At 39.4% G+C, this 115,343-nt stretch carries 105 protein-coding genes (2 of these 105 cut by a window edge); 52 read left to right on the plus strand and 53 right to left on the minus strand.

The features are described 5' to 3' along the window. Together EZJ28_RS04025 and EZJ28_RS04030 are read right to left on the minus strand one after the other, a co-directional pair. Nucleotides 1-390 carry the 5' end (the start) of an ATP-binding protein gene (locus EZJ28_RS04025; protein ID WP_131395192.1) on the minus strand. The gene continues 831 nt to the left of window position 1, outside the view, so 390 of the gene's 1,221 nt are visible here — the first part of the coding sequence; its start codon is at nt 388-390; its stop codon lies off the left edge, out of view. 57 nt (nt 391-447) lie between these two features. Further along, a complete protein-coding gene (locus tag EZJ28_RS04030) occupies nt 448-1,221 on the minus strand; it encodes a TIGR02757 family protein (protein WP_131395194.1) in 774 nt (257 codons plus the stop codon). Between the two features lie 145 nt (nt 1,222-1,366). Between EZJ28_RS04030 and EZJ28_RS04035 the strand changes: the two genes are divergently transcribed. Then, nucleotides 1,367-2,059, plus strand: coding sequence for a protein-L-isoaspartate(D-aspartate) O-methyltransferase (locus tag EZJ28_RS04035; RefSeq protein WP_131395196.1), 693 nt, complete (start codon nt 1,367-1,369; stop codon nt 2,057-2,059). Nucleotide 2,060: 1 nt separating this feature from the next. Beyond that, entirely contained in the window at nt 2,061-4,424 is a 2,364-nt protein-coding gene (locus EZJ28_RS04040; RefSeq protein ID WP_131395198.1) for a hypothetical protein, read from the plus strand. A gap of 23 nt (nt 4,425-4,447) precedes the next feature. On the opposite strand, the gene EZJ28_RS04045 is transcribed toward EZJ28_RS04040, so the two are convergent. Continuing rightward, a complete protein-coding gene (locus tag EZJ28_RS04045; RefSeq protein WP_131395200.1) occupies nt 4,448-5,113 on the minus strand; it encodes an ABC transporter ATP-binding protein in 666 nt (221 codons plus the stop codon). A 52-nt stretch (nt 5,114-5,165) separates the two neighbouring features. Further along, nucleotides 5,166-7,601: a DUF5916 domain-containing protein gene (locus EZJ28_RS04050; RefSeq protein WP_131395202.1), complete on the minus strand. Its 2,436-nt coding sequence runs from the start codon at nt 7,599-7,601 to the stop codon at nt 5,166-5,168. 145 nt (nt 7,602-7,746) lie between these two features. On the opposite strand from EZJ28_RS04050, the gene msrA reads away from it, so the two are divergent. The 3 genes from msrA to EZJ28_RS04065 are packed head-to-tail and all read left to right on the plus strand — an operon-like array spanning nt 7,747 to nt 9,243. Then, the gene (gene msrA / locus EZJ28_RS04055) at nt 7,747-8,298 is read left to right on the plus strand and encodes a peptide-methionine (S)-S-oxide reductase MsrA (RefSeq protein WP_131395203.1); all 552 of its coding nucleotides are present in this window, start codon (nt 7,747-7,749) and stop codon (nt 8,296-8,298) included. Nucleotide 8,299: 1 nt separating this feature from the next. After that, nucleotides 8,300-8,896: a GTP cyclohydrolase I FolE gene (gene folE, locus EZJ28_RS04060; RefSeq protein WP_131395205.1), complete on the plus strand. Its 597-nt coding sequence runs from the start codon at nt 8,300-8,302 to the stop codon at nt 8,894-8,896. A 44-nt stretch (nt 8,897-8,940) separates the two neighbouring features. After that, nucleotides 8,941-9,243 (plus strand): hypothetical protein, encoded by a 303-nt coding sequence (locus EZJ28_RS04065; RefSeq protein ID WP_131395207.1) that lies wholly within the window; start codon nt 8,941-8,943, stop codon nt 9,241-9,243. A 54-nt stretch (nt 9,244-9,297) separates the two neighbouring features. On the opposite strand, the gene EZJ28_RS04070 is transcribed toward EZJ28_RS04065, so the two are convergent. The 8 genes from EZJ28_RS04070 to EZJ28_RS04105 form a co-directional block, all read right to left on the minus strand. Next, entirely contained in the window at nt 9,298-11,544 is a 2,247-nt protein-coding gene (locus EZJ28_RS04070) for a TonB-dependent receptor (RefSeq protein WP_131395209.1), read from the minus strand. 50 nt (nt 11,545-11,594) lie between these two features. Further along, the gene (locus EZJ28_RS04075; protein ID WP_131395211.1) at nt 11,595-11,912 is read right to left on the minus strand and encodes a hypothetical protein; all 318 of its coding nucleotides are present in this window, start codon (nt 11,910-11,912) and stop codon (nt 11,595-11,597) included. 1 nt (nt 11,913) lies between these two features. Further along, a complete protein-coding gene (locus EZJ28_RS04080; RefSeq protein ID WP_131395213.1) occupies nt 11,914-12,219 on the minus strand; it encodes a DUF6787 family protein in 306 nt (101 codons plus the stop codon). A 29-nt stretch (nt 12,220-12,248) separates the two neighbouring features. After that, a complete protein-coding gene (locus EZJ28_RS04085) occupies nt 12,249-12,677 on the minus strand; it encodes a DUF6146 family protein (RefSeq protein WP_131395215.1) in 429 nt (142 codons plus the stop codon). A gap of 45 nt (nt 12,678-12,722) precedes the next feature. Beyond that, the gene (locus EZJ28_RS04090) at nt 12,723-13,292 is read right to left on the minus strand and encodes a hypothetical protein (protein WP_131395217.1); all 570 of its coding nucleotides are present in this window, start codon (nt 13,290-13,292) and stop codon (nt 12,723-12,725) included. A gap of 105 nt (nt 13,293-13,397) precedes the next feature. Then, nucleotides 13,398-14,360, minus strand: a complete 963-nt coding sequence (locus EZJ28_RS04095) for a D-2-hydroxyacid dehydrogenase (protein ID WP_131395219.1) — start codon at nt 14,358-14,360, stop codon at nt 13,398-13,400. 19 nt (nt 14,361-14,379) lie between these two features. Then, entirely contained in the window at nt 14,380-15,444 is a 1,065-nt protein-coding gene (gene serC, locus EZJ28_RS04100; protein ID WP_131395221.1) for a 3-phosphoserine/phosphohydroxythreonine transaminase, read from the minus strand. A gap of 74 nt (nt 15,445-15,518) precedes the next feature. Further along, nucleotides 15,519-16,577, minus strand: a complete 1,059-nt coding sequence (locus EZJ28_RS04105) for an acyl-CoA reductase (RefSeq protein WP_131395224.1) — start codon at nt 16,575-16,577, stop codon at nt 15,519-15,521. Nucleotides 16,578-16,717: 140 nt separating this feature from the next. On the opposite strand from EZJ28_RS04105, the gene EZJ28_RS04110 reads away from it, so the two are divergent. Next, entirely contained in the window at nt 16,718-17,068 is a 351-nt protein-coding gene (locus EZJ28_RS04110; RefSeq protein ID WP_131395226.1) for a 4Fe-4S dicluster domain-containing protein, read from the plus strand. A gap of 78 nt (nt 17,069-17,146) precedes the next feature. On the opposite strand, the gene EZJ28_RS04115 is transcribed toward EZJ28_RS04110, so the two are convergent. After that, a complete protein-coding gene (locus EZJ28_RS04115; protein WP_131395228.1) occupies nt 17,147-18,427 on the minus strand; it encodes a carboxypeptidase-like regulatory domain-containing protein in 1,281 nt (426 codons plus the stop codon). A 177-nt stretch (nt 18,428-18,604) separates the two neighbouring features. Between EZJ28_RS04115 and EZJ28_RS04120 the strand changes: the two genes are divergently transcribed. The 3 genes from EZJ28_RS04120 to EZJ28_RS04130 all read left to right on the plus strand — a co-directional run bounded on the left by EZJ28_RS04120 (nt 18,605) and on the right by EZJ28_RS04130 (nt 21,945). Beyond that, nucleotides 18,605-19,879, plus strand: a complete 1,275-nt coding sequence (locus tag EZJ28_RS04120; protein WP_131395230.1) for a serine hydrolase — start codon at nt 18,605-18,607, stop codon at nt 19,877-19,879. A gap of 7 nt (nt 19,880-19,886) precedes the next feature. Further along, complete coding sequence (locus EZJ28_RS04125; protein ID WP_131395232.1) at nt 19,887-20,618, plus strand: class I SAM-dependent methyltransferase; 732 nt, start codon at nt 19,887-19,889, stop codon at nt 20,616-20,618. A 133-nt stretch (nt 20,619-20,751) separates the two neighbouring features. Next, a complete protein-coding gene (locus EZJ28_RS04130; protein ID WP_131395234.1) occupies nt 20,752-21,945 on the plus strand; it encodes a hypothetical protein in 1,194 nt (397 codons plus the stop codon). Here EZJ28_RS04130 and treS read toward each other — a convergent pair whose 3' ends face one another. Continuing rightward, on the minus strand, nt 21,946-25,260 hold the full coding sequence (treS, locus tag EZJ28_RS04135) for a maltose alpha-D-glucosyltransferase (protein WP_131395236.1): 3,315 nt from the start codon (nt 25,258-25,260) through the stop codon (nt 21,946-21,948). It abuts the gene before it with no gap. 212 nt (nt 25,261-25,472) lie between these two features. On the opposite strand from treS, the gene ychF reads away from it, so the two are divergent. The 5 genes from ychF to mscL all read left to right on the plus strand — a co-directional run bounded on the left by ychF (nt 25,473) and on the right by mscL (nt 32,298). Then, entirely contained in the window at nt 25,473-26,567 is a 1,095-nt protein-coding gene (ychF, locus tag EZJ28_RS04140) for a redox-regulated ATPase YchF (RefSeq protein WP_131395238.1), read from the plus strand. 283 nt (nt 26,568-26,850) lie between these two features. Next, on the plus strand, nt 26,851-28,716 hold the full coding sequence (locus tag EZJ28_RS04145) for a DNA topoisomerase IV subunit B (RefSeq protein ID WP_131395240.1): 1,866 nt from the start codon (nt 26,851-26,853) through the stop codon (nt 28,714-28,716). Continuing rightward, nucleotides 28,713-29,207 carry a hypothetical protein gene (locus tag EZJ28_RS04150; RefSeq protein ID WP_131395242.1) on the plus strand — a complete coding sequence of 165 codons (495 nt, stop codon included), beginning with the start codon at nt 28,713-28,715 and terminating at the stop codon, nt 29,205-29,207. Before EZJ28_RS04145 ends, EZJ28_RS04150 begins: the two co-directional genes overlap by 4 nt. Then, nucleotides 29,207-31,852, plus strand: a complete 2,646-nt coding sequence (locus EZJ28_RS04155; protein ID WP_131395244.1) for a DNA gyrase/topoisomerase IV subunit A — start codon at nt 29,207-29,209, stop codon at nt 31,850-31,852. Before EZJ28_RS04150 ends, EZJ28_RS04155 begins: the two co-directional genes overlap by 1 nt. Then, the gene (mscL, locus tag EZJ28_RS04160) at nt 31,852-32,298 is read left to right on the plus strand and encodes a large conductance mechanosensitive channel protein MscL (RefSeq protein ID WP_131395246.1); all 447 of its coding nucleotides are present in this window, start codon (nt 31,852-31,854) and stop codon (nt 32,296-32,298) included. Before EZJ28_RS04155 ends, mscL begins: the two co-directional genes overlap by 1 nt. Here mscL and EZJ28_RS04165 read toward each other — a convergent pair. Both EZJ28_RS04165 and EZJ28_RS04170 read right to left on the minus strand, forming a co-directional pair. Next, entirely contained in the window at nt 32,295-32,675 is a 381-nt protein-coding gene (locus EZJ28_RS04165; protein ID WP_131395248.1) for a DNA topoisomerase IV, read from the minus strand. The genes mscL and EZJ28_RS04165 overlap by 4 nt on opposite strands. 31 nt (nt 32,676-32,706) lie before the next feature. Continuing rightward, entirely contained in the window at nt 32,707-33,132 is a 426-nt protein-coding gene (locus tag EZJ28_RS04170; RefSeq protein WP_131395250.1) for a helix-turn-helix transcriptional regulator, read from the minus strand. Nucleotides 33,133-33,370: 238 nt separating this feature from the next. Here EZJ28_RS04170 and EZJ28_RS04175 point away from each other — a divergent pair, with 238 nt between their 5' ends. The 6 genes from EZJ28_RS04175 to EZJ28_RS04200 all read left to right on the plus strand — a co-directional run bounded on the left by EZJ28_RS04175 (nt 33,371) and on the right by EZJ28_RS04200 (nt 39,989). Then, on the plus strand, nt 33,371-34,579 hold the full coding sequence (locus EZJ28_RS04175; RefSeq protein ID WP_131395252.1) for a M14 metallopeptidase family protein: 1,209 nt from the start codon (nt 33,371-33,373) through the stop codon (nt 34,577-34,579). 72 nt (nt 34,580-34,651) lie between these two features. Next, on the plus strand, nt 34,652-35,131 hold the full coding sequence (locus EZJ28_RS04180; RefSeq protein ID WP_131395255.1) for an Lrp/AsnC family transcriptional regulator: 480 nt from the start codon (nt 34,652-34,654) through the stop codon (nt 35,129-35,131). A gap of 94 nt (nt 35,132-35,225) precedes the next feature. Further along, nucleotides 35,226-37,808, plus strand: a complete 2,583-nt coding sequence (locus EZJ28_RS04185) for a phosphoenolpyruvate carboxylase (protein ID WP_131395257.1) — start codon at nt 35,226-35,228, stop codon at nt 37,806-37,808. A gap of 5 nt (nt 37,809-37,813) precedes the next feature. Further along, nucleotides 37,814-38,332 carry a DinB family protein gene (locus tag EZJ28_RS04190; protein ID WP_131395259.1) on the plus strand — a complete coding sequence of 173 codons (519 nt, stop codon included), beginning with the start codon at nt 37,814-37,816 and terminating at the stop codon, nt 38,330-38,332. Further along, entirely contained in the window at nt 38,332-39,339 is a 1,008-nt protein-coding gene (locus EZJ28_RS04195; RefSeq protein WP_131395261.1) for a YihY/virulence factor BrkB family protein, read from the plus strand. The genes EZJ28_RS04190 and EZJ28_RS04195 overlap by 1 nt, the downstream gene beginning before the upstream one ends. Before the next feature lie 101 nt (nt 39,340-39,440). Further along, nucleotides 39,441-39,989, plus strand: a complete 549-nt coding sequence (locus tag EZJ28_RS04200; protein ID WP_131395263.1) for a type 1 glutamine amidotransferase domain-containing protein — start codon at nt 39,441-39,443, stop codon at nt 39,987-39,989. A gap of 49 nt (nt 39,990-40,038) precedes the next feature. Here the strand turns inward: EZJ28_RS04200 and EZJ28_RS04205 are convergent, their stop codons facing one another. Both EZJ28_RS04205 and aroB read right to left on the minus strand, forming a co-directional pair. Next, complete coding sequence (locus tag EZJ28_RS04205) at nt 40,039-40,353, minus strand: hypothetical protein (RefSeq protein WP_131395265.1); 315 nt, start codon at nt 40,351-40,353, stop codon at nt 40,039-40,041. A gap of 91 nt (nt 40,354-40,444) precedes the next feature. Next, complete coding sequence (aroB, locus tag EZJ28_RS04210) at nt 40,445-41,515, minus strand: 3-dehydroquinate synthase (RefSeq protein ID WP_131395267.1); 1,071 nt, start codon at nt 41,513-41,515, stop codon at nt 40,445-40,447. 91 nt (nt 41,516-41,606) lie between these two features. Here aroB and EZJ28_RS04215 point away from each other — a divergent pair, with 91 nt between their 5' ends. Continuing rightward, nucleotides 41,607-42,806, plus strand: a complete 1,200-nt coding sequence (locus EZJ28_RS04215) for a proline dehydrogenase family protein (RefSeq protein ID WP_131395269.1) — start codon at nt 41,607-41,609, stop codon at nt 42,804-42,806. A gap of 6 nt (nt 42,807-42,812) precedes the next feature. After that, entirely contained in the window at nt 42,813-43,352 is a 540-nt protein-coding gene (locus EZJ28_RS04220; RefSeq protein WP_131395271.1) for a 1-acyl-sn-glycerol-3-phosphate acyltransferase, read from the plus strand. On the opposite strand, the gene EZJ28_RS04225 is transcribed toward EZJ28_RS04220, so the two are convergent. The 4 genes from EZJ28_RS04225 to gcvT form a co-directional block, all read right to left on the minus strand. Next, on the minus strand, nt 43,353-44,072 hold the full coding sequence (locus EZJ28_RS04225) for a YebC/PmpR family DNA-binding transcriptional regulator (RefSeq protein WP_131395273.1): 720 nt from the start codon (nt 44,070-44,072) through the stop codon (nt 43,353-43,355). It lies immediately after the preceding gene. Between the two features lie 90 nt (nt 44,073-44,162). Beyond that, nucleotides 44,163-44,453, minus strand: a complete 291-nt coding sequence (locus tag EZJ28_RS04230; protein ID WP_131395275.1) for a 4a-hydroxytetrahydrobiopterin dehydratase — start codon at nt 44,451-44,453, stop codon at nt 44,163-44,165. Nucleotides 44,454-44,536: 83 nt separating this feature from the next. Further along, nucleotides 44,537-45,352, minus strand: coding sequence for a sugar nucleotide-binding protein (locus EZJ28_RS04235; RefSeq protein WP_131395277.1), 816 nt, complete (start codon nt 45,350-45,352; stop codon nt 44,537-44,539). Nucleotides 45,353-45,357: 5 nt separating this feature from the next. Continuing rightward, on the minus strand, nt 45,358-46,440 hold the full coding sequence (gene gcvT / locus EZJ28_RS04240; protein ID WP_131395279.1) for a glycine cleavage system aminomethyltransferase GcvT: 1,083 nt from the start codon (nt 46,438-46,440) through the stop codon (nt 45,358-45,360). A 132-nt stretch (nt 46,441-46,572) separates the two neighbouring features. Between gcvT and EZJ28_RS04245 the strand changes: the two genes are divergently transcribed. Continuing rightward, a complete protein-coding gene (locus tag EZJ28_RS04245; RefSeq protein WP_131395281.1) occupies nt 46,573-48,090 on the plus strand; it encodes an NAD(P)H-hydrate dehydratase in 1,518 nt (505 codons plus the stop codon). A 114-nt stretch (nt 48,091-48,204) separates the two neighbouring features. Beyond that, nucleotides 48,205-49,710: a histidine ammonia-lyase gene (gene hutH, locus EZJ28_RS04250; RefSeq protein WP_131395283.1), complete on the plus strand. Its 1,506-nt coding sequence runs from the start codon at nt 48,205-48,207 to the stop codon at nt 49,708-49,710. Here the strand turns inward: hutH and EZJ28_RS04255 are convergent. Both EZJ28_RS04255 and EZJ28_RS04260 read right to left on the minus strand, forming a co-directional pair. Next, on the minus strand, nt 49,707-50,081 hold the full coding sequence (locus EZJ28_RS04255; protein WP_131395285.1) for a hypothetical protein: 375 nt from the start codon (nt 50,079-50,081) through the stop codon (nt 49,707-49,709). The two genes, hutH and EZJ28_RS04255, sit on opposite strands and share 4 nt — an antisense overlap. Before the next feature lie 110 nt (nt 50,082-50,191). After that, entirely contained in the window at nt 50,192-52,747 is a 2,556-nt protein-coding gene (locus EZJ28_RS04260) for an ATP-dependent Clp protease ATP-binding subunit (RefSeq protein WP_131395819.1), read from the minus strand. Between the two features lie 248 nt (nt 52,748-52,995). Here EZJ28_RS04260 and gyrA point away from each other — a divergent pair, with 248 nt between their 5' ends. Both gyrA and EZJ28_RS04270 read left to right on the plus strand, forming a co-directional pair. Next, nucleotides 52,996-55,527 (plus strand): DNA gyrase subunit A, encoded by a 2,532-nt coding sequence (gene gyrA, locus EZJ28_RS04265; RefSeq protein ID WP_131395287.1) that lies wholly within the window; start codon nt 52,996-52,998, stop codon nt 55,525-55,527. Between the two features lie 21 nt (nt 55,528-55,548). Further along, complete coding sequence (locus EZJ28_RS04270) at nt 55,549-56,787, plus strand: lipopolysaccharide assembly protein LapB (RefSeq protein ID WP_131395289.1); 1,239 nt, start codon at nt 55,549-55,551, stop codon at nt 56,785-56,787. 71 nt (nt 56,788-56,858) lie between these two features. On the opposite strand, the gene EZJ28_RS04275 is transcribed toward EZJ28_RS04270, so the two are convergent. Both EZJ28_RS04275 and EZJ28_RS04280 read right to left on the minus strand, forming a co-directional pair. Continuing rightward, nucleotides 56,859-57,611, minus strand: a complete 753-nt coding sequence (locus tag EZJ28_RS04275; protein WP_131395291.1) for a C40 family peptidase — start codon at nt 57,609-57,611, stop codon at nt 56,859-56,861. A 16-nt stretch (nt 57,612-57,627) separates the two neighbouring features. After that, nucleotides 57,628-58,809: an acetyl-CoA C-acyltransferase gene (locus EZJ28_RS04280; RefSeq protein ID WP_131395821.1), complete on the minus strand. Its 1,182-nt coding sequence runs from the start codon at nt 58,807-58,809 to the stop codon at nt 57,628-57,630. A 113-nt stretch (nt 58,810-58,922) separates the two neighbouring features. Between EZJ28_RS04280 and EZJ28_RS04285 the strand changes: the two genes are divergently transcribed. Then, on the plus strand, nt 58,923-60,968 hold the full coding sequence (locus tag EZJ28_RS04285) for an HD family phosphohydrolase (protein ID WP_131395294.1): 2,046 nt from the start codon (nt 58,923-58,925) through the stop codon (nt 60,966-60,968). Here EZJ28_RS04285 and EZJ28_RS04290 read toward each other — a convergent pair whose 3' ends face one another. Further along, on the minus strand, nt 60,969-61,421 hold the full coding sequence (locus EZJ28_RS04290; RefSeq protein WP_131395296.1) for a transcription elongation factor: 453 nt from the start codon (nt 61,419-61,421) through the stop codon (nt 60,969-60,971). Nucleotides 61,422-61,602: 181 nt separating this feature from the next. Between EZJ28_RS04290 and EZJ28_RS04295 the strand changes: the two genes are divergently transcribed. Together EZJ28_RS04295 and EZJ28_RS04300 are read left to right on the plus strand one after the other, a co-directional pair. Next, nucleotides 61,603-62,274 (plus strand): hypothetical protein, encoded by a 672-nt coding sequence (locus EZJ28_RS04295; RefSeq protein ID WP_131395298.1) that lies wholly within the window; start codon nt 61,603-61,605, stop codon nt 62,272-62,274. Continuing rightward, on the plus strand, nt 62,264-62,995 hold the full coding sequence (locus EZJ28_RS04300) for a DUF3307 domain-containing protein (protein ID WP_131395301.1): 732 nt from the start codon (nt 62,264-62,266) through the stop codon (nt 62,993-62,995). Before EZJ28_RS04295 ends, EZJ28_RS04300 begins: the two co-directional genes overlap by 11 nt. Here EZJ28_RS04300 and EZJ28_RS04305 read toward each other — a convergent pair. Continuing rightward, entirely contained in the window at nt 62,972-63,379 is a 408-nt protein-coding gene (locus EZJ28_RS04305) for a glyoxalase (RefSeq protein ID WP_131395303.1), read from the minus strand. The genes EZJ28_RS04300 and EZJ28_RS04305 overlap by 24 nt on opposite strands. A 167-nt stretch (nt 63,380-63,546) precedes the next feature. Between EZJ28_RS04305 and EZJ28_RS04310 the strand changes: the two genes are divergently transcribed. Continuing rightward, complete coding sequence (locus EZJ28_RS04310) at nt 63,547-64,899, plus strand: NAD-dependent succinate-semialdehyde dehydrogenase (RefSeq protein ID WP_131395305.1); 1,353 nt, start codon at nt 63,547-63,549, stop codon at nt 64,897-64,899. Nucleotides 64,900-64,944: 45 nt separating this feature from the next. On the opposite strand, the gene EZJ28_RS04315 is transcribed toward EZJ28_RS04310, so the two are convergent. After that, nucleotides 64,945-68,019, minus strand: coding sequence for a hypothetical protein (locus EZJ28_RS04315; protein WP_131395307.1), 3,075 nt, complete (start codon nt 68,017-68,019; stop codon nt 64,945-64,947). Nucleotides 68,020-68,075: 56 nt separating this feature from the next. Further along, nucleotides 68,076-68,837: an outer membrane lipoprotein-sorting protein gene (locus EZJ28_RS04320; RefSeq protein ID WP_131395310.1), complete on the minus strand. Its 762-nt coding sequence runs from the start codon at nt 68,835-68,837 to the stop codon at nt 68,076-68,078. A gap of 96 nt (nt 68,838-68,933) precedes the next feature. Between EZJ28_RS04320 and EZJ28_RS04325 the strand changes: the two genes are divergently transcribed. The 4 genes from EZJ28_RS04325 to EZJ28_RS04340 all read left to right on the plus strand — a co-directional run bounded on the left by EZJ28_RS04325 (nt 68,934) and on the right by EZJ28_RS04340 (nt 73,477). Continuing rightward, a complete protein-coding gene (locus tag EZJ28_RS04325; RefSeq protein ID WP_131395312.1) occupies nt 68,934-69,806 on the plus strand; it encodes a DUF72 domain-containing protein in 873 nt (290 codons plus the stop codon). 1 nt (nt 69,807) lies between these two features. After that, on the plus strand, nt 69,808-70,227 hold the full coding sequence (locus EZJ28_RS04330; RefSeq protein WP_131395313.1) for an NUDIX hydrolase: 420 nt from the start codon (nt 69,808-69,810) through the stop codon (nt 70,225-70,227). A 131-nt stretch (nt 70,228-70,358) separates the two neighbouring features. After that, complete coding sequence (locus EZJ28_RS04335) at nt 70,359-70,745, plus strand: acyl-CoA thioesterase (RefSeq protein WP_131395315.1); 387 nt, start codon at nt 70,359-70,361, stop codon at nt 70,743-70,745. A gap of 86 nt (nt 70,746-70,831) precedes the next feature. Next, entirely contained in the window at nt 70,832-73,477 is a 2,646-nt protein-coding gene (locus EZJ28_RS04340; protein ID WP_131395317.1) for an ATP-binding protein, read from the plus strand. Here the strand turns inward: EZJ28_RS04340 and EZJ28_RS04345 are convergent. Then, nucleotides 73,452-74,132 (minus strand): LytTR family DNA-binding domain-containing protein, encoded by a 681-nt coding sequence (locus EZJ28_RS04345; protein WP_131395319.1) that lies wholly within the window; start codon nt 74,130-74,132, stop codon nt 73,452-73,454. The two genes, EZJ28_RS04340 and EZJ28_RS04345, sit on opposite strands and share 26 nt — an antisense overlap. 106 nt (nt 74,133-74,238) lie before the next feature. Here EZJ28_RS04345 and EZJ28_RS04350 point away from each other — a divergent pair, with 106 nt between their 5' ends. Beyond that, entirely contained in the window at nt 74,239-75,741 is a 1,503-nt protein-coding gene (locus EZJ28_RS04350) for a vanadium-dependent haloperoxidase (protein WP_131395321.1), read from the plus strand. Between the two features lie 121 nt (nt 75,742-75,862). Here EZJ28_RS04350 and EZJ28_RS04355 read toward each other — a convergent pair whose 3' ends face one another. The 3 genes from EZJ28_RS04355 to EZJ28_RS04365 are packed head-to-tail and all read right to left on the minus strand — an operon-like array spanning nt 75,863 to nt 78,550. After that, a complete protein-coding gene (locus EZJ28_RS04355) occupies nt 75,863-76,954 on the minus strand; it encodes an endonuclease/exonuclease/phosphatase family protein (protein ID WP_131395323.1) in 1,092 nt (363 codons plus the stop codon). An 18-nt stretch (nt 76,955-76,972) separates the two neighbouring features. Next, nucleotides 76,973-78,262 carry a mechanosensitive ion channel family protein gene (locus tag EZJ28_RS04360; RefSeq protein ID WP_131395325.1) on the minus strand — a complete coding sequence of 430 codons (1,290 nt, stop codon included), beginning with the start codon at nt 78,260-78,262 and terminating at the stop codon, nt 76,973-76,975. Between the two features lie 3 nt (nt 78,263-78,265). Beyond that, nucleotides 78,266-78,550, minus strand: coding sequence for a DUF3817 domain-containing protein (locus EZJ28_RS04365; RefSeq protein ID WP_131395326.1), 285 nt, complete (start codon nt 78,548-78,550; stop codon nt 78,266-78,268). Between the two features lie 142 nt (nt 78,551-78,692). Here EZJ28_RS04365 and galE point away from each other — a divergent pair, with 142 nt between their 5' ends. After that, nucleotides 78,693-79,736, plus strand: a complete 1,044-nt coding sequence (gene galE, locus EZJ28_RS04370; protein ID WP_131395328.1) for a UDP-glucose 4-epimerase GalE — start codon at nt 78,693-78,695, stop codon at nt 79,734-79,736. 66 nt (nt 79,737-79,802) lie between these two features. Here galE and EZJ28_RS04375 read toward each other — a convergent pair whose 3' ends face one another. From EZJ28_RS04375 to EZJ28_RS04390, 4 genes are all read right to left on the minus strand, one after another. After that, nucleotides 79,803-79,961, minus strand: coding sequence for a YqaE/Pmp3 family membrane protein (locus EZJ28_RS04375; protein WP_131395330.1), 159 nt, complete (start codon nt 79,959-79,961; stop codon nt 79,803-79,805). A 22-nt stretch (nt 79,962-79,983) separates the two neighbouring features. Beyond that, nucleotides 79,984-80,760, minus strand: a complete 777-nt coding sequence (locus tag EZJ28_RS04380) for a DUF1206 domain-containing protein (protein ID WP_131395332.1) — start codon at nt 80,758-80,760, stop codon at nt 79,984-79,986. Between the two features lie 93 nt (nt 80,761-80,853). Further along, complete coding sequence (locus tag EZJ28_RS04385; RefSeq protein ID WP_131395334.1) at nt 80,854-81,471, minus strand: YqaA family protein; 618 nt, start codon at nt 81,469-81,471, stop codon at nt 80,854-80,856. Nucleotides 81,472-81,552: 81 nt separating this feature from the next. Continuing rightward, entirely contained in the window at nt 81,553-81,930 is a 378-nt protein-coding gene (locus EZJ28_RS04390; protein ID WP_131395336.1) for a hypothetical protein, read from the minus strand. Nucleotides 81,931-82,147: 217 nt separating this feature from the next. Between EZJ28_RS04390 and EZJ28_RS04395 the strand changes: the two genes are divergently transcribed. Beyond that, nucleotides 82,148-82,858 carry an SDR family oxidoreductase gene (locus EZJ28_RS04395; protein WP_131395338.1) on the plus strand — a complete coding sequence of 237 codons (711 nt, stop codon included), beginning with the start codon at nt 82,148-82,150 and terminating at the stop codon, nt 82,856-82,858. Between the two features lie 48 nt (nt 82,859-82,906). Here EZJ28_RS04395 and EZJ28_RS04400 read toward each other — a convergent pair whose 3' ends face one another. Then, nucleotides 82,907-83,902: an NADP-dependent oxidoreductase gene (locus tag EZJ28_RS04400; RefSeq protein WP_131395340.1), complete on the minus strand. Its 996-nt coding sequence runs from the start codon at nt 83,900-83,902 to the stop codon at nt 82,907-82,909. 147 nt (nt 83,903-84,049) lie between these two features. On the opposite strand from EZJ28_RS04400, the gene EZJ28_RS04405 reads away from it, so the two are divergent. From EZJ28_RS04405 to EZJ28_RS04415, 3 genes are read left to right on the plus strand one after another with little or no spacing between them, the layout of a single operon-like run. Next, the gene (locus EZJ28_RS04405) at nt 84,050-86,299 is read left to right on the plus strand and encodes an FUSC family membrane protein (RefSeq protein WP_242670064.1); all 2,250 of its coding nucleotides are present in this window, start codon (nt 84,050-84,052) and stop codon (nt 86,297-86,299) included. Beyond that, nucleotides 86,292-86,804 carry a DUF6155 family protein gene (locus EZJ28_RS04410; protein WP_131395342.1) on the plus strand — a complete coding sequence of 171 codons (513 nt, stop codon included), beginning with the start codon at nt 86,292-86,294 and terminating at the stop codon, nt 86,802-86,804. Before EZJ28_RS04405 ends, EZJ28_RS04410 begins: the two co-directional genes overlap by 8 nt. A gap of 9 nt (nt 86,805-86,813) precedes the next feature. Beyond that, nucleotides 86,814-88,682 (plus strand): T9SS type B sorting domain-containing protein, encoded by a 1,869-nt coding sequence (locus EZJ28_RS04415; RefSeq protein ID WP_131395344.1) that lies wholly within the window; start codon nt 86,814-86,816, stop codon nt 88,680-88,682. Between the two features lies 1 nt (nt 88,683). On the opposite strand, the gene EZJ28_RS04420 is transcribed toward EZJ28_RS04415, so the two are convergent. Together EZJ28_RS04420 and EZJ28_RS04425 are read right to left on the minus strand one after the other, a co-directional pair. Next, a complete protein-coding gene (locus EZJ28_RS04420; RefSeq protein WP_131395346.1) occupies nt 88,684-89,424 on the minus strand; it encodes a hypothetical protein in 741 nt (246 codons plus the stop codon). Nucleotides 89,425-89,433: 9 nt separating this feature from the next. Continuing rightward, a complete protein-coding gene (locus EZJ28_RS04425; protein ID WP_131395348.1) occupies nt 89,434-90,708 on the minus strand; it encodes an APC family permease in 1,275 nt (424 codons plus the stop codon). A 419-nt stretch (nt 90,709-91,127) separates the two neighbouring features. On the opposite strand from EZJ28_RS04425, the gene epsC reads away from it, so the two are divergent. Together epsC and cysM are read left to right on the plus strand one after the other, a co-directional pair. Further along, nucleotides 91,128-91,919 carry a serine O-acetyltransferase EpsC gene (gene epsC / locus EZJ28_RS04430; RefSeq protein ID WP_131395350.1) on the plus strand — a complete coding sequence of 264 codons (792 nt, stop codon included), beginning with the start codon at nt 91,128-91,130 and terminating at the stop codon, nt 91,917-91,919. After that, complete coding sequence (gene cysM / locus EZJ28_RS04435; RefSeq protein WP_131395352.1) at nt 91,916-92,800, plus strand: cysteine synthase CysM; 885 nt, start codon at nt 91,916-91,918, stop codon at nt 92,798-92,800. Before epsC ends, cysM begins: the two co-directional genes overlap by 4 nt. A gap of 158 nt (nt 92,801-92,958) precedes the next feature. Here cysM and EZJ28_RS04440 read toward each other — a convergent pair whose 3' ends face one another. Both EZJ28_RS04440 and EZJ28_RS04445 read right to left on the minus strand, forming a co-directional pair. Beyond that, complete coding sequence (locus EZJ28_RS04440) at nt 92,959-93,519, minus strand: hypothetical protein (protein WP_131395354.1); 561 nt, start codon at nt 93,517-93,519, stop codon at nt 92,959-92,961. 103 nt (nt 93,520-93,622) lie between these two features. Next, nucleotides 93,623-94,336, minus strand: a complete 714-nt coding sequence (locus EZJ28_RS04445; RefSeq protein WP_131395356.1) for a Crp/Fnr family transcriptional regulator — start codon at nt 94,334-94,336, stop codon at nt 93,623-93,625. Nucleotides 94,337-94,545: 209 nt separating this feature from the next. Here EZJ28_RS04445 and EZJ28_RS04450 point away from each other — a divergent pair, with 209 nt between their 5' ends. Then, on the plus strand, nt 94,546-96,060 hold the full coding sequence (locus EZJ28_RS04450; RefSeq protein WP_131395358.1) for a DEAD/DEAH box helicase: 1,515 nt from the start codon (nt 94,546-94,548) through the stop codon (nt 96,058-96,060). On the opposite strand, the gene EZJ28_RS04455 is transcribed toward EZJ28_RS04450, so the two are convergent. From EZJ28_RS04455 to EZJ28_RS16175, 3 genes are all read right to left on the minus strand, one after another. Beyond that, nucleotides 96,057-96,551, minus strand: coding sequence for a DoxX family protein (locus tag EZJ28_RS04455; protein WP_131395360.1), 495 nt, complete (start codon nt 96,549-96,551; stop codon nt 96,057-96,059). The genes EZJ28_RS04450 and EZJ28_RS04455 overlap by 4 nt on opposite strands. 79 nt (nt 96,552-96,630) lie before the next feature. Further along, nucleotides 96,631-98,937: a penicillin-binding protein 1A gene (locus tag EZJ28_RS04460; protein WP_131395362.1), complete on the minus strand. Its 2,307-nt coding sequence runs from the start codon at nt 98,935-98,937 to the stop codon at nt 96,631-96,633. Nucleotides 98,938-99,426: 489 nt separating this feature from the next. After that, nucleotides 99,427-99,561 carry a hypothetical protein gene (locus EZJ28_RS16175; protein ID WP_278248295.1) on the minus strand — a complete coding sequence of 45 codons (135 nt, stop codon included), beginning with the start codon at nt 99,559-99,561 and terminating at the stop codon, nt 99,427-99,429. A gap of 491 nt (nt 99,562-100,052) precedes the next feature. On the opposite strand from EZJ28_RS16175, the gene EZJ28_RS04465 reads away from it, so the two are divergent. Beyond that, nucleotides 100,053-100,907: an SdiA-regulated domain-containing protein gene (locus EZJ28_RS04465; RefSeq protein WP_131395364.1), complete on the plus strand. Its 855-nt coding sequence runs from the start codon at nt 100,053-100,055 to the stop codon at nt 100,905-100,907. Here the strand turns inward: EZJ28_RS04465 and EZJ28_RS04470 are convergent, their stop codons facing one another. Beyond that, nucleotides 100,908-102,194 carry a dipeptidase gene (locus EZJ28_RS04470; protein ID WP_131395366.1) on the minus strand — a complete coding sequence of 429 codons (1,287 nt, stop codon included), beginning with the start codon at nt 102,192-102,194 and terminating at the stop codon, nt 100,908-100,910. It lies immediately after the preceding gene. Between the two features lie 115 nt (nt 102,195-102,309). On the opposite strand from EZJ28_RS04470, the gene EZJ28_RS04475 reads away from it, so the two are divergent. Genes EZJ28_RS04475 through EZJ28_RS04485 form a run of 3 tightly spaced genes read left to right on the plus strand, consistent with a single transcriptional unit; the run spans nt 102,310 to nt 105,666 of the window. After that, nucleotides 102,310-103,761 (plus strand): RimK family protein, encoded by a 1,452-nt coding sequence (locus tag EZJ28_RS04475; RefSeq protein WP_131395368.1) that lies wholly within the window; start codon nt 102,310-102,312, stop codon nt 103,759-103,761. A 1-nt stretch (nt 103,762) separates the two neighbouring features. After that, nucleotides 103,763-104,983, plus strand: coding sequence for a glutamate-cysteine ligase family protein (locus tag EZJ28_RS04480; protein WP_131395370.1), 1,221 nt, complete (start codon nt 103,763-103,765; stop codon nt 104,981-104,983). Next, entirely contained in the window at nt 104,980-105,666 is a 687-nt protein-coding gene (locus EZJ28_RS04485) for an N-formylglutamate amidohydrolase (protein ID WP_131395372.1), read from the plus strand. The genes EZJ28_RS04480 and EZJ28_RS04485 overlap by 4 nt, the downstream gene beginning before the upstream one ends. Nucleotides 105,667-105,718: 52 nt before the next feature. On the opposite strand, the gene EZJ28_RS04490 is transcribed toward EZJ28_RS04485, so the two are convergent. Both EZJ28_RS04490 and EZJ28_RS04495 read right to left on the minus strand, forming a co-directional pair. Next, a complete protein-coding gene (locus EZJ28_RS04490) occupies nt 105,719-106,129 on the minus strand; it encodes an OsmC family protein (RefSeq protein WP_131395374.1) in 411 nt (136 codons plus the stop codon). Nucleotides 106,130-106,273: 144 nt separating this feature from the next. Further along, nucleotides 106,274-106,705: a peptidylprolyl isomerase gene (locus EZJ28_RS04495; protein ID WP_131395376.1), complete on the minus strand. Its 432-nt coding sequence runs from the start codon at nt 106,703-106,705 to the stop codon at nt 106,274-106,276. Between the two features lie 182 nt (nt 106,706-106,887). Between EZJ28_RS04495 and EZJ28_RS04500 the strand changes: the two genes are divergently transcribed. From EZJ28_RS04500 to EZJ28_RS04510, 3 genes are read left to right on the plus strand one after another with little or no spacing between them, the layout of a single operon-like run. Beyond that, a complete protein-coding gene (locus tag EZJ28_RS04500; protein WP_131395378.1) occupies nt 106,888-108,354 on the plus strand; it encodes a Gfo/Idh/MocA family protein in 1,467 nt (488 codons plus the stop codon). Between the two features lie 4 nt (nt 108,355-108,358). Continuing rightward, a complete protein-coding gene (locus EZJ28_RS04505; protein WP_242670065.1) occupies nt 108,359-108,799 on the plus strand; it encodes a 3D domain-containing protein in 441 nt (146 codons plus the stop codon). Between the two features lie 52 nt (nt 108,800-108,851). Further along, complete coding sequence (locus EZJ28_RS04510) at nt 108,852-109,919, plus strand: transporter substrate-binding domain-containing protein (RefSeq protein ID WP_131395380.1); 1,068 nt, start codon at nt 108,852-108,854, stop codon at nt 109,917-109,919. On the opposite strand, the gene EZJ28_RS16180 is transcribed toward EZJ28_RS04510, so the two are convergent. Further along, the gene (locus EZJ28_RS16180) at nt 109,916-110,047 is read right to left on the minus strand and encodes a hypothetical protein (protein WP_278248296.1); all 132 of its coding nucleotides are present in this window, start codon (nt 110,045-110,047) and stop codon (nt 109,916-109,918) included. The genes EZJ28_RS04510 and EZJ28_RS16180 overlap by 4 nt on opposite strands. Nucleotides 110,048-110,185: 138 nt before the next feature. On the opposite strand from EZJ28_RS16180, the gene EZJ28_RS15975 reads away from it, so the two are divergent. Beyond that, nucleotides 110,186-110,338, plus strand: coding sequence for a hypothetical protein (locus EZJ28_RS15975; RefSeq protein ID WP_165499024.1), 153 nt, complete (start codon nt 110,186-110,188; stop codon nt 110,336-110,338). 1 nt (nt 110,339) lies between these two features. Here the strand turns inward: EZJ28_RS15975 and EZJ28_RS04515 are convergent, their stop codons facing one another. Then, nucleotides 110,340-110,984 (minus strand): hypothetical protein, encoded by a 645-nt coding sequence (locus EZJ28_RS04515; protein ID WP_131395381.1) that lies wholly within the window; start codon nt 110,982-110,984, stop codon nt 110,340-110,342. Between the two features lie 101 nt (nt 110,985-111,085). Between EZJ28_RS04515 and EZJ28_RS04520 the strand changes: the two genes are divergently transcribed. Continuing rightward, nucleotides 111,086-112,420 (plus strand): aspartate kinase, encoded by a 1,335-nt coding sequence (locus EZJ28_RS04520; protein WP_131395383.1) that lies wholly within the window; start codon nt 111,086-111,088, stop codon nt 112,418-112,420. 79 nt (nt 112,421-112,499) lie between these two features. Here the strand turns inward: EZJ28_RS04520 and EZJ28_RS04525 are convergent, their stop codons facing one another. Together EZJ28_RS04525 and EZJ28_RS04530 are read right to left on the minus strand one after the other, a co-directional pair. Beyond that, nucleotides 112,500-113,738, minus strand: coding sequence for a glycosyltransferase (locus tag EZJ28_RS04525; protein WP_131395385.1), 1,239 nt, complete (start codon nt 113,736-113,738; stop codon nt 112,500-112,502). Nucleotides 113,739-113,762: 24 nt separating this feature from the next. Further along, nucleotides 113,763-115,343, minus strand: partial view of an SLC13 family permease gene (locus EZJ28_RS04530; RefSeq protein WP_131395387.1) — the 3' portion only. It continues 231 nt past the right edge of the window; only the last 1,581 of its 1,812 coding nucleotides appear in the window; its start codon lies beyond the right edge, outside the window; it ends in the stop codon at nt 113,763-113,765.

Genomic DNA, 115,343 nt, shown 5'->3' on the forward strand with positions numbered 1-115,343 from the left:
AGTCCCCATAGGCAGGCCCTGTTCATCCAGAATAGGAACGCCGGCATAAAACCTGATTCCATCCTCCTCGGGAATCACAAAAGGATTGTCTTTGAATCGAATATCTTCTCTGGCATTCTGTATTTCAAACAGTTCGGTAGGCTCCAGGATAGCATGGCCACAAAAAGAAATTTCACGGTCGGTTTCGGGAATATCAGTACCCAGTTTGGATTTAAACCAGTTTTTATCAGAACCAACTATGGAGATCAGTGCCATGGGGGTGCCACATATTTCGCTTGCCAGCCTGGTAATGCTGTCGTAGGTTTCTTCAGCGAAAGAGTCAATGATATCAAGTTTTTGGACAGACTCGAATCTCTTTTCCTCGTTAGTTGGGACGGCTGGGCTGATCAATAAAATTGAGTTTTATTAATTGTTAAAGAAAACTAAAAAAAATAAGAATCACAAGAACTAGAACATACCTTTTTCAAAGACGCCAAGTCCAAAGAGGGCATAATCATACTTTACCGGATCTTCACTGTCCATTTTTCTGAGGTTCTTATCAAGCTCAGCAAGGGCTTTGGCATCGTTCATTTTTCTCTTGAGTAATCCTAATTTTCTGGCTATATTTCCGGAATGCACATCCAGGGGACAAGAAAGCAGGGCGGGAGAGAGGCTTTTCCAGATACCGAAATCAACATCTCCCTCTCTTCTTACCATCCATCTCAAATACATGTTGATCCTTTTAGCCGCAGAATTCTTTAAAGGGTCGCTTACATGTTTTTCGGTTCTTTTTTCATGAGGCAGTTCAAAGAATATAGATTTGAAATGATGTATGGCCGGCTGTAAGTTTTCCTGATTGGAATATTGCTGAAAGATTGCCTCAGGCCCTTCATATTTAATATAGATATTTTTCAAGGCTCTGATAAAATATTTTAGATCAGTAGCGTTAAATGTCCTGTGAACAAAACTATTGAGGTCTTCCAGATCTCTGTCATCATGATTGATTACAAAATCATACGGACTCATATCCATTAGTTTCATTAGTCTTTCAGCATTTTTAAGAATGCTCTTCCTGTTTCCCCATGCAATGGTTGCTGTAAGAAAACCCGCGATCTCTATGTCTTCCTTTTTCTGAAATAGATGCGGGATCTTAACCGGATCAGATTCGATAAACTCAGGGGTGTTATATATTTCAACTTTTGTATCTAAGAATTCCTTTAGCTCTGCCTGGGAAAATTTCATTACTAAGTATCTATTTTAAAGATGCAAAGATAGGCTTTCCTATAGAAGCATCTGCAACTTCTATATAGGGATATAATAGCGTATTCAATCCTTAATTTAGTTATATTTTGAGTATATTTAATTGACAATGAGATAGATTGGTGTTATGAGATTAGGCTTTTCCATATTATGGATTCTTATTTATTTCTTAATACCTGTGTATGCCCAGCAAAATGAGGAAAGTAGGAATCATATGGTGGAGCGGCAGATAAAGGCTCGTGGTATAGAAGATAAGGCTGTACTATCTGCTATGCGAAACGTGCAGCGTCACCAGCTTGTTCCTAAAGATCAGGTACGCAATGCGTACGAGGACCGGCCACTTCCCATAGGTCATGGGCAGACTATATCCCAGCCCTATATTGTGGCCTTTATGACCGAGGTAATACAGCCAGAACCGAATATGAAAATACTCGAAATTGGAACAGGCTCGGGTTACCAGGCAGCGGTACTCGCCGAGATCGTAGACGAGGTCTATACCATCGAGATCGTAGAACCACTTGGAAAAACCGCAAGGAGAAATCTTAACAATCTTGGATATTCAAATATCACCTCTAAAATAGCCGATGGTTTCTATGGTTGGGAGGAGCATGCTCCCTTTGATGCGATTATAGTTACCGCTGCTTCCGAATATATACCTCCTCCACTCATAGAGCAATTAAAGGACGGGGGCAGGATGGTGATCCCGGTTGGTGCTCCTTTTACTACCCAGCATTTGATGCTTGTGGAGAAAAGGAAAGGCGGAAAATGGAAAACCAGGAACCTGCTTCCCGTACGTTTCGTTCCGTTTACCCGAAACTAAAATGGGTGGGCTTTCTTTAAACCGGCTGCTTCTCTCAATAGGACTGCTTTCTCTTTCCATGATTGCCTATCAGTTAAGCCTGATGCAGTATTTATCTATTGTGCAGTGGTATCATTTTGCCTATATGATTATTGCAATCGCCTTACTGGGCTTTGGTACGGCAGGAAGTTTTCTGGCATTATTTCGAAAGAGACTTCTGAATAGTATCGAATTCGTTCTTCCCTTTTCAATGGGGCTTTCCGGTATATTCATGCCATTCAGTATTTGGTTATCAGGCAGGGAGTTCATAAAGTTTGATACCTATCTTTTATTTGTGGAACAGGAAGAGGTTTGGCGTTTGGTCTTATTCGAATTGATCTTTTTTGTTCCCTTCTTTTTCTGCGCTCTGGCGATAGGCCTTGCGTTTATCAGGTATACTGACAGGATTGGAAAGTTATATTTCAGTAACCTTGTAGGATCTGGTCTTGGCGGGCTCGTAGCCGTATTATTTTTATGGGTTGCCAGCCCTTTGGAGATTCCGTTTGTCACTGGGTTCCTTGCACTACTGGCAGCCGTTCTTATTCTCTCAAAGAAAAGAAAGCTGTTCCTGTTAATTACTTCGGTTCTTGCTATAATACTATTAGCTTTTAGTTTTTCCTCACCTTTATCATTTAACCTCTCCCAGTATAAAGGGCTTAGCCGCACCCTTGATCTTCCCGATACTAAAATAGAGACCCAATTGAACTCGCCCTATGGGTATGTTCAGTATGTTTCCTCCCCGGTACTACGATATGCTCCCGGGCTAAGTCTTTCTTATACAGGTGATGTACCGGTTACCGATGCAGTTTTTAATAATGGCGACTGGGCAGGAGTGGTCTTAAAGAAACCCGAGGATAGTGAGATCCTTAATTATACCAGTTTTGCTTTAGTCCGGGAGTTACTTGAGCCTAAAGATGTGCTGGTGCTTAATGCCGGAACGGGAGTAAAGAGCCATTACTTTGCTAGTAGTGATTCGCGCCGGATATTCCACGTAGAACCAAATGAACCCGTTTCAGAAATTTCATTGGAAAGTACAGGAATTCTGGACAATGTGGAGATCTTTTTCCAGGATGGTCGTTCTTTTCTTGCGGAATCAAAGCGCAAATATGATCTTATCAGTCTGCCGGATATAGGTTCTTTTGGTGGTAATGCCGGTTTGCAGGCTATTCAGGAAGATTATTTATTTACTGTTGAAGGGTTTTCGATGATGTACCATCAGCTAAAAGAAAATGGTATTCTTAGCTTAACGGTATGGATGGATTATCCCTACCGCAATTCATTAAAGATAACAGCTACTTTTGCAGAGACCCTGGAAAGAAATGGAATTGATGATCCCACCAGGCAGTTAATAGCCGTTCGCAGCTGGAATACCATTACATATCTGCTTAAAAAAACTGAGTTTACTCAGAATCAGATCCTGACCATTCAGGAATTTTGTGAAAGACTTTCTTTTGATCCGCTCATCCTACCCGGAATCTCTTTGGAAGAAAGGACCCGATATAACAGTCTCCAGGATGAAAGTTTGTTCCTTTATACCGATATCTTGCTCGATGAAAAGAGGGAAGAGCTGTATGAGTCTTATGATTTCAATATCAGACCAGCTACCGATGACCAACCATATTTTTCCCAGTTTTTAAAATGGCAAAGTTTCAGACATTTACAGAAACTATTCGGAGACCAGTCGGCATCCTTCTTTGAATTGGGCTACCTCATTGTGCTGGTTACCTTTTTCCAGTCTGTTGTCCTGGCCATACTACTTATCATTCTGCCTCTGTTCTTTTTAAGAGGAAAACTGAAAAAAAGGACCTGGATCCTGCTTTATTTTTCGGGTTTAGGTCTTGGTTTTATGTTCGTAGAAATGGTGTTAATCCAACGATTCATTCTTTTTCTGGGGCATCCGGTATATTCGGTTGCCGCCGTGATCAGTGCGATGCTTTTGTTCTCCGGATTTGGAAGTTGGCTTTCCTCCCGGTTTGAGCGTCACTTGGGAAGTATAAAAACAGTACTTGTCATTATAGTGGGGACATTGCTGCTTTACAGTATCTCACTTCCATGGCTAATTGAAGTCGGTATGTCTGCTAATTTTGGTTTTCGAATACTTCTCTCATTGATCCTGATAGGTCTTCCGGCATTTTTTATGGGCATGCCTTTTCCATTAGGCTTGAGTTATCTCTCGGCCAGGAATGAATCGGGAGTACCATGGGCATGGGGTATTAACGGCTGCCTTTCAGTAATAAGTACTTCATTGGCCACGATAATAGCGGTTGAAGCGGGATTTTCGATAATAATGATACTGGCGGCTTTAGCCTATTTACTTACGTTAGGTACCTGTTTTGTTAAGAATTAAATATCCTGCGTGAGATACTCTCCTTAGTCTTTAATGATTTTTCCATCGACCATGGTGAGTTTACGATCGGCCATATTAGCCAGTTCTTCATTATGGGTAACAATTACAAAGGTTTGCTCAAATTCGTCCCGTAGTCTGAAGAAGAGTTGATGAAGGTTTTCCGCAGATTCGCTGTCAAGATTTCCGGAAGGTTCATCTGCGAACACAACTGCAGGATTATTGATAAGGCTCCTGGCAACGGCGATCCTTTGCTGTTCACCACCGCTTAATTCACCTGGCTTATGCGAAGCTCTATTCTCAAGCCCGAGAAAACTTAAAAGTTCCATGGCTCTTTTTTCCGCCTTCTTTTTAGGTGTTTTATTGATAAAAGCCGGAATACAGATATTTTCCAGTGCCGTGAATTCGGGCAGTAGCTGATGGAACTGAAAGATGAAACCTATATGTTTATTCCTGAAACGGGATAATTCGCGTGAAGAAAGCCCATAGATATCAGTGCCGTTTATTTCCAGCTTGGAATTTTCCCGTTTGGAAGGACGATCAAGGGTTCCAAGGATCTGAAGCAGGGTGGTTTTTCCGGCTCCCGAGGCACCAACTATAGAAACGATTTCACTTTTCTTTATATGGAGGTCAACCGCTTTTAATACATGCAGATCTCCGTAGTATTTATGAATATTCTGGGCAATGATCATTTATCGCGAATAATAGGTCCGAAAATAGCCAAATTAGGGTTATTCCCCAAGCTTAACTTTGGAATAAGTTCTTAACCCTGTTATAATCTATATAATATACTAGGCGAAGGCTTAAATTATGTCTTGCCGGCTGTGCAAATAAATTATCGAGACTCTCATTAAAACCTAGCTGGCTTAGTTTATCCCGATTAAAGATCGCATTTCTGTATAGCACTACGGCTTCACTCCCCGGCGCGAATTGCCATCGGTAACTAAGATCCAGGTTCCATATATTAAAATTCGCATCAGGATTTCCCTGCTCATCCTTATCGTAAGTGATAGATTTCAGAACACCTTCGTCTATTAGTTCACTAAATTCTCCATCTGTAAATGTAGCGGTGGACCAAAAATGCCTGAAACTTAAATTAAATCCCTGGCGCGTGCTAAAATTATAACTTCCGCTTATTGAATTTTCAACGCTTTTCTGGTTCCTGTTTCCAAAAATGATCATATCCCTTGTCTGGTCTACATAGCTGGGTCTATTGTCTTCATATTCATACTCAAATTCATAGATCATATTGAACTTGTCATTAAACCTGAACCTGGGTTCAATATTCAGACTAAGAGTACTTTGCTCAGATTCGTAATAATCTTCATAATTTACCCGAATATCGTACGCAAATCTTTTTCGGTAATCTGAAGAAACAAAAGCGCGGGTGCTTCCGAAGGGATTATAAAGAACATAGGTATTTTCAGCTCTAGGTTCAAAGAAATCTCTGAATTCAGAATTTATCTCCAGAGCTCCACCAAAAGCAAACCTGGTACGGGTCATAGCAAAAAAACTGCCTCCCATTCCTGTGTTCACAGTTATATCTGGCCGGTATCTTCTAAGGTGCTGTCCGTATACTTTTATTTGGTAAGTATTATAGATGCCCTTTGGTTCAAAGATCTGGTAAGAACCTCCCCATGAGAAATTATTGTAATTATTGATAAAACTTATTCCCAGGTCATTGATATCGTAGGTCTCATTGGCAAATTCGTGAGCTACATTGTAGCGAATATTTCCTTTTGTCCGTTCCACAGAGAGATTAGAAGCAAAACCCGTCTTATTCTGACCGGGCAGATTTACATTGCTCATTTTGGCCTGACCTTTAAAATTGAATGAATTCTTCTTATTGAAAATATCGAAGAGAAAAGCTGAAACATTCCCGTCCCTGAAATGCCCATTTCTGGTAACATTCGTATTGACCAGGGAAATCGATGAATTTTTATTGAAACGCTGGTCAAGGACTAGAATATTGTAATTCGCCAGGGGTTCTGTAACAAGACGGCGGGTATTACCTGTTATCGTATCCCGATATAAAGCTTCTTCCTTATTGGTCACCGCATTGAAAAAACCAACCCCAAGCCCCCGGTCCGTTCTACCTGAAACCTTCAATGCATTTATGAGATCTGTCCTGTCTGGATTGTCTATGATCTCTTCATTCTCCAGTAATTCTTTTTGAGCATCATTGTAGCCAATAGGAGTGCTGCCAACTCTCCTGGAATAGAACAAATTCCCCTTATTAAAAAGTTCGGTTCCTTCAGTGAAGAACGCACGATTTTCTCCGAATACCTGCTCAAAAGGGCCAAGATTAAGCTCTACTTCATCATATGCCGTCTGGCCAAAATCAGGAACCAGGGTCATATCCAGGGTAAATGAATCATTAATTCCGTATTTAAGATCCATTCCCGCATTGAAATTAAAGTCGTTATTTCCATCATAAAAGTCAGCCGCAGTGGATATATAGGGATATAAACTTAGTCTTACCGGTGGATCTATATCTGAAATTCCTTGTAAAAGTCCCGTATGCTGACTTGCCTGTCCTACAGATTTATCTATATAATTCCACACATAGTTCTCATTAAGGTGGCTTATCTTTCTGTAAAATTGTATACCCCATAGCTGATCCACTTTATCGGGAAACCTGAGGGCAGAGTAGGGGATCTTCATCTCTACATACCAGCCTTTCTCATCATGCGAAACTGCTGATTCCCATACCACATTATAACTAAAATCCTCATTATCCCCGGTCATTCTGGCATCAGCCTGGGTGCCGGCGGCGGTTACAATGAAACGGGTCTGATTCTCGCCGTCATCATATGTATTGATGTCTAAAAGGAAGAATTCTGCCTGCTGAAGGTTATCCCTCTGAGTAAATTGTTTTATGATACGTTCAGGATGTTCTTCTTTCAGATTAGCCGCAATATAGATAGCCGCGTCATCATATACCAGTTTAACTTGGGTCTCGTGAGATGGGGGAATTGGATCTCCATCACCTGGTTCCACCATTACAAAGTTGGTAGCTGTCTGGCTGTTCTTCCATAAAGCTTCATTAAGAATACCGTCTATGACAGGAGGATTTTCAATTTTATGAGTTTTATAAACCTTTCTGTTTACGAGATTTTGAGCGGAAGAAAAAAGTGTAAAGAATAGGAATAGGTAGAAAAGGCAGTAATATTTGGGCATGGATTGGCAGATTAATCGTAAAAACCGCTCAAATGTATTACTGTTCCTTTATTTAGGCAAAGGAAATCCATAAAATCACGTTAAACAGACTTAATTTTGTTCATTTAAAAACTAAATTTGATAAACAAAATTTGAATTACAAAACATGGCGGAAGATAAATTACAAAAAGCCACATTAGCCGGAGGATGTTTTTGGTGTACCGAAGCTGTATTTCAACGGCTGGAGGGAGTAGAAAATGTAAGATCGGGTTTCACGGGTGGAGAGATCAAGAACCCGCCTTATCGTGAAGTAGTAAGTGGCAGAACAGGTCATGCCGAAGCCATTGAAATGTTCTTCGACCCCTCAAAGATAAGTTACAGGGAGATCCTGCTTGTTTTTTTTGCAACTCATGATCCTACAACCCTAAACAGGCAGCAAAACGATGTAGGAACTCAGTATCGCAGTGCGATATTTTATCATAATGAGAAACAAAAGGGTATAGCGGAAGAAGTAATTGAACTTCTTCGCGAAGAAAAGGCTTTCCAGGATCCTATTGTTACCGAAGTGACTCAGGCTTCCACTTTTTATGAAGCGGAGCAGGAGCATCAGGATTTTTACAACCAGCACCGGCAGCAACCCTATTGCCAGTTCATTATAGATCCAAAGATCACTAAATTGAAGAAGTTATTTCAAGACAAACTAAAACATAAAGCATAGAATGGCATACAAACAACGAGAAGAATACGATAAGGAAATTACGGAAAATCTCATGAAGAATTTCCGTGAGGTAATTCAGGGAGTAGGGGAAGATCCCGATAGAGAAGGGGTTTTAAAAACTCCTGAAAGAGCGGCGAAAGCTATGCAGTTCCTCACTCAGGGTTACTCGATGGATGCTGAGAAGATCCTGAAAAAGGCTATTTTCAATGAAAGTTATGATGAAATGGTCGTTGTTAAGGACATTGAACTTTATTCACTATGTGAACATCATATGCTGCCATTCTTTGGAAAGGCCCACATAGCATATATCCCAAATGGGAAGATCATTGGGCTCAGCAAACTGCCTCGTGTAGTTGATATTTTCGCGAGAAGGCTGCAGGTACAGGAAAGACTTACTCATGATATCCTTGAATGTCTTAATAAGGCGCTTAAGCCGCAGGGCGTAGCGGTGGTAATAGAAGCCGTACATATGTGCATGATGATGCGAGGGGTACAGAAGCAGAACAGCGCTACCACAACTTCAGGTTTCAGAGGGCAGTTTAAGAAAATTGAAACCCGGGAAGAATTCCTTAAACTTATCAGTTCTGACCTTAGATAGGTTTTTGGCATCTTATTTGATTTTAAGAGAGTAAAAATCAAAAGATGAAATTATTCAGAAATAAAACTTTCATAAAAGGTCTGGCTTATGACCTTGCAGGTATGGCTACCATGGCAATCCCTGTAGTAGGCCCCTTTTTAGATATTATATGGGCACCTTATGCCGCAAAGAAAATGAGTGAAATGTATCCGGGGAGAAAAGGAAAGCTGGCTTCTGTGCTGGTCTTTCTGGAAGAGATACTTCCGGGGACAGATTTCATTCCAACCTTTACATTGATGTATCTGTATACATATGTATGGAAGAAAGAACCATTAAGACCTCAGGTTATTGAAGTTGAGAGTTATTAGTGTTTGCTTAATTAGTTAAAGGAAAGGCTGCCAGTTATCTGGCAGCCTTTATTTTTATAGGGTCCATGATGCCGAGACCATGATATTTCTTCCAATGTTGTAAATATTATCCGGCTTAAGACGTGAGAGGTGGGAAATATAGGCTTTGTTAAGCAGGTTATTTCCATTAATCCCCAGCTTCAGGCTGGAAGCTCCCATATCCAGAACGGTTCCGAAACCAGCTCCAAGTAGACCATATCCACTGGTACCTGTCTCAAACATTCCGGGGTTGTTTTGATCGAATACATTTTTCAGCCTTATAAAGGCATATTTTTCCTTTAAGAACTTTCCATTATCAAACTCTACTCTGAAGGTATTGGTGATTGAATTTGCAGGAATAAGTGGCAGATAAGCGCCACCCTTTAACTTCCCGGTTACCATTTCAAAACCGCTTTCAAGGTGGAGCCAGTCAAGCGGATGGGGATGAATATGAAGACCTATTTCTCCTCCATAAAGTCTGGCATCAGCCTGGGTGTATTCAAATACGGGGCTGGACTCTATAGTCTCACCAGTGGGACTGATAAAAATATAATCGGTTACCGAGTTATTGAAAGCATTTACAAATGCCTCAAAATGCTGGGATCTCCATTCCAGTGCAAGATCTATCTGAAAATTCTGTTCATTGTTAAGGCCGGCATTTCCTTTTTCATAACGGTTCGCACCATGATGCTCACCTTCTGAGGTTAGCTCAGAAAGGTTTGGGGCACGAAATCCACTGGCTAGATTAAGCCTGGCTATGAACTTCTGCTCATACTGGTATTTAGCCCCGATAGCGCCATTAATGCTATTAAAGCTACGGTCTATTCCTGCAACACTGGTGCCATCTTCCGTCTCATAGGGATCAGAGTTCAGAGATCGGTTATCAAACCTTATACCTCCCTGGAAATCCCAACTTTCCAAGTGATAATGAGTGGTTGCAAAAACACCGAAGTCCAGCGTTTCAGCATCGGGAATAAGCAATTCTTCTCCAAAATTTTCGTTGGTCTGATACATTCCCTGGATTCCAGCGATGGTTTCAAAATTGCCGATCTTTGGTAGATTGTACTTAAAGTTATAATTAATGGTTTCCAGGTGCATTTCCAGGGCAGGCTCAAGATCTTCTCCATTAGCTTCCTCTTCTTCATCATGTCCTTCTTCATGATGTTCTTCAAATTCCCTGCGGTCATTGAACTGATAACCTATCTTCAGATCAAGACTCGAATTATTAAAATAGAATTTATTGTCCAGGCTAAGCACATGATTATCTATTTGTTGAAAGGGCAGAAGCGGCTCTTTTGAGGTAGACTGTATCCCGATCTCTTCGGGAATGCCTATTTCACTTCTGTTAAAATTATATCGCAAATCTCCCTTGTATTTTTTATCCTGAAAACCTACCCCGGCTTTTAGGTCCTTTTCATTGAAACGAGTATTAGTGACCCGCACTTCATCCCCGCCTTTATAGTCGCTGTGGGAAGCAAGACTTCCTCTTACCAGAAACTTTAATTTTTCAGCAGAGGCTTTTGCCATTAAACTGGCCTGGTATCCCAGAGTATTACTGAAATAATCCGATTCAAGCTCGGCACCCAAAGAATTTGCTTCGGCATATCGTTCAAGGTTAAGATATAGTACTCCACCTATCGCATCGCTCCCATACAAGAGGGAGGCCGGACCTTTGATCACCTCTACACTGCTAATTCCCTTGGAATTTATACCCAGGCCATGTTCATCCCCGTACTGCTGGTTCTCAAGTCTTACACCCTGCGTATAGACCAGAACACGGTTGGAACTGAGGCCTCGTATAACAGGTTTACCTATTCCCACTCCAGTGGTCAGGTTATCCACCCCTTCCAGCTGGGCAATCCCATCAGAGAGGGTAACAGCACCTTTACGGTTAAGTTCTGAAACGCTTTCCCGCTCAACCTTCATCACATTTTCACTTTGTAATTGGTGAAAAGGAGTAGAAACTATCACTTCTTCCATTTCAATGGCAGAAGGTTTCAGCATGACTTCAATCTCTTCAGAAGGAATTCTTATTTCCTGAGTAAAACTGGCGAAACCTATGGATGAAATCACCATCTTATAGGTTCCCTGTGGCAAATTTGAAATAGTGAAGCTTCCGTCAGGATCTGTCATCGCTCCTTTTTCCAGCTGAGGGAAATAGACGTTAGCACTAAATACCGGCTCACCGCTTTCAGCATTTTTAATGACCCCCGATATAGTATTTTGACTGAATACAGCAAGATTCACCGCTAATAGCAGTGTAATGAACATTAAATGTCTCATTGATAATTTTTTAAATGAATTTTAAAAGCTTAATTCTGTAATGACGAATGTTAAGCCGGCAGGGGAGGGCCTCGCTGGTCAAATCCCAGTGGATCATAATCATTTAAAAAACGGTAATATTCAAAAACATTTCTTTCCTTAAGACTTTCATGATGGAAAGAATATTTGGGAAGATCTATATTAAGAGCGGGATTCTTATGAAATTTATGAAGGTCACAGTCCAGAGATTCTTTGTGATAGTGAAATTCAGAATAATTATCACAAATCTTATGACTGTGTTCCTGAAATATATGCGAAAAGCTTACTGCAGATGGAAGTAGAATTAATACCGCAGTGAAAACTAAGAATATGTTCTTTAGATCTTTCAAATTAATTTCTGAAGATTTTTGCAAATCCCATTCGGCTAAGCATTTTCTTTTCAAATGTCCAGAAAAACTGGAACTGCCCGAATATCCATCCAAAAGTCACAAGTAAGACCTGGTAGATAGGGAAGATCAGAAAGATTCTTGCCAGCCAGTAAAAGCTCCAGTGAGTGTTTTCCTGTGTAATTCCGAGAAGTTCACATAGGGGGCTCGCCAGCTTTGCTGCCGAGGAACCGGTAATAGCAAAGACAAGAAAAATGACAAACAGCTGCCAGTTGGAGTCTATTCCCCAGCGATTTTTCAACTTTTTCATGTTGCAAATATAGGGATTTGAATAAAGAATCAAATCCTGGTAGGTACGCTAAATCGCTGATTGTACTGATTGCTGAAATACACAAAATAGTTATAAAGCAGGTAATTCACCTCGTACCCGTAGTCTATACTGGGATCATAATTGATCTCGTTAATATAAAGATTGGGATTATAAACCATAGGCTGCCTTACTCGCTGGTTATACTCAGACACCAAAAACTGGTTCTTATTTTCCAGGTAGTTCTGTGAATAATAACCTCTAGGTTTAGCATAAGAATTAATGAAAAGATCAAATCCCGGTTCGATGATTATGATCTCATATTCAAGACTGTCATTCGCAATACGTACAGTGTCATTTTCTGCATTCGAAATACGATCTGCCGGAAAGTTCTTTCCTCCCGAAGAACCACAGCTATATACGAATAATGCCAGTAGAAATATGTATAATATGTTTTTCATCATTATTAGCGTTTTGTTTAAATATCCACAAATATTGTTCCTCACTTAGCGTCCGCCGGAATAGCCTCCCAGTATACTTTCATCATCATCTTTCCTGTCTTCGCCAAGAGCGATTTCTTCGCTACTTTGGATCAGATCAGGGCTGTCTCCCTTTTTTACCAGTGCCTTAATATAGATCCTTTCGTATTTAAGTGATTTACCGCACAGCGTTTCTATAATTTCAGTATGATCAGCATCTTCTTCCGCGTTCATCATTTGGGTAATAAGGGCATTGAGAAAGGCGGTGCTTATTTTTAATATCTTCAGGAAATCTTCTTCAGGAATTTCTATAAGGCTTCCGAAACTTTTCAGTTTTTGAATCTGAACAGTGTCAAACTGATGCACGGTAGCATCTGTTCCTATTGCTAAAAGATCTGCCTGTTCAATAAAACTGATAAGATCACTCTTACCTTCAGATTCTGCTATATCAAAACTTTTACTATTGGTAAGTATAGCTGGCAAAGTAAAGACCAATGCTTTTTGAACCTTTTCGCCTTCCTGGCCGGTAAGTTGTTGGGTTCTTTCAATAAGTTTTTGCCCGGCCTGCGTCCTGAAAACATCTAAAATATTAGCCATTCTTTCCTGCTTTAATCAAAGCTCAAGTTAGCAAGTTTCTCTTTGAATTTCCCTAATGAAATAATAAAAAACCGGTGAAGAATTCACCGGTTTTAAGAGTTTTTATCAGGCTTTCTCTTTTTTAAGGAGGGATATGATCTGTTCTGCAAGTTCAATACCTATCCTTTCCTGGGCTTCGTTAGTAGATGCACCTATATGGGGGCTAAGAGAAACACTCTCGTTCATAAGAAGCCTTATCGCAGGATTTGGTTCATTTTCATAAGTATCAAAAGCAGCAAAGGAGATCTTTTCTGAATCTATTGCTTCAAGTACTGCCTCTTCATCAAGTACACCGCCCCGTGCAGCATTTATAATTCCCACACCGTCTTTCATTTTTTCTATCTCCCTGGCTCCGATTACTGCTTTCTCCTGCGCAGGAACATGAAGGGTGATAAAATCGGCATGCTCAATAAGCATATCCACCGGTTCGGTCTTTATGGGTATTCTGATGCTTTGATGGTTATAGAATTCGAGTTCTATTTCGGCTTCTCCAACTTTAGAATCACTTGCGATAACCTTCATCCCAATTCCAAGGGCTATTTTTGCTACCTCACGGCCAATCCTTCCAAAACCGATAATTCCCAGGGTTTTCCCACGAAGCTCAGTACCACCGGCATATGATTTTTTAAGTTCTTTGAATTTTGTCTCTCCCTCCAGCGGCATATTGCGGTTAGAGTGATAAAGCTGGCGTACTCCTCCAAAAAGATGGGCAAACACAAGTTCAGCCACAGAGCTTGAAGAGGCCGCAGGAGTATTTATAACATGTATACCTTTCTTTTTAGCGTATTCCACATCGATATTATCCATTCCTACTCCGCCACGTCCTATAAGTTTTAGGCTCGGACAATTATCTATGAGTTCTTTTCTAACCTTTGTAGCACTTCTCACGAGAAGCACGTCTATTTTATGATTGTTGATATAATCTTTAAGCTGTTCCTGTGAGACTTTTTTCACGATGACTTCAAAACCCTCCTTTTCGAGAGCTTTTATTCCGCTTTGCGATATCCCATCGTTTGCCAATACTTTCATTACTGAAATGATATTTTATTTAAATTTTTCTTTCAAGTTCCTGCATCGCGTCTACTACCACCTGAACGCTTTCTATAGGAAGGGCGTTATACATTGAGGCCCTATAGCCTCCAACACTACGGTGACCATTAAGACCATTTACCCCGGCCTCCTTCCAGAGTTTGTCAAAAGTTTCCTTATGAGATTCGTCAGAGAGGTTAAAGGTAGCATTCATAGGAGAACGATCTTCCTTTGCAGCGAATCCTTTAAATAATGGATTGCGATCTATTTCGGCATATAAGAGTTCCGCTTTTTTATTATTAAGCTCTTCCATGGCTTTTATTCCACCTTTGGCCTTTATCCAGCGAAGAGTGAGTAGCGAAACATACACCGCATATACTGCCGGAGTATTAAACATGCTGTCCTTTCCAATATGGGTAGCGTAGCTCATCATTGAGGGTATATCTCTTGTAACCTTTCCAAGAATATTCTCTTTTATAACTACAAGAGTAGTACCGGCAGGACCCATGTTTTTCTGCGCCCCGGCATAAATAAGATCAAACTTTGAAAAATCCAGCTCCCTTGAAAAAATATCACTGCTCATATCACAAACCAGCGGCTTCGAAGTAGAAGGGAACTCTTTTATCTGTGTTCCGAATATAGTGTTGTTGCTGGTGCAGTGAAAATAATCGGCATCATTTGGAATGCTAAAGGATTTGGGTATATAGCTAAAGTTCTTGTCTTTTGAAGAAGCAACCTCTACAACTTCGCCAAATAGTTTGGCTTCCTTGATCGCTTTAGTAGACCAGGTCCCGGTATTAAGATAGGCGGCTTTTTTTTCAAGTAGGTTATAGGCGGTCATCAGAAACTGCGTGCTCGCACCTCCCTGAAGGAATAAGGCCTTATAGCCTTTATCCTGCAAATCAAGAAGTTCAAGAGCCAGGTTACGGGCTTCCTCCATTACCGAAACGAAGTCAGAACTGCGATGTGATATTTCCAGGATCGATAAACCAGAGCCGTTAAAATCCAGTATCGCCTGAGAGGCCTCTTTAAAAACTTCCTGAGGCAGGATACACGGACCGGCACTAAAATTATGTTTTTTCATAAAATAGTTGATTAAGTATTAACAAAGATGCTAAAAATGCCAGCAAATGCTGTTATCAAAATTATAATAGTGAATTATAAGCCTGAAAGGAATTCTATTGTGTCAATATTATCGGCATAATCCCACAATTGTGGTTTTTGAGTATGTCCAAATCTTACTTCGCCGGTTGTTGGAACATTTTTAACTATACACTGGATCCTCTCTATATTTTTTGCAAGATGTTTATTTAAAGTATCCTCATTTTTATAAGTTTCATAGAACAAGGTGGCTATGGGCGAACCAAAGCTTTTATCTTCTTTCAGAATAAGGAAACCATTTTCCAGTAGTCTGAACTCACTCATTAGATAAACCGCCTTATTATAATCATAATTATTAGCATACTTATCCCTGTGAATTATAGGATTCCAGTCGTAAATCGCTTTGAAGAACTTATCAAAATCATAGTTTTCCGGAACGTATAACTTGGAAACATTTCGACAGCCCAGACCATAATACCTGAAAATATCCTCTCCAAGTTCAGCCAGCTCCTCCTGTGTCTCATCACCCGTAAGGATGGCAACCGAGTTACGATTCTTTCTTATGATACAGGGTTTATCCTTGAAATAATATTCAAAATACCGGGCCGTATTATCGCTTCCCGTCGCAATAACCGCATCAAATTCTTCTAGTTTATCCTTGGTAAATCTAATTCGATCTTCGTAACGACTGTCCAGCTTCATAAGATATTGTGCTATTACGGGTAATATATGCTGGTCGTTGGAGGATTGCTTCACCAATACATTATGGCCTGCTACGAGTACCGAAATAAAATCATGGAATCCTACTAAAGGAATATTTCCCGCCATCACAATGCCAACCGTTTTACCACCACTGTGTGAAAGGTCATATTCAGCAAGCCACAACTTAAGGTTTTCTTCCTTTAGGGCTTCACTCCATTGCTGTAGCGAAAACACTACATTTTCTCTAGTAAACCAACCATTGTGATGTACGGCGTTATCAATTTTTTCTTCCATAAGGGAAAACAACCGATCATTTGCCGGCAGAGATTTATCCTTAACCGATTCTACAATCTTGAATTGTTTGAGGAATTTTCCAAGTTTTACCAGATGCGATTTGTGATCATCTATTGTCATTGTGGTATTTGGTTATGAGTGGTGCGCATGTTAAATTTGTGCGCGAAATTAAAGTTTCCGAAGCTTAAAACCATAAATTTTATCAAAAGCTGCCGGTCTTTTTTCGATAAGTTTATAAATTTACAAATAAAAGAAGAGCTATGGCAATTGTAATAACAGATGAATGTATTAACTGCGGAGCCTGCGAACCCGAATGTCCAAACACCGCAATTTATGAGGGGGCAGACGATTGGCGATATGCAGATGGAACCGATCTTGAAGGAGAAATAGTACTCCCTAATGGTAAAGAGGCCGATGCAAGTGAAGCCCAGGAACCTATTAGTGATGAGATCTATTATATAGTTCCAGATAAGTGTACGGAATGTAAAGGATTTCATGAAGAGCCTCAGTGTGCGGCGGTATGCCCTGTGGACTGCTGTGTTCCAGACGATGATCATGTAGAAAGTGAAGAGGAACTACTTGCGAAACAGCGTTTTATGCACAACGAATAATAGAGAAAATCCTCATTCTCATATTCTGGAAATTAATATAGAAATCAAAAAGCCCCGCATGGAAGCGGGGCTTTGTTTTTACTCATTCTTCATTTTTCGTTTAATCTTATCAATCGCATTCTGAATGGATTTCTCGGGTTCAATTATATTATTGCTTCCCCAGAACTCTGTATCATAAAAACCCGATACATCATCTACCATTACAATATTAGGATTAATAAGGTCTACAGATTTCTTCCAGTCGTCGCTTGCATACGATTCCCAGTCGGTGACAACCATTTCACTGTTTATCTTGTAACGTGAGTTAAATATTTTTCTTTTCCAGTTCACTACATAATCCATCTGCGCCTTACCATAGGCATAATGCCATTTTCCATTATTTTGTGCATAGTCTACCTGGTAATTTAGTTCTACCGGATATACTTTTGCGCCGCTGGGTTTTTTCTTTACGAACATCTTAGCTGCCTTACTCCTGTCGTCTACATTAAGACTATAATTGGCTTTTACCAGGGTAGAAGTTTCGGCATCTATAAAAAGTTTACCATAGTACCAGGGATCAGATTCATCCAATTCCTTAAAATCTACCACGTAAGTGAAACGATCGTTGATCTTGGTTGGCTCGTCAAAAGTAAAATTGTAACTCTCAACCATTTCTGGTCTCAGAACATATTCCGTATATTTCATCATATCCAGGTAAAGCGTATTGAAAGGACCTCCTCTGAGTTTTACTGCAACCGTGTCCAGCTTATCATAATCGGTGCTTTTTCTTGCCTTGTATATAGAGACCAGGTCTCTCTTTGAGGAATTATACGGGCTTTTGAAGATCTTAACCACCGCTTCGGAAAGACTAACGTTACTCCACCCTTTTTTGATAGTTTCCCGATAAAAGGAAGTCATTAGGCTTTGGTCCGAAAGATAATTTTCGTCTTTCTTTGCGAGCATTTCCTCTACCAGTAATCTCGGATTCGTAGCCTTGTACAGGTTTATTTCTGCAAGCTCCTGTACGGTTTCTTCCAGCTCAATTCTTGTGCCTTCAGATTTAAAATATGTAAGAGGCAGAGTTTTGCTTTGAAAGCCGAGTACCGAAACAGTTACTGTAGCTTCAATCAGGTCCTCAGGAACCTTTAGTGAGAATTCACCGTCAGAATTCGTGATGGTGGAAATATTACTGTTGTTCAGTGCCAGGTAGGCCGAAGAAATCGGTCGCCCGTTATTCGCGTTAACCACTTCTCCTTTATATTCCACATATTTAATATCGGAAGGCTGGAAAGCGAAACTTTGAGCCCCAATAAATAAAAAGCTTACAAAAAGAATAAGATTATTGGTTAGGCCATTAAAAAATGCTTTGGGATTTCTCATGACAGAATTAATTTAAGTTTAACTGAATTTATACAATATAATCAATTTCAGGCTTATATTGATGTGAAATGACTTGATTTTGATGTAAACGATTGCTAAATTTTAATTAATTGTTTAGATGAGATTAAAATTCCTTAATTTGAAGTAATCTTTTAAAAATCAAATACCAAAGTTTTTATGAAATTCAAATTCAGCCTGCTCATCTGTATTTTACTGTTTCTGCAACTTACCGCCCAGACACCTGTTCTAACTATCGGTTCACCTGACGAAGTAGGGATTTCCTCTGAAAGACTTGAGAGGATCGATAAAATGCTACATAGTTCAATAGAAGATGAACAAATCCCCGGCGTGGTAGCACTTATCGCCAGAGATGGAAAAATAGTCTATCATAAGGCTTTTGGTTCTGCAGATGCTGGTGGTAAAGAACTGAAAAAAGATGATATTTTCAGAATAGCTTCGCAGACAAAGGCAATTACCGCTACAGCTGTAATGATGCTTTGGGAAGAGGGCAAATTCAGACTGGACGATCCTGTATCCAAATACATTCCGGAATTCAAGGATATGGGTGTTCTGGAAACTTTCAGTGAAAATGATTCTACATTCACTGTAGAATCAGCCAAAAAAGAGATTAGCATTAGGCATTTGCTTACTCATACCTCTGGAATTGGATACGGAATGATAGATGGCGATGACAGGTTTAGAAAAATATATGTAAAAAATGATATCATAGACGCCTTTACCACAAAGGACATAGACCTCAAAAAGAATATCACTAAACTGGCTCAGATGCCTTTACATCATACTCCTGGTGAAAAGTTCACCTATTCTGAAGGCCTGGATGTGTTGGGATATTTAGTGGAAATAATTTCTGGGAAGTCGTTTGACCAGTTTTTGAAGGAAAGGATTTTTGATCCACTGGAGATGAATGATACTCATTTCTACTTGCCAGCTTCTAAAAACGAAAGATTAGTAAAAGTACAGATGAAGAAAGATGGTGAATGGAAGAATTTTCCCGAAAATGAGTATTATGATCCTGAATACCCTATCCGAGGAGCTAAAGCTTATTTTTCCGGAGGTGCGGGTCTATCAAGTACAGCAAGTGATTACGCCAAATTCTTACAAATGTATCTCAATGGGGGCAGTTTTAATGGTAATATGCTATTGAGCCCCATGACAGTGGAAGTTATTATGAGTAATCACACGGAAGATTTGTTTAAAAGCCCAGGCAAATATTATGGTCTGGCTTTTGGAATAGTGTCCGAAAGGGGAGAGGATATAGGTGGAATGGGTAGTGAGGGAACCTTTAACTGGGGTGGTTATTTCAATACTCAGTATTTCGCCGATCCGGTAACTAATGTCATCGGGATCCTTTTGAAGCAGACCCAGGGAACAAGAGAGGATGAAACCGGCTGGAAGTTCAGGCAAATGGTTTTTGCCAGCCTAATAGAATAAATTAATTTTGAAAGATAACTTTTCTTCACAGGCAGAAGAATACTACAGATTTCGTCCTAAATATCCTGGTGGAGTCTATGATTTTATGACGACCAGGCTCAAATGCTTTGATAATGCTTGGGACTGTGGAACAGGGAATGGACAGGTGGCAGTGGAGCTTTCAAAATTCTTTACATCTATAGAGGCTACCGATATTAGTTCCAAACAATTGAAGAACGCCGTACTAAGGCAAAATATCAACTACTCCATTCAGCCTGCGGAAAAAACTGATTTTCCAGATGATCATTTTGACCTTATAATAACCGCACAGGCCATTCACTGGTTCGATTTTGATAATTTTTATGCTGAAGTAAAAAGATGTCTAAAGCCCGACGGTCTGTTTGCCATTCTGGGATACGGCTTGTTCTCCAGTAATCCGGTGACCAATCAGATAATTGATCATTTTTATAACAATATCCTGGGGCCCTTTTGGGACCCCGAAAGAAAATACCTGGAGGAGCATTACAGGAATATACCTTTTCCTTTTCTTGAACTTTCTACGCCTCATTTTCAGCAGAAGTATGAATGGAATATAGATCACTTACTGGGGTATTTACGAACCTGGTCTGCTGTAATGCATTACTCGCGACAAAAACACTCCGATCCCGTTAGCTTAATAGAGAAAGACCTCAGGAAGGCATTCGGAAAAAAGAATGAGGTGATTTTCCCCATTCTATTCAGATTAGGAAGGCTTACTTAAATATTTATTAAATCTGCGGAGCTCCTATTATACAAAAGCCGGGGATTCTTACTTTTGGCATTACCATGCCAGGTGGCATAAAATATGATGCTTTATCACACGTTAAATAAATTACACTAAAAACCAGTATGTTATGAAGAACATCCTCTTCGTTGTTTTGGCCGTTCTTTCAGGCCTTAGTTCCGCTGCCCAGATATTACCTGATAATCAAAACGCCAGTGTGACCGAACAGGTACTTAAGGAGCTGAATCGTGAACGAAGCCTCTTAAGTCAGAATTTAGAGTTCAGGATAAAGGAGATCGATTCCAAGATAAATTCTCTGGACGAAAGTATTCAGAATACCAATTCTGCATCAGAGAAAGTAGAAAAACTATTAGAGCGGGTAAAATATCTGGAGGAGCGCCAGGAGGAGATAGATAAGAATACGATTAGTGTTTATAAGTATAATTACAGTTCTGCTGTATTGAACCTGGCTTCCATGGAGAGAGAGATAAAGCCCCTCAATCTCTTTAATTCTTCCCGCGAGTTCTATTCTACTCTTGATGCTGTGAGCAACCCTATGAATTATGAAGGTTACCAGGAGTGGTTTGGGAAGTTCAAACAGTATATAGCTGAAGAAAAAGAAGATGACGCCCGGTTAGAAGCATTGAACCATATGTTGGAAGTAACCGGAGATCTTGCCAAAGGCACACCATTTACCGGAATGTTTGCAGGAAGTTTATTTGACGGAATCAGTCAGTTCATAGGTTCTTTAAATCGTCGTGATAGGGAACTGCGGGAACAGAGTATGAAAATGCTTAAGCTTACCACCTCGATATCTCAGTTCACTCACGACAAGGACCTGATTGAAACCGAATGGGAAGCGATCAATAAAAGTCTGAATGAACTTAAAGAGCTTCAGAATAAGGCTATGGAGGATAATCTGGTAGAGATCCTGGGAATTTCTCAAAAGGATTTTACAGAAAAATTCACCAATGAAACCGATGCCAAAAAGAGAACACAATATATACTTGATATCTCTAAGATAGCCGAAAACAAGATCGTAGAAGAACGAAAGAGCAATCCCGAGAACTGGAAACAGGAATATCATGACCAGATGCTGACAGTTCAGAACCTTAAGATCAGGTTTGGGATGCTTACTTTCAGAATCCTGGAAAACCTTGATAAATACGAAAAACTCATTCAGAAATATCAGAACGATCCATTCCTGAAAGATGAAATGAGGAATCTGAAGTTAAAATTGGATCTGGTACGAAACAGTTTTGAGTCCACTTTCAATCCACAGGAATACATCAAGGCCTCCAACGAAATGTATATCGTAGAATAATCAGGTTTTATTATAATGCTCTATAACAGCTTTAATTCCACGAATTGGGATAATGATCCATTCAGGGCGGTTTTGTATCTCAAAATTAAGTTCGTATAGGGCTTTTTCCAAAAGAAAAGTATTCATGAGAATCTTAAAGTCCTCAGGGTCTTTTGGAACAAAATCGCTGTTCCCGGCATTCTCCAAATAAGCTTTAATATATAATCGGCTTATATAATAATGCCAGGTTTCTGCCCATTCTTCAAGATTCCCTTCCTTACGCTGCTGGGCGTATTCAGCAGACAGTATATTGCTATAGGCTGCATAATGAAGGGATCTTATCATTGCCGCCAGGTCACGCATGGCTGAGCGTCTTATTCTTCGTTCACTAAAGGACTTTGAAGGATCTCCTTCAAAACTGTTCATGATATATTCCCGGCCTGTCCATAATATCTGTTTTAAATGATAATCACCATGGGTGCGTATCTTCATCACAGAGATCTTGTGATGATAGATATTCCGGAAACATTTCAGGATTTCCTGTTTTAAACCAATAACTTCCCTGGCTTCTTCGCGCACATCTTCAGGAAGATCCTGAAGTACCGATTTCAGTTTTTCCAGACTGGTTCTTGTGAGGGTCTGAAGGCCCGAGTAGAGTGACCTCTGGTAATGCAGGGAAGATTCCTCTTTATCGAAATCCCTATCCGCAGAATTTTGCGACAGGGATTTATGTAGTTCTGCAGTGAACTCTCCTAGTTGATACATCCTTTCGGGTAAAATTATACCCAGCAACTCCTGCACTGGCTCTGGAAAATCTTCATACGCCAGGCCGTTAAGGATATTGTTGGAGGACCTTTCAAATTCCACACTCTTAGTTGTAGTGAGAACATTCTCAAAAAACCTGTCAAGTGAATCTTTCACATGCTCCCATACCTCCCCTTGATTTTCCACTACATGCTGCAGCATAGCAAAAATATAGGGTTTACCAGATTTATGAGTGAAGCTGATGGCTCCCGCGTATTTCGAGATCCTGGTAAAGCTGGTTTTTGTTGAAAGGAACCTGATGGTTTCAACATCAGGATTAAAGCTCGTATCCAGTCTTCTGTAGAGTTTTAAAAGGAACTGGTTATCGTAAGTGATAAGGGTTTGCCTGTGTTCCGTATTCACGAGTTCTGAGCGGGGGTGCTCTGCCAGTTCTTTAAGAGCCTTTTTTTCTAAAGAGAAATCCATTTCACCTGAAGTAGATTTTGTTCTCTTTGATTTGCGAAAGCCTTCGAGCAAATGATCACGAAAATCCTCGGCGTAGACAGAATCAAATAAATATCCTTTCTTGTTAGATATCATTAATTCGGCTATAATACCTCTTTTGGGAATTTCATTGAGGACCTTTTCATTCTCTTCGGTAACAAAAGATACCGGCAGCTGATAGAGTTCTGGTAAACCTTCATTATAAATTACCTCCAGAATCAGGATTCGAGTAGGCAGTCCTTCGATCTTAAGTTCTACCCATTCTTTTATTGAAATTTCCTGTAGTATTCTACCTGCGCTTTCAAACCATCGCCGGTTATTAAGGTAGGGAGGTAAGATTTGAGCAGAGAGTTTCTGCAATGTTCTGTTTTTAAGAAGATTTCCCCATTTATCAATTTTAAGAACAGGAATCTTGCTTTCTCCTTTTACCCGTTCTCTCTCTTCTTCGAGAACAAACCAGTAATATCCATAAGGAGAAAGGGTGAACAAATATGGGCGATCACTAATTTCTGGAAACCTGTTATGACTGAAAGCCTCTACGGGAGTATAACCTTTGAATTCTTCCAGATCCAGTTCAGCCGGCTGAGAGAATCTGGAAAGGTTTGCCAGAACAAGAATCTGCTCATCATCGTAGGAGCGTGTAAATGCCAGAATCTTTGAATTGGAAGGGGCGAGAAATTCAATATTCCCACGCCCAAATGCCCTGAACTTCTTTCGCATCCCTATGATCCTTTTCATCCACCATAACAGGGAAGATGAGATCATTTGCTGGGTCTCTACATTAATGGATTCATATTTATATTCGGGATCTATTATTAACGGCAGATAAAGTTTATGCGGATTAGCTGCAGAGAATCCGGCGTTTCGGTCTGCAGTCCACTGCATAGGTGTTCTTACGCCATCCCGATCTCCAAGGTAGAAGTTGTCTCCCATCCCGATCTCATCACCGTAATAGATAATTGGAGTTCCGGGAAGGGAAAACAATAGAACGTTCATTAGTTCTATCTTACTTCTGTTATTATCAAGTAACGGAGCAAGACGATGCCTTATCCCTACATTTATCTTTGCCTGTGGATCTTTGGTGTAGACCTTATACATATAATCTCTTTCCTCATCTGTTACCATTTCCAGAGTGAGTTCATCATGATTTCTTAAAAAGATCCCCCACTGGCAGTTTTCGGGTATTTCGGGAGTTTGATCTATGATATCAATAATAGGATAGCGGTCTTCCATCTTCACTGCCATGAACATCCGGGGCATAATAGGGAAATGATAGTTCATATGGCATTCATCCCCGTCACCAAAATATGCAGCTGAATCTTCCGGCCACATATTAGCTTCGGCGAGTAGAAGCTTATCATCATAGTTCTTATCTACATGCGCTCTCAGTTTTTTCAGAAAAGTATGTGTTTCTGGAAGGTTTTCACAATTGGTACCATCCCTTTCAAATAAATAAGGAATGGCATCCAGCCTGAATCCATCCACACCCATTTTACACCAGTAATCCAGTACATCAAAAACCTCTTGCTGCACCTGGGGATTATCGAAGTTAAGATCTGGCTGATGGGAGAAGAACCTGTGCCAGTAATATGCCTGGGCTTCAGCATCCCAGCTCCAGTTGGAAGGTTCGGTATCAGTAAAAATGATTCGAGCGTCTTTGTATTTCTGAGGATCATCGCTCCATACGTAATAATTTCTTTCGGGAGAGCCTGGCGGAGCCTTTCTGGCTTTCTGAAACCAGGGATGCTGGTCTGAGGTGTGATTAATAACCAGCTCGGTAATTACCTTTAGTCCTCTGTCATGAGCTTCTTTAATAAAACGCTTGAAATCCTCTACATTTCCGTAAGATGGGTTTATCGAATAATAGTCGGCGATGTCATAACCATCATCTTTTAATGGTGAGGGGTAGAAAGGAAGGAGCCAGATTGCGGTAACCCCAAGGTCTTCCAGATAATCCAGTTTCTGAAGAAGTCCCTGAAAATCCCCGATTCCATCTCCATTACTGTCAAAAAATGCTTTTATATGAAGTTCGTAAATGATAGCATCTTTATACCATTGATTTTCTTGGGGATTGGATTTTGAGGACATAAGGTACCTTTTAATTATAGTGATTCGTGTTCCAATTAAAATTATAAAATATGTTGGCCTCTTCAGTTAAAAAAATACTAAACAACAATCGCCCTTATTAGTATAATTGCCTGATAAATAAATTAATAAAGCTTGAATGACGCCAGGGTGAAATTCTCGATTCTTATACCTATCTTTGCAGCCGCAAAAAACAAGCATCAAAATTTTTATTTATGAAAGCCGGAATCGTAGGACTTCCTAATGTTGGAAAATCAACTCTTTTTAACTGCTTAAGTAACGCAAAAGCACAAAGTGCAAACTTTCCGTTTTGTACGATAGAGCCCAATGTTGGGGTGGTGAATGTACCCGATCCAAGGCTTACTAAACTTGGAGAGCTTGTAAAACCAGAAAGGGTTATTCCGGCGACTGTAGAGATCGTGGATATTGCCGGCCTTGTAAAAGGTGCCAGCAAGGGTGAAGGTTTGGGTAATCAGTTCCTTGGAAATATTCGCGAAACAGATGCTATTCTTCACGTATTAAGATGTTTCGAAAATGATAATATCGTGCACGTAGATGGTTCCATAGATCCGTTAAGGGATAAGGAAACCATCGATATGGAGCTTCAGCTAAAGGATCTTGAAACGGTGGAGAAAAAACTTGATAAGGTAAAACGTGCTGCCAAGACCGGGAATAAGGATGCTCAGAAGGAGGAAGCTGCATTATTAAAGGTGAAAAAAGGTCTTGAGGAAGGTAAATCTGTTCGGGCTATAGAGCTTGGAGAAGACGAAAGAAAGGAATTCATAAAACCTTTACAGTTCATTACCGATAAACCGGTTATGTATGTTTGTAATGTGAATGAGGATGCCGCTGTTGACGGCAATGAGCATGTAGAAAAGGTAAAAGAAGCGGTTAAGGATGAAAATGCTGAGGTATTAGTGCTTGCTGTAGGAACCGAAGCCGATATAACTGAGCTCGAAGATTATGAGGAACGCCAGATGTTCCTGCAGGATATTGGTCTTGATGAACCGGGTTCTGCAAAACTAATTCGGGGAGCTTATAAATTGCTGGACCTGCAAACTTACTTCACTGCGGGTGAAAAAGAAGTTCGTGCGTGGACTGTGAAAGTGGGAGCTTCTGCTCCACAGGCAGCAGGGGTTATCCACACAGACTTCGAAAAAGGCTTTATTCGTGCGGAGGTAATTGGCTATGATGATTACGTGAACTTTGGAAGTGAAGCCAAAGTAAAGGAAGCCGGAAAGATGAGAGTGGAAGGGAAGGATTATATCGTGAAGGATGGCGATGTAATGCATTTCCGTTTTAACGTCTAGGGAAATTAGAATTTGGAAATACGAAGTTCTTTGGATTTTTATTTTTCTTAAACATTCATACAGATTCCAGAATATGGTGCTTTAATTTCTTTCAGGATAAGGTGAATTCGTATTTATCATAATTTCTATCAAGGTTGACTTTTAGGCTTTCGTCCTTCATACTTCTACCTTTGTATTTCTTAATTAACATTTCTTCCTAAATCTTTGTTAATTAAATTAGGCTGGAATTATTTCAGTTTTTTAGGTATTGCCTTATATTAGGGCCATAACTCCATGACTACTTATGAGCGAGAATACTACTAAATACACTGAAGATAATATTCGGTCATTAGACTGGAAAGAACACATCCGCATGCGTCCCGGGATGTATATCGGGAAGCTGGGAGATGGTTCCAGTCAGGATGACGGGATCTATATTCTTCTAAAAGAGGTTTTAGATAACAGTATTGACGAATTCGTAATGGGTGCGGGGAAAACTATCGAGATCTCCGTACAAAACCAGCGCGTTATTGTTCGGGATTATGGTAGAGGTATACCACTTGGAAAAGTGGTAGATGTGGTTTCCAAGATGAATACCGGTGGTAAATATGATACCCGGGCCTTCAAGAAATCTGTTGGACTTAATGGTGTGGGTACCAAAGCGGTAAATGCGCTTTCATCCTATTTTCGAGTGGAATCTTCCCGAGACGGAAAAAGTCATGCCGCCGAATTTGAACAGGGGAATTTAACCGATGAAGAACATCTCGATGAAACTTCGCGTCGAAGAGGTACCAAGATCACTTTTATTCCAGATGAGGTAATCTTCAAGAACTATAAGTTTCGTAACGAGTACATTGAAAAAATGCTCAAGAACTATGTATATCTCAATCCGGGATTGACCATAGTTTTTAATGGAGAAAAATTCTATTCTGAAAATGGTCTTAAAGACCTTCTAAAGGATAGCATTAGCGATGAGGATATGTTATATCCCATCATTCATATGCGCGGGGATGACATTGAAGTGGCCATTACCCATAGTAAATCCCAGTATAGTGAGGAATACCATTCCTTTGTAAACGGCCAGAACACCTCTCAGGGAGGAACTCATCTGTCTGCCTTTCGTGAAGCAGTGGTCAAAACGGTACGCGAATTTTACGGTAAGAATTATGAAGCAAGCGATATAAGAAAATCGATCGTGGCTGCTATAAGTATAAAAGTGATGGAGCCTGTCTTTGAGAGTCAGACCAAGACTAAATTAGGTTCCACTGATATGGGGGGAGACCTTCCTACGGTACGTACTTATATAAACGATTTTGTAAAAAGAAATCTTGATAATTATCTACATAAGAATCCTGAAACCGCTGAAAAGCTTCATAGAAAGATATTGCAGGCTGAGCGCGAAAGGAAGGATCTTTCTGGTATTAGGAAACTTGCTAAGGATCGTGCAAAAAAAGCCAGTCTTCATAATAAGAAATTAAGGGATTGCAGGGTGCATCTTGGTGATAGCAAGCATGAGCGTTGTCTTGAAACAACTCTTTTCATAACAGAGGGTGATTCTGCGAGTGGATCCATTACAAAGAGCAGGGATGTGATGACCCAGGCGGTTTTCAGTCTTAAAGGGAAGCCTTTGAACAGTTATGGGCTCTCCAAGAAGATTGTTTATGAAAATGAAGAATTTAACCTGCTGCAGGCCGCTTTAAATATTGAAGAATCCCTGGAAGATCTCAGGTATCATAATATTGTGATCGCTACCGATGCCGACGTGGATGGAATGCACATCAGGTTACTGCTTATAACATTTTTCCTTCAGTTCTTCCCGGAGCTCATAAAGGAAAACCACCTTTATATATTGCAAACCCCTTTATTCAGGGTGAGGAATAAAAAGGAAACCATTTATTGCTATAGCGAAATGGAGCGTAAACAGGCAATCGAAAAACTTTCCGGAAAAGTTGAGATCACCCGCTTCAAAGGTCTTGGAGAGATCTCGCCAGATGAATTCAAGCATTTTATAGGTGATGATATTCGTCTTGATCCGGTGATGCTGGACAGGGAGAAATCTATAGAAGAAATGCTGAGTTTCTATATGGGCAAGAATACACCCGACAGACAGGAATTCATCATTGATAATCTGAAAGTTGAACTTGATCTGGTAGAAGAACTGGGCATATGAGATTCACAAACCGAAACGAGATCAAGATAATCCCTTCGATTTATATCGTTTTAATAGCGGTATTCATTACCAATGTCTTTGTGAACATTGAGATAATGGCGTCTTCGGAGACTGAACAGGAGATCGGTTTCAGTCATTTGGTTCCTAATATAGTTACTCTTTTACTTGGTTTATATGTACACCGCATTGGCCAGAGTTTTGATTTTGACAGCGACGGTGAAACACTCAATTTTAAGAATAATGGGGTGTTTTTTTCAAAATTCATGGAATACAGGGTCAAGAAAGCCGAATTCCCCAAACGAAAACTGGGTAAGTTCAAATTCATTGATTATGGGATATATTCGGCACTTACCATTTATATCAAATCAAGAAGAAAGAAAGGATATAGAAAATATACATTCAATACTACATTTTTAACCCGAAAAAAGAAAAAGGGGATGGTGGCCTCGCTTCAAAAAGTACTGGAAACCACACCTAAAGTTACTGCCTAATGGAAGAAAATCTAGACGGAGCTCAGGAAGAGCAGTTTGAAGAAAAGAAAGAAGAACTTATTAGGGTAACCGGAATGTACAAAGACTGGTTCCTGGATTACGCTTCATATGTGATCCTGGAACGGGCGGTACCCGCAATAGAAGACGGCTTTAAACCCGTACAGCGCCGTATCATGCACTCCATGAAAGACCTGGATGATGGGCGTTACAACAAAGTGGCGAATATTGTTGGTCATACCATGCAGTATCACCCTCATGGTGATGCCAGTATCGGCGATGCAATGGTTCAGATAGGGCAGAAGGACCTGCTTATTGACACTCAGGGTAACTGGGGAAATATTCTTACCGGTGACCGTGCGGCGGCCCCACGTTATATTGAGGCCCGACTGTCAAAATTCGCTCTTGAAGTACTCTACAGCCCGAAACTTACTGAATGGCAATTGTCTTATGATGGCAGAAAACAGGAACCTGTTAATTTGCCTGTAAAGTTCCCGTTATTACTTGCACAGGGAGCCGAAGGGATTGCCGTTGGACTGAGCACAAGGATACTTCCGCATAATTTTAACGAAATAATTGAAGCCTCCATCAGTCATTTGAGAGGTAAAAAATTCAAACTTTTCCCTGATTTCCCTACTGGCGGTATCGCTGACATCAGTAATTATAATGATGGAAAACGGGGAGGACGAGTTCGAATCAGGGCTAAGATAAGCCAGGTGGATAAAAATACGCTGGCCATTACTGAGATCCCTTACGGCACAAACACTTCCAGCCTCATCGATTCTATATTAAAAGCTAATGATAAAGGGAAGATAAAGATCAAAAAGATCGAGGATAATACTGCCGCAGAGGTTGAGATCCTTATTCATTTACCAAATAATATATCACCAGATAAAACCATTGATGCACTTTATGCTTTTACACAGTGCGAAAATTCACTGGCACCTTTAGGCTGTGTGATCATTGACCATAAACCAATTTTTCTTGGAGTTTCGGAGATTCTTCGCCGGTCTACAGATCATACGCTTCACCTTCTTAAGAGCGAACTTGAAATAAAGCTTGACGAACTTGAAGAGCAGTGGCATTTTGCATCTCTGGAAAGAATTTTTATTGAGAACCGTATTTATCGTGATATTGAAGAGGAAGAGACCTGGGAAGGTGTTATTCAGGCTATTGATAAAGGTTTAAAGCCTCATACTGAACATCTGAAGCGGGAAGTAACTGAAGAGGATATCGTTAGATTGACCGAGATCCGTATCAAGAGAATTTCAAAATTCGATATAGATAAGGCTCAGCAAAAGATTGATGCTTTGGAAGGGGATATTGCCCAGGTGAAACATCATCTTGATAATATTGTCGATTTCGCCGTGGATTACTTTAAGAAACTGAAAAAGGACTATGGTAACGGCAGGGAGCGTAAGACAGAACTTCGACTTTTTGAAGATATTGAGGCCACCAAAGTGGTTATCAGAAATACCAAGTTGTATGTAAACAGGGCAGAAGGTTTTATAGGAACAGCTCTCAAAAAAGACGAATACGTTACCGATTGTTCAGATATAGATGACGTGATCTGTTTCACAGCAGACGGGAAAATGATGGTGACCAAGGTCGATACAAAAACATTTATCGGGAAGGACATTATACATGTTGCTATTTTCAAGAAGAAAGACAAGCGTACCATATATAACATGATTTATCGTGATGGTAAAGGCGGAAAGACACATGTGAAACGTTTTGCCGTGACTTCCATCACCAGAGACAGGGAATATGACCTTACCCAGGGGAAGAAAGACTCTAAAGTTCTTTATTTTTCAGCTAATCCTAACGGGGAAGCCGAAGTGGTAACTGTATTGCTAAGACAGGTGGGAAGCATACGAAAACTGAAGTTCGAGGTAGACTTTGCCGATGTTCTTATCAAGGGCCGAAACGTCAAAGGGAATATTGTCACAAAATATTCGGTGAAGCGTATAGAACTGAAAGAAGAAGGTGTATCTACCCTGAAACCCCGAAGGATTTGGTTTGATGAGACGGTGAAAAGGCTTAATGTGGATGAGAGAGGCGAGCTGTTGGGTGAATTCAAAGGTGAGGACAGGTTATTGATAATCACTCAGGATGGAATTGCAAAAACGATTAAACCTGAGCTAACCACAAGGTTTGATGATGAAATGATCGTTCTGGAAAAATGGGTGAAGAACAAACCTGTTTCTGCGATCTACTGGGAACCTGAAAAGGAGCGCTATTATGTTAAGCGTTTTTTAATTGAACATCCCGATAAGGAGGAGAAATTCATCAGTGAGCATGAAGATTCATTTTTAGAGATCGTTTCAACAGATTATTACCCCAGGGCTGAAGTTGTTTATACTAAACCAAAAGGAAAAGAACGCCGAGAAAATGACATCATCAATCTTGAAGAGTTTATTTCGGTGAAGGGTATCAAGGCTCTTGGGAATCAACTTACCTCAGAAAAAGTGAATCAGGTAAATCTTTTGGATCCGATTCCTTATGAAGGGCAGGAAGATCCGGAAGAGGAAAAAGATAAAGAGGTAGAGCAGGATGAAGTTAGTGGTGAGGATATCAAAGAAGGTGAAATTACGGTGCCTGATACAAAGCCAGGAACAGATGGACAGGCATCATTATTTGATGATTAATGGGATTATTTAAAGAATTCAAAGAATTTGCTGTTAAGGGCAACATGGTAGATATGGCCGTGGGTATCATTATTGGTACTGCTTTTAACAGTGTGGTAGATGTGCTTGTCAAGCAGATCATCATGCCGCCCCTGAGCCTGATGACTGATGGAATCAATTATGCCGACCGTAAAATGGTTTTAAGGGAGGCGGTTGGTACCGAAGGGACTGCAGATTTTGTTAAGGAAGTATCTATAGGTTATGGATTGCTTATAGAAACACTTATTGATTTTCTGGTTATAGGTTTTGTGGTTTTTATCGTCGTAAAATTTATGAACCGTTTTCGAAATAAGGCCCAGGATCCAAAGAACGAGAAGGTGGTAACTCCAAAAGACATTGAATTGCTTTCTAACCTGAACGACCTCATGGAAGAACAGAACAAGCTGCTGCGAGAACGTCAGAATTAATTAACAGAAGAGACCTTTCTCACTTCTCCTCTTGCTTTTCGGGGATCGCCTACCTGGCCGTATTCAAAAGTATAGCCATTCTGGGAAGTTGTTAGAATTTTTATATGAATGGGCTTTTCTTCAGCCATTCCATCGGGATAGAGGTTTTTGAGAATATATTCGCAATCATTGATCCACCGGACAGAGGAAGTATCAATGTCTCCCTGAAATTCTTCAATTTCGATACTATCGTTTCTTACAAATCTTGAAGTGACGAGCTCTCCGTTGAGATAGGTTTCAAATTCATAGGTGCCGGTCCTATAGTCTTGACATTTTCTTTCTGCATTGAAGCAGGAGCTTAACATAAGAACAGCTATTAGTGCCAGTAATTTTTTCATACTGCAAAATAATTCAAATTATCTGGCAAAATCAATTTTCAAAAGCGTCAAAACTACCATCGGTGTAAAAAATCACAATCTTCTGAATCTTTTTTCCTGAACCGCTCATTGTTGTAACGGTCTGTGAGATATTTTGCTGCGGCTGAGTTATTTTTTCTTCCATAGGGGGGTAAGCAGGAGAACTGTCTTTCTTTTCAGTTTCTGAAGATATCGCTGAAGGAGTTTCCGGAACAGACGGGAATTTCCCTTTTCCATTAAGTAACCAGTAGAGTTCTACTTCAGGGAAATTCTTTACCACCTTCATCACAAATTCGAGACTCGGTTTATTTCTACCTGATAGAATATGGGAAATGGAAGACCGGCCCACATCAATTTTATCGGCGAATGCAGCAGCCGAAAGATCATAATAATCCAGGATTTTATTGAGACGTGAAGCGAACTTTTCAGTGTTTACCATTGTAACACGAGTTAGTTAATTTATCTATTTACAAATGTAAATATTAATTAGCAAACCAGGCTATTACAATTGTAAACAATTTTTAAGGAAGTAAACTTATTATTTAAATAAAAAGCCTTAACTAACTAAAATACAGATTATTAAAATAATTATTGCATCAAATAGGATATTTTCCAAGTTCATTATGCTGGGTTAGGTTAAGATTGTTTACAATTGTACACGAAACGAAGGAAATCCTATGTTTACATTTGTGAAACATGGAATGTTTAGTTTTGTAAACATGAAAAATGATGTCCTTAAAGAACTCTTTTTAGATAGCTTCTATCGGGAAGTGAAATTTGAAAAGATTACTGGTAGATATGTCTCTCCTTCTCATCTTGATATTGTGTTAAAGGAATTTGAGAATTATTTCGAGTTGACGGAAATTGGAAGATCTGTGGAGAACAGACCGGTGTTTATGTATAAACTTGGTAAAGGTAAAAGAAAGGTTCTGGCGTGGTCTCAAATGCACGGAAATGAATCTACAACCACCAAGGCAGTTATTGATCTTCTGAAGGCCTTTAATATAAGAGGGCTTCATCCTATTCTAGCTGAAATACTGGAGAGTTGTAGTCTTTATTTTATCCCTATGCTGAATCCTGATGGTGCCAGGGCCTATACCCGTGTTAATGCGAACTCGGTAGACCTTAACAGGGATATGCAGGATCTGAGTCAGCCGGAAAGCAGGATTTTAAAGGAGCAGTTTGAGAAAATCCAGCCGGATTTTTGTCTGAATCTCCATGATCAGAGAACTATTTTTAGTGCCGGACCATATGCCAGGCCCGCGACCCTTTCTTTTTTAACGCCTTCAAAAGACCCGGAAAGGAGTATTGATGAGGCTCGAAAAATCAGTATGGGGCTTATTGCCGGGATTGCAGAAGATTTAAGCGAGCAGTTGCCTGGGCAAATAGGAAGGTATGATGATGCGTTTAATATAAATTGTGCGGGGGATACGTTTCAACATCTGTCAGCTCCAACCATTTTGTTTGAGGCAGGACATTATAAGGAGGATTATGAAAGGGAAGAGGTTCGTAAATATGTGTTTAGGTCTCTAGTTTCCTGCTTGTATCAGATCTCGACCAATGAATCTCTGTCTCAGGATTATAAAAGTTATTTTGAAATTCCTGAGAATCAGAAACTATTCAATGATGTTGTTATCCGGGAGGTAGAATTGGATGGGGAAATCTGCGAGGTAGGGATTCAATTTAAAGAAATACTGCGGGATTCCAGGATAGAATTCGAACCTGTGGTGGAAAACACTGGGATGAAAATTGAAAAATTTGGTCATAGGGAGATAAAGGGGAATAAGCAAAAAATATCATTACCGGATGGAAGGAAGCTTGTCGAAAACGTTGTAGTTAATAAAATTCTCTTAAATACTGCAGAAATACAGGTTAAATCTCGATAATTATCAAATTAATTATCAAAAATTCAATGATTTTGTCTTAATTTTGAACTTCATTAAAAAAGAAGTTTAGAAATGGCCAAGTTCAAATTAGACGAAACCGACCACCAGATTCTTGATATGCTTATCGAGAATACTAGGACTCCATTTACTGATATTGCCAAAAAATTGCTAATATCTGCAGGGACCGTTCATGTGCGGGTGAAAAAAATGGAAGAAGCGGGGATCATCATTGGGTCTTCACTTACCCTGGATTATAAAAAACTGGGATACGCCTTTATTGCTTATGTGGGTGTATTCCTAAAGAATACCTCGCAAACCAAATTTGTTCTGGAGAGAATAAATGATATACCCTTTGTAACTGTGGCTCACGTTACTACCGGTAAATTCAATGTGTTCTGTAAAATAAGAGCAAGAAACACCCAGCACGCCAAGGAAATCATCTTCCAGTTGGATGATATTGAGGGTGTGTACCGTACCGAAACTATGATTTCGCTTGAAGAAAGTATTAATGATAAAAAACGGCTGATGCATTCCATTTTTAAGGAGTTGTAAACAGTCCTAAACTTTTATTAAAGGCCCTTTAGACTGTTTTGTTTAAGGGGTTTTTTTATAATTTTAAAAGAAAAGAATACCCTAAAACTAAATTATGCACAGAGAACCGAGATTGGAAAGATTTAATGATAATGTCCTGGCGAAATATCAGGTTTACAACAGTATTTTCCTAACATTACCTTATGATGAAATTAGTAGAACAGGATCTCTTTTACCTCTATTTCAGGAGATTTGCGAAACAGGCTTTCAGGAGAATAAAAACCCATCTGAAATAGTAGATCGTTTTTTTGAAAAATATGGTGAAAATCCTTCAGAAGAAGAGAAAATAGATCTTCTCTTCCGATTTATTCAGTATATAGAAAGACAGGTAGTCCTTTTTGACGCCATTGAAGATGCTTCTTTTCCTATAGTCAATAATATGGATGGCCGGGGAACTTTAAGGAGTGTGAAGGAAGAAGCCGAGGCTAAACAGAAGCTGGAGGAGTTAAAGGAGTATTTGCGCAGATTTAAGATAAGACCTACTCTTACTGCTCACCCCACGCAATTCTATCCCGGTTCTGTACTGGGGATCATAACAGATCTGGATAAGGCGATCCAGAAAAATGATCTTGTTAAGATCAAACAGTTGTTAGGCCAGTTGGGGAAAACCCCATTCTTTAAAAAAGAAAAGCCTACGCCTTATGATGAGGCGGTAAACCTTATCTGGTATTTCGAAAATGTCTTTTATCAGAGTGCCAGTAAAATACATAATTACCTGCAGCAAAACATATTCGATGGTGAGGAGATAGGTAACCAGGTTATAAATCTTGGATTCTGGCCGGGAGGTGACCGTGATGGTAATCCTTTCGTAACTACCGATATCACCTTAAGAGTAGCTAAGCGATTACGACGAACTATCTTTCTGAATTACTATAGAGACATCAGGAAGCTGAAGCGTAGACTTACTTTTAGAGGCGTTAGTGAGCTTATGAATGACCTTGAGAGAGGTCTTTACGAATCGGCTATTTCAAAAACCGGAGAGGTTAAACTATCACTTGAAGATTTTGAGTCTAAACTCGAAGAGATCAAAGGAATACTAGTTAAAGATCATCAGTCCTTGTTCCTTGATGAAGTAAATGACATGCTGAACAAAGTGAAGCTTTTTGGTTATCATTTTGCCACTCTGGATATACGTCAGGATTCAAGAATACATCAGGAAGTTCTGGAAGAGATTGTTAAGGTAACTTCTAATTCGGAAAAACTGCTTCCTTCCAATTTCGGAGAACTGGATGAAGATAAGCAGGTAGAGCTCCTCAGTAATGTCCAGGGAAAACTTGATCCCGAAGATTTTGAAGAAGGAATGGGTAAAGCCACCATTTCTTCTATCTATGCTATGCAGGAGATCCAGCAGAAAAGTGGTGAGGCAGGTGCCAATCGTTATATCATAAGTAACTGTGGTAGTGTTCAGGGAGTGCTCCAGCCCTTCGCATTTTTGAGAATGTGTGGATGGGAAAAACCCACTGTAGATGTGATACCTCTATTTGAAACCGTTCCTGATCTCCAGAATGCTCATAATGTTATGGAGACCCTATATAAAAATCCTGTATATAAAGAGCATTTGGAAAGAAGAGGGAACAAGCAGACAATTATGCTGGGCTTTAGTGACGGAACCAAAGACGGAGGTTACCTTATGGCTAACTGGAGTATCTATAAAGCAAAAGAAGCACTGACCAAAATTTCCAGGGAATATGGAATTAAAGTGGTGTTCTTTGATGGTAGGGGTGGACCACCGGCAAGAGGTGGAGGAAAGACCCACCAGTTCTATGCTTCATTAGGGCCAACCATAGAAAACGAGGAGATACAGCTTACCGTTCAGGGGCAGACCATTAGTTCTAATTTTGGTACAAAGGATTCCTGTACCTATAACCTGGAGCAATTACTGAGTTCTGGTGTTTCTAATGAGATCTTCAGCGATGGTGAGAATATTCTGAGCGGTGAAGACAGGAAGACCATGATAGAATTAGCAGAGATTAGCTATAACACCTATACTAATTTTAAAAAGCATCCGAGGTTCATCCCTTATCTTGAGAAGATGAGTACTCTAAAGTACTATGCCAAAACAAATATTGGGAGCAGGCCTTCCAAGCGTAATAAATCGGCAGAATTGAATCTTTCTGATCTCAGAGCCATACCTTTTGTAGGTAGCTGGAGTCAGCTGAAGCAGAATGTCCCTGGTTTCTTTGGTGTTGGAACGGCTATGGAGGAGCTTGAAAAAAGAGGTGAATTTGACAGGGTAGAACAACTTTACGAAAACTCTGAGTTTTTCCGCACATTATTGGAAAATAGCATGATGAGCCTTACCAAGTCTTTCTTTCCTTTAACAGCCTATATGAAGAATGATCCTGAGTTTGGTGAGTTCTGGGAGTTGATACATCAGGAATTCGAACGGTCTAACAGGATGCTGTTAAAAGTGACCGGCTACAATCACCTAATGCAAAATCAACCTGCAATGAGAGCTTCTATTCAGGCCAGGGAACGTATAGTATTGCCACTACTTACCATACAGCAGCATGCTCTAAGGAAAGTGCAGGAGCTAAGCAGGGATACTGAAAATAATGCTGATAAACTGGATACCTATGAAAAAATGGTGACTCGTTCCCTGTATGGTAATATTAATGCAAGTAGAAACTCAGCATAAAAGCAATGAAAAAGTCTGAACTTACCAGAGGCGAGATCGGTGATTTTTACTGGGGATATATTAATTTAATTCCTGAGGATGCCGAGCTTATTGATACTCTTAAAAAGAACACCGACGAAATTCTTGAATTTCTTAAAACGATCCCCGGTGAGAAGTGGAGGTATAGTTATGCTGCCGGGAAATGGAGCGTATTAGAGATCGTTCAGCATCTTATAGATACCGAGCGCATTTTCCAGTACCGGGCGTTATGTTTTGCCCGAAATGAATCTAAGTCTCTGCCAGGCTTTGATCATGATGCCTATGTACTTAATTCCTCTTCAGAAAGACGGGAGCCGGACGAACTGCTAAAAGAGTTCAGAGCCGTAAGGGAATCAGGGATTTTTCTTTTTAAGAGTTTTACAGATCAAATGCTGGGAGTTAAAGGCATGATGAACGATATGACTGCAACAGCCCGCGCCATTGGCTTTATCATGGCCGGGCATGCGTTGCATCATAAAGACATCATAACTAACCGATATCTTTGATGTGGAACTCCGTAAAAATATTCTTTAAACTACTCAAAAAAACTTATATAAGCTGGAACAAGAATGAACCTTATGCTCGTAGCGCAACCATAGCTTATTATGCGCTTTTCTCTCTTCCATCTCTTTTAATAATTGTAGTCAGCATAGCCGGATATTTTTTCGGTAGAGAAGCTGTTAGGGGGAGATTAATGGGCGAGATTTCTGAATTTATTGGTGAGGATACGGCCAATGCCGTAGAAAATATGATAGAGAATGCGGCGCTTTCTCAGGATTCTACGTGGGCTGTTATCTTTGGACTTGCTATGCTGGTATTTGGTGCTACCGGAGTTTTTTTTCAGCTGAAGATAGCCATGAACAATATCTGGAATGTTGCTGCTAAAAAATCTGATTTCTTTCGCCTGCTTCTGGATCGTATCATTTCTCTGGGGATGGTATTTGTAATTGGACTTCTTTTGCTTATTGCACTTGTGGTATCCACGGTCATTAAACTTATTTCTGATAAGATTGCCCAATTCATGCCCAATATTACAGAGTTTGTAGTGATCATAGCAGACTTTGCTTTGTCTTTTCTATTTATTACCAGTCTCTTTGCCATGATATTTAAATTGCTACCGGATATAAAAATAAGACTCCGTACCACTTTCATGGGAGCCGGGCTCACAACCATTCTTTTCCTGCTGGGAGAATATCTTATCAGTTTCTATTTTGGAAAAAGTGAACCTGCCTCCGTATATGGTGGGGCATCTTCTGTAGTCCTTATTCTGCTATGGGTATATTACACCTGTCTTATTCTTTTTTTTGGAGCTGAATTTACCGTACAGTATGCTTTATTGAAAAAGGAGAAAGTGGAACCCAATCGTTTCGGTGAACCTGCAATCTATCAGGAAATGGAAAAGCTGAAACAAAGACGTATCCAGTTAAAGGAAGAAAAACATATCATAGATCGACTTAAATCTCATCTTGATATTGATGAAAAGGAGGATAGAAATAATGAACCTTCTACTTAATAAAGGTTTAACTTTATGTCTTTCAGTTTTAGTAGGGCCTTAATACAAATTGCCTTAACTGCTCATTATCTTTGAGTAAACTAAAAAAATCAAACTTTATTATGGAAAAGAGAATCGCAATTTTAGCCACAAATGGCTTTGAAGAAAGCGAACTGGTTTCCCCAAAGGAAGCTATGGAGAAAGAAGGATTTAAAGTGGATATTGTTAGCCTTGAAAAAGGAAAGATCAAAGCCTGGGATAAAGATGACTGGGGTAAGGAATATGATGTGGATCACTCACTTGAGGAAGTGTCTGCGAAAGATTATAATGCCCTTGTATTGCCAGGTGGTGTTATAAATCCTGATAATCTTAGAAGAGAGGAATCTGCACTCATCTTTGTCAGGGATTTCTTTAAACAAGGTAAGCCGGTAGGGGCAATCTGCCATGCTGCATGGACCCTTATAAGTGCCGAGGTTGTTAAAGGAAGAACAATGACATCTTTCCATTCTATTCGGAAAGATGTGGAGAATGCAGGCACTCTTTGGGTAGACGAAGAGGTAGTGGTAGATGAGGCGCTGGTAACCAGTAGAAATCCCGGTGATCTGCCTGCCTTTAACTCGAAGGTGATAGAGGAGATTAAGGAGGGTAAGCATGACCTTCAGCATGCCTGATAAAAAATTGACCTAAAAATAAAAAGGAACGCTTTTCGCGTTCCTTTTTTTATTTATCAAGATCATCATCTTCATCTCCCGTATCTTCATCGTTTTTCTCAGGAATCTCTACAATTGGATCATTGAACTCGGAATCTTCGTAGTCATCTTCATCAAAATTCGCCATTGTATTTTCAAGACGTGTGCTCACTTTTACCAGGTATATGGTATCATCGGTACGCACTTCCACAGCGTCTACCGTCTCATTTTTGGCATTCTTAAATGAAATAATGTGATCGTCATCGTAGCCATCAGGGTATTTCTCTACCAGGAGGCCAAGAATTTCAGGGGTGAGCTTTTTGTAGTCTACGATTATCCTTTTCATAGTTTGAATGGTTTATGCAAGTATAAATAAAAAATTAAATTGCATACAAAACATTGTGGCTAATTATATTTAATTTTTAATATCTTAATAATCAGATATTTGTATAACACCTAAATGCTTTTGTTACCATATCATCCGGAACTACAATATCTATCACCGGTTTACCAACATCTTTGAGAAGTACAAAATTGATATTCCCTCTCTCATTTTTTTTATCGAATTTCATGAGGTCTTTTATAGGTTCGATATCTTCTTCATGAAAAAATTCCTTACCGTAAATATCAAGGATCACGTTGCGTATGTTTTCAAACTTCTCTTGAGGAAAATCTTCCAGTTCTGTTGAAATATAGGTTTCCATAATCATGCCTATGGCAATGGCTTCTCCATGCAGCAATTTTTTTCTTTCTGGATGGGTAAGGCAATACGATTCTATGGCGTGGCCCAACGTATGTCCAAAATTTAAGGTTTTTCTAAGGTTGTCTTCATAAGGGTCTTTGGTGACAACCTCCTTTTTAATTTCAACCGATTCCTTGATCACATCTTCAAGATCTGAAAGATCAAGCCTGTCCAACCTGGAGACCTTCTCCCAGTAGCTTTCACTCGCTATTAGCCCGTGCTTCAGAATTTCTGCAAGGCCGCTCCTCATTTCTTCTTGAGGAAGGGTGGAAAGGAATTGTGTATCTATCAACACCATTTCGGGCTGGTTGATCACCCCTATCTGATTTTTCAGATTACCTAAATCGACTCCCGTTTTACCTCCAACCGAGGCATCTACCATAGCCAGAAGGGTAGTGGGAACATTAATGAATTTGATCCCACGTTTAAATGCTGATGCAACAAATCCGCCAAGATCGGTCACCACGCCACCACCCAGGTTGATCATTAGGCTCTTACGGTCGGCGCCTAGTTCAGAAAGGGCATTCCAGACACCTTCACAGGTTTGTAGATTCTTGAATTCTTCACCTGCTTCTATTTCGATTATTTCGGTAGAAGGAACATTTTTAAATCTTTGCATGAATCTGGCGAGGCAATGTTCATGGGTGTTGGAATCCACCAGAATAAAGATCTTGGAAGGGTCATTTTTCTCCAGAAATTGATCGAGGTTTTGGTAGGCGTTTTCAGCATAGAGAACAGGGTTCAAAGAAGCTGGTAAATCAGTCATTGTAATAGCTTTTAAACCCCCGAAAATAAAGAGAAATTATTAATTAAATTCAAGTTCCAATAATTATATTTGCGCTAAGTACTACCACACCATGATTAGAAAAAAAATCTTCAACAACACCAAAGCGGCATTTAAGCTCAAATCAAATACTGAGCTTGACAGAGCGCTTTTCCTTTTTGGATTAATGAAACATCCCCTAATTGTTAATTCGGGTATTTTTTTAACAAATCTTTCCCTAAAATTACATCTGCCGGTTGAGACGCTTATTAAGAAGACGATCTTCGAACAATTTTGTGGGGGCGTCACGGAAGAAGACTGCAAGCCGGTAACAAAAGAAATGTACAATGAAGGCCTGCATAGTATTCTGGATTATTCGGTTGAGGGTAAAGAGACCGAAGCGGAATTTGATGCCGCTCTTGAAAAAAAACTTAGTCTTATAGAATATGCGAAGAATAGTGACGAGGTGTCCTTTGCTATGTTCAAACCTACAGGAATTGGTAGGTTTGAAATATGGGAAAAGGTTAGTGAAAGAATAAGTCTTTCTGAAGAGGAGAAGGAAGAATGGGAAAGAGTTCAAAAAAGAGTTGATGCACTTTGTAAGAGGGCTCACGAACTTAAGGTTAGATTATATGCTGATGCTGAAGAAACCTGGATGCAAAGGGCTGCTGATGAGCTCATGGAAGAAATGATGCGGAAATATAATAAAGAAGAGACGCTCATTTTTAATACACTTCAGTGTTACAGATGGGACCGATTGGCTTATTTGAAAGACCTTCACGAAAAAGGTAAAAAGGAAGGTTTTAAAGTTGGGGCCAAGATCGTTAGGGGTGCCTATATGGAAAAGGAGAATGCACGTGCTAAAAAACTGGGCTATCCTACTCCGATTTGTGAAAGCAAAGAGGCTACTGATGTTAATTTCAACAGTGTGCTTTCTTATTGCCTTAACCATCTGGAAGATATTTCTGTATTTATAGGAACTCATAACGAAGTTAGCAGTTATCTGGCTCTTCAGATCATAGAAGACAAGGGGCTTTCTATAGATGACGAGCGTATCTGGTTTAGTCAGTTATACGGGATGAGTGATCATATTAGTTATAACCTGGCAAGAAAGGGTTATAATTCTGTGAAACTGGTTCCATTCGGGCCTGTACGGGATGTGGTGCCATACCTTATGCGCAGGGCACAGGAGAACACTTCGGTGAAAGGACAAACCGGTAGGGAATTATCGCTTCTCCGAGAAGAAAAAAAGAGGCGAAAAGGTGACAAATCTGTAAAGCATTCCCGCGAATAGAAAAATATGCGCTGGCTGGCAAAGCTTATTTATTTTAATGTTTTAGGCTGGAAACTGAAGAATTTCTTTGATCCTGCCATAAAGAAATGCGTGGTGATCGTGGCTCCCCACACGAGCTCTTATGATTTCTTTATTGGCTTATTGGTAAGAAGTATCATTAAGGTTCATATAGATTTCGTTGGTAAAAAAGAACTTTTCAAGCCGCCTTTCGGATGGTATTTCAGAATGGTTGGAGGCTCACCTCTGGACAGAACTGGTAATCAGAAGAAGGTGGATGCGATCGCTGAATTATTCGATAATAATGAAATTTTCAGGCTGGCACTTTCACCTGAGGGTACAAGAAAGAAGACCGAAAGGTGGAAAAGTGGCTTTTATTTTATAGCGCTAAAGGCAGAGGCACCCATAATCCCGGTGGTTTTCGATTTTGGAACGAAAACCGTAACAATTAACAAGGCATTTTATCCTACCGGTAATTATGAAAATGACCTGGCTGAGATCATGAAATTTTATAAAGGAGCCCAGGGAAAGATCCCTGAAAATTTCTGATTAATCTTCAGAAATTTCCATCGTATGATAGACGTTTTGTACGTCATCATCTTCTTCCAGTTTTTCCAGGAGTTTTTCCACATCTGCTGCCTGTTCAGCAGAGAGACTTTTTGTGACCTGTGGGATTCTTTCAAAACCTGATGAGATGATCTCGATTTCACGATTTTCCAGTTCCTTCTGGATACTTCCAAAGTACTGGAAAGGTGCATAGATATGAATTCCGTCTTCGTCTTCAAAGACTTCTTCCGCTCCAAAATCTATTAGTTCCAATTCAAGTTCTTCCGGATCCACACCTTCAGCATTAACCCTGAAATTGCAGGTATGGTCAAACATGAATTCTACAGAACCTGAAGTGCCAAGGTTACCATCACATTTATTGAAATGAGACCTGATATTCGCAACGGTTCGGTTATTATTATCGGTTGCTGTTTCTACAAGGACGGCGATCCCGTGAGGGGCGTAACCTTCAAAAAGAACAACCTTATATTCTCCCTGGGATTTATCGCTGGCTCTCTTGATGGCCCGCTCAATATTATCCTTAGGCATATTAACGCTTTTAGCGTTCTGAATAACAGCACGTAGTTTGGCATTGGAATCAGGATCGGGGCCGCCTTCCTTTACAGCCATAACAATATCTTTTCCAATCCTGGTGAACGCTTTGGCCATTGCAGACCAACGTTTCATCTTACGTGCTTTACGAAATTCAAATGCTCTTCCCATGCTAGTTCAAAATAATATGCGAGCAAAAATATAAAAAAGCTCCTAATATTCTTTGGAAAATTAGGAGCCTTTGAGAGATCTTTGTTGGTATTAATTAGAAGGATCTACGATTTCTTCAATCGCCCGGGCCAGTTTGAAATCCTTTTCCGTAACGCCGTCTGCGTCATGAGTGGAAAGTGAGATCTCCAGCTGATTATAAACATTACCCCAGTTGGGGTGATGTTGCTGAGCCTCGGCCTCAAAAGCTATACGCGTCATTACGGTAAAAGCCTCTTTGAAGTTCTCAAATTGGAAAGAGGTATGAATGGCATTTTTAGCATAGGTCCAACCCTTAAAATTCTCTAATTTATTCTGAATTTCGTTTTCGCTTAATTTTTTCATCAGTTTAAGTTTTTAGCATCTTAAAGTTAGAAAAAAGAAAGCAATACAGGGTAGGGAGACTTGCTTTAATATAAGATTAACAGCTATTTGCTAATGGAAGCCTCTATTACCTGGCTAATAGTGATCTCCAGGTTTTTTGGGAGTTTATTGTCTTTTGGCAGCACGGCCAGAAATCTGTCGTAGTTGGAATCATATACGTTCTTGAAGAGGGGAGCATCGTAACCCAGCCCTTCACAGATCTCTTCAATAAAATCCTTTTGATGAGTAAGGTCTGAACTTCCCAGATGAAAAACACCCTGTCGGTTCCTGTTGATGATATAATGAATTTGTTGGGTGACTTTTAGGATTTCGGTGGCGTTAATCACAACATTTGGGAAAACCTCAAGAGGCTCGCCCAGATCAAGTATTGTTTTTATTTCTCTTATTCGAGGAGATGACTTTCCAAACACCATGGGTAATCTTAAGATATTGTACTGGTGATTAGGAAGTCTTAAAAGGGCATTTTCGATCTTTATCTTGAACCGACCATACACGCTTTGACTAAGAGTTTTATCATACTCGTAAGATGGGTAGTTGGTAAATGCATCAAACACATTGGCGGAGCTAAGAAATAATAGCTTGGTATTATGTCTCAGGAGGTAATCGATTATTGAAAAATGAGTAGCTACCTGAGCGTCAAAATTTCCATGCAGGGCAGAAATTATCACATCAGGTTTCAGGTTTTCGAGAAGGATACTGATATTTTCAGTTTCCATATCAAAATGATGAAACTGATGATTGGTATTATAAAATTCTGTCTCGGTTCGGTAGGTGCCGTGGGTATCAAAATAGGAGCATAGCTCTTTGTATAAGGCATTGCCTATAAAACCGCTAGCTCCTAAGATGAGTATTTTTTTCAAATAAATCAGCCTTTATAAAAGGGCAGTTTTACCTGAGTCGCAGGAACAGCTTTTTTTCTTATCTGAATAAAGATTTTATTTCCAATCCCTGCGATCTCTGCCGGTACATATCCCAAACCTATTCCTTTTTCAAGTGAGGGAGACATGGTGCCCGATGTTACTTCACCAATTTTCTTACCATTCTCGTCAACAATATCATAACCCTGTCGCGGAATTCCTCTTTCATCAAGTTCAAAGGCAACCAGCTTGCGTTTTGGACCATTTTCCTTCTCCTGCTTTAAAGCCTCGCTATTGATAAAATCTTTAGTGAATTTTGTGATCCAGCCTAAACCTGCCTCAATAGGGGAAGTAGTTTCATCAATATCGTTCCCGTAAAGACAATAACCCATTTCGAGCCTCAAGGTGTCTCGTGCGGCCAGACCTATAGGCTTTATTCCAAAATCCTTTCCAGCTTCCATTACCGCATCCCAGATCTGCTCTGCATCATCATTTTTGAAATATATTTCAAACCCGCCACTTCCGGTGTATCCGGTCGCTGAAATGATCACTTTATCTACACCGGCAAAATTTCCTACCTCAAAAGTGTAGAATTTCATATTTGAAAGGTCGATATCGGTAAGGGATTGCATAGCTTGAGCGGCTTTGGGCCCTTGTATCGCAAGCAGAGACATCTCATCGCTCATATCACGCATGGTAGCGTCCATGGTGTTGTGCTGGGCGATCCAGTTCCAGTCTTTCTCGATATTGGAAGCATTGACCACCAGAAGATATTTTTCAGGGTCTATTCTATAGATGATAAGGTCATCTACAATGCCGCTATCATGATTTGGCATACATGAATACTGAGCCTTCCCGTCAACAAGTTTTGACGCATCGTTAGAACTTATCTTTTGTATGAGCTTCAGTGCATGCTCCCCAGTGATAAGAAATTCGCCCATATGAGAAACATCAAAAACACCAAGCTTATTTCTAACAGTCTCATGTTCAATGTTAACTCCTTCATAGGATACTGGCATATTAAAACCAGCGAAGGGAACCATTTTAGCGTTTAGTTCTTTATGTTTTGAAGACAGGGCTATTTCTTTCATTTTTTTAAAAATTTGCCCAAATTTATTCAATTCGGAAAGAATACAATATTTATTTATGCTTTTTATGGTGCATTATGCAAAATCCCTGTTTAAGCTTATATTTGAGAGTGACCACTAAAAGAAATGATTCCTATGAAAATACTTTCTGCAGAACAACTTTCGGAAGCCGATAAGATCAGTATTGAAAAGCAGAAGATCACCTCTGAAGAGCTGATGGAACGTGCAGCGACCCTGGTATTTGATGAGATACATAAACGACTGCAGGGAGCTCCTATTCCTGTAAAGGTCTTTTGTGGAATTGGCAATAATGGCGGAGATGGCCTGGTAGTGGCCCGGCACCTAATCCAGCACGGTTATGAGGTCACCGTATTTATTGTGAATTATAGCGATAAACGATCTGATGATTTCCTTGCTAATTATGAAAAATTAAAAAAAGTTTCGAATGACTGGCCTAGTCTGATAAAAGGTGAGCCCGACTTTCCCACTCTAGAACCCGGAGATTTTGTTATCGATGCTATTTTTGGAATAGGCCTTAATAGGCCTATAGAGGGCTGGATGGCAGATCTTGTGAAATTGATCAACCAATCTCAGGCCTTCACCTTATCGGTAGATATGCCTAGCGGACTTTTTTCTGATAAAGTTCCAGGTGAAGAAGACGCAGTTATAGAAGCAGATTATACCCTGAGTTTCCAGGCTCCTAAAATCGTTTTCTTTTTGCCAGAGACCATGGATTATGTTGGAGATTTGCAGATAATGGATATTGGTCTGGACCGTGAATTTCTGGCAGATATTCCTTCAAAGACTTTTCTTATCAATAAGGATATGGTTCTGCCTCTTTACAAACAACGGAGGAAGAATTCGCATAAAGGGGATTATGGTCACGCCCTTATTGCCGGTGGAAGTTACGGTAAGATAGGCAGCGTTCTTCTTACGGCTACAGCGGCCTTGAAAACAGGTACGGGGCTCTGTACCGTATATATTCCGAAATGTGGTTATGAAATTGTCCAAACAGGTCTTCCTGAGGCTATGGTTCTAACAGATACTGAAAATAATCTGTTGAGTTCCTATCCCGAAGATTTTAAAGCTGATGTGATTTGTTTTGGAATGGGAGTGGGAACTGCCGAAAAATCGGTTAAAGCCCTAAAAAGTTTTCTGAAAGCTTCAACTTCTCCCATGCTTATAGATGCGGATGGACTTAATATCCTTTCAAAAAATATAGAGCTTTTGTCGTTGCTGCCTGAAAATTCTATTTTAACGCCACATCCGGGAGAATTGAAAAGACTGGTGGGAGAATGGAAGGACGATTTTCATAAACTGGAACTGGTAAAGGACTTCAGTAAAGAACATGGAGTTATTGTGGTGCTCAAGGGGGCTCATACTTTTACCATCAACCGGGATGAGATTTTTATTAATAATTCAGGTAATCCTGGAATGGCAACTGCCGGCAGCGGGGATGTACTTTCGGGTATTATTACTTCGTTAATTGGGCAAGCTTACGATCCCTTGGTAGCCGCAGTACTTGGTGTGTTTATCCATGGACTTTCCGGAGATATTTCGGCAGAGAAATCAGGTTATGAAAGCGTTCTTGCAGGTGATATTGCCAGAAATACGGGGAAAGCTTTTCAAGAGTTGCTCAAAGAGTTAAATTGAAGATTAGGAATAATAGCCGTCTTTTTTTTAAAATATTGCTATTTAAGTAGTCTAATATTTGGAATCTTATGTTTGAAGTAAGATTTTTGCATTCGTTAAATCCAAATCTGTAAGATGCAAACCCATCATTATATTAGTTCTGCTGTTTTAGATATCGAAGTGATCCATGATATTATCAAAACAGGAAAAAAACTGGCTTTAAGTGATGAATCCCGCCTGAATATTGAAAAGTCACGAAAATATCTTGACGATAAGATAAAACAAAGTGATGCTCCTGTGTATGGGATCAATACAGGATTTGGAGCTTTATGTAACGTAAAGATAACCTCAGAAAAGCTAACCGAGCTTCAGGAGAATCTGGTAAGATCTCATGCCTGCGGAACAGGGGACGAGGTATCAAAGCCGGTGGTTAAACTGATGCTTCTTCTGAAGATCCAGTCCCTTAGCTACGGAAATTCGGGAGTGGCTTTACAAACAGTAGAAAGGCTTATAGATTTTTATAATGAGGAGATTTTGCCGGTGGTATATGAACAGGGTTCCCTGGGTGCTTCTGGTGATCTTGCTCCCCTGGCTCATCTTGCTCTTCCCCTTATAGGTGATGGAAATGTTTATTTTGAAAATAAAGTTATATCAGGGGAAGAATTACTGAAGGTAAAAGGCTGGGAGCCAGTAAAACTTCAAAGTAAGGAAGGTCTTGCCTTGCTTAACGGGACTCAGTTCATGAGTGCTCATGCTGTGTATGCATTGATGAAATCCTATAAGCTGTCTTACATGGCCGACCTTATCGGGGCTATTTCTGTTGACGCTTTTGATTGTAATCTTTCGCCATATGATGAACTTGTGCACCTGGTGAGACCGCACCGGGGACAGATAAAAACAGCTGAAAGAATTAGGAATTTCCTTGAAGGTAGTGAAATTGCCCAGACAGAAAAAGACAATGTTCAGGATCCATATTCTTTTAGATGTATTCCACAGGTTCACGGCGCTTCCAAGGACACGCTTTCATTTGTTAGAAAAACGGTGAAGACCGAGATAAATTCGGTAACCGATAATCCTAATATTTTTATTGAGGCAGATAAGATCATTTCGGGAGGGAATTTTCACGGGCAGCCGTTGGCTTTGGGGCTGGATTACCTGGCTATAGCTCTTTCAGAACTTGCGAATATTTCAGAAAGAAGGACCTTTCAACTGGTATCGGGACTAAGAGGTCTTCCAAATTTTCTTGTAGAAAACCCGGGGCTTAACAGCGGTTTTATGATTCCACAATATACAGCCGCGAGTATAGTAAGTCAGAATAAACAACTGTCCTCTCCGGCATCCATAGATTCTATAGTTTCTTCTAATGGACAGGAAGATCATGTAAGTATGGGAGCCAATAGCGCTACAAAACTTTTGAAAGTGGTAGAAAATTTAAATACCGTGCTGGCTATTGAGCTTTTTAACGCTTCACAGGCGCTACATTTCAGAGAGCCGGCAAAAACATCTCCGCAACTTTCAGAAATACTGGAAAGCTTCAGGGAGCAGGTGCCAGTGCTTACCGAAGATAGAACCATGGCTCCTTACATTAAGAAGGCTAAAGATTTTATAGAGAATTTAGAGGTTGAAGATTTTGCTGACTAAATCTTGGTTTTGATCCATTCTACGGCTTCTTCCAGCGTTTGAAAAACTTCAAAGGAATTATTGCCTTTATAGAATTTCCTTTCAACCTGATCAGCATTCTGCCGGGTCATTTCATTTTCGCTAACCACAGCTATTGCCTTGAGGTTTTTCGTATTGGCCGATTCGAAATAAACCATAGGATCCACAGCATATGAGTTGACACGATGGGAAATATATCCGTAATTCTTACCCTGGAAGATTTTTTTGCCAAGTTCTAGCAGTTTTTTATTATTCCGGACTTCAAATAAAACTCCTTCGTTAAGTTTGGCTATTAAGATATTGTCGTGAATAGTTACTATTCCAAACTCAAGTTCAATCTTTTCAGTGGGCATTTTGTAGGGCTTAGAAGGACCTAAAAATAAGTTAATTTCAAGATTTCTAAAAATAAATGTAAAAAAAACCGCTTAAGAAAAGCGGTTTTTTAAGGTCTTGTATTAAGTATCTAAGATTCAGTTTCTTCGACTGATTTCTTGATATCAATAGTAAGTTCATTTTTATCCTCGTCCAGATCCATCACGATTTTATCTCCTTCTTTCAACTTGGAAGTGATAATCTCTTCCGCTAGTGCATCCTCTATATATTTCTGGATCGCTCTGTTGAGTGGACGGGCCCCATATTGTTTGTCGAAACCTTTCTCAGCGATAAAATCTTTCGCCTTATCAGTAAGACTAAGGTCGTATCCAAGGCCATGGATTCTTTCAAACAGTTTAGCGAGTTCAATATCAATGATCTTATGAATATCTTCCCTTTCAAGAGTATTGAAGACCATTACATCATCAATACGGTTAAGGAATTCAGGCGCGAAAGCCTTTTTAAGTGCATTTTCGATCACACTTCTTGTGTTGTCATCTGCCTGAGATTTCTTGGCTGATGTTCCAAAACCAACACCCTGACCAAAATCCTTCAGTTTTCTGGCCCCTATATTAGATGTCATGATAATGATCGTATTCCTGAAATCGATCTTTCTTCCAAGGCTGTCAGTAAGGTAACCATCATCAAGAACCTGAAGCAACATGTTAAATACATCGGGATGAGCTTTTTCAACTTCGTCCAGAAGAACTACCGCATAAGGTTTTCTCCGAACCTTTTCGGTAAGCTGACCACCTTCTTCATATCCAACGTAGCCCGGAGGTGCTCCTATTAATCGGGAGACAGCAAATTTTTCCATGTATTCGCTCATATCTATACGAATGAGCGCATCGTCATTGTCAAATAATTCCCGGGCAAGTACTTTTGCAAGCTGGGTTTTACCAACCCCGGTCTGTCCAAGGAAAATGAATGATCCAATAGGCTTATTGGGATCTTTAAGACCGGCTCTGTTGCGCTGTATCGCTTTTACTACTTTACCTACAGCTTCATCCTGCCCAATTACCTTACCTTTTATCTTCTTAGGTAATTCCACCAATTTATTGCTTTCGGTTTGAGCGATCCTGTTAACAGGTATACCTGTCATCATTGAAACCACATCCGCAACATTTTCTTCTGATACAGTTTCTTTATGTTTTTTAGATTCTTCTTCCCATTTCTCCTGGGCAATACTTAGTTCTTTTTCCAGGTTTTTCTCATCATCCCTGAGCTTAGCAGCCTCTTCATATTTCTGTTTCTTAACAACAGAATTCTTGTTTTCTCTAACTTCCTCGAGCTTTCTTTCAAGGTCGAGAATTTGTTTGGGAACATCAATATTGGTAATATGTACTCTGGAGCCGGCCTCATCCAAAGCATCAATAGCCTTGTCTGGCAGGAATCTGTCGGTCATATACCTATTAGTGAGTTTTACACAGGCTTGGATAGCCTCATCGGTGTAAACCACATTGTGATGCTCTTCGTATTTATTCTTAATATTATTGAGTATCTCAATTGTTTCCTCTACCGTAGTTGGTTCAACGATCACTTTCTGGAATCTCCGTTCAAGAGCTCCGTCTTTTTCTATATACTGTCTGTATTCATCCAGGGTAGTGGCTCCAATACATTGTATCTCTCCTCTCGCCAGAGCTGGTTTGAACATATTACTGGCATCCAAACTTCCTGTGGCACCACCAGCGCCAACAATCGTGTGAATCTCGTCTATGAAAAGGATGATATCATCATTCTTTTCCAGCTCATTCATAACCGCTTTCATTCTTTCCTCGAACTGTCCACGGTATTTGGTTCCCGCCACAAGACTGGCAAGATCAAGGGTTACCACTCTTTTGTCAAAAAGTATCCTTGAAACTTTACGTTTTACTATCCTTAAGGCCAGACCTTCAGCGATCGCTGATTTCCCAACACCAGGTTCTCCTATTAAAAGAGGATTGTTCTTTTTTCTTCTGCTAAGAATTTGTGAAACCCTTTCAATTTCTTTCTCTCGGCCAACCACAGGATCAAGTTTATCAGCCTCGGCCAGAGCAGTAAGGTCTCTTCCGAAATTATCCAGAACCGGGGTTTTAGATTTTTTAGCTGTTTTCCCTGTGCTTCCACTACTGCTAAAAGGATTTTCTCTTGTAGTCTCATCACTGTCATCATCGTCTGAGAAAGACTCTGCGGCGGGACTATCAGTGAAATCATCTTCGTCACTTGCGATCATGTATTTGAACTGATCTTTTACTCCATCGTAATCTATTTTCAATTTATTCAGCAGTTTAGTTGTTGGATCGTTCTCATTCCTCAAAATGCATAATAGCAGGTGAGCTGTATTAATAGAAGAGCTCTGGAATAATTTGGCTTCCAGAAATGTAGTTTTCAAAGCACGTTCTGCCTGCCTCGTAAGATGCAGGTTTCTTTTTTCGTTACTTATGGTCACGGTATTGGGGTTAGCCGGGCTAAGAATCTCTACTTTACGCCTCAAATGACTAAGGTCTATTTCCAGGGCATTTAATATCTCTATGGCTTTTCCATCTCCATCTCTCAGCAAACCAAGCATAAGATGCTCAGTCCCGATGAAATCGTGACCAAGTCTTAATGCTTCTTCCTTGCTGTAAGCAATTACATCTTTTACTCTTGGTGAAAAATTATCATCCATTTTATCTTCCTTTCTCAAATGTTGTTTTCACTACGAATTTGGTCAAAAACTGTACCTAATAGGGAGTTAGTAGCTAATAGACAAAATTACTTTCATTTATCAAAGCGTAAAATAGTGAACTTATTAACCAAATCACAATAAAAATTTGTTAATAAAAATAAGGCTTAATGCCGGCTCAAAGGCCTAAAAGAGGGATAAAATATGTAAATTGCCCCTTAGATTTTTTGAGATAAATTAAATTTTAAAATATGGCTGAAGGAGAAAAGCTAATTCCTATCAACATTGAAGATGAAATGAAATCGGCCTATATCGATTATTCGATGTCGGTCATTGTGTCACGTGCGTTACCAGATGTACGGGATGGTTTGAAACCTGTTCACAGGAGGGTTCTGTATGGAATGTATGAACTCGGAGTTCTGTCTAACAGAGCTTATAAAAAGTCGGCCAGGATAGTAGGAGAGGTATTAGGTAAGTATCACCCGCATGGAGATTCGTCGGTCTATGACACTATGGTGAGGATGGCTCAGGATTGGAGTATGAGATATATGCTTGTGGATGGCCAGGGTAACTATGGGTCTGTTGACGGTGACAGTCCGGCAGCGATGCGTTATACCGAGGCGCGTATGCGCAAGATCAGCGAGGATATGCTGGCTGATATTGATAAGGAAACTGTTGATACTCAGCTTAACTTCGATGACTCATTGAACGAGCCGGTAGTTCTGCCAACCAGAATTCCAAATCTTTTAGTGAATGGAGCCAGTGGTATCGCGGTGGGAATGGCTACCAATATGCCACCTCATAACCTGGCAGAGGTTATAGACGGTACTATAGCTTATATAGATAATCACGATATAGAGATTGATGAGCTTATTGAGCATATTAAAGCACCCGATTTTCCAACCGGTGGTATCATTTATGGATATGATGGTGTAAAGGAAGCCTTTAAAACGGGGAGAGGCCGTATCGTGATGCGTGCCAAATCCCATATGGAGGAGATCAACGGAAGAGAATTCCTTGTTGTGACCGAAATCCCATACCAGGTTAATAAGGCTGATATGATCAAGAAAACAGCCGATCTCGTAAATGAGAAAAAAATAGATGGAATTAGTCTGATAAGGGATGAGTCTGACCGTAACGGTATGCGTATCGTATACCAGCTAAAAAGAGACGCGATCCCGAATATCGTTCTAAATACCTTATTCAAACATACGGCGCTTCAGTCTTCTTTCAGTGTAAATAATATTGCGCTGGTAAACGGAAGACCTGAGATGTTGAATCTTAAGGATCTTATTTACCATTTTGTTGAACACAGGCATGATGTGGTGGTTCGCAGAACAGAGTTCGAACTTAAGAAAGCTAAAGACCGGGCTCATATATTAGAAGGGTTGATCATTGCTTCAGATAATATTGATGAAGTAATAGCCCTTATTCGTGCTTCTTCAAATGCAGATGAGGCCAGACAAAAGCTTATGGATCGTTTTGAATTAACCGAAGTTCAGGCGAAAGCAATCGTCGAAATGAGGTTAAGACAGTTAACCGGTCTGGAGCAGGATAAACTAAGAGCTGAATATGAAGAAATTCTGAAGACTATAGAAGACCTTGAAGACATCCTTGCGCGTAAAGAACGCAGAATGGAGGTTATTAAAGATGAGCTTCTTGAAGTTAAAGAAAAATATGGTGATGAAAGGCGTTCTCAAATTGAGTATTCCGGGGGAGACCTTAGTATAGAAGATATGATCCCGGATGAAAGAGTAGTGATCACAATTTCACATGCGGGATATATCAAGAGAACTTCTCTAAATGAATACAAGAAACAGAACAGAGGAGGAGTAGGACAGAAAGGTTCTACAACCAGGAATGAAGATTTTCTGGAATATCTTTTCGTGGGAACTAATCACCAGTACATGCTGTTCTTTACCCAGAATGGTAAATGTTACTGGATGAGAGTTTATGAGATACCTGAAGGTAGTAAGGCTTCAAAAGGAAGGGCTATTCAGAACCTTATAAATATTGAGCCGGATGACAAGGTGAATGCTTTCATCTGTACACAGGATCTTAAAGATGAGGAATATGTCAACAACCACTTCGTGATTATGGCCACTAAGAAGGGGCAGGTTAAGAAGACGAGACTGGAGAAATATTCACGTCCACGTACAAATGGTATCAATGCAATTACCATTAAGGATGGGGATGAGCTTCTTGAAGCTAAGCTTACCACAGGTAACAGTCAGGTAATGCTAGCTGTGAAGAGTGGTAAAGCTATTAGGTTTGAAGAAAGTAAGACCAGGCCAATGGGAAGGAATGCATCGGGAGTAAGAGGTATTACTCTTGCCAGTGATGACGATGAAGTGGTAGGAATGGTTTCTGTTAATGAGTTTGACTCAGACATACTTGTTGTTTCTGAGAATGGCTACGGAAAACGTTCTAGTCTTGAGGACTACCGTATCACAAACCGCGGTGGAAAAGGAGTTAAGACCATATCGGTTACAGAAAAGACCGGACAACTTGTCGCGATTAAGAACGTTTCCGATAAGGACGATCTAATGATCATAAACAAGTCTGGTATAGCGATACGTATGGCCGTGGAAGATCTTAGGGTTATGGGACGTGCTACTCAGGGAGTTAGACTTATAAACTTAAAGGGCAATGATGCTATCGCTGCCGTAGCCAAAGTACTTCATGATGAAGATGATGTTGAAAGCATGGAGGAAGCCGAAAAGCCTGTAGGTGGTGAGGAACCGGCTAATGGCACAACTATTGCAGATGATAGTGAAGAATAGAAAACTTAAACCAAAACAATAATGAAAACTAATATTTTTGTGCTGGGTCTGTCGCTATTTTCGATGACAGTTTTTGCCCAGAAAGATCAGGTAAAAAATGCTGAAGATGCTATTGACGATGGCAATTATGCCGAGGCAAAAGCTCAACTTAAAATAGCCGAGCAGAATCTAGGAGAATTAAATGATAAGTGGACCGAGAATTTTTATTTTTATAAAGGTAAGGCGTATATGGGAAGTGGCAATGCTTCGGCCGCAGACCTTAAGATAGCTGCAGAAGCGTTTCAGAAAGCTGCTGAAATGGGAAGCGATGAGGCTGCCGAAAGCCTGATGGCCCTTAAGAATAATCTTATCCAAAGCGCAATCGATGATCAGAACAAAGAGGATTTTGAATCTGCTGCAGATAAGCTTTATACAAGTTATGAGCTAAGTAAAAAGGATACTATTTATCTATATTATGCAGCCAATAACCTTGTTCAGGCTCAAAATTACACTAAAGCGGTTGAATACCTTGAGATGCTTAGTGAGATGGATTATGATGGTTCCGGAACGGAATATACCGCTGTGAACGTAGAGAACGGTGCTGTAGAATCATTTGGTTCTAAAGATCAAAGAGATCTTATGGTTAAAACAGAACAATATAAAGATCCTGCAGTACGTGAAATTCCTTCCAAAAAAGGAGATGTTGCGCAACTTATCGCAAGGATCTACATAAGCCAGAAAGAATATGATAAAGCGATAGCTGCGATGGACAAAGCTAAAGCTACCAATCCTGATGATATGAGCCTTCTTAAAGCTGAAGCCAATATGTACTATCAGATGGGTGATAAGGAAAAAGCACGAACAATCCTTGAAGATCTTGCAGAGAAGGATCCTAATGATGCCGAAACACTAAATAATATAGGTCTTATGTATGCTGAAATAGGTGATACAAAAAAAGCTGTAGAATTTTATGACAGGGCTCTTGCCATTGATGAGGAAATGAACAACGCAAGAATTAATAAGGTGGCTGCCATTCTTAGTAAGGAAAGAAAGATTATTGATGAAATGAATGGATTGGGGATGAGTAAAGCTGATAACGAGCGTTACGAAGAACTGGACGAAGAAAGAAAGGAACTTTATGCTGAAGTGGTTCCAATCCTTGAAAAAGCCATCGAAATTGAACCGAACAATACTGATGCGATCAAAACAGCAATGAACATTTACTCAAATCTTGGTAACCAGGAAAAAGTTGATGAAATGAAAGCTAAGCTTAATCAATAAGCTTAATAATAACTGAACAAAAAAAACCCGCTGAAATTCAGCGGGTTTTTTTATGTATTTTCTGATGGGTTTTAAATGATCTTCTTTATTACTCTTAGCTTATGAGTATGTTTCCGTTCTTCGGTATTAAATATTCCGGAATGGTCTATGCGGTCTATTCTTACTTTGCCATCTACATGAATTATATAATGATCCTGCATAATAATTCCCACATGATCAATAATCCCTTCATTATCATCAAAAAATGCCAGATCTCCCGGTTCACTTTCCTCTATAAAACTTAAAGCCTCTCCTTGTTTCGCCTGTTCAGCGGCGCTTCTATTTAATCGCTCCCCATTGAGTTTATATACCATTTGAGTAAAACCGCTGCAGTCTAAGCCAAAAGGAGTTTTCCCTCCCCATAAATTCGGAGAATTAAGGTAGAGTAGTGCTGTATCCACTATATGATTCTTCATTGGCTTTAAAGGCGCTATAATCTCACCTTCAAACTTATGAGTAAGCCTGTCCTTAAAATTTAAAACCGATCCAAGAGGGACCGGCATTAAAAGTCCGTTATCATCGGTAACATATTCGATGAGATCTGATGAAAGTTGAAGAGGTACATCTTCGAGAGAATTGTAATCTTCTTCCTGTATCTTCCTGTACTGTTTATTAGCCACCCATGCTTCGAATCCGTCAAAAGCACATCTAATGCGACTCCAATGCGCTCTTTCTTCCAGAACCTTGAAGTGTTCACCATATAAGAGCTGGGAAGTCATCTCACTTGTGTGAGATGACAACGCTCTTAGAGGTACAATACTTAAATGGCAAATACCGTATTGCATTAACTCTTATTCAGTTTTAAGCATTACGTTCTATTACCATGGCCGATGCTCCGCCTCCTCCATTACAGATGGCAGCGGCACCTATTTTCGCATTATTCTGTTCCAGGATGTTTAGCAGAGTAATAAGTATCCTTACTCCACTGCATCCAAGAGGATGGCCCAAAGAAACGGCACCTCCGTTCACATTGGTATTTTTATCGTTTAATCCTAAAATTTTCATATTGGCTAGCCCAACCACCGAAAAGGCTTCGTTGAATTCAAAGAAATCCACTTCATCCATTTTAATTCCGGCTTTATCTATCGCCTTTGGAAGAGCCTTGGAAGGTGCGGTGGTGAACCATTTTGGTTCAGTAGCCGCATCGGCATAACTTCTAATTGTCGCCAGTGGTTTAATCCCCAGCTCGTCTGCTTTTTCCCTGCTCATTAAGATTACGGCTCCCGCACCATCATTAATGGTTGAAGCATTAGCCGCAGTTACAGTACCATCTTTTGAAAACGCGGGTCTTAATGAAGAAATCTTGTCCATACGTACATTCTTGTACTCTTCATCCTCCTTAACTATCACAGGATCTCCTTTTCTTTGGGGTACCTCTACAGGAACGACTTCGTTGTTAAACTTACCTTCTTTCCATGCTTTTGCTGATCTTTCATAGGATTGAATGGCAAATTTATCCTGATCTTCCCTCGAGAAGTTATGTTCGGTCGCACAAAGATCGGCACAAACACCCATAGCATTATGATCATAGGCATCTACCAGTCCGTCTTTCTGCATCCCATCCTCCATTTTTGCAGGACCAAATTTCTGTCCAGTTCTTAAGTGCAAATAATGGGGAATAAGGCTCATATTTTCCATGCCTCCGGCAACAACAATCGAGGTATCTCCAAGCATGATAGATTGTGCTCCCTGCATCACGGCTTTCATTCCGCTGGCGCAAACTTTATTAACGGTAGTACATGGAACCGTATCCGGGATTCCTGCACCAAGAGCAGCCTGTCTCGCAGGAGCCTGGCCAACCCCTGCCTGAACAACATTTCCCATAAGAACTTCCTCTATCATTTCTGGTTTAAGGTTGATCTTTTCCAAAGCTCCTTTAATGGCAATTGAGCCTAATTTTGTGGCAGGAATGCTTGATAAACTCCCTAAAAAACTCCCTATAGGAGTCCTTGCGGCGCTTACTATTACTACTTCTTTATTCATCATTTAAGTTTTATTAATTCAGGTCCTGCGAAGTTAGTGATTTTATAAGGAATTAAATAACCTGAGCCTATTCAGGCCTATTTTTACTACATTTGAGCATTACCTGAATATCTATGAGCGATTTCATTAATAAGCTATATAAAAATCAGGCACTTTTTTACAAGGTTTTCCTGTTTGTGCTTACCTCAGTTCTAATCGTTTACCTTCTTCCTAAAGGAGGCAAATTCAAATATGATATTCCCAAAGGGAAACCCTGGCAATATGAAAACCTCTATGCGCCTTTTGATTTTGCCATATTAAAGACCGACGAAGAAATAGCTGCTGAGAAACAGGATATAAGCCGCTCACATATTCCTTATTATAACTTTGATACAGAGAAGCCTGAAAGAATAAAGGAAGATGCCCTGCAGGAAGTTCAGAATGTTTTTCCCGATTCCACTCTCAGTGTTTATGAGACGATCATAGATGATTTTGTGACCGAAACAATAAATAAGATCTACGAGTTTGGGCTGCTTCAGGAAAGCGAACGTCTGGAACCTGATCAACTGGTCTATCTATTGAAAGGGAATGAAGCTTCAGAAGTCGCCTACAGGAGAATATTGAAACAGGGTGAAATACGTAGCTTTTTAAACAATGAGATAACCAATGCGGGTTTTTCATCTTTTAAAACAGAATTGCTGGAAGTGTTTTTCAATTCGGTGGAACCCAATGTCACCTTCAACAATAACCTCACACAGAAGGAACTTGAAAGTAAACTTAACAACATTTCATATACCCGCGGAATAATCGAGCAGGGGAGCCGTATTATAGCGAAAGGAGAAGTGGTTGAGGGTAATAAATACAATATTCTGCGCTCCCTTAAATCTGAATATGAATCCCAGGTATGGAGCCAGTCCAATTATAACTGGATCATAGTGGGGTATAGTGCTCTGGTTGCCCTGGCATTACTGATGCTACTGCTATTTATGCGGAAGTACCGAACCAGTGTTTTTGAAAATAATGTAAAGGTTACTTTCATATTTTTTAATATCATTTTTATGGTGATGCTTACCACTCTTGTGGTGAACTTCAATATTGATTATGTTTATGTAGTTCCTTTATGTATACTTCCGCTTACATTAAAAGCATTCTTTGATGCCCGGCTTGGATTATTTACCCATGTAATCACAGTCTTACTACTTGGCTTTATAGTTCCTAACAGTTATGAATACATGTTTCTCCAGATCATCGCCGGTATAGTTACAATTCTAACGGTAAGTGAACTTTATAAAAGGGCGAATCTTTTTATTTCTGTTGGGCAGATCACATTGGTGTATATTGTTGCTTATTTCGCGTTTACCGTTATCCAGGAGGGGGATATAAGCGATATGAAACCTGAGATCTTTCTTACTTTCATCCTTGGCGGTCTTGCCACTCTTTTTGTACAGCCTCTTATTTATGTATATGAAAAGATATTTGGAATGGTGAGCGACATGTCGCTTCTTGAGCTTTCAGATACTAATTCGAAGTTGTTAAAAGAGCTAGCAGAAAAGGCTCCCGGAACTTTTCATCATAGTCTTAATGTTGCCAATCTTGCCGAAGCTGCGGCTAATGAGATTCAGGCGAATGCAATGCTTGCCAGGGTGGGAGCATTGTATCATGATATAGGGAAGATGCACAACCCTACTTATTTTACCGAAAATCAAACGACTTCTGTTAATTCACATGATGAATTATCTCCCCGTGAGAGTGCTCAGATCATCATTGAACATGTGATCAAGGGAATAGAAATAGCGAAAAAGAACAATCTGCCAGACAGGGTTATTGATTTTATAAGAACCCATCATGGAACCACCACTGTATATTATTTCTATATGAAGGAGAAGGAGATCAATAAAAATGCTCCTTCTGAAGATTTTCGTTATCCAGGCCCTATACCTTTTAGCAAGGAGACGGCTATTCTAATGATGTGCGATAGTGTGGAAGCGGCAAGTAAAAGTATTAAGGAGCCAACCTCTGTTCTTATTGATAACTTCGTGGAGAAGATCATAGATAAGCAATTAGAGGAGGGGCAGTTTCTAAATTCGAATATTACTTTTAAAGAAATACAGATGGTAAAGAAGATCCTTAAGCGAAAACTTAAAAATATTTACCATCTGCGAATTGAGTATCCTGAATAATCAATGCACATTCAGGATTTTTTGCTCTTTGCCGTTAAAAGTGAAGCTGTCACCAGCTTTTTTACCTTTCATTTCCTGATAAATTGGAGCTTCTGTGGAAATAGCAAAAACAGTGCTTCCTTCGTCAAGTGAAATTTTACCCAGAGCAACCGAAATGAAATAATAATTTTCTGAAGTTTCCACAACGCTTCCAAAATCTATCTGTTCGGTATAATGCTTCTGATCTATCCTGCTTAGTTTTTCCTTCATTTTTCGGGAATTATCCAGGTACTCGGCATACTTTTCAAAATCTCCCAGTAACTGACCTTTCGAGTCATCTTCATCATAATCTGTATGGGCATCATTGTTTTCCATGGACTCCCTTATCTGGGCCATCTCATTTTCATACTTTTCTATCTGCCTGTTCACAATATCCAGGCACTTGTAAAATAATTCTTCCTTGTTAGCTATCATGTTTCTTAATTCTCATTTACAACTTTAAAATTAATTAAGCTTTACTGGCTTAAAGAAGATTTAGCAAATATTTAATACCACTAATCCCTAATAGTCTATAAGCTTATATTAGTAAAAAATAAGCTTTAAAGCTTATAATTATATTTTATAAGGTTTAAAACTTATTTTGTATATTTGTAATATGATTGCAGTACTTTCGGCCGACCTTCTATCATCTACCAGTTACTCCTCAAAGTTGCTGGAAAGGGTGATCAATGTTCTTAATAAAGAGTTCAGGAAGCTGGAAAAGCTTACCGAACCTACTTCAGAATTCAGGATATATAGAGGAGACAGTTTTCAGGGTATTGTTTATGAACCTGAAAAAGCCCTGCTTTTTGCTCTTCGAATTAAAACAGCTATCAACAGGCTACACCTTAACGATCTGGAAAGCAACAGGGCCTTTAAACGTGAAGCCGACCTTAGAATGGCTATAGGTATAGGTACTTATGATTTCAAAAGGGATTCTATTCTTGAATCAAACGGACAGGCTTTCCAGTTTTCGGGAAGAAGTTTAGATGAGATCAAAAAAGATAATCGTAAGTTAAAACTAAAGACACCACAGGAAGATGTAAATAATGAATTTGATGCTTCCTTTTTTCTTTTCGATACCTTATCAGATAAATGGAGTACAGCTTCAGCCGAAGTAATTTATTATCTTCTACAGGGGTTTAAGGAAACTGAAATTGCCACGGAATTAGGTATAAGTCAATCGGCAGTAAATCAACGAAAGAAAGCTGCTGGCTGGGATGCAATCGAAGCCTTATTACTTCGTTATAAAACCGTAATGAACCAACATTTCGCAAATGGAAAATAGTATACTCATTCTTTTACAATTACTGCTGGCACACGTGATCACAGATTTTGTGATCCAGCCTACCAAATGGGTAAAACATAAACGCCGTAATAAATCAAAGTCTAAGTTTTTATACCTTCATGCCTTGATTGCCGGAATACTCACACTTATTTTCCTAATGAGAATAGAGTACTGGTATGTGGCACTATTTATCAGCTTCACACATTTCTTTACTGATCTGTGGAAACTGCAATTCTCCAGGGATACGCTTAAAATATTTATTTCAGATCAGGTTCTCCACCTCTTTGCAATTGTACTGGCATGGCTGTGGATCACTTCAAATTTCCAGAATATCATACCATACCTTTCTGAGCTTATAAGTTCTGAAACTGTAATGGCAATCCTCATAGGCTACCTCGTTATTATCTTTCCGGCCGGATTCCTGATAGGAAAAGCCACTATGAGATGGCAGAATGAAGTGGAAGACGATTTGAAACGAAACAGCCTGGATGCCGCCGGCAGATATATTGGAATATTTGAAAGGATTCTGGTACTAACATTTATCCTTACTCTTAATTTTTCAGCCATAGGTTTTCTTATCGCAGCAAAATCGATACTTCGTTTTAGCGATAAATCGGAAACCGGTGCAAGAAAACAGACTGAGTATGTGCTCATAGGAACCCTTATGAGCTTTACCATCACAATTCTGGTAGGTTTTCTAGTACGCCAGGTCGCGTTCTAAAAGCTGAATATTTCCCTGCAATCTTTCCTTTACAATATTCATCATCCTCTTGTTGAGGGCTGAAGAATTCTGAATATAGGTTTTATATTCGCGGATCGTGAATTGCCCAATGATCATCCCTTTAAGACTGTTTCTGAACTTAATGTCCTTTTGAATGGCATTTTCAATGTACAGCAGCCTTTTTTCAAGGTTAAGATCATAAAAGGCATTTTTGTGCTTGGTGATATAATTACGAAAAGCTGCCACCAGTAAATCATCCTGAAGTTTAGCTACAGGTCGAAGTGTTTCATTCTGAAACCTTTCATCTGAACTCATGTTTTCTGTAATCCTTGCTGAAGGAATCTCAGGTCTGAGCTCCATTAGGTTAATATCTCTCGGATTCATGGCAAGTAATGTTTCTTAAATATAACTATTTAAAGACTCGCATTTACTATGCCGCTTTCATACTTGTAAACCGGTTATAAACATTGGTCAAGTTAAATATGTCTTAATCGCCCTGAATCCCGACTTCAAACTATTATATTTAAAAGAAAAGCAAAGATTATTTGATCATGATTGAATCTAAAAATCCATATACAGGTGAGGTGATTGAAAAGTTTAAGGAACTTACCAAATCTCAAATTGATGAAGCTCTTGAAAAAGCCGATAAGCGTTATAAAAAATGGAGAAAGGTCTCGTTCAACGAACGAGCTGAACTAATGCTGAATGCTGCTGCTGAACTTAAAAAGAATAAGGAAGACTATGCCCGGGATATCAGCCTGGAAATGGGAAAACCCATCACTCAGGCAATCTCGGAAATTGAAAAGTGTGCCTGGGTTTGTGAACATTATGCTGAAAATGCCGAAAACCACCTAGCTTCAAAAACCATCAACACTGATGCTTCTAAAAGCTATGTTAGCTATGAGCCAATAGGGGTTGTATTAGCAATAATGCCATGGAACTATCCTTTCTGGCAGGTCTTCCGTTTTGCAGCTCCAGCGCTCATGGCAGGAAATATAGGTGTGTTAAAGCATGCCAGCAGTGTAATGAGATCTGCAAATAATATTCAGAAGGTATTTGAAAGAGCCGGTTTTCCCGATGCTTGTTTTCAGAATCTTGTGCTGGGAAGCAGTAAAATAGAAGATATTATTCGCGACCCCAGGGTGAAAGCGGTCACACTTACAGGTAGTAAACCGGCTGGTGCAGCTGTGGCATCAGTAGCCAGTGATGAAATTAAAAAATCGGTTTTAGAACTAGGTGGAAGTAATGCCCTGGTAGTTTTCAAGGACGCCAATATTGAAGAAAGTGTAAAGACCTGTGTAATGGCAAGGTTCCAGAATACCGGCCAGAGTTGTATTGCCGGAAAAAGACTAATTCTCCATCAAAGTATCGCCGATGAGTTTATGGAAGAATTCGTAAGGCAGGTTAGAGAATTGAAAAGTGGAGATCCTCTTGATAAGGATACTTTCATAGGAACTCTAGCCCGGGAAGATCTTGCTGAGGAACTTGAAATACAAATACAGGATTCAGTAAAAGACGGAGCTAAGATAATTCTCGGCGGTAAGAGGGACCGCGCTTATCTAGAGCCAACCATTTTAACAGGAGTTACTCCTGATATGAAAATGTTTACCGAAGAGACCTTTGGACCGGCAATAGGAGTTACCACATTCAAAGACGATAAAGAGGCAATAGACCTTGTCAACATGTCCAAATTTGGGCTGGGCGTTTCTATCTTTACAGAAGACATGGATTTTGCTGAAGAACTTGTTCCTGAGTTTGAAGATGGAGCCGTTTTTGTAAACGAACTGGTAAAGAGTGATCCCAGACTTCCGTTTGGCGGGACAAAAATTTCTGGTTATGGCAGGGAACTTTCAGAAGATGGTATCAGGGAATTTGTAAATAAGAAAACCGTATTTTTTAAATAAAAAAAAGCCATGAGATCTCATGGCTTTTCTTAATGTTTTCTGGAATTAATCTTCCAGAAATTCTTCTCTAGATTGCAACTCCTTTGTTTCTATAGAATTCTCTTCTATATATTCATAGAATTTTTGACCTTCTTTTTTCTCAATTTGGTCAAATCGTTCCAAAGCCTTTTTAAATTCTGATTCTATTACATCATAACTAGCTTTCCTGGAAACACCAACCTTCCCATAGTTGCTGGCAATATTACTATATAACTCGGCCATTTTTTCCCTTAATTCAGGATCGGCAGAAGCTACATAGTTATCACCGGTTGTGATTACAAGATCTTTCTTTAAAGCTTCTAACTTTGAAAGATAATTTTGAGTAACTTTTTTGGAATTAGGATGGTCATCCAGCATTTTCTGAGCCAGATCGATCTTCTCATCCACCTGATATACAAGATATGCCAGATCTTCGATCATGTCATACAGTTTCATGGTATACTCTTCCTGTTCAGCTCTTTCTGCTACTGTTACCATCGCTTTGTCATCATACGTAAGGTCCACAGTGGTAGTGTAGACATCTTTACCTTTAGTAAGAACAACATTATACTTTCCAGCTTTTACCCTGGGAGCGGTAAAACCACCAAAATCCAGCGTCTTACCTTTTGCCATCTTTGGTACGTTCAATGTGTAATTCCATGTAACGATATTAATTCCTTTAGTTTTTCCTGGAGTAAGTTCAGCGATGGGATTGCCATCCATATCCTGCACTTCCATAGTCATTTTGCCGAAGGTGTGTCTCTTTTTTAAATAATACGGAATCTTCAGAGCTTTACTTGGATTAGGTCCGGAGAATTGTGTTTCGGTTCCAAAACTTGAAGCGAAACCACTTTCTTCCACCATTATTGTAGGTTCAGTTTCAAAAAAGTGAACCTCTTTTTCTAAAATATCAGGAGAAAGTTCCCGTAGGGGTTCAATATCATCAATGATTATAATACCACGGCCGTGAGTACCCATTACCAGATCATTTTCTCTTTTCTGAATATCCATATAATGCACGGCGGCAGCGGGCATGTTATTTTCGAATTTTGCCCAGTTCTTTCCACCATCTATTGAAATGTATAACCCAAATTCAGTTCCTAAAAACAATAGGTTAGGATTAACGAAATCTTCCTGAACATTTCTGGCAAAACCTTTAATATTATCGGTAACCAGTGATGTCCAGCTATCACCGTAATCTGAAGTTTTATATACATAAGGCTCCATATTTCCGCGACTATGGTCCTCTATTACAACATAAGCCGTAGCGGGGTCATGGCTGCTGGCTTCAATATGATAAATCCAGCTATTAGCGGGAACTCCCTCGAGGTTCTTTATCTTATTATTCCAGCTTTTCCCTCCGTCCCTTGTGAGTTGGATATTACCGTCATCTGTACCTACCCAGATTATATTTTCATCAAAAGGTGATTCAGCGATGGTAAAAATAGTAGTATGATTTTCAGCACCCGAATTATCCACAGATAAACCGCCAGATTTTGACTGATCTTGCTTAGATGCATCATTCGTGGTTAGATCTGGTGAGATAATTTCCCAGTTATCTCCCATATCTTCAGATTTATGTAAAAACTGGCTTCCTATATACAATCTATCCGGGGCATGCTCACTAATGCTAATTGGAGCATTCCAGTTAAACCTTAGTTCAGTTTCACTATCCTGAGGTAAAGGCTGGATGGTTTTTACGCGATTACTTTCAACGTGGTAACGCCATACATTATCAGCTCCCTGCATTTCAGAATATATAATATTCTTGGTTGGATGTTTTAAGACTCTGAAACCATCTCCGTAACCCACAGGATTCCAGTCTTTTGCTTTAATTCCTCCAGGGGCTGAAGATGGGCCATACCATGAGTTATTATCCTGAAGGCCTCCATAGATATTGTATGGTTCCTCATTATCCACACTTATATGATAAAACTGGGATATAGGCAGATTTTCTACAATTTCTAATGTGGACCCTCCATTCCAGCTTCGGTAAAGGCCACCATCTGTTGCCACGTACATAATATCAGAATCATCATTATGAAAGGTGATATCATGGATATCGCTATGCATTTGCCCAAGGCTTTTGAAAGTCTTCCCTCCATCTCTGGATATAGAACCATTCAATCCACCTTTTACCACGATATCTGGATTTTTGGGATCTACAGTAATTCGGGAAAAGTAAAATGGCCTCACCGTTAAGCCGAAATCATTATTCAAATGTTCCCAGTTCTGGCCCCCATCAGTAGATTTCCAAAGACCGCTCTTACTTTTATCCTCGGTTTCCAATACCGCATAAACTATCTCAGGACTGCTGGGCGCAATAGCAACAGCTATTCTTCCAAGATCACCTTCAGGAAAACCTTTATGGATCTTCTCCCAGTTTTCACCTCCATCTGTAGTTTTGTAGAGAGCACTATTAGGCCCCCCTGAATTAAAACTCCAGGGACTTCTTCTAAACTGCCAGAAAGCCGCATACATAATATCCGGATTTTCAGGGTGCATCACCAGTTCACTGGCACCAGTAGTTTCATCAACATATAATAGCTTTTCCCAGGTGTTACCTCCGTCTGCAGTTTTATAAATTCCTCGTTGCTCACCGTCACCCCAAAGTGGACCAAGTGCAGCAACAAATACTTCATCAGAATTTTCCGGATTTACCTGGATCGCAGCTATTCGCTCACTATCTTCCAATCCCATTTTGGTCCAATTGGTACCACCATCGGTTGACTTATAAAGGCCATCACCAATAGAAACGGAATTCCTTGTCCAGGTTTCTCCGGTTCCAACCCAAATCACATTGTCCGGGTTATTCGGGTCTATTTCAATGGAACCAATGGATTGGGCATGATCATCAAATATAGAAGTAAAGCTCACCCCGGCATCCTGAGATTTCCATACACCGCCACCCGCAGCACCTATATAAATAATATTCTTATTAGAGGGATGGTTTTCAATATCGGTGACCCTACCACTCATCACGGCCGGACCAATTTGTCGGGCTTTTATATCCCCAAATATCTCTTTTCCAATAATTGGGTTGCTTTCCTGAGCACTGGTTATAACCGAAAAAAGCAATAAAGAAAATAAAATCTTTTTCATTGTAATGGTTTTAAATCCTTCCGATAGCCGAAAGGATTAATTTATGATTTTAGCTCTTAGTTCTTATTTTCATTTTCCTCTTTTGCCTCTTCAACTTCAGTAAACTCAAACATATCATCATCGATTTCAGGGTTAAGCTGAATTTCTTCTATACTTATGGTACTCCCCATCATTGTTAAACTAAAAGGGAAATAAAGACCGTCTACTTCCTGATATTCACTAAGGGTAGATTTATTCATCTGACCTTTCATAGGTCCCATTTTAATCTCATTTTCAGAAGCAATGATCACATTGTTTTCTTTGTCAAAATAGTAGTAGCCAACGTTAGGTTCTTCCTTTCCATCCACAACAACTGGTTCCTGAGTTAATTTTATTTTATAAACTTCAGTTCCTTCCATGGTTTCCGTTCCCATCATTTCAACCTCATAACCCTTTTCTTTATAATTATAAAATGGTGAAGGAAAATCATTAGACTGTCTTTTGATATTTTCTGTAGTTTCACTATCACTTTTTTCCGGCTTCATTGTCATGAAATTAGTGGTCCAGGCGGTTTCACCATCAAAAGCCAGCTGGGTTAATTGCTGTCCCTGTACATTAATTTTGATTAACTGTTTCCCGTCTTCAAGCTGATAGATCTCAATTGGAATATCCATTCCCTGGGTTTTTGCAACACCAGTCATTTTAACACCTTCTAGGTCACCCCAGGTCTCGTAGCCTCCTGTGTTATCAAAATAATTCTGAATAATTTCATCGGCGGTTTGGGCATTTAAACCCGAACAGATGAAGAGTAAAAGTAAAAATGTTTTAAAGATTTTCATTTTCTTTAGTTTTTAAGTTTGTAATAGGATAAATTTTTTAACTTAAATAGTTAGTATTAAAAAGTTCGGAATTGTAACAGATAATTTTTGCTATTTATGAAATTTGGAAAAGTAGATCATCCTGGCGATATAGAATTTACATTACCATCCACCCATAAACAGACCGAAGAAGTACTGAAAGATTTCAAAAAATCAGAATTTAAAGACGTTCGGGTGGGCTGTGCAAAATGGAACAGGACAGATCTAAAGAATTTTTATCCCCGGGGCACCAAGGACGAACTTAAGTATTATTCTACCCAATTCAATTCTATTGAGCTAAATGCAAGTTTTTACCGGATGTTTCCTTCGGAACAATTCGAGAAATGGGAGGAAAAGGCAGAAGGGGACTTTAAATTCTTTCCAAAGGTCCCCAGAATAATTAGCCATATAAAGAGGCTTAATGATACGGAAAGACTAACTGACGATTATGTGACAAATCTACTTCCGTTAAAGGATAAACTAGGGATGTGCTTTTTACAGTTGCGTGATGATTTTGGACCTAAAAATATGGATAGGGTAGAAGCCTTCTTTAAACATTGGCCCCGAGAGATTCCACTGTCGGCAGAATTTAGGCATGCCGACTGGTATAAGAATGAAGCAGCGGCAGATGACCTGAATGATTTGATGAAAGAATATAAAATAACTCATATTATAACAGATTCGGCAGGCAGGCGGGACCTGCTGCACATGAGGCTTACCACAGATTCGGCGTTCATTCGTTATAATGGTGCGAATCATGAATCAGATTACAGCCGACTGGATGACTGGTTAGAACGGCTGGAAGAATGGTATAAATTAGGATTAAAAAACGTATATTTCTTTGTACACCAGAATGTAGAGGAAGCATCACCGCTTCTTTCAGCATATTTTATTGAAAAGTTCAATAAAAGGTTTAATACCGATCTAAAAATACCTAAAACATTAAATTAATATGGCAAAACAAAAAATAGCAGTTACTGTAGACAGCGTGGTTTTTTGCAATTCAAATAATAAGTTCAAAGTACTGCTTATAAAGAGAAAGAATGATCCTTTTAAGGAACAATGGGCTTTGCCCGGAGGTTTTGTAGAAGAAGATGAAGATCTTGAAACCGCTGCTAAAAGGGAGCTGAAAGAAGAAACCGGAGTAAAAGTCGCAAGTATGGAACAGGTACAGGCTTTTGGCAAGCCAGGTCGGGACCCCAGAGGACGTACTATATCCATAGCTTTTTTAAGCCGTATTTTTTGTGAGGAAGAATTAACGGCGGCAGATGATGCTTCGGAAGCTCGCTGGTTCAATATTGAAAAACTACATGGAATGGATCTCGCTTTTGATCATGATGAGATCATAAATGTAGCACAGCAGTTTTTATAGTTAGGATATTCCGAAAAAAATGAATTCCAATTTTTAAGATTTGCATATTTACAGACTCATTTTCAGAATCTGGTAATTCTACGTCAGCTCTTTTATTTACAGGATTATCCTTATTATTTTTAAAATAAAAAATGAGATTTCACACACGAAAATGGATAAAACCAGAAGATCTAAATCCTAACGGGACTTTATTTGGCGGCAGGTTGTTGGAATGGATAGATGAAGAATGTGCACTCTATAGCATAGTGCAGCTTGAGAACCCGAAAACGGTCACTAAATATATGAGCGAGATCGATTTTAGAAGTTCTGCTCACCAGGGTGATATTGTTGAAATTGGGATCGAAGTTGTAAAATTTGGTACTGCATCTCTAACCCTTCAATGCGAAGTGCGTAATAAAATGACAAGAGAAACCATCATTACCATAGATAAGATCGTTATGGTTGCACTGGATTCAAATGGGCATCCCAAGCCTCATGGAAAGACGCAGATTGAATTTGTAAAGGATAGATTGAAATAATTCTTTTCTATTATGTTAGCTGATTAATGGCATAACCGCTACTTTTATTTTATTAACCTATTTATACCGGGAGATTCCTTATAAAATTGAAGTTTAGACATTCTATAATAACTCGTTTCGCTTTTTTCTTTACAGGCCTTATTATATTTTCCATTTTACTTTCAGGCTACCTGGTCTTTAACAAAGCCTCTGGCGTAATTGTAGACTATTCCAAGAATGAGATAAAACATGCCTCCGAATTGGCAGAGCAGTCATTCTATTCATTATTAGGAGAAGTTTCCAGTGATATAGCCGTTATAGCTAATAGTCCGTCTTTAAAGAGCTTCGTTCAAGATCCCAACCCTGATTCAAGGGCTGCTGTCAACCAGTTATTCTTTAACACATTAAAGAATAAGCCATCCTATTTTCAAATAAGGTGGATAGGAGTGGAAGAGAATGGAAGGGAGATCATTCGATTTAACAGGGAAAAGGAGGATATCTTTGAGTCTGATAGCCTTCAGAAGAAAGGGGATAGGGAGTATTTTAGGAAAACTCTCGAATTAGGCCCCGATGAGTATTATTTTTCCAGAATTGATCTTAATCAGGAATATGGTATCATAAGTAGACCTTACACGCCAACCTTAAGAGCTGCAAGCCCCATTTTTGAGGATAATACCGTGGTAGGGATTCTGGTGATAAATGTTGACATGAGTAAACTTTATTCAACCTTTGACCAGATCGCGCGAAATAATTTACAATTCTATCTGGTTGATGACAATGGGCAATATTTATATTCTCCCGATAAGTCTGAACAATTTGGATTTCAAAAAGGGAATTCCAGTAACTTTTTCTCAGATTTCGATATTGATAATGCCAATTTATCTTCCTGGGAGAAAGATTTCCAGTCTATTACAAGGGACCAGAATGCTTTTCTTTCTTATACAAAGGAACTGGAATATTTTAATGGAAGAAGAAAGATTCACCTTATTGCCATGATCGAGGAAGATGCTTTAATGGAAAGCGCAGTAATGGTTAGATCTTATAGTTTAAGAAATCTCATAATCGTATGCCTGTTTTCACTTATAACCTCACTTATATTCACCAGTTTCTTTTCGAAAAAGATCAGACAGGTCACTCTGGCGATTAGTAATTATGATAAGGAAGGAAAAGATTATAAAATAAATTTACCTAGAAATAGAAAGGATGAAATTGGGATTCTGGCCACTGCTTTTTATAAAATGAAATTACGTATAGATAATTACGTTCAGGAACTAAATAAGGCTCTTAAAAAAGAAAAAAAAGCTAAGAAACAGCGGGATGAGTTTCTGCAGAATATGAGCCACGAAATGAGAACTCCTCTAAATACAATTTTGGGGCTTACTCAAATTCTAAAAAAAGAGTCGTCTACAACTTCACAGCTTCCCATCATAGAGTCCCTGGAGAAAAGCGCCAATAATCTTGCAGGATTGATGTATGATGTACTGGACCATCAGAAACTTGTAGAAGGAAAGCTTCAAATCTCCTATCAGGTGGTTGATATATCGAAACTACTTCAGGATATATATTCTAATTATCAGTTTGAAGCCGCCAAAACCGGACTCAAATTCAAGTTGATCATCGACGAAAATATCAAAAACATAAAATACAATACTGATCCTTTACGGCTTTCCCAGATAGTCACCAACCTTGTTGTAAACGCCATCAAATACACTAAAGAAGGTTATATAGAATTACATGCTAAACAATTAATTAAGGGTAAAAGAAGCTATTTACAGATTTGTGTACAGGATACAGGTATTGGTATTGATGACGAGAACATTCAACGAATTAATGATAGGTTTTTTAGAGAGAATGAAGATACTTCGTTCAGTAATCGGGGATATGGACTGGGACTTTCTATTGTTAAACAGTTATCAGATCTTTTTAATGGTGAATTGAGAGCAGAATCTAAAAAAGGTATAGGTTCTAAATTCGAGGTAAGAATTCCTGCAGAGCCCAGCGAAGGTAATCTGTCTGCTGTGGCTACCGAAAAAGTGAAAAGTATATATCCCGAACTAAATAATAAATATCAAATTCTTCTTATTGAAGATGATATTTCTACCGCCGAACTCGTACAATACTTATTAAATAATAAGAATATAACAATTAATAGGGCTATTAATAAAAAGTCTGCGCTGGAGTACCTGGAACATAGTTCACCAGATATTGTTATTAGTGACCTTATGCTTGAGAATCAGAATCTGAAACAGGAAATAAGTACCTGGATTTCTTCACGGAGAATTGAATGCCCTGTAATTATTGCTTCTGCTCTTGAACCGGAAAACAGAGAATCTTCTGGGTTCGTTTACTTCCATAAACCGTATAATGTTGATGTATTTAAAGATTATGTTTATCAGATACTCGCTGAAAAAGAGTTCTTAAAACCGGATTTTAAAAATATTTATGCAGATTATGATAATGACAGAGAAAAGATTAAAAAAGTGCTTCAATTGCTGCAGGAAGAATTTAAAATGTACCTGGACCGCATTTTTAAGGCATATGAGGGTAAGAATCAGAAAGAATGGAAAGCAATTAATCATAAGTTAATTACTCATATACATAATCTGAAGTTAACCGAACTTAAAGAGAATTTACCAGATCAGGTTACAGATATAACTTCTGAGGGTCTTATAAAAATAAGATCCTTATTTGCTTTCTATTTATGCTGTTTCAGGAATGAACGCAATATCAATTTAGGAGATCGATATTCCTGAGTAATTCTTTCTCATAACTTTTGCTCACGGGAATATGCTTATTCTCTATTTCCAAACCACTGCTATCAATAGAATCGATCTTATTCAAATTTACCATGTAGGAACGATGAACTTTCTGAAAGAAACGGGGCAACTTTGGTTCCAGTTCTTTGAGGGTCATCAGTGTCAGGATTTTCTTATCCTGGAGAATGATCGAAATATAATTCCCTTCAGATTTTAAATACCTAACTTCTTCCAGATTGATTTTAACCAGCTTATTTCCATCTTTCACAAAGATTCTGTTCTGCTGAGGGGTTGCTTTTTCTTTTAATGCCTGTGCTTTCTGCACTCCCTTATAAAAACGGGAAAAATTCACTGGTTTTACTAAAAAATCTATTACCTGGTCATAATTGTAAGAATCAGATCCAAATTCCCGGTTTGAAGTAACCATGATTACGGCTGTATCAGAATTAAGAACATTTAGAATATCCTTGCCATTTATATCGGGTAGGTCGAAATCCAAAAAGATGAGATCAAAAGAACCACTATTGAGAAGATTGATAGTCTCAAAACCTGTAGACGCTGTGAAAACCTCTTCAATCTGGCTTACCTTACCACAAAAATGCGTAAGTAAATCACATATTAAAGGATCATCATCTACGATTAGACATTTCATAGCTTATCAAATAAAAGTATGATTTCGTCAACCAATATAACCAATTCGTATAAATAATATTTTTTTACCAATGTAAACTTATAGTATTGATAAAAAACCATACTATATGAAATTTAAATTACTCATTTTATCCACTTTCTTTTTATTTTTTTCTACTCTCACTAATCATGCACAGGAACCTGTTTCTGGCGAAGTAGATAAAGGAAAAGTTGAAGAGCCGAGAGGAGAAGATAACGTAGCCTATCAGTGGGCATATATGGCCCTTGAAGGAACAGCCTATGATACCGACAGGTTTACACCAAGACCGACTGTAACTTCCAGATTCTTAGGTTTAATCTTCACGTCTATGTTTGATGCCTGGACGCGCTATGATGATAAGGCTAACCCTGTATACCTTACCGAAGTAGATCGTAGGCCCAAGGCTGAGCGAAATCTGAGTAATAAACAAATAGCGATTAGTTATGCCGCTTACAGGGCATTAAATGAATATTATTATTCTGATAGTACCTTATTCAGAAAGAAAATGGTAGAACTTGGTCTGGATCCCGACAATGAGTCTTTAGATCCTGAAACACCAGAAGGAATTGGAAACCTGGCGGCAAAAATGGTGATTGACCAGCGAAGGAATGATGGTTCCAACCAGTACGGTGAAGTAGAAGGCTCTAACGGAGTTCCTTATTTTGATTATACAGGATACCAGCCTGTGAATGATATTGATAAAAATGTGGATATCAATCGCTGGCAGCCAAAATACTTTATTAATAATGAAGGGGAGAAATACGATCCCGGATGTTTAACTCCTTACTGGCAAAATGTTGAACCTTTGCTTCTTAAAAAAGCAGATCAGTTTCGTCCGGGTCCACCACCTATGATGGGATCTGAACAACTGGCTCAGGAGGTTAAAGAAGTTATTGATTTACAGGCTAATTTAACCCCGGAACAAAAGGCTTTGGTAGAATTTATGAGAGACGGTCCTAAATCTGTTCAACAGGCCGGTCACTGGTTAAAGTTCTCTCAGGATGTATCCAAACGAGACAGGCATACACTGGATGAAGACATAAAAATGTATTTCTATGTGCAGTCTGTGGCTATGGACGGTTTTATTGCCTGTTGGGATTCTAAAATGTTTTATGATTATGCCAGACCTTTTGCTCTTGTTCACGAATATTATGGGGATGAAATGATAACAGGCTGGGGAGGTCCCGGTGTTGGGATGATTCAGATGAAAGGAAGCGAATGGCGGCCTTATTCTCCCGATAATTTTCTATGCCCACCATTTCCAAGTTATGTTTCCGGTCATAGTACCATTAGTGGCGGATGTGCGGAAGCATTAAGGTTATTTACCGGGGATGATAAGTTTGGCGTGGAAGTAAAAAGAATTCCTGGAGCTCTTACCGAACCCGATAATGTAGATGAAGAAGTGGTTCTGAAGTTTCCCACATTTACGGAAACTGGTGAAATGGCTGGGATCTCACGAGTAATGGGAGGATATCATATTCAGGCAGATAATATTGAAGGCTTAGAGCTGGGACGTAAAATAGCTCAGTATAACTATAAAAAATATCTGGAACTCATAGGAGAGTCGCCGGAAAATTTTAGTAGTAAATAAATCAGGATTGTTTTTTACTTAATAATCCCTGAGGATATATATTCTCAGGGATTTTTTTTAGCGTATAAAGAAGTTCTTTCCCAATGCTCAGAGTATTTATCCGGTTCGGAGTAGGTAGAACTTAATGATTCTGACCCTTTTCTGCATCTTCTTTTTCTTCTTCAGCGATCTGTTTGCGGGCTTTCTTTAGCTGCTCCTCCGTCGCATTATCCGGTTTCTGTTCTTCAGCAAGTTCCGGTTGGAGAAAAAGTTTGGCAAAATAATGAAAATGGTCTGATTCTACATTCGGACCTGTTTTTATAGATTCTACCCGAAACTCTTCAGTAACAAAAATATGGTCCAGTGGCCATCTCATAATTGAACTACCTGCATCGAACGTATTATAGAAAAAGCGGCCCACCCTAAGATCGAGTAGCTCACCTACATTTTTAAATAATCCTACTGTCTGGGACCAGGGTACATCATTAAAGTCTCCAATAACGATTACCGGTAGTTCTGAATCTCTTGCTTCCAGAGCTATCTTCATCATTTCGGCATCCCTGTCTGAAGAGGAGGGATTGTGTTGTGGCATGGGAGGAGTGGGATGAATGGCATGTAATTTAATCATATCGCCAGACTTTAATTCTATCTGAGCGTGTATGGAAGGAATACTGTCATCTACCAGGAATTTAACCTGAGGATCTTTTAGCTTTAATTTTGAATATAAAAGCATACCATAGGTATTGGGTAAAGGTACTTCCACCTTATGAGGATAATACTTTCCTATTCCTTTTTTTATCGCTTCGCTCCATCTGGTATTGGTTTCCGTAAAGACAGCGATATCAGGCTGGACGCTTTTCATTTCAGCAATTAACGAATCTGTTACTTCGTTTTTCTGAAGAACGTTTGCAGTCACAATAGAAAAACCTGTGTTTTCATTTACAGATTCAGTTGGAGAATTTACTTCAGAAGGGGTTAGAGGCGTGTAAGGGACCAGTTTTGCGAACTGATATACAAAACAGGCAACCAGTACAGTAATAAACGCATAATCCCTCCAGTTCTTAATTTCGAATCGTAAAAAATAAGCGGCAATCGCCGCCAGGGTAAGCAGGGTGAGTTCAATATGAGGATAATCGAATATCCTTATCCACCAGTAATCGGCAGCTATCAGCGGAATTAAAGTAATAACTACAGCCAGGATTCCGAAACCCTGAAGAAATGATTTTAAGTTCATGATACTGGTTTGGTTAGGTTAATGTATATCCTTTCTTTGTTCCAGGAAACCACGTATATCGTCGCCAGAAGGAGCTTCAAAAAGTTTCAGGTCAAAGTAAGGAACGGCAGCAATCACATGGTCAAAGATATCAGCTGCAATATATTCAAAATTTTCCCAGCGCTTATCCCTGCTAAAACAAAGAATTTCTAAGGGAATGCCATTTGCGGTGGGAGCCAGATGTCGTACCATAAGATACATTTCCTTATGCACGGCAGAATGTTCATGGAGGTATGAATCAATATATTTCCTGAAAACTCCCAGATTGGTCTGGTTACGGCCATTGATGAGTAAATTTTTGTCTACGCCGTTACTTTCATTGAACTTATCGATCTCTGCCTGACGGTTTTCCAGGTACGATTCAATAAGTTTTATCTTTTTAAATTTTTCAATATCCTCCTGGTTTAGAAACTTAACCGAATTTTGCTTAATAAGAATTGAACGTTTGATTCGTCTTCCTGGCGACTCCTGCATCCCGCGCCAGTTCTGGAAAGAATCTGAAATAAGACTGTAAGTGGGAATAGTGGTGTAGGTATTATCCCAGTTCTGAACTCTTACCGTTGCCAGATTGATCTCTGTTACGGTACCATCGGCACCATATTTCTCAAAGGTAATCCAGTCTCCAATACGTACAATATCATTAACAGAAACCTGTATGGACGCTACCAGACCCAGTATAGTATCTTTAAAGATAAGCAGGATAACGGCCGAAGCAGCACCAAGGGATATTGCAAAGCCAATAACCGATTTATTAAATAGCGCAGAAAAAATGAACATAAAACCGATGATCCAGAGAAAGATCATGATTATCTGGCTAAAGCTTTCCAAAGGTTTATCATTAAACTCCTCCCTTGTTTTGAGATAGTTTCTTGTAGACCTGAGTATACTCCGGCAAATCCAGACAATAAGTATTATTACGTATACGTCTACCAGTTTATAGAAAATTTCCAGAACGTCCGGGAATTCCGAAAATATTAATGGAAAGGTTTTGTAAACAACAAATAATGGTATAAAACGACCTACATATCTCGGGAAATTACTTTTCATAAGAAAGTCATCCAAAGTGGTTTTCGTCTTATTGGTAAAGATTTTGAAAGCCTCTATAATGAAGTTCTTGATAAGATAATTCAACCCGATCACCACCAGGGTAAGGATCAAAAGATTTATGAAGAGGTTAAGATACGTGGCAAGCTCTTCATACATGCCCTGAGCTACGAATAATTCTTCGAAAAAACAGATAAGATCTTTTAAACCTTCTTCGATGTTCATTGATTAAAGATATTTCTTTTCCACATAAAAGGGACCAAATGGTATAAGGGAACAACCCATTATTAAGGCTGTTTGCTTAAGATTCCATTCCATGGGTTTAACCAGTGTTAGTGCCATAGCGATATATCCTATAAAAAGGATGCCGTGAGCCATCCCAACGTGAGAGACCATTTGAGGCATATCAAAAAAATATTTCAACGGCATGGCGATGAGTAATAATAGTAAAAAAGATAAGCCTTCCAAAAGACTTACCCACTTAAATATATGTTTATTCCTTTTTGCTTCCATAAAATAAATGATTTTGCGACAAAGGTAATCATTAAAGCGACGTGCCCCACAGCCAATATTAGCACAATAAGCGTATAAATTACGTGAATAAATATTTCTGAATCGGTGCATTTTCATTAATTTGCAGCTGAAAAATAAAATAATGAATAAGAAAAGAGTATTAGTTACCGGGGGGCTTGGTTTTATAGGCTCACATACAGTGGTGGCACTTCAGGAAGAGGGTTATGAAGTAGTGATAATAGATAACCTCTCTAATTCCTCTATAGATGTACTGGCGGGAATTACCCAGATCACAGGGAAGACCCCTCAGTTTGAAAATATTGACCTTCGGGATAAATCTTCTGTAAAGGATTTCTTTGAAAAATATCCGGATATTGATGGAGTGATACATTTCGCGGCATCAAAAGCTGTGGGTGAAAGTGTTGTAAAGCCATTACTTTATTATGAAAATAACATTTCCAGTCTTGTATATCTTTTAAAGGAACTTTATAAAAAAGATAATGCCAGTTTTATTTTCAGTTCTTCCTGCACGGTATACGGGCAGGCAGACGAGTTGCCCATAACTGAAGATGCACCGGTTAAAAAAGCCGAATCGCCTTATGGAAATACTAAACAGATAGGAGAGGAGATCATTGCCGATACCTGTAAGACAAAGCCGGATTTCAAAGCAATCTCTTTAAGGTATTTTAATCCTATCGGGGCACATCCTACCGCTGAGATTGGTGAATTGCCGATTGGTGTTCCTCAGAACCTCGTGCCATTTATTACCCAGACAGCTATAGGAAAAAGAGATGAATTATCGGTTTTTGGAGATGATTATCCAACTCCCGATGGTACGGCCATCCGTGACTATATACATGTTATGGATCTTGCTGAAGCTCATGTACACGCTCTCAAAAGATTACTGGAAGGAAAGGAAAAACAGAATTATGAAGTTTTCAATCTTGGCACCGGTACCGGAAACTCAGTACTGGAGGTGGTGAAATCTTTTGAAAAGGTAAGCGGAAAAAAACTGGATTATAAGATCGTGGGACGAAGGGAAGGCGATATCACCGCTGCATATGCAGATACAACAAAGGCAAATGAAGAGCTTAACTGGAAAGCCAGTCGTTCTCTTGACGAAGCTCTTAGCAGCGCCTGGAAGTGGCAGCAGGTAGTAGAAAAGAAAGAGGAAGAAGATAAATAAGCTCTCTATAGATATTAAATAAAAAAGACCGGTTTAACCGGTCTTTTTTATTTTTTAGCTCATTCTTTATCTTGTTCCGTTCACAAGAAAAGCATGGATCACTCCCGGAATCCATCCAAGGGCTGTTAACAATAAACTTATCAAAAAAGTCACCCCAAGGCCATGTTTTAAAAATACAGCTAGTGGCGGTAAAAGGATATTTAAAATAATAGTTAGTAAAGACATAATATATATTGGTTTTAATTAGTTACACGTTAAAAATTCTGTATTTGGCCGTTGCAAACATAAAGATGCCATAACAGATAAATCCGGCAGATACTATACCCATTAACCACGCGCCATAAGAGTGACTTAAAAAAGAAAAGGCATCCTCAGTATCTTTAATTTCAGTAGTATTAGAGTAATATGCAGCTCGAAGAAAGATAAAACCCAGTACACCAAAAACAATCCCTCGGGAAACAACGCCAAGGTATGCCGTGTTTTTTATGATAATTCTTCTTGTGTGGTCTTTTACCGATTTATAATTAAATTTTTTTAGAAAGTTTCCTAAAAATGCTTTTCTGAACTGGTAGATACTTTTTCCTGCGAAGGAAAGTCCTGCAACAACAAAGACGAACACCCCGAATTTGCCGGATAGAATTGCAAATGTCATTTCACCACCATCCGATGATCCGGCATCGATTAGCTTTTTAATGGTAAAACCGGCAAGGGAAAGATACAGAAGCCCACTAATAAAAAAGCCTATCCGGTTCAGTATTCCCTTATTATCACTACCGATATTTTCAGGATCCATAAACGTCTGAACAAATCTCCAACCTACATAACATAGAAAACCAACGGCTAACAAAACCAGCAACACATTTCCGAATGCCTGTTTCTGTAAAAATTCGATTACCTCGGTTTTTCCTGATTCCTTACCACCCATATTCAGGGTAGCCAATAATGAAAGGATACCGGTAATAGAATATACAATTCCCTTCGCGATATAACCGGTACGGGCCATTTTCTGGATCTTTGAATCCATGTAATGAATTTTGATTGCTTAAAACCAAGATAGGATATATGAATCTGGAAACCTTAAGCCTTATGAAAAGTTTAATGAAAGGATGGTCTATTTCTAAACCATTTCAAAAATTACGAGTGAGTAGAGATAGAACCTGGCATAACGCAGCATTCCAAAAATCAGGTAATTTGAAAAAGGAAATTTAATTATACCTGCCGCAATACTAGTCATGGCGAATGGAATAGGGAGTAATGCCCCAACGACGATCAAGAATCCACCCCATTTCCTGGTGTTTTTTATATGTTTGGCCATCTTTTGTTCCATAGCCTGGTGTACAGCAGGAATCTTTGTGATCCCCACTCCAATAAAATAAGATACCACTCCTCCCAGATAAGATGCAGTGGCCAATAGACTTAAGTAAAGGAAAGGACTTACAGATTTACCTGCCCACGCTATGAATAATTCGGGGGGAACAAGTCCCAGTAGGGATTCGGAAAGAAAGAAAATAGCAAGTACTTCAAAAGGCGCGTAGGTTTCAGTAATGGTAACGAGCATCTCTTCAATATCCAGAAGATAATGATCTATCGCCCACAATGCCGTTATAAAAATTATAATGGGAATAACAGCCTTCTTTAAACTCTTCCATACAAAAGAGTAAAAGCCTGTATAATGGTAATATTGATGCAACAAACGTATGCGCGACTTCTTTTTAGATCTCGCTTTATCTTTCATTCATTCCAAATTCTCTTTGTAGCAATATTAGAAGTCCTTCGGCCGTAATTGTAGGGTGGATATAATCCGAGGAAACTAATTTTAATAGTCTTCTCCTGCAAATTCTTTTAAAGCCCTTACATATTCCCTTAACTCCTGCTCGTTCAGTTTATTGGAATGATCAGCCATAAGAGAGAACATATACTCAAGACTTTCCAGTCCCGTCACCTCTTCAGTAGCAGTAGTTTCTTCTTCTCCTTCCAAAGGTTCATCTTCAGGAATGGCAATCAGGAAATCTTCGTTTTCTTCGATGTGTTCATAGGTCAACCTGATCACTTTGGCAAGCAGGGGAATATTTTCTTCAACAACAAGTTTACGAAGGTCTTTCAGATCTTCGACTAAAGTGTTGATAATTATGCCATTTCTCATAAGATCACGCTGGATCTTATTTAATAATTTCTGTGCTTTTATATTTTCCAAAGTGTCTCTGTTAAATTAGGTCAGTTTTTCTGATCGTTTCACCATTACGAACAGCTCAATTTTTCGAGGTGACAAAGTTAGTTTTTTTCAGAATCTATAAAAGATTTTTATCAGGTTTTATAAAGTATTTAACCTTTAAAATTAACACAATCTTAGAGCTTTTAATTTCAGCACAATTCACGTCTTTAGTAGCTTTAATCATTAAAAAAAGAATATTATGAGTAATGGAGACAAAACAGCTCTGATAACTGGAGGAAGTAAAGGTATAGGTTACGGGGTTGCCAAAACCTTATTAAAAATGGGTTATAAGGTGGCCGTCACCAGTAGGTCCCTGTCAGCAGCAGAAAGAGCTGCAGACCGGTTATCAGAATATGGTGAAATTATTGGCCTTGAAGCCGATGTAAGAAACTTTGATAGCCAGAAGAAGGCTGTTGAAAGCCTTTTGGATAAATGGAAACGTCTGGATGTTCTTGTAGCCAATGCCGGAATTGGAAATTTTGGTTCGGTTGAAGACCTTAGCGTAGATCAGTGGAAAGACACGATAGATACTAATCTTACAGGAGTCTTTTATAGTATAAAGGCTTGTGTGGATGCCCTTAAGAAATCGGAAGGATATATTATAACAATTTCCAGTCTTGCGGGAACTAACTTTTTTGCCGGAGGTGCGGCCTATAACGCCAGTAAATTTGGGCTTACCGGATTCACCCAGGCAGTTATGCTTGATCTAAGGGATAAAGGGGTGAAGGTAAGTACCATCATGCCTGGTTCTGTAGCTACCTATTTTAATGATAATGAACCTTCGGAAGAAGATGCCTGGAAAATCCAGATTGAAGATATAGGTGAACTTGTTGGAGACCTACTTAAAATGAACCCAAGAACATTACCAAGTAAAATTGAAGTAAGGCCCTCCAGGCCACCTAAAAAATAGAATGAGAGTGATTAAAAAAAGCCGGATGGGATAATCCGGCTTTTTTTATTAAATTTTTACGAGCATTTTTCCGGTATTGCGACCTTCGAATAATTCAATAAAGGCTTTGGGTGTATTTTCAAATCCCTCAAGGATAGTTTCATCATATTTCAATTTTCCTTGTTTTAACCATCCGGCAAGCTGCTGTATTGCCCTTTCAAAATCCTGCATATGATCGCGAACCAGGAACCCCTGCATTAGGGCAGATTTCTTTATCAAAATTCCTTCAGGTCTTGGACCCATGGGAACTTCGGTTGAATTATAGATGGAAATGGCCCCGCAGTTAATAATTCTCGCAGCTTTATTTATATTCTGCAGAGCTGCATCGAGGATTTCTCCTCCAACATTATCAAAATATACATCAACTCCCTTGGGGCAGGCCTTTTTGATAGCTTTGGTCATATCTTCAGTAGTCTTGTAATTAATACCTTCATCAAAATCAAATTTATCCGTGATATGAGTTATTTTTTCATCGCTGCCCGCTATACCAACTACTTTACAACCTTTTAGTTTTCCTATCTGTCCCACTATACTTCCTACGGCCCCCGCAGCTCCCGAGACAAGTAGCGTTTCTCCGGATTTTAGATCTCCAATTTTATCAAGGGCAAGAAAAGCCGTAAGTCCGGTTAGACCCAGAACTCCAAGATAAGCGGAAGCCGGCGCCAGAGAAGTATCAAGTTTACGCAGGTTTTCTCCAGTAGATAGTTGTTGTTCCTTCCAGTCTAACATACCTATAACATGGTCTCCTTCATTAAAATTTGGATTCCTGGACTTCACAACTTTTGCCACGATCATGGACTCTATAGGCTTACCTATCTTGAAAGGCTCGATATAGGATTCTTCATCTCGCATCCTACCTCTTAAATAGGGATCTACTGAAATATATTTGCTTTCCAGTAGAATTTCACCAGCCCTTGGCTCGTTGTTTTCTATCTCCTTGAATTCGAAATCATCTTCAGAGGGTTTCGCTTTGGGTCTGTTCTTAAGTATAATCTGTCGATTCATTTTCTAAAATTTTCTTTTCAAATTACTCGTAAATATGGCATTTAGCAAATAACATATGCCAAATTCTCCTTAAATCCTGATATTTGAAGAAAATATAGTTTCCACAATAAAAGCAAGCTGATTTCGAATTAGCTAAACGAGAAAAATTTGACCGAAAAAATAAAACAATACCAGTACGAGCTTAGTAAATTTATTAGGAGTACGGACTTTTCCAAAGCCATAGTACTTACTGTAGCGATCGTATTGCCTATAGTCATTTTTTCGGCCACTGCCAGAATAGAAATAGGGATTAGCCTTGCGATGGGATGTCTCTTAGCTTCTCCAAGTGATGTTCCCGGTAGTTTTAAACACAAGGTACTGGGAATTCTTTTTGCAGCGCTGTTAGGAAGTCTTTCCTTTTTAATTGCCGGTTACACAGGAAGCTCTTTGCTAACAGCGATCCCGATGCTTTTTTTAATGATGTTTTCGATTTCTTATTTATCTGTGTACGGATTTAGGGCATCACTGGTCACTTTTTCCGGACTTTTAGCAGTAGTATTGAGTTTTGCCAATCTTTCTACCGGTATCGAAGTATGGGAAAAATCATTACTTATCGCAGGAGGAGGCCTGTGGTATCTTTTGGTAAGTGTTAGCTGGTACTTAATAAGACCGCGTAGAGCAACCGAACAACTGCTTGCTGAAACCATGGAATTAACAGCAGAATACCTGCGCTTAAGGTCGGAACTCCTTGCCGGAACTTCTGAGGAAAAAGAGCTTAAAAAAAAGATATTTATTAAACAGGGGGAGATAAATGAACATCATGAAAGTCTGCGGGAAATATTAATAAGCTCTCGTAGGTCATCAGGCCATTCCGGTTATTCCAGGAAACGACTTCTTATATTTATTGATCTTGTGGATATATTGGAGCTGGCGATGGCCAACCCCATAGATCAGGACCAAATGAAGGCCACTCTAAAGGAGAACAGTGAAGAACTTCAGAGGTTTGTTTCCTTAAGCAGGAATATGGCCCTTCATCTTGATAATATCGCAAGAGCTCTTTATCAAAAAACTGGCCTGTCCAAGAACGTCCTTCCCGAACAACTTGTTTCGGTTAAAGAGGTACTTTTTAAGCTTTGGGATAATGTAGATATAACTCAAAACAGGGATGTTCTTTTAGTACTTAGGAACCTTTACGATTATCAGGCGAAACAGGTACAGAAACTAACAAATATTGATCGGATATTAAATGATCTGGAGGCCAATAGCCAGTTTATTTATAAATCGAAGGATATCCGAAAGTTTCTTACCACTCAGGATTATAGCGCAAGAACTCTTTTAACGAATTTTAATTTCGGTTCAGCGATCTTCAGACATTCCCTTAGGTTATCATTAGTGGTCTTATGCGGTTACCTGATAGGTTCATATTTTTCTGTTCAGAATTCATATTGGATCCTGCTTACCATCATAGTGATAATGCGCCCCAGTTACGGCCTTACCAAAGAACGCACCCGTAAACGTATTGTAGGTACGCTTATTGGCGGTGCACTGGCCGTGGGTATTGTATATTTAACCGCGAACACCTTGGTATATACCATCCTTGGCCTGATTTCACTTACTCTAGCATTCTCCCTGATCCAGCGTAACTATACAACGGCCGCAATTTTTATTACCTTAAGTATCATTTTTATTTACGCTTTATTAAGACCGGATGTTCACGATGTGATACAATACCGCATTTTAGACACTCTCGTGGGGGCAGGTCTGGCAGCCTTTGGGAATTTGATTCTCTGGCCGAAATGGGAGTTCAAGAATATTGATAAAGTGATTTCCAGTTCAGTATTGGCTAATCTTGAATACCTTTCTGAAATTGACTGGTATTATCATAAGAAGGATAAGCTTCCGGTTTCATATAAACTAAAGAGAAAAAAGGCTTTTTTGGAAATGGGTAATTTAAGCGGTGCTTTTCAGCGTATGACCCAGGAGCCAAAATCCAGGCAGAAAGGTCTCGGGCTGGTCTATGAGGTAGTGGAACTTAATCAGACCTTCCTTTCAGCTCTGGCCTCGATGGGGACCTATATAAGAACGCATCCTACCACCAGGGCTTCCCTGGATTTTGATATTTATACCAAGGCGATAAGCCTTAACCTGCAGAATACCGTAAATATTCTCAAGGGACTTAATATTAGAGAGAACCAGGACACAAAGATCTCTGAAGCAAGTAAATCCCTTCGTAAGAAATTTGATAAACTTGCTCAGGCAAGGGATGAAGAGATAGAATCCGGGAAAACGAAAATAGATAAAGAAACGAGACATCGACTTCAGGAAGCACATCTAATTACCAGCCAGCTGGAATGGCTTCTGGATATTTCTGAAAAACTTCAGCTGAAGGTGAAAAAAATAAAATCAGAAAATGAGTAAACGGGCTTTTAAGAAATATGTCAGATCTTTGGAAAAGGAAGATCTGGAAGAGCAGATCCTGGATCTTTATGAACGTTTTGATGATGTTAGGGTCTATTATAACTTTGTGTTCAATCCCAATGAAGATAAGTTGGTAAAGGATGCAAAATTCAAGATATCTAAAGAATATTTCCCTGTAGGAAACCGCAGACCCAAGAAAAGAAGATCGGTGGCGCAAAAACTAATAAAACATTTTCTAAAACTGGAAATGGAAGCGCACGCCCTGGCAGATGTTATGTTCTATAATATTGAGGTTGCCCAGGCTTATTCTAAAGACAGGGACAATATCACTGAAGCTTTTCAGAAAAGTATTTTCAAATCTTTTGAGCAGGCCGTAAACTTTGTAATAGAAAAAGGGGTATCCACCGAATTTATAGACAGGATGCAAAAGATAGAGACCGAAGCCGGGCAACAGGAGTGGCCTAATTCTTATAAATTCAACAGACTTATGGACAGGTTCTTATAATATTGATAAATGAGATTTTACATTCTTCTTTTGTGTCTTTGTTGCGGCCTTCCGGTTAAGGCCCAGCTTAGCTTTTGCAATGGAAGCAAGGGAGATCCTATTTTTCATGAAGATTTTGGCTCGGGGAGCGGGCTGGGGGAAGAACTGCCTGCCGGTGTTACCAATTACAATTTTGTTGAAAGGGGGCCCGGGGACGGCGAATACACGGTCGCCGATCTAAGTTATGGTCTTAACTCCTGGCATCAGAACTCTCCAAATACGGCCATCTCCAATGGCCGTGCTCTCATAGTGAATGCTGACTTTTCAGCAGGGCGGTTTTACAGAAGGGAGGTCACCGGATTATGCGAGAATACCACTTATGAATTTTCTGCATTCTTAATGAATGTCTATGATAGGAGCAGTGGAGTTTGTATAAATGGGGGTATTCCAATTAATGTTCGTTTTGAAATCTGGGATGAGACAGATACACTGTTGCTCAAAGAAGGTAATACCGGAGATATCAGTTCTACTTCCTCACCTAATTGGAAACAGTATGCCCTTACTTTCTCTTCTGAGCCCGGACAGGATAAAGTTATTCTGAAAATGTTCAATAACGGTGATGGTGGTTGCGGAAATGACCTTGCCATTGATGATATAATATTCAGGTCCTGTGGGGATCTCACCACTATTTCTTCTAATATTGGTTCCGATGGTGTTTTTGCAGTTTGTGAAGAAGATACTCCGGTAGGAATTTCTCTGGAGGCTATCCCGGATAATTCAGTATATGAACAACATTTCTTTCAATGGCAGGAAAGTAGTGATGGAACAGACTGGCAGGATATACCGGGCGCCACGTCAGAAACTTTTGAAGACAATATTGCCTTCACTACTTATTTTAGGGTGAAAGTTGCTGAAGATGCTGTAAACCTGTCTTCCAATGTATGCAGTTCGGCTTCAGAACCTTTTCAGGTTGAAGTGATAAAAACTCCCCAGGCTCCGGTGAGTAAAGGAGATATTATAATTTGCAGCGATGATGATATACCGCCTTTAAGTGTATCAGGGGGCATAAATGAAAAAGTGTACTGGTATGATGCTCCCTCCGGAGGAAATCTTCTTGCAGAGGATACCTTTACTTTTACAGCAACTAGTAGTGGCACTTATTACGCTGAAGCCCGAAAGGTTGGTTTTGAATGCGAGGGAAGTCCCAGAACGAAGATCAGCCTTACAATTAATGAGGTTCCGGCGGTGAACGATGAAGTTATTCCAATTTGTCTGGATACAACTATTACGCTGGACGCTGGGATATCAGGACAACAATATATATGGGATTCTGGTGAGACCTCCCAAAGTATTATGATCGATTCCCCCGGCACTTATTCGGTAGAGATTACCAACCAGAGTAATTGTTCTTCTATAAAGATTTTTACGGTTGAAGAAGCACCGGATGCTGAAATTTCAAAGGTCATTTCTGAAGAAGGATCGGTCACCATCATCCCTGAATTTCAAGGGGAGTTCCTGTATTCTATAGACGGTGTAAATTACCAGAGATCGAATTCATTCGATTATCTGCCTGGCGGAATTTATACAGCTTATATAAAGGATCTTGCAGATTGCAAAACTGACAGCCAGGAATTCCCCCACATAGTAGTTCCAAAATTCATAAGTCCGAATAATGATGGCTATAATGACAGTTTTGAGCTAAAGGGAGTGGAGTATTTTGAAAGTTCTGAGATCATAATTTTTGATCGTTACGGGAAATTGATAAAAGCGGGCAGGGGCGAAGATTTTATATGGAATGGTGAATTTCAGGGAATAGATCTTCCGGCAGATGATTATTGGTATGTGATACGGATAGTAGGTTTTAAAGATAGAAAAGGTCATTTTTCCTTGATTAGGTAATTTAATTTTCCAGAATTTCGATTCCCAGACCATCCTGCTTTTCAAGGAAAACAATTAAATAGGCTTTTTGAGATTTGAAGGTATATTCCTTTTCCAGAATAGGCTCAGTTGAACCTTTTAAATAAACCTCTATTTTCTTGCTTCCGGCTTTAAAATGCTTTCCCAGCACCGGTTTGCCATAAGCCAGGCCTTTAGTAAGTTTCTGAGATTTCTTGTCTGTCTTAATCTTAATCTTGATGGGTGCGATTCCGGAAGCAGCATGAAAAGCCCTTAAACTGCTTACGCCTTTTTTTAGCTTTATTTTATCCCTGAAAAGGCTATGAGTGGGAAGGAAGCCATTTTTTGTATGGTTTTCAGCCCCTGCAAACACATAATGTAGTTTATGTGAAAAACTGGCTTCATTTACTTTTGATGAGAATTCAGGTTTACCATAAATAACAGCTGTGTATTTTTCATTTGGTGCAAGACCGGATTTTTTGTTTAGTAAAAACTTCTTTTGAGTGTGAATCTTGAGATCATAAATTTCTCCGGGAAGGCTTATATAATCTGAACAACCTCCCTCTTCGATTTTCATTTTTTCGGAATGTTGATTCTTTGAGGATTCCACCTCAACCTGAATGCCTTCCAAAGTTGCATTAAAGATTCTCACTTCAGCATTATTGGTTTTTTGAGATTTCTCTGAACATCCAATCGTTAAAAGAATAATGAAAATCCAGGCGATATGAGATGCGACTTTTTTCATTTGTTTATTTTAGGAATTACTTGAATATTTTTTCACCAGGGCCGGCCTGCCAACGATTATGAAAACTGCAAGCAGTAGAAGGATTCCTAACTGAATTGGTGCAACTACCGAAAGCCTCATTAAAAGTATTATAATAACCAGACCTGAAAAAATAATGCCTACCCAGGAGATCCATTTTTTTCCTTTTTTGATGAATCTCAGGGCTATGATATTCACTACTCCAAAGGTTATAAGGAATATAAGACTGGCAGCTTCCACCAAGGATGAAAGTTTACCTATTACGGCAAGTATTGTTGAGAGTATTCCTAAAAGAATTACAGCTCTGTATGGAACATTATTTTTCGTTTTCTTAAAGAAAGAAGGCAGCTCCTGATCATCTGCTACTCTTTTTGAAAGCTTTGCACTGGAAAATAAAGTGGAATTGATCGCTGCTGCAGTTGCAAAAACAGCTGCAACGGTCATTGCTATCAAACCGGGTAAACCGAGAGAGCTTCTTGCCGCAACCGATAATGAAACCTGTTTTTGAGCTATAATTGCAAGGCTTCCGGCAAGCATTACCGCTCCCACGGCCACAATAGCATATATAATGATTACAAATACCACAGCGGCCATTATCGTAGGCTTTAATATTTTTTTTGGTTTCTTTATTTCATCATACTCATAAGTAAGCAGCTGAAATCCTTCATAGGCCATAAAAATACTGGCCGCTCCTATAGGAACACTCCATAATGGTCTTGGTTCGATTCCGGAAACCAGTTTCAGGGTATCCCATTGTAAAAGACCAACTATTGCTAGCCCGATCAGGGCCAGCAAATTTAAAGTTACAATAGCTATTTCTACCTTTTTTGTTTTAGTTACCCCGGCAAGATTGAGGCTTACCAGCCCCAGCATTATACCAATAGCACAGATTCTTGTGATTAAAGGTCCTCCATTGAATGAATATGATAAATAATGTCCAAAAGCAAAGGCATATACTGCCATGGTAAGTACATAACCGAGGAGTAACAACCAGGATAGACTACCTGCAACCCCATCTTTATTAACTTCCCGCAAATAGGTAAATGCACCTCCGCTTTCTTCAAATTTATTGGCCAGAACTATATAACAATAGGCACTGGAACAGGCAATAATACCACTTAAAACGAAGCTTAACCAGGCCCACTGACCTGCAACCGCTACTACAACACCTAAGGCCGTGTAAATTCCACCACCTACCATTCCTCCAGCTGCAAGAGCCCATACTGATAGCCATCCAAGAGAACCTGAAGGTTTATTATTAGACATAGTGAGAGAATTGGTTAGGAGAATTAAATTACAATGTTTGATAAAATTGTAATATCAAGAATGCGTTAAGTTTCACCTAAAAAATGTAAATGCTTCTTTCTCCAAAAAATAAAGCCACCCTTTAGAGGTGGCCTGAAAAAAAACTAAGTCTCTACACTAAAAATTACTTTTTAGGTTTACTTGGTTTTGCTTTGGGAGCCTGCTTTTGCTGACTCTTTTGAGCTTTTTGCGATTTTTTTTGTTGTGCCATTATATGGTCTTTTTTATTATATCTAATTTAATTCAGTAATCCTCAGGTTGTTTTTTTCTTAGTAAAAATTTAACTAGAAAGACTGATTAATAATTAATTATATGCCTGCTCTGATAGCTTTCTGAGTTCATTTGAATTAAGTAAATTTGATTGACATTAATAGTCAGCTATGAAAATTGAAGAAATAATATCTCGAATAGAGGAGCAGAAGAATCTTCCAAATCTCAACCTGAGTATAAAAGATAAAACCGAAGCTTTTACACATAAGCTGTTCCATACCCTGTTTGATAAGCAAACTCCCGTAAAGGATAATTTAATGGAGCTGGGAATGGAATTTGAGGTCCTGGCCAAACTTGTTTGCTGGGAGCCTGGTTCACCATGTCAGGATATATGGAGTGATTACTTGCAAATGCTTCCTGCAATTTTAGAAAAACTTAATCTTGATGCCCAGGCTATCGCCAAAAATGATCCTGCTGCAAATTCGGTAGAAGAGGTGTACCTTTCCTATCCCGGTTTTTTCGCGATAGCCATTTACAGGCTAAGCCATGAATTCTATAAATTCGGCCTGCCACTTGTACCCAGGCTAATGACCGAATGTGCCCATAGCCTTACCGGAACCGATATAAATCCTGGTGCTAAGATTGGAGATTCTTTCTTTATAGATCATGCGACCGGTGTTGTAATTGGAGAAACTGCTGTTATAGAAGACAATGTGAAGATCTATCAGGGCGTAACGCTGGGAGCCTTAACGGTGGACAGAACCTTACGAAACGTGAAACGACATCCTACTATCAAAAGGAATGTGACCATCTATGCAAACGCTACGATACTGGGAGGAGAAACAACAATTGGCGAAAACAGTATTATTGGCGGGAACGTTTGGCTAACCAAATCGGTGCCTGCAAATTCAATGGTTTCCCATACTCCCCAGATAAGTATAAAAAACACTTCAGAAAAATGAATGATAGTATATTAAACCTTGTGGGAAATACGCCTTTGGTAAAGGCCAGAAGCATAATGACCAGGCCTGGAGTAGAACTTTATTTCAAATTGGAAGGACAGAATCCAGGAGGCAGTGTAAAGGATCGGGCAGCGTATAATATGATTAAAAGTGCCCTTGAGCGAGGGGATATAGATAAAAGTACCAAACTAATTGAAGCAACAAGTGGCAACACCGGTATAGCTTTTGCGATGATAGCCGGGATATTTGGATTGGACATTGAACTTGTTATGCCAGAGAATTCAACTATAGAAAGGGTTCAGACTATGAGAGCCTATGGAGCTAAAGTTATACTAACCAATGCTGATGGAGGTATTGAAGAATCCAGAGATTATGCCGAAGAGAAAATGAAATCCGGAGGTTACTTCATGTTAAATCAATTTGGTAATGATGATAACTGGAAAGCTCACTATCAAACTACAGGTCCCGAGATCTGGGAAGATACTCAACATAGAATAACCCATTTTGTATCTTCCATGGGTACCACCGGGACTATTATGGGAACAAGTACTTATTTAAAGGAAAAGAATAAGGATATTCAGATAGTAGGGGTGCAACCAACCGATGATTCCCGCATTCCAGGGATCCGGAAATGGCCAGAAGCTTATCTGCCAAAAATATTCAATCCTGAAAAGGTTGACAGAACTTTAGAGGTTAGTGAGAAGGAAGCTGTGCTCATGAGCCGAAGGCTTGCAGAAGAAGAAGGTATTTTTGCTGGAATGAGTAGTGGTGGTGCCGCAGCCGCGGCAATTCGACTTTGTGATGAACTCGATAGCGGATTGGTGGTAAGTATAGTGTGTGACAGGGGAGACCGGTATCTATCTTCAGACCTTTTTGAATAAAAGAAAGAGCTGTGTGAAGATATTAGCGTTAACTTTGTGATTATAGATCTGAGAGATCAGTATAATTATTAACTACTATTATATTTTAACACTTTCTGTCTTATGAGATTGACAGACGCTTAAAATCTTCACACAGCTTAAGCTTAATTAGAAATATATTAATACTTCTCAATTGTAGCCACACCTATACCAGAAGCACTGGCAGGAGTGATTTTTAATCTTTCTTTGTCTTTTCCTCTTTGAAGATCAATAAGATACTTTTCTCTGTCCAAATTATCTGCCATACCAGATGCAACATATTTGTTCTTGGTCATAGTCCAACCTTCATATTGGGCATATACCTGGTTACGAATGGCTGGAGGTAGCGGTACATTTTTGAACCTTTGATAGGTTTTTTCAAGATTTCCGTCATTGTCATAAGAAGCTAACAGGATACCGTTGCTACTTTTAACGGTTATTCTCACCTGATCATTATCTTCTCCTACTGCTCGCATGAAACGATGAATGTCAAAATTTTCCTGAAGGAATTTAACCGCATTGGACTGGAATTGCTTGGCGTAAACTTCTTTTACTTTAACAATTCCGTTGGCATAATCTTCAAAAACGATCTGAGCTGTGGGCTCAAATGTTAATTCAGCCTCTTCCAGCTGAATGATCTGTGCATTAGATGTGTAGACAAATCCTGCAACTAATAGCAACAATGTGATGAACTTTTTCATGATGTAAAGTTTTAATTGATGAATAAATAATTATTGAATGAGGCAGCAAGATAAGTAGGATTACCGAATTTTTAAACTACCTAAGTAGCACAAAAACAAGTATTTAAAGTTTTCTGTTTTGATTTTCCAGTTCTTTGAGAAGGAGAGAGACATCCTTTATCTCAACCTGTTTTCTCGCAATTTTTATAGAACCATTTTTCTTTAGTTTCTGTAGATGACGATTCACCACCGCTCTTGTTGAACCAATAAGATTTGCAATTTCTTTGTTAGGAAGATCATTAATATGTTCCAGTTGATTGGAATTATGATTGATATTGTTAAGCAATAATTTCAAAAGCCGGGTGGAGATATCGGTAAAGATCAGTTGTGATACATTGTTTTCCAGCATACGCATAAGTTTACCGGCATAGGATAAAAAATTCTGATATTGTACCGGGTTATTTATTAACCACGATCTGAGCTTATCCATGGGGATAGCCAGAACCTTAATATTATCCAGGCATTCATAATAGACCTTATGAGGAGTTCCGTCCATAAGACAAAAAAGGTCAAATACATCACACTTCTTTAAAAGAAATAGTGTATGCTCCTTTTCACTGAATTCATCCACATTGTACATCTTAATGCGTCCTGAGACCACTATATAGAAATGGTAAAGAAATTTTTGATGATTGATAACACAGGTTTCCTTGGGCCATTTTTCTTCATGAAAGTCTATTAGAAAGTCTTTCCAGTTGTCGGAGGTCAACCCGCTGAAAAGCTCACATTTCTCTAATGTGGAACCATACTTCTCAAATAATAAACTTCCTGAAGTCAAAATCTTCGATATTTTATAGTTAATAAATTCAGGGGGGTGGAATTTCCGGTTGGGAAAATCTAAAATAAGTTCGAGGCGAATATTGCAACGCTAAATTTACAATAATTTTATATCAATGTGCTTTAATGGGGGAGGAGAATATTCCCCTATTTTTTGAGATAAGCTTAAAAATGCCTTACTTTTGCAAAATTGCTTACTTAAAGGAATTTATGGCGGTAGAAACATTTGGAATTGAAAAGAAGAAAGTAGATAAGGAATTATATGGCTATCAGCAAAAGGATATAAATAAGATATTCGGGGTCATAGATGAGCACCCTGAAAGATATAACCTACTGTATCAGCTTCCCACCGGGGGAGGAAAGACGGTGATATTTTCCCAGATCACTAGAGAATATATTCAGCGCACCAATAAAAAGGTTCTTATCCTTACGCACCGAATAGAATTGTGTAAACAGACTTCCAAAATGCTTTCGGGTTTTGGAGTGAGAAACAAGATCATTAACAGTAAGGTGAAAGAGCTGCCAGATCAGGACGATTATATGTGTTTCGTGGCAATGGTAGAAACTCTTAATAACCGGCTCAATGATGAAAAACTAAAGATTAATGACATAGGCCTGGTCATCATTGACGAGGCTCATTACAATTCTTTCAGGAAACTTTTCAAATTCTTTGAGAATTGTTTCATTCTTGGAGTAACAGCTACCCCTTTAAGCTCAAATATTAAACTTCCCATGAAGGATAATTACAGGGAGCTTATCGTGGGGGATTCCATACAGTCACTTATTGAAAAAGGATTTCTTGCCAGGGCGAATATCTACAGTTACAATGTAGGGCTTACTTCACTTAAAGTTGGAATGAATGGAGATTACACGGTAAAATCTTCTGAAGAGCTCTACTCCAATTATAGTATGCAGGAGAAGCTTCTTACTGCCTATTATGAGAAATCCAAAGGTAAAAAGACGCTTATATTCAACAATGGGATAAATACTTCGGTTGAAGTTTATCATACCTTTAAAAATGCGGGTCTTCCTATACGCCATCTTGACAATACGACCAGTAAGCAGGAAAGAAAGGATATACTAAAATGGTTTAAGCATACTCCAGATGCCATAGTGACTTCTGTTAGTATCCTCACCACCGGATTTGATGAGCCTACGGTTGAAACTATTATCCTTAACAGGGCTACCAAGTCACTCACCCTTTACTTCCAGATGATAGGTCGTGGATCAAGGGTTCTCAAAGACAAAGATGAGTTTACCGTTATTGATCTTGGTAATAATATGGCCAGGTTTGGTCACTGGAGTACACCGGTAGACTGGAAACAGATCTTCCGTTCACCTGATTTCTATTTTGAGAATCTCCTTAGTGATGAAGAGATAGAAAGAGAGTTCCAGTATGAGATGCCTCCTGAAATTCGCGAAAAATTCTCGAAGACCGAGGATGTAAGTTTCAATATTGAAGAAGCTTATGACGAGGTTATAAAAAAAGGACTTAAATCCAAATCAGTGCTCGAATGGTCTTTAGACCAGCATGTAAAAATGTGTGTGGAAAACAGCGAAGATGTATTTGATGCCCGTATCCTTGCAAAGGAACTCAAGGACGATATATCCTCCCGTATCAAGCAATATTCTTATTGCATAAGCAAAAGCACCAAAAATTACAGGGATTGGCTGGAAGAAGATTATTCAAGAAAATTAAGGATGCAGATCAATAAGGAGTTTTAGGAGTCAGATTCGGTGTCGGCTGATTTTATATCTTTTTTTACGAATTCTGGCTCGCGAACACTACCGCCAACTACGATAGCCGCACTTATAATTATTAAGTTTTTAATTATATACTGGCCTTCCATACTTAACTGGTAGGGAATATTTGTAAAACATATTTCCGGCAGAATAATAAAAGGAAGAAATGTTCCCGGCATCTGAAATATAAGCAGGAGGAGAGCCAGTCTTATTGTAACCCGGAAACACAGGAATAAACCTATAAGCACCTCCCAAACCCCAAGTACAGGAATAAAAATTTCGGGATCAAACCAGAATACGGTAGCTGCCACAACATCTTCTGCCGGACTGTCTCCTGTTATTTTTAAGAAGCCAAACCAGATAAAAATCAGTGCCAGAGAATACCTTAGAATTGGTTTCCCGTGAACATACATCCAACGGGAGATCCTAATATCCCATTGTTCGATTTTTGATAGGTTAGATTTTTTGCTCACCTGACGGCTTTTTTATTTTCCTTATCAACTAAATGTAGGTGGATTAAATCTAGTAAAGCATTAAGAAGTGGAAAAACTTTTACGGATTATTATCATCCTTTTTTCCGAATAAACGTTTAAAGAAACCTTTTTTCTTTTTCTTTTTTTCAGGCTTTTCCTGTCTCCTGTCCTCTTTATTACCGGAAAACAAGCGTTCAAAGAAGTTATCCCGTTCTTCAGGTGGACATTCCATCATTTCAGCCAGTTGGGGTGAAAGAGGCGCAAAACGAGCATTGGTTATTTTGTTAAAAGCTTTATCTGCATTCATCTTCTGCATAAGACCTGCAAATATGGGTAAGGCTGAATTGGCACCCTGTCCAATGGAGGTGTTCCTGAAGCCTATGCGGTGATCATCACTGCCAACCCAGGTTACACAAACCAGTTCGGGATTCATCCCAACAAACCATCCATCTTTATTATCCTGAGTGGTTCCCGTCTTACCGGCAAGGTCGTTCCTTAAACCGTAGCGGTATCTAAGCCTGGCTGCAGTTCCTTCGTTAACCGTGGCCTGCATCATGTTGATCATTATTTTTCGGGTCTCTTCAGAGAAAGCCCTGGATTTAGCAATTTCTGGTTCAAATTCAGCCAGAATATTGCCGTTGGCATCTTCAATTCTGGTAATATAATAAGGTTCGGAGTATCGTCCGTCGTTTACAAAACTGGTATAGGCCGTAGTAAGGTCACTTATGCTTAGGGAAGCTGTTCCCAGGGCTATTGACGGAACCGCAGGCAGATCAGATTCAATTCCCATATTTCGGGCCTGTCTTATTACATTGCCTATACCGGTTTCCATAAGCACCTTAACGGCGATGGTATTCATGGATCGACTTAAAGCGGTTTTCAGGTTGTAGTTCATGTGCGGATCATCTCCTTCAGAAGATGAGTTGGAGGGAGTCCAGCCCCCATCATAGGTAACCTCTCGAACCGAAAAATAGGTGCAGGGATCCATCCCGTTTTCCAGGGCAGCGGTATATACCACAGGTTTGAAGGTAGAACCCACCTGTCTTTTACTTTGCGCCACATGATCATATTTAAAAAACCTGAAATCCACTCCGCCAACCCAGGCCTGGACTGCACCATTCTCAGGATCTACTGCCAGTAATCCGGCATTAAGAAATTTGAGGTAATGTGAGATACTATCCAGGGTGCTGACATTTTCAGTCTTCATACCTTTATATTCAAAAAGCTCTGTGGGACGAGGCTCTTCAAGCTTTTTCATGATCTCATCTTCGCCCAGTCCTTTTTTAAGCAGTTTCTGATAGCTTTCTGAAGCTTTAATGGCATCGTCAAGGATCTTTTTGTTCCTTACCCAGGGCGCGTAATTGCCATAAGACTTTTCATGCTGTTCCTGTAAAACAGCCAAATGTTCGATCATAGCTTCTTCGGCAAGCTGCTGCATCCTGTAATTAAGAGTGGTGTGAACAATCAGTCCGTCGCGATAGATATTGTATTTTTTTCCGTCTTTATTTTTTAAGGTGTCGAGTATCCCTGATACCTTTTTTCTGATCTGCTCCCTGAAATATGGCGCGATTCCCTCATCATGACTGTAACTTTTATAATCCAGTATAAGGGGGAGCAGTTTAATTTCTTCGGCTTGCTGTTCAGTTAAATATCCGTATTTGGTCATTTGCATGATAACCACATCACGCCTTAAACGGCTCCTTTCCGGAAAGATACGGGGGTTGTAATAATGACTGGCTTTAAGCATTCCAACAAGTACAGCGGCTTCTTCGAGTTTAAGTTCAGATGTGTTCTTATCAAAGAATTTGAGAGAAGCACTTTCTATTCCATAGGTATTGTCGCTAAAAGGTACTGTATTGAAATAAAGCTCGATTATCTCATCCTTCGTATAGATATCTTCCAGCCTCTTTGCAATTATCGCTTCCTGCATCTTATTGATCACAATCCCGAAAACCCCAAAATCGCGCCGGCCGTAAATATTCTTGGCCAGTTGAAGAGTGATGGTGCTACCACCTCCTGCCGATTCATCCTGCAACAGGATGGATTTGAAGAAAACACGTAATAAACTGCGGTTATCTATACCATCGTGTTCATAGAAACGTGCATCTTCAGTGGCTATAAGAGCATTGATAAGGTGGGAGGGAAGCTGGGAGAAATTGATGGGCTGGCGATCATACACATAGAATTTACCAATAAGTTCCCCGTTAGCCGCCAGTACCTGGGTAGCCTTATTTTGGTTTAGTTCTGTAAGTTCCTGTGAAGAAGGGATCTTACCCCACACTCCAAAATAGATACTTCCAAAGAATAAAAAGAAAAGGGCTATTAAACTTAGAAGAATTATCAGAGCCCATTTGATTCTGGGGTGCCTTTTTATTTTATCTAGCATTTATCTGAATGTAATAGCTGCAAATAAACAAATGTTTAAAGCAGTTCATCCAATTTTAAGCTTATTTTAATGTTTTTTAACCAAAAATTATAGCCGGTAAACCACAGTTTACCGGCTAGGTTGAAATAGTTTTCATACGAGGGGATTTTTAAGGATTATGCGTATCTTCTTCTGGAGTACCAGCACAATCTGCCACTAGTACTTTTTGAATTGAGAAATGCCTTTCGATGAGTTAAATTACCTTCTCTTACTATTGCAAAATCCTGAATGATGTTAGATAAAGCAGTCATGATTGATGAATTCTGATTGATGATTTATGATGAATTAATTAAAGCGTCTTCTGCTATACCAAATATTATGGCAGTCAGAGTTCTTAAGGTTCAAAAATGGCCTGTGATGAGTAAGGTTGCCTTCTTTTCCCAGGCCAAAGTCTTTGATGATGTTAGTTAAAGCTGTCATGATTAATGAATAATGTTGATGATTGATGATTTACGCAATTTGTCGGTTATTATACCAGTTCAAATGAATGGTCGAGTTCTTAAGGTTGAGGAAGGGTCTTCTGTTGGTGATTCCCGCTTCATTACCTGTTCCAAAATCCTGTATGATACTATCTAAGGTTCGCATGATTGATGAATTTAAATTTTGATTAGATGAATCTTCTTCTACTTGATAAGCTGTATAGACTGGAACTAGCTTCTGTAGACATAAAATTTCTTCTGCTTTTGGTGTTTCTTACTAAAGTTGTCATGATTGATAAATTTTAATTGATTGATGATTGATGAGTGATGAATTATTATACAAATCTCCTTTTAAGGAAGCTGCTTTGTATTGAATTAGCTTCGGTATTCATAAATGATTTTCTGCTCTTGGTGTTTCTTACTAAAGTTGTCATTATTTCAATTTTTAATGATTGTGTTTACTTAATAGACGACGATAAAAAATATCTGTTACAGTACTATGCTATAAAAGGTACCCAATTAACAATACTTTAACTTTTGCGTTAATTGCCTGTATATCATTTAAATGAGGTAAAACTAAGAGAATTCAAAGTATTGTTAATCTTTTTGAGACCCTGTCCCATAGTTGTAATTTTAAATTCCAAAAAAATATTCTTCATGACTAAATGGGCTATAGGAATAGTTGTAATTGTTCTGATACTTGCTGGTGCTATCTATGCTGTTTATGAGAATAATGACTATGATTTTAACGATGCCGAAAAGAGTTACAGGATAACTCAGGAATGGGAGTTGCCAGCCGAACTTATTGAGATTTCCGGGCTGGAGTGGGCAGGAAATAATAAGCTCGCGTGTGTACAGGATGAAGATGGGTTTCTCTTTATATATGATCTTGAAAGTTCAAAAATCACTAAAAGGTATAAGTTTGGGGCCTCCGGCGACTACGAGGCTCTTACCAGGCTCGAAGATAATTACTGGGTAGCAGAAAGCAACGGTAGACTTGTTCAGATTAATGATATAGAGGGCCCTGAAGAAAATGCAAAGGATATCCAGTTAAAATTTGAATACAGAAATAATATTGAAGGTTTGGCTGCAACACCTGATGGAGATCTGTGGATCGCGGTAAAAGACAGGAACCTGGATAATGAAGGAGATTATAAGGGGATCTATTCTTTTGATCCCTCAACAGGGGTGCTGAATATGGATCCTGTACTAAAGGTAAATTATAACGATCCCAAATTTGATGTTTTCAGGACGAATAATCCGCGAAAACTTATAAGGCCTTCAGATCTTTGTTTTCATCCTGCCAACGGGGATGTTTATATTCTTGATGCTGAATTTCAGAAGATACTGATTGTTGAAAAGAATTCAGGCAAAATAAAAAGGATCCATTTGCTGGATCCTTCAAAATTTCCGCAACCGGAAGGTATTTGTTTTAGTCCTTCAGGAAGATTGTTCGTTTCCACAGAAGGACAAATGGGAACTGCCCGTATTTTTGAGGTTGAGCTTCAGTGATCAGGATTTTTGCATTTGGGCGGCAACCTCCTGAACTTCATCCAACACCCTGAGCAGATTTTCTCCCCATAATTTAGCGATCTCTTCTTCAGTGTAACCTCTTTTTACTAGCTCTATGGTAATATTTAAGCTTTCGGAAGCATCCTCCCAGCCGTCAATTCCACCTCCACCATCAAAGTCTGAACTTATTCCCACGTGATCTATCCCTATCTTCTTTACCATATAATCTATATGGTCTACAAAATCTGAGACATTCACGGCATCTATCTCTTTTTTAAGTTTCTCAAGCTCCTGAGCTGAAGACCGCCTAACCTCTCTATATGATTCATAATATTCATCCTGCGCTTCATCTTTAAGTTTCGCTACACTATCTCGGGGCAGGATCTCAAAGTTCATCACCCGGGCCTTATCTTGATATACCTTTTCACTGGCTGCCCGGAAAGCATTGTCTTTTTCAGTATTTAAATAGCTAGTAAAGGCAACCGTTTGTACAACACCACCATGCTTTTTAAAGAGAGCAAGTAGTTCGTCGTCCAGGTTACGGCTGTGATTGCAAAGGGCTCTTGCCGAAGAATGGGATGCGATCAAAGGTGCTTGTGATATCTCGAACATTTGTTTAATAGCCTCTTTACTTGGATGTGAGACATCTATCATCATTCCCCATCTGTTCATTTCCACAACTGCTTTTTTTCCCAGTTCGCTGAGTCCGCCGTGCAGCCATTCGTCATTCTCTTCGCCTGTATTTGAATCACAGAACTGACTGTGGCCATTATGGGATAAGGACATATAACGTGCACCACGATCGTAGAATTCCTTGATACGCCCAAGGTCTTCGGCTACAGGATACGCATTCTCAACTCCTATCATCGCCACTTTCTTTCCTTCAGCAACAAGTTTCCTTACTTCATCAGAATTGGTGGCGAGACCTATTTGCCCGGGAGCGAACTCTTCGGTTAATCGGTGAATGGCGTCGAACTTCTGAATAGCATTTTCATAAGCGGCTTTATACCCTTCTTCATTGAGTTCTCCCTGACCTGTATAAACGATCAACCAGGTGACATCCAGGCCACCGGCCTCCATTTTTGGAAGATTAACCTGGGTGCCGAGATCCATCGTATAGTTTTTATTCGGTGTAAAATTCTTTACATTAATATCGTTATGTGTATCTATAGTGATCACTTTTTCATGGATTCGTTTTGCCTTTTCAATAATAGCCTGATCTGTGTCTTGTGCATTCACCATAAACAGGTTGAAAATAAAAATGATAAGCGTTAGTTTAGTTCGCATTTCGGACTTTAATTTGATTTGAAGCCCTGAATTTAAGAATTAATATTAAGCTGAACTTAAATTTTAAATTCCGATTGGTTTTTCATCTACATTTGAATAAAATTTTCATCCCTGAATGAATAAATATATAGTTGTAAATAATCCCGAGACCTGGACAATTTCACCTGAACATGTAAAGGTGATCTCGTCTCGGGACTATCTTACCAATCCGGAATTCTCCAAACTTAAGAAGGCCAGGATATTTAATCTTTGTAAAGATTATTCCTATCAATCAAAAGGCTATTATGTTTCTCTGCTTGCCGAAGCGCGTGGACATATGGCTATTCCCACCGTGAAGAATATTGTGGACCTTGGTGAACCAAAGCTTGTCAAAATAGTTTCGGAAGACTTTGATGACCTGATCCAGCAATCTCTTAAGAATATAAGATCCCAGGAATTTACCTTAAGCATCTATTTCGGACAGAATGTGGCGGCAAAGTATAAAGAACTTTCTGCCATGTTCTTCAGGCACTTCCAGATCCCTTTTCTCCGGGTGAAATTCAATTTCACTACGCGATGGAACATTAAAAACCTAAAGGCTATTTCGGAGGCCGAGATCCCGAATGAACACAGGGAAAGCATGCTGCTTTTTGCCGAACAATATTTTGCTAAGAAGAGATACGATACTCCGCGTTCAAATCCTTTTGAATATGATCTGGCGATACTGGTACAGCCTGAGGATATGGCACCTCCAAGCAATGCCAGAGCTATTCGAAAATTTACGGAACTGGCAGAAAAAATGGGATTCTATACTGAGTTGATTTCCCCAAAGGAGCTATCAAGGCTTTCCGCTTTTGATGCTTTATTAATAAGACAGAGTACCGAGGTGAATAACGAAGCATATGCCTTTGCCAGAAAAGCTCAGCAGGAAGACATTGCCATTGTTGATTACCCCAATGCCATCCTTAAATGCTGCAATAAGGTCTTTATGGCTGAAGCTTTGGAAAATGCCGGTATACCCACGCCAAAAACCGTAATAGTTCATAAGGACAATAAAAATTCGGTATTAGAAAAGACCGGAGTTCCGGTGGTTTTAAAGTCACCCGATTCCACGTTTTCTTTTGGAGTTAAAAAAGCTACCACAGAAGAAGAATATCAGGAAATGGTAACAGCCATGCTCAAAAAATCTGAACTGGTGATCGCACAGGAATTCTCTCCTTCAGAATATGACTGGAGAATTGGGATCCTGGACGGAGAAGCTTTTTTTGCCTGCCGTTATTATATGGCCAAAGGCCACTGGCAGATCTATAACTGGGATGCCAAAAAGAAGACTGAACAGGACGGGAACGCAGATTGCCTGCCGGTGGAAGATGTTCCTTCAGATATCCTTAAGAATGCAATAAAGGCTGCAAAGCTCATGGGAAAAGGTCTTTATGGTATAGATATCAAGGAAGTTAACGGCAAGGCACTTGTGATAGAGATCAATGATAATCCTAATATTGATGCGGGAGTAGAGGATGCCTATTATGGCGATAAGGTTTATATTGACATCTTGCAGGCTTTAAAGAACCGACTCGAAAATAAATAATATGGCATATCATCTTTTTGAAGTGTATGGGATTGAACTGGAATATATGCTGGTGCGTAATTCAGATTTTAAGGTGAGTCCCATTGTGGATAAGCTGCTTACAAAAAAGAACGGTTCATTAACTTCAGATATTGAAAACGGGAAAATAGAGTGGAGCAACGAGCTGGTAGCGCATGTTGTGGAAATTAAAACAAATGGTCCCACAGACAATCTGGAAAGTCTTGATACTCTATTCGCTGAAAACGTACAGGAAATAAATGCTTTATTAAAGGAATTTGACACCTCGTTACTTCCTGGAGCTTCACATCCGCTGATGGATCCAAAAACCGAAACCCGACTCTGGGAACATCATTACAGTAAGATCTATGGGCTCTACAATCGTATTTTTGACTGTAACGGACATGGCTGGAGCAATGTGCAGAGTATGCATATAAATCTGCCTTTCTTTGATGATTCAGAATTTGAAAAGCTTCATGCAGCTGTCCGTATCCTGTTACCTGTAATTCCTGGTCTGGCTGCCAGTTCTCCCGTATTTGACGGAAAATATACTGGCTTTAAGGACACTCGTATGCATTATTATAAAACCAATCAGAAGGAAATACCACAAATGACGGGGAGGGTAATTCCGGAGCAGGTTTTTTCAAAAGAAGATTATTATAAAAGAATTTTTGAGCCTATAACCAAAGCCATTAAACCTTTTGATACTGAAAGTATACTGGACCATCATTTCCTGAATTCCCGCGGAGCTATTTCCAGGTTTGACCGAAATGCAATCGAAATCCGCGTCATCGATATTCAGGAGAATCCGTCGGCTGATGTGGCTATTGCGGCATTTATTGTTGAAGCCTTAAAATTACTGGTAGGAGAGGAACTGGTTTCCTTAGAAGATCAGAAAAAATGGCATGAAGACGATCTTTTCGAAATCTTTGATGAAGTGATAAGGGATGCCGAAAATACCTTGGTGACAAATACAACCTACCTTGCCATTTTTGATTTGGATAAAGCAAGTGATGTTAAAACGATCTGGAAGAGACTTTTTAGTCTGGTAGCGGAAAACCTGAGTGAAAACCACAGGAAGCATATTGAATTCATCCTTCAGAACGGAAGTCTTGCAACCAGGATATTAAAGGCCTTAAGGAATGATTTCTCTGAAGAGAATATAATTAAGGTATATTCCAGGCTGGGCGAGTGTCTCAGAGATAACAGAATGTTCAGGCCATGAAACTCGTTCTTACTTGTGAACATGCCGTAGCCGATATTCCAGCGAACTATCAGGAGTTATTTTCCCGCCAGCCTGAAATTTTCGAAACACATGAGGCCTATGATCCGGGAGCCTTTGACCTATACCAGTACCTTAAAAGTCTGTCAGATTTCAGTAAATCACAGTTAGTGGGACGTTTACTTGTAGAAACCAACCGGTCCTTGGGGAATAAAAAATTGTTTTCCCGTTTTACATCTGTATTGAATGACTCTGAAAAACTGGATATTCTTAATTCCTATTACCATCCTTATCGGCTGAGAATAGAGAATAGGATAAGAAGGTATTTGGAAGGGAACGAGGAGGTACTCCATATTTCGGTTCATACTTTTACACCTGTTCTCAATGATGTGAAACGAAATGTCGACATAGGTTTGCTATATGATCCAAAAAGAACAGATGAGAAAAGATTCTGTGGGGAATTTAAGGAAGAACTTCTTCTGCAAATGCCGGGATTAAAGGTGAGATTCAATTACCCTTATCTGGGTAAGGCCGATGGATTTACAACATATTTGAGAAAAATTTTCAGAGAGAATTATCTGGGTATTGAGATTGAAGTCAATCAGTCTCTGGTCCATGATAATGTTATGGGTTTTGAAATTAAAAAGTCGATTTTTACGAGTTTAAAAAAGTTGACAGAAAAATAAAAGCCTCATTATAGAACATAAGAGGCTTTTATCTAATTAGAATATTTTTACATTATTTAAGATCGTACTCCAAAGTGATTTCCGCTTTCAGTAATTTAGACATCGGACATTTTTCTTTAGCCTTATTGGCCAGCTCTTCGAATTTCTCTTTATCTATACCCGGAACCGTACCAGTAAGAATAAGATGCGACCTTTTGATCTCACCCTCCTCAAGTGTGATCTCAGAGGTGGTTTCAATCTTATCGGGTTCAAATCCTTCTTCACTTAGAAATGCCGACAGCTGCATGCTGAAACATCCTGCGTGAGCCGCGCCCACAAGCTCTTCCGGATTGGTGCCCTTACCACTTTCAAATCTTGATTTGAATGAATACTGCGCATTTTCCAGGACCCCACTTTCAAGACTTACTGTCCCGTTACCTTGTTTTAAATTACCGTTCCATATAGCCGAACCTTTTCGTTTCATAATTTGGTTTTTAGTGTTTGCATCCTAAGTTACTAAGGCAAAAAAGAAAGAGAAAAGAATTATAAAAATCTTAACCAAAAAGCAGACATCAGGGCATAAAAAACCCGGAGTGAACACTCCGGGTTTTCAATTATAGTATTGAAATTATTTGATCTCAACTACCTCAAGATCAAAAATAAGATCTTTTCCGGCAAGTGGGTGATTAGCATCAACCACGATACTATTGTCTTTTACTTCGGTCACCACAAGGTTTATCTCACGGCCGTCCGGTGTTTTTGAAACCAATGGCATGCCAACTTCAGGCTTAAGCTCTTCTGGCAATTGGTTTTTCTCAACTTCCTGGATCAATTCCGGATTTGGATCTCCATAAGCTTCATCTTTAGGTATGTTGATGGTCTTTTTCTCGTTTACTTCCATATCGATAAGGCCTTTTTCAAAACCAGGAATAAGTTGACCCTGACCAAGAGTGAACTCTATAGGCTCTCCACGTTGCACTGAACTGTCGAAAACCTGGCCGTCCTCTAATTTCCCTGTGTAATGTACCTTAACGGTGTCATTTTGCTTTACTTGACTCATAAAAATTATTTTCTATTAAAATTGCGGCTGTAATTTCATTTTCAGCCATTTAAAGTTGCAAAGGTACAAGTATCCTGCCGAAAGGCAAATTACACGACAGATTATCCGATTATGATACATTTTGTCATATTTTATTTAAATTGGGCAATCAAATTTTGTCTCAACCAATAACTTAATCATTTATGAAAAAAAACACTATCGCAGACTCACTTAGAGATTCCCGCAGGGATTTTCTGAAAAAATCGGCTATTGCCGGGGGCGCGTTCATGATTGTGCCACGTCATGTTCTTGGAGGCCCGGGTTACATCGCACCCAGTGATAAACTGTTAATCGCCGGGATTGGTGTAGGAGGTAAAGGCCAGTCTGACCTGCAGAGTTTTTATGATAGTGGGAAGGCAGAGATCGCCTTTTTATGTGATGTTGACGATCGCCGTGCAGCTACTTCAATAAAGAACTTTCCAAAAGCAAAATATTATAAAGATTACAGGGAGTTGATAGAAAAGGAGTCTAAGAACTTCGATGCGGTATGTGTTTCTACACCAGATCATAACCACGCGGTTCAGGCGATGGCGGCAATGGAAATGGGAAAGCACGTTTATGTTCAGAAACCTCTCACGCATGACATTTATGAAGCTCGTAAACTTACCGAAGCGGCCGAAAAATACAAGGTAGTGACCCAGATGGGTAACCAGGGGTCATCAGGTGACGGGGTTAGAAAAATGAAAGAATGGTATGATGCCGGCCTCATAGGGGAAGTGGAAGAAGTATATGTATGGACCAACCGGCCAGTATGGCCACAGGGTATTCCCTGGCCTAAGACTTCGTCTCCCATTCCCCCGGAACTGGATTGGAAACTATGGCTTGGCACCGCCCCTTATAAGGAATATGTAGACGGCCTTGTACCATTTAACTGGCGTGGCTGGTGGGATTATGGAACCGGCGCCCTGGGCGATATGGGATGTCATCTTATTGAGCCACCTTTCAGTATTCTCGGACTTAAATACCCGAAAGAGGTAGAGTGTAGTGTGGGAAGTGTTTATGTAGATGAATTCCAGAGAGGATATTTCCCTGAAAGCTGTCCGCCATCGAGCCATGTGATCATGAAATTTGATGGGCAGGAGAAGGCCTCCAAAGATGTTACTCTGCATTGGATGGACGGGGGAATAAAGCCTATGCGTCCTGAAGAACTTGGTCCTGATGAAACCTTTGGCGATGGTGGTAATGGTGCCCTTATAATCGGTTCAAAAGGAAAGATGATGTGTGGTACGTATGGTATGAATCCAAAATTGTTACCTACTTCCAAAACGGAAGAGGTCAATGTCCCTCAGAAATATAAAAGAGTACCCGGTGGTGCAGATGGCCATTACGCGCAGTGGGTGGAAGGCGCGATAGCCGGATACGGGAAAAAGGAACTTAGCTCTCCATTTGAGATTGCGGGTCCTTTAACCGAAACTCTACTTATAGCTAATCTGGCGATTAGAGGATATGATATTCAGAAAACAAGGAATAAAGAAGACGGTACCACCCAAACCTACTATCCTGGAAGAGATCTGAAAATGCTTTGGGATGCCGAGAATATGAGGGTAACTAATTTTGATGAAGCTAACCAGTTCGTGAAAAGAGAATATCCGGACGGATTTAAATTATAAATATATGCAGGTATGCCCAATTTTGACAGGATATCAGAAAGCTTTAAGCGTCATCCTTATTTTGGGCATACTTTCTTCTTGTCAAAGGATTACAGACTCCACACCTGAGGTAGACTGGGATACCATTTGCGTTACAGCTACCGCATATAATTCTATACCATATCAAACGGAAGGGAATCCCAGCATCACGGCCTGGGGTGATACGCTTAAACCCGGCATGAGGGCTATAGCAGTTTCCCGGGATCTCATCAGGATGGGACTTGATCATAATTCTAAAGTCAGACTGGAGGGTTTTGACAGTATCTTCCTGGTTAAGGATAAGATGCACTATCGCTGGCGCAGTCGTATAGATATTTATATGGGAAAAGATATAGACAGTGCCCGGAAATTTGGAAGAAAAAAGATCAACCTTGCCTATATCTTTCAAAAAGACAGTATAAGGTGATTTTAGTTTAAGCCGTTAATGTTTTATTTTCGAAATCTGAAAAATTAAATCCATGTTACTTAAGCGAAATGTTCTTCTTGCTATCATTTTCCTGTTATCGTTTAATTGCTTTTCACAACCTGATAGTTTAAGCGGTAACGATAAGCTGGTAATAGGGATTACACCAACTCCACCTTTTGTTGAAAAAAAGGGTGATAAATACACCGGTCTCAGCATTTCCTCCTGGAAGCTTGTAAACGAACAACTGCAGACTGAATATGAATTCAGAGAATATAAGGATCTTCAAAGTCTGCTTACCGCTATAGAAAATGCTGAAGTGGATTTTAGTGTAAATCCTATTACAGTAACCGATCAAAGGATGAAAAGAATGGATTTTTCGCAGCCTTATTTTATATCCCATACAAGTGTAGCCCAGCGCCTGGAGTCCAGTTTCTTAATGCATCTTAAGAATTTTTTTAGCTGGGATTTCTTTTCGGTGGTATTTTTGCTCCTTTTGGTGATATTCATTTTTGGTTTTTTAGTTTGGCTATTCGAGCGTAAGAAGAATCAAGATGAATTCGGTGGGAAATTCAAAGGAATAATGCAGGGTTTCTGGTGGAGTGCTGTAACCATGACAACGGTAGGTTATGGAGATAAATCTCCCCGTACCACAGGCGGAAGGATAATTGGCCTGGTCTGGATGTTCATGGCGGTTATCATTATTTCCAGTTTTACCGCAGGCATTGCTTCTTCTCTCACCGTGAAAAGTATAAATGATGAGATAAATGGTATACAGGACCTTGAAAGATTTGACGTTACCACTGTTCGTAGTTCAAGTTCGCAGGAACTTCTTGAACTTTATAATATTGAGAACAATCTTGTTAATAACGGTCGTGAAGGAATACAGGCTTTATTAAATGAAGAAACCACACTGTTCATTTATGATGAACCTATTTTAAAATATGAAATTGAGAGACAGAACCTGGAAAACGATCTTGAGGTACTTGGGCAGAGCCTGAAAAAAGATTATTACAGTTATGCTTTTCCTAAAGATTCCGAATTGCTTAAGAAAATAAACCCTGTTTTGGTTAAGACCCTGAAAACCATGGAGTGGGGTGCCCTCATCGAGGATTATAATTAACCAAGGCCAAGATATCCAAGTAGTATCCAAAGTATAATGAATACTACAATTATTCCTATGCACCCGCAACCTCCACCTAACTTTTTAGCACCCCAGCCTGCCAGAATGGCCCTGATTATATTTTTCATTATCTAATGATTTAGCCTAATAAAAATAGGACATTGGGGGTGTGAGCTAAACTATTTTAGCAAAACTTTAAAAGCAGGGTGTTTTAAATAATTGATTTTTAGTATATTGCATGTCCCTTGTTAATTAATTAGCTAGTTATGCCAGAAAGAAATAATGAGGAGAAGGAATTGTTTAATCAAATTCTCCGACCATTTCGAAGGGAAGATAACCGAACAATCTTAATTGCCATAGCTATCATTATTCTCATCACTATAGTTGCAATGATCGGCGTGTACTACGAATACTGGTAATTTACTGTTTAATCTCATTCATGAGTAAAAAAGCTTTGTTCACATAATCTTTTTCGAGAAAGAGAGCAAAATAATTTGAGGTAGAGATCATTTCAAATACAGGAATCCCTTCATAAGCCAGAAGTTTGAAAATATAGAAATAAAGGCCCACGGTTTGTGAACTGTTCTGGGGCAGTGCTATGGTAATCGAAGACAGTTCTTCCTTAACCGACACGCGTACCTCATGCCTGAAACACTTTTCAACAAGATCTGTCAGACTTGAAGATACCAGAATGTTACTTTCCTGATAATTGCTGGAATAGTTCAGGTAAACACCTGTTTGATCCTTAACCGCCTCGAGAAGCCTTGCCTTGTTTGCTATTATAGTTTTTGAATTCAAAAAGGTATATTCGGTAATCCCGGATCTTACGATTATATCTCCCATTTCCCGAAGACTTCGCATATCCACTTTCGTTCTGCTGGGAGCATATCTTCTTAATGCCATGATTATACTACCCTGTTTAACCGGTTTCCGCATTTCCTTTTCCACTTGTGGCTGAATATCTGCAGCCAGTCCACTGAAGTTGACAATATCCCTGGCTATGGCATCATCCAGAAAGGGCTGATGTCTAATAATATCGTGGACACAGGTAGTAATGGTCTTCATTTGTTAATTATTGAACATTTTGTACAAATGTATATAAAAAGGAATATAATTTTTGCTTCATTTCTTTTTCATTATACCTATGCAGCCGGAATTTACTGGATATGAAAATATTAAAATTTGGAGGTACATCTGTAGGCTCGGCCGCAAGTATCCGCAACGTAAAAAAAATAATCACCTCACAACCCGGGGCTAAATTGCTTGTGGTCTCAGCAATGTCTGGTGTCACTAACCGGCTTGTAGAGCTTTCAAGGGCTGTAAAGAATGATCAGAAGGAAAATGTAGCGGCCATTATTCAGGAATTACAGGTAAAACATTTTGGGCTGATAGATGAACTTATAGACGATGCTTCTGCAAATGATGAAGTGAGATCCGGTATTTCTGCCCAGCTGGAAATATTAAAGGCAGATTGTAATGAAATTTGGGACCAATATCTGGATGCAAGAATACTCACAACGGGCGAGAGCCTGCTTAGCTTTATTTTTAGTTCTTACCTGAAAGAGCAGAATGTAGGCAACACCTTACTGGACGCCAGGGATTTCATGCATATTTCCAATCTTGAGAATCCGGACACAGGATATGTTGGAGAGTTGCTTAACGATATAATGAAGGCTTCTGAAGTCAACGATATTTTCATAACACAGGGGTTTGTAAGGCTGGACGAAAACCTGAAAGTGAGTACCCTAAAAAGGGGTGGTAGCGATTATACAGCCACTATTCTTGGCGCAGCAATTAGAGCTTCAGAAATACAAATATGGACAGACATCAGCGGATTGCACAATAATGATCCCCGATTTGTTGAAAATACGCATGCCGTAGCCCAGCTTAGTTTTGAAGAAGCAGCAGAACTCGCATATTTCGGAGCTAAGATTCTGCATCCTCAGACCATTTCCCCGGTTATTGGTAAGAACATTCCTGTATATCTGAAGAATACCTTTACTCCAGATGCCCAGGGAACCTGCATCAGTGCCCTGGCTGAAAGAAAAGGACTAAAGGCTATTTCGGCTAAAGATGATATCACTGCGATCAAGATCAAATCTAACCGGATGTTAATGGCCCATGGTTTTCTAAAAAAGATATTTGAAGTTTTTGACAAATATGAAACTGCCATTGATATGATCACAACCTCAGAGATCGCAATATCACTTACAATCGACAATATTAGGAACCTTGATCATATTGTTACCGACCTTGAGCAATACGGCGAGATAAGCATTGATTACAGTCACAGTATCATATGTGTGGTAGGGGAAGGCCTTATCGAAGAAAAGAATACTTCCAGGTTGTTTGAAATATTACAGGATGTGCCGGTAAGAATGATCTCCTATGGAGGTAGTAATAATAATATTTCGCTTCTGGTGGATACCAGGCATAAAGTAGAAGTATTACAAAAGTTAAATGAAAAGTTATTTCAGAGGAATCTGGTTAACTCTCTTTAGTGGTTTGTTTAATAATTTAATTAAACAATTTTTTTGTGTAGTAGAAAACCGTCTGGGAGGCCATTTCTCCGGGCGGTTTTTATTTTTTATCACGGTTCTTCTCCATTATAAACCGCGACATGAAATAAGTACTGCGGTGAAGATGATGTTTTAACATCTGGCCGGTGAAATTTCTCTGTCGGTGTAGTTTTAGTCTTGATTGAATATCCTGTAATGCTTTCTTGAAGGCTTCTTCAAAATTCTCTTTATAAAACCGTGAATTTATGATCCTGAACCCTGCCTTTTGTTTTTGTTCCCATAGTTCTTTATTAGAATAAAGTTCAACCGCTTTGGAGATGAATGTACTGTCGTTATCTGAAATAAATCCGTTCCAGGGCTGATCTGAATTTATCCCTTCGGCACCTATAGAAGATGTAATTGAAGGGGTGCCATTCTGCATTGCTTCTATCAGCTTTCCTTTAAGTCCCGCTCCAAACTGAATGGGCGCCAGACAAACTCGTGCGTTTTGAATTACTAGTGCCGAATCTTTTGCATGACCATTGATCATAACCCCCCCCTTCTCGTTATGAAGATTAAAAACCTTTTGCGAAGGATAGGCACCGTAAACCTGCAATTTTACGCCAGGTAGTTTTTTCCTTATACCCGGCCATAAATTTTCTTTTAAATATAGAACGGCATTCCAGTTAGGCTCATGCAGAAAATTGCCTATACTCATGAAGTCCAGACGGTCTTCATAAACAGGAAGATCTTTGATTTCCCTTTTAGAAATATTCTCAAGCAAATAAGGCAGATAGAGAAGAAGTTCGTCAGAAATCCTGAATTCGGTTTTTAATAACTGTAATTCCACTTCCGAAATTATAAGACTCAGGTCACAGCGATATATAGCCGCGATCTCACGCTTGGCAAGCTCAGACTCCAAATATATGTTTGCTGCAGATGCGTTCTTTTTATAAGCTTTTTCTCGTGCATCCCGAAGAAAGTGCAGATCTTCGGTATCCAATATCTTTATCGCATTGGGACAAATATCATCCACTCTCCAGCCAAACTGTTCTTCTATCATAAAGCGATCAAAAAGTACGATCTCCGGCTGAAACTCTTTTAGAAGTTCGTCAAATCCCGGATCATTAACTTTTATCCTTCTGCTTGGGATTCCCAGGGAATGGAGATCGGCCATGTTCTCGCTCTCTTTCGCCGTGGTGCAAAAAAGTATGTCATGTTCCTCTTTTCTAAAGAAATTAAGAAGTTGCATCATGCGGGTTCCCGCGGCCGATGAAGTAGGCTCCGGCCACACATATCCGAGAACAAGAACTTTTGACATGGAATTTTTTTCAAAAATACCAATTTATAATTGCCCAGAAAGGAGAATTGTCGCGGTGATCCATAACACAACTGAAAGTACGCCGCCAATGATGAAGAAATGCCTAAACCTGTAGATTCCCATTCCGTAAATGATTGTATTGGTCTGATATCCTACAGGAGTGAAAAAACTGAAGTTAGAGGCAAAAAGAACGGCAAGTATAAAGGGTTTTGGATCCATCTTAAGATTTGCAGCTATAGTGATGGCGATAGGGGTTATTATAATAGCCGTGGCATTGTTTGAAACGAATCCGCTTAGGAACATGGTGACAAAAAAGAGCAGGCCAATGATTATAAAATCGGTCTTATCATCAAACAACCTTAGAAGGTTTTCAGATAACCACTTGTCGGCACCAGTATTATCCATAGCAACCCCAAGAGGAATCATTCCTGCCAGAAGGAAAATTATCTGCCAGTTTACCTGGGAGTAGATCTTACCCAGATCTATACATTTTAAAAAGATCATAAGAAAACAACCAATAAGCGCACTTTTCAGAATAGGAAAAATTGAGAAAGCTGAAAGACCAATTACAACAAGCAGAATCCCAAAAGAAAGATTTCGTTTCTGCCGGGTACTAATATCAATCTCCTCATATTCCTGTAAGATGCTGACATTTTCCATTTTTCTCAGGTGCTGCATGGCATTCTCTGTCACTTCAACCAGTAGACGGTCTCCAACACGGAGCTCTATCTCATCAGACTTCTGATCAAAGATCCTCCTACGAGGATTTCTAAAACTTCTTCTTTTTCTTATAGCCAGAGGTACTGCTCCATGGAGATCATACCAGCCAACAGTTTTGATACTTTTTCCAATCAAAGGTGAATTTGGAAGCATAAGGATCTCTACCACCTGGATGTTTTCCTCAATATCTTCAGCCTCATTATTAGCTGGTTCAGCAACTTCCTGTTCGGCATTTTTAATAATGGTTAGATCTTTGGATTCCCTTAGTTTTATAAGTTGTTCCATATTACATCTAAGCAACAACTGGTCGCCCTCCTTAAAAGTTGTGTATTTTCCGGGATATTCATTGATGACTCCATTTCTTTTAAGCCTTACGACCTCTATTTCATCGCCATCCTTTCCAAATACTTCACCCATATTTTTTCCTACCAGACTGGAATCTTTTGAAACTATACCTTTGGTAATAAATTCATCCAGGTCATAATCTGCTGCCAGGTCGGTCTTTTTTCCTGAAGGTAAAAATCGTATCATCAGGCTTACAATAACAATAGTTATTAACATGAAGATTATTCCGTACCAGCTGAATTCAAAGAACGAGAAACGTTCTACCCCTCTTTTAACCGATTCGGCGTTAACTATCAGGTTAGTAGATGTTCCCATCAGCGTACAGCTTCCTCCTATAATGCCAGCGTAGGAGATAGGTAACAGAAGTTTTGAATTTGGAATGTCGTATCTCAGTGAAAGTTCATTTATGATCTTTACGAATACCAGCACGACTGCGGTTGTATTTATAAAGGCTGAAATGCTACCGGCTATAAGCATGAATACCGGAACCATGAGCACAAGAGATAGACCTCTGAGTTTTCTTAGACCATGTGTAAGCCA

Origin of the sequence: Gramella sp. KN1008 (assembly GCF_004332155.1) — a bacterium.
GTDB lineage: Bacteria > Bacteroidota > Bacteroidia > Flavobacteriales > Flavobacteriaceae > Christiangramia.

What these genes read in the sequence shown, in the direction of transcription:
- EZJ28_RS04030 (WP_131395194.1), bottom strand. Translation starts at nt 1,221, where the DNA reads ATGAAATTTTCCCAGGCAGAGCTAAAGGAATTCTTAGATACAAAAGTT.
- EZJ28_RS04035 (WP_131395196.1), top strand. Translation starts at nt 1,367, where the DNA reads ATGAGATTAGGCTTTTCCATATTATGGATTCTTATTTATTTCTTAATA.
- EZJ28_RS04040 (WP_131395198.1), top strand. Translation starts at nt 2,061, where the DNA reads ATGGGTGGGCTTTCTTTAAACCGGCTGCTTCTCTCAATAGGACTGCTT.
- EZJ28_RS04045 (WP_131395200.1), bottom strand. Translation starts at nt 5,113, where the DNA reads ATGATCATTGCCCAGAATATTCATAAATACTACGGAGATCTGCATGTA.
- EZJ28_RS04050 (WP_131395202.1), bottom strand. Translation starts at nt 7,601, where the DNA reads ATGCCCAAATATTACTGCCTTTTCTACCTATTCCTATTCTTTACACTT.
- msrA (WP_131395203.1), top strand. Translation starts at nt 7,747, where the DNA reads ATGGCGGAAGATAAATTACAAAAAGCCACATTAGCCGGAGGATGTTTT.
- folE (WP_131395205.1), top strand. Translation starts at nt 8,300, where the DNA reads ATGGCATACAAACAACGAGAAGAATACGATAAGGAAATTACGGAAAAT.
- EZJ28_RS04065 (WP_131395207.1), top strand. Translation starts at nt 8,941, where the DNA reads ATGAAATTATTCAGAAATAAAACTTTCATAAAAGGTCTGGCTTATGAC.
- EZJ28_RS04070 (WP_131395209.1), bottom strand. Translation starts at nt 11,544, where the DNA reads ATGAGACATTTAATGTTCATTACACTGCTATTAGCGGTGAATCTTGCT.
- EZJ28_RS04080 (WP_131395213.1), bottom strand. Translation starts at nt 12,219, where the DNA reads ATGAAAAAGTTGAAAAATCGCTGGGGAATAGACTCCAACTGGCAGCTG.
- EZJ28_RS04085 (WP_131395215.1), bottom strand. Translation starts at nt 12,677, where the DNA reads ATGAAAAACATATTATACATATTTCTACTGGCATTATTCGTATATAGC.
- EZJ28_RS04090 (WP_131395217.1), bottom strand. Translation starts at nt 13,292, where the DNA reads ATGGCTAATATTTTAGATGTTTTCAGGACGCAGGCCGGGCAAAAACTT.
- EZJ28_RS04095 (WP_131395219.1), bottom strand. Translation starts at nt 14,360, where the DNA reads ATGAAAGTATTGGCAAACGATGGGATATCGCAAAGCGGAATAAAAGCT.
- serC (WP_131395221.1), bottom strand. Translation starts at nt 15,444, where the DNA reads ATGAAAAAACATAATTTTAGTGCCGGTCCGTGTATCCTGCCTCAGGAA.
- EZJ28_RS04105 (WP_131395224.1), bottom strand. Translation starts at nt 16,577, where the DNA reads ATGACAATAGATGATCACAAATCGCATCTGGTAAAACTTGGAAAATTC.
- EZJ28_RS04110 (WP_131395226.1), top strand. Translation starts at nt 16,718, where the DNA reads ATGGCAATTGTAATAACAGATGAATGTATTAACTGCGGAGCCTGCGAA.
- EZJ28_RS04115 (WP_131395228.1), bottom strand. Translation starts at nt 18,427, where the DNA reads ATGAGAAATCCCAAAGCATTTTTTAATGGCCTAACCAATAATCTTATT.
- EZJ28_RS04120 (WP_131395230.1), top strand. Translation starts at nt 18,605, where the DNA reads ATGAAATTCAAATTCAGCCTGCTCATCTGTATTTTACTGTTTCTGCAA.
- EZJ28_RS04130 (WP_131395234.1), top strand. Translation starts at nt 20,752, where the DNA reads ATGAAGAACATCCTCTTCGTTGTTTTGGCCGTTCTTTCAGGCCTTAGT.
- treS (WP_131395236.1), bottom strand. Translation starts at nt 25,260, where the DNA reads ATGTCCTCAAAATCCAATCCCCAAGAAAATCAATGGTATAAAGATGCT.
- ychF (WP_131395238.1), top strand. Translation starts at nt 25,473, where the DNA reads ATGAAAGCCGGAATCGTAGGACTTCCTAATGTTGGAAAATCAACTCTT.
- EZJ28_RS04145 (WP_131395240.1), top strand. Translation starts at nt 26,851, where the DNA reads ATGAGCGAGAATACTACTAAATACACTGAAGATAATATTCGGTCATTA.
- EZJ28_RS04150 (WP_131395242.1), top strand. Translation starts at nt 28,713, where the DNA reads ATGAGATTCACAAACCGAAACGAGATCAAGATAATCCCTTCGATTTAT.
- EZJ28_RS04155 (WP_131395244.1), top strand. Translation starts at nt 29,207, where the DNA reads ATGGAAGAAAATCTAGACGGAGCTCAGGAAGAGCAGTTTGAAGAAAAG.
- mscL (WP_131395246.1), top strand. Translation starts at nt 31,852, where the DNA reads ATGGGATTATTTAAAGAATTCAAAGAATTTGCTGTTAAGGGCAACATG.
- EZJ28_RS04165 (WP_131395248.1), bottom strand. Translation starts at nt 32,675, where the DNA reads ATGAAAAAATTACTGGCACTAATAGCTGTTCTTATGTTAAGCTCCTGC.
- EZJ28_RS04170 (WP_131395250.1), bottom strand. Translation starts at nt 33,132, where the DNA reads ATGGTAAACACTGAAAAGTTCGCTTCACGTCTCAATAAAATCCTGGAT.
- EZJ28_RS04175 (WP_131395252.1), top strand. Translation starts at nt 33,371, where the DNA reads ATGTTTACATTTGTGAAACATGGAATGTTTAGTTTTGTAAACATGAAA.
- EZJ28_RS04180 (WP_131395255.1), top strand. Translation starts at nt 34,652, where the DNA reads ATGGCCAAGTTCAAATTAGACGAAACCGACCACCAGATTCTTGATATG.
- EZJ28_RS04185 (WP_131395257.1), top strand. Translation starts at nt 35,226, where the DNA reads ATGCACAGAGAACCGAGATTGGAAAGATTTAATGATAATGTCCTGGCG.
- EZJ28_RS04190 (WP_131395259.1), top strand. Translation starts at nt 37,814, where the DNA reads ATGAAAAAGTCTGAACTTACCAGAGGCGAGATCGGTGATTTTTACTGG.
- EZJ28_RS04195 (WP_131395261.1), top strand. Translation starts at nt 38,332, where the DNA reads ATGTGGAACTCCGTAAAAATATTCTTTAAACTACTCAAAAAAACTTAT.
- EZJ28_RS04200 (WP_131395263.1), top strand. Translation starts at nt 39,441, where the DNA reads ATGGAAAAGAGAATCGCAATTTTAGCCACAAATGGCTTTGAAGAAAGC.
- EZJ28_RS04205 (WP_131395265.1), bottom strand. Translation starts at nt 40,353, where the DNA reads ATGAAAAGGATAATCGTAGACTACAAAAAGCTCACCCCTGAAATTCTT.
- aroB (WP_131395267.1), bottom strand. Translation starts at nt 41,515, where the DNA reads ATGACTGATTTACCAGCTTCTTTGAACCCTGTTCTCTATGCTGAAAAC.
- EZJ28_RS04215 (WP_131395269.1), top strand. Translation starts at nt 41,607, where the DNA reads ATGATTAGAAAAAAAATCTTCAACAACACCAAAGCGGCATTTAAGCTC.
- EZJ28_RS04220 (WP_131395271.1), top strand. Translation starts at nt 42,813, where the DNA reads ATGCGCTGGCTGGCAAAGCTTATTTATTTTAATGTTTTAGGCTGGAAA.
- EZJ28_RS04225 (WP_131395273.1), bottom strand. Translation starts at nt 44,072, where the DNA reads ATGGGAAGAGCATTTGAATTTCGTAAAGCACGTAAGATGAAACGTTGG.
- EZJ28_RS04230 (WP_131395275.1), bottom strand. Translation starts at nt 44,453, where the DNA reads ATGAAAAAATTAAGCGAAAACGAAATTCAGAATAAATTAGAGAATTTT.
- gcvT (WP_131395279.1), bottom strand. Translation starts at nt 46,440, where the DNA reads ATGAAAGAAATAGCCCTGTCTTCAAAACATAAAGAACTAAACGCTAAA.
- EZJ28_RS04245 (WP_131395281.1), top strand. Translation starts at nt 46,573, where the DNA reads ATGAAAATACTTTCTGCAGAACAACTTTCGGAAGCCGATAAGATCAGT.
- hutH (WP_131395283.1), top strand. Translation starts at nt 48,205, where the DNA reads ATGCAAACCCATCATTATATTAGTTCTGCTGTTTTAGATATCGAAGTG.
- EZJ28_RS04255 (WP_131395285.1), bottom strand. Translation starts at nt 50,081, where the DNA reads ATGCCCACTGAAAAGATTGAACTTGAGTTTGGAATAGTAACTATTCAC.
- EZJ28_RS04260 (WP_131395819.1), bottom strand. Translation starts at nt 52,747, where the DNA reads ATGGATGATAATTTTTCACCAAGAGTAAAAGATGTAATTGCTTACAGC.
- gyrA (WP_131395287.1), top strand. Translation starts at nt 52,996, where the DNA reads ATGGCTGAAGGAGAAAAGCTAATTCCTATCAACATTGAAGATGAAATG.
- EZJ28_RS04270 (WP_131395289.1), top strand. Translation starts at nt 55,549, where the DNA reads ATGAAAACTAATATTTTTGTGCTGGGTCTGTCGCTATTTTCGATGACA.
- EZJ28_RS04275 (WP_131395291.1), bottom strand. Translation starts at nt 57,611, where the DNA reads ATGCAATACGGTATTTGCCATTTAAGTATTGTACCTCTAAGAGCGTTG.
- EZJ28_RS04280 (WP_131395821.1), bottom strand. Translation starts at nt 58,809, where the DNA reads ATGAATAAAGAAGTAGTAATAGTAAGCGCCGCAAGGACTCCTATAGGG.
- EZJ28_RS04285 (WP_131395294.1), top strand. Translation starts at nt 58,923, where the DNA reads ATGAGCGATTTCATTAATAAGCTATATAAAAATCAGGCACTTTTTTAC.
- EZJ28_RS04290 (WP_131395296.1), bottom strand. Translation starts at nt 61,421, where the DNA reads ATGATAGCTAACAAGGAAGAATTATTTTACAAGTGCCTGGATATTGTG.
- EZJ28_RS04295 (WP_131395298.1), top strand. Translation starts at nt 61,603, where the DNA reads ATGATTGCAGTACTTTCGGCCGACCTTCTATCATCTACCAGTTACTCC.
- EZJ28_RS04300 (WP_131395301.1), top strand. Translation starts at nt 62,264, where the DNA reads ATGGAAAATAGTATACTCATTCTTTTACAATTACTGCTGGCACACGTG.
- EZJ28_RS04305 (WP_131395303.1), bottom strand. Translation starts at nt 63,379, where the DNA reads ATGAATCCGAGAGATATTAACCTAATGGAGCTCAGACCTGAGATTCCT.
- EZJ28_RS04310 (WP_131395305.1), top strand. Translation starts at nt 63,547, where the DNA reads ATGATTGAATCTAAAAATCCATATACAGGTGAGGTGATTGAAAAGTTT.
- EZJ28_RS04315 (WP_131395307.1), bottom strand. Translation starts at nt 68,019, where the DNA reads ATGAAAAAGATTTTATTTTCTTTATTGCTTTTTTCGGTTATAACCAGT.
- EZJ28_RS04320 (WP_131395310.1), bottom strand. Translation starts at nt 68,837, where the DNA reads ATGAAAATCTTTAAAACATTTTTACTTTTACTCTTCATCTGTTCGGGT.
- EZJ28_RS04325 (WP_131395312.1), top strand. Translation starts at nt 68,934, where the DNA reads ATGAAATTTGGAAAAGTAGATCATCCTGGCGATATAGAATTTACATTA.
- EZJ28_RS04330 (WP_131395313.1), top strand. Translation starts at nt 69,808, where the DNA reads ATGGCAAAACAAAAAATAGCAGTTACTGTAGACAGCGTGGTTTTTTGC.
- EZJ28_RS04335 (WP_131395315.1), top strand. Translation starts at nt 70,359, where the DNA reads ATGAGATTTCACACACGAAAATGGATAAAACCAGAAGATCTAAATCCT.
- EZJ28_RS04345 (WP_131395319.1), bottom strand. Translation starts at nt 74,132, where the DNA reads ATGAAATGTCTAATCGTAGATGATGATCCTTTAATATGTGATTTACTT.
- EZJ28_RS04350 (WP_131395321.1), top strand. Translation starts at nt 74,239, where the DNA reads ATGAAATTTAAATTACTCATTTTATCCACTTTCTTTTTATTTTTTTCT.
- EZJ28_RS04355 (WP_131395323.1), bottom strand. Translation starts at nt 76,954, where the DNA reads ATGAACTTAAAATCATTTCTTCAGGGTTTCGGAATCCTGGCTGTAGTT.
- EZJ28_RS04360 (WP_131395325.1), bottom strand. Translation starts at nt 78,262, where the DNA reads ATGAACATCGAAGAAGGTTTAAAAGATCTTATCTGTTTTTTCGAAGAA.
- EZJ28_RS04365 (WP_131395326.1), bottom strand. Translation starts at nt 78,550, where the DNA reads ATGGAAGCAAAAAGGAATAAACATATATTTAAGTGGGTAAGTCTTTTG.
- galE (WP_131395328.1), top strand. Translation starts at nt 78,693, where the DNA reads ATGAATAAGAAAAGAGTATTAGTTACCGGGGGGCTTGGTTTTATAGGC.
- EZJ28_RS04375 (WP_131395330.1), bottom strand. Translation starts at nt 79,961, where the DNA reads ATGTCTTTACTAACTATTATTTTAAATATCCTTTTACCGCCACTAGCT.
- EZJ28_RS04380 (WP_131395332.1), bottom strand. Translation starts at nt 80,760, where the DNA reads ATGGATTCAAAGATCCAGAAAATGGCCCGTACCGGTTATATCGCGAAG.
- EZJ28_RS04385 (WP_131395334.1), bottom strand. Translation starts at nt 81,471, where the DNA reads ATGAAAGATAAAGCGAGATCTAAAAAGAAGTCGCGCATACGTTTGTTG.
- EZJ28_RS04395 (WP_131395338.1), top strand. Translation starts at nt 82,148, where the DNA reads ATGAGTAATGGAGACAAAACAGCTCTGATAACTGGAGGAAGTAAAGGT.
- EZJ28_RS04400 (WP_131395340.1), bottom strand. Translation starts at nt 83,902, where the DNA reads ATGAATCGACAGATTATACTTAAGAACAGACCCAAAGCGAAACCCTCT.
- EZJ28_RS04410 (WP_131395342.1), top strand. Translation starts at nt 86,292, where the DNA reads ATGAGTAAACGGGCTTTTAAGAAATATGTCAGATCTTTGGAAAAGGAA.
- EZJ28_RS04415 (WP_131395344.1), top strand. Translation starts at nt 86,814, where the DNA reads ATGAGATTTTACATTCTTCTTTTGTGTCTTTGTTGCGGCCTTCCGGTT.
- EZJ28_RS04420 (WP_131395346.1), bottom strand. Translation starts at nt 89,424, where the DNA reads ATGAAAAAAGTCGCATCTCATATCGCCTGGATTTTCATTATTCTTTTA.
- EZJ28_RS04425 (WP_131395348.1), bottom strand. Translation starts at nt 90,708, where the DNA reads ATGTCTAATAATAAACCTTCAGGTTCTCTTGGATGGCTATCAGTATGG.
- epsC (WP_131395350.1), top strand. Translation starts at nt 91,128, where the DNA reads ATGAAAATTGAAGAAATAATATCTCGAATAGAGGAGCAGAAGAATCTT.
- cysM (WP_131395352.1), top strand. Translation starts at nt 91,916, where the DNA reads ATGAATGATAGTATATTAAACCTTGTGGGAAATACGCCTTTGGTAAAG.
- EZJ28_RS04440 (WP_131395354.1), bottom strand. Translation starts at nt 93,519, where the DNA reads ATGAAAAAGTTCATCACATTGTTGCTATTAGTTGCAGGATTTGTCTAC.
- EZJ28_RS04450 (WP_131395358.1), top strand. Translation starts at nt 94,546, where the DNA reads ATGGCGGTAGAAACATTTGGAATTGAAAAGAAGAAAGTAGATAAGGAA.
- EZJ28_RS04460 (WP_131395362.1), bottom strand. Translation starts at nt 98,937, where the DNA reads ATGCTAGATAAAATAAAAAGGCACCCCAGAATCAAATGGGCTCTGATA.
- EZJ28_RS16175 (WP_278248295.1), bottom strand. Translation starts at nt 99,561, where the DNA reads ATGCGAACCTTAGATAGTATCATACAGGATTTTGGAACAGGTAATGAA.
- EZJ28_RS04465 (WP_131395364.1), top strand. Translation starts at nt 100,053, where the DNA reads ATGACTAAATGGGCTATAGGAATAGTTGTAATTGTTCTGATACTTGCT.
- EZJ28_RS04470 (WP_131395366.1), bottom strand. Translation starts at nt 102,194, where the DNA reads ATGCGAACTAAACTAACGCTTATCATTTTTATTTTCAACCTGTTTATG.
- EZJ28_RS04475 (WP_131395368.1), top strand. Translation starts at nt 102,310, where the DNA reads ATGAATAAATATATAGTTGTAAATAATCCCGAGACCTGGACAATTTCA.
- EZJ28_RS04480 (WP_131395370.1), top strand. Translation starts at nt 103,763, where the DNA reads ATGGCATATCATCTTTTTGAAGTGTATGGGATTGAACTGGAATATATG.
- EZJ28_RS04485 (WP_131395372.1), top strand. Translation starts at nt 104,980, where the DNA reads ATGAAACTCGTTCTTACTTGTGAACATGCCGTAGCCGATATTCCAGCG.
- EZJ28_RS04490 (WP_131395374.1), bottom strand. Translation starts at nt 106,129, where the DNA reads ATGAAACGAAAAGGTTCGGCTATATGGAACGGTAATTTAAAACAAGGT.
- EZJ28_RS04495 (WP_131395376.1), bottom strand. Translation starts at nt 106,705, where the DNA reads ATGAGTCAAGTAAAGCAAAATGACACCGTTAAGGTACATTACACAGGG.
- EZJ28_RS04500 (WP_131395378.1), top strand. Translation starts at nt 106,888, where the DNA reads ATGAAAAAAAACACTATCGCAGACTCACTTAGAGATTCCCGCAGGGAT.
- EZJ28_RS04505 (WP_242670065.1), top strand. Translation starts at nt 108,359, where the DNA reads ATGCAGGTATGCCCAATTTTGACAGGATATCAGAAAGCTTTAAGCGTC.
- EZJ28_RS04510 (WP_131395380.1), top strand. Translation starts at nt 108,852, where the DNA reads ATGTTACTTAAGCGAAATGTTCTTCTTGCTATCATTTTCCTGTTATCG.
- EZJ28_RS16180 (WP_278248296.1), bottom strand. Translation starts at nt 110,047, where the DNA reads ATGAAAAATATAATCAGGGCCATTCTGGCAGGCTGGGGTGCTAAAAAG.
- EZJ28_RS15975 (WP_165499024.1), top strand. Translation starts at nt 110,186, where the DNA reads ATGCCAGAAAGAAATAATGAGGAGAAGGAATTGTTTAATCAAATTCTC.
- EZJ28_RS04515 (WP_131395381.1), bottom strand. Translation starts at nt 110,984, where the DNA reads ATGAAGACCATTACTACCTGTGTCCACGATATTATTAGACATCAGCCC.
- EZJ28_RS04520 (WP_131395383.1), top strand. Translation starts at nt 111,086, where the DNA reads ATGAAAATATTAAAATTTGGAGGTACATCTGTAGGCTCGGCCGCAAGT.
- EZJ28_RS04525 (WP_131395385.1), bottom strand. Translation starts at nt 113,738, where the DNA reads ATGTCAAAAGTTCTTGTTCTCGGATATGTGTGGCCGGAGCCTACTTCA.